Below are 82,316 nucleotides of genomic sequence, written 5' to 3'. Positions count from 1 at the left end.
GAGACGCCTGAACGCAAATCGCGCCAACGCCCCATTTCAGACTCTCCTCAGGCAATTTTTGCTTCCCAGATCCGGGCTGTCTGCTTTTCTGAAGGGGCACGCTGAGAGTCGTCGTTTGATGGGCAAATTGGAAGCGGTGACAACGTCCCAGACTCCGTCGAAATCTGAATGACCGCTTCCCGGTGCGGGAAAGCCGCAGTCAATCGTCTTGGCTTGGCGTACGCCCGCCGAGGCTCGAATGGGGTCTTCAGGCATTGTAGGAGCCCAGTGGCGTGCCCCCGAGCCATGGGAATTCGCCCAAACTGATTGGGCCTCACGATCGGAAGTTTGGACAGGAGATAGGGCTAGATCTTGTGTCCTGGCGCCGGCTTGAAGGTGCTGGGACGGCGATAGATCGCTTTGATCGCCATCTTTTTCGTTAGGCTCGCGACATTTAGCAGCGACCGATCTCAACGCCCTCCTGGCGCAGGAAATCCAATTATCTCCGTGTGCAGATTCTCCAGATCACCTCTTGTGTCTCCCCCAGGAAAAGGCACTCGAACTGGCGGATCGTGTGGTGGTGATGGAGGGCGGACGAATCTAGCAGGTCGGCTCACCTGAGGAGATTTAAATGGCGCCCGCCAGCCCCTTCGTCGCCCGCTTCGTGGGCGAAAGCACGCGTCTGCCTGGTGGCCACCTCGTGCGACCGCACGACATCGAGATCGATACGTCGGGCGACACTGTCCATTTCCTCCCGCGCCGCTTTCACATCATTCACGGACTGGACAAGGGCGCGTCAAGACGGCCCCGTCGCATACCAATGTCGCCGCCACGGGTGACCACGCGCTTGAAACCAGCCTGGCGAGCGTGCGCGAGGCGCTCAGCGGGGTTATGGAACTTCCAGTTTGTCGTGCGGTACCTTGCCCTGGGCGGTTTGCTCATCGCAGCCCTTTAACCACTTGGATTCGCGAACAAAATCCCCCGGGCATTTGCGCAGCAAAGCCCATTCTGCCCCCTTGCTATCGCGATTTTATTTGTCACCGCACGTTCATTTCTCATCCTAAACTTGCCGGCGTAAATCCACACATCGTCTATCTCTACGATGCCCATGTCAGCCAAGGGCTTCCTGTGCGTCCGAAACTCCAACCGCGATCGCTTCCAGAACACGGGTGGCGAGGCGCATGTCTTCTTCGCTAAGGCTGCCAAACACCGCGCTTCGGATTTCGGACAACACAGGCTGCACTCTGTTGACGACCTCGGTCCCGGCAGGCGTGATTTCGATATAGCGCGAGCGTCTGTCGGTAGGGTTTTCGATCCGCCGGATGAGACCGTCTTCCTCCAGCGAATTCAACGTTCTGATCAGTGGCGGCCACTGAATGGCCAAACGCGCGGACAGAAGCGACGTCGTGATCGGCGGCGTTGCCACGCTGAGCACGAACAGTGTTTGCCACCGCGATCGCGATTCGCCCGTCGCGGCCAGCATTCGGCTTTCGACATACGTGCCCCAGCGCCTTGCCGACAAAGACAGCATACGGGTGAGACGGAACTCCACATCGTCGCGCGAACCTTCCGGAAAATAGGCGCGATATTGCGGCGTTGTGATGTCGAAGGGAGAGGCTCCATCCGTTGAGTCAGAAGGCATTTGGGCTCCATTGCAAAGGCAGGCCTCCGCACGTCCACGAACACTGCCTCATGTCTCTTGCCTTTAACGGCACTGGCGGACTTCTGCCACACGCCGATTTCCACGGGCAATTGGTACTGTGGTACGTATGTGTTGACAAGATATGTACCTAGATACATAAATTCGCGCCATAAGGCCGCAAGAGAAGGCCGGGAGAGGGAGTTGGAGTATGCGACCGAGCGCGCAAACGATGCGTACACGTGTGAGTATCCTGGCCATTATCGGTACCACGATGGCGTTGTCCCCGAATGTGGCGGCAGCGCAGGATAGCGCCGCGGCGCAGTCGGAACCGGAAGAGGCAGCGCCACAAGCTGCCGTGTCGGCAAACGATATCGTGGTGACGGGAACCCGTCTGGGTTCCAATTTCTCGGCGCCCACGCCAGTCACGTCCATTAGTGCCGAACGACTGGATGCGCTCGGTATCAACAACGCAGGTGAAGCGCTGAACCAGCTTCCCAGCTTCCGCGCATCGAGCGGCCCGGCCGCGCAGACCAATCAGGGCGGGAATATCGGTGCCCGCCTGCTCGACTTGCGTGGCCTTGATCCCCAGCGCACGCTGGTGCTGGTTGACGGCAAGCGCTTCGTGCCCAGCACGACCCAAGGTTCGGTCGACACCAATTTGATCCCGTCCTCGCTGCTGCGCACGGTCGATGTGGTGACGGGCGGCGCGTCGGCGGCTTATGGTTCGGATGCCGTTGCCGGTGTCGTGAACTTCGTGCTGGACCGCAGGAAGGAAGGGCTGGACGGAGAATTCAGCGCGGGCATCTCCCAGCGCGGCGACGATGGCAACTTGTTCGCCAGCCTTTCGGGCGGCACCAGCCTGACGGACCGGATCCACGTGATCGGTGCGGTGGAATATGAAAAGCTGGCAGGGATGGGCGATTGCACCACGCGTAGCTGGTGCAACAGCCAGACGCTGATCCTGGGGAACACGCCCGGCGCGGGCGGCCTGCCCGCAAACCTCATCATCGGCGGCGTCAACACATCGACCATGGCGCCCGGTGGTCTGATCAACCGTTCCTACAATGCGGCCGGTCAGGCGATCGGCACGACCGCGACCGACCCCTTGCGTGGCACGAAGTTCCTCGCCGATGGCACGCCCGGCCAGTTTCAGTATGGCGAATTGGTTGGCCCCCTGTTCATGCTGGGCGGCGAAGGGCAGGGCCGCAACGGCTTCATTTCCGCGCTGCAGTTGAAGGTACCGCTGGAACGAGTGTCATCCTATGGCGCGCTGACCGCGGAACTGACCGATGATGTCACGCTGACGGCGGACGTGTCCTATGGCCGCGTCAAAGGCACCGTCAACGGCGCGATCTTCAGGGATTTCAACGGTTCGCTGATGGGACGGATCACGCGGGACAACCCGTTCATCCCTGAGGCGGTAGCAGACGTGATGGACGCCAATGGCGTGGATTCCTTCGTCCTGGGCAAGGCCGCATTCGATTTTGGCCCTGGCCGTGCGACCTCCACGACGGAAACCTACCGCGGAGTTCTCGGCCTTGAAGCCAGGTTGAGCGACACGTGGACCGCCAGCGCGTTCTATCAGTATGGCCGCACCAACTTCACCCAGCGCGCAACCAACCTCGTCAACCTCGCCAATCTACGCAAGGCAACCGATGCGGTGCAATCGGGCGGGCAGATTGTCTGCCGGGTCAACGCCGATTCCAGCACGGCTAACGACGATCCCGCGTGTGTGCCGTTCAATCCCTTTGGTGAGGGGCAGTACAGCCAGGCTGCTGCCGGCTACATCACCGGAGACGGCCTGCAGCGCACGGTCAACGAACAGCATGTGGCGGGCGTGGACTTGCGCGGCGATGTGTTCGAACTGCCGGCGGGTGCGGTTACCGTCGCGGTGGGTGCGGAATATCGACGCGATACGGTGGACGGTACGGCCGATGCGATTTCGGCCGCCAACGGGTTCTATTCGCTGAACGGCTCGGCGCTGAAAGGCGGCGTCACCGTCAAGGAGGTCTTTGGTGAAGTCGCCGTTCCCGTGCTGCGAGATTCGGCGATGGGCTATGCGCTGGATCTGAACGGCGCGGTGCGTCGCACGAATTACAGCACCACCGGATCGGTGACGACCTGGAAGGCCGGCGTGGTCTACGAACCGATCGACGGCATCCGCCTGCGCGGCACGCGCTCGCGCGATATCCGTGCGCCGAACATCTTCGAGCTGTTCGGGCCCCAGACGCGCCGTTCAATCGGCCTGTCCGACCCGCTCAACGGCGGTTTGCAGACCAACCCTTTCGTCGTCACCGGATCCAATGCCGATCTTTCGGTCGAAAAGGCTGACAGCTGGACGCTCGGTGCCGTCATCACGCCTCGGGCCGGTTTCCTGCAGCGGATGCGTCTGTCGGTTGACTACTACAGCATCAAGGTAGCAGGTGCCATCGGCGCGCTGGGCGCGCAGACGCTGGTGAACCGCTGTGCGCAAGGGGCGACCAGCTTCTGCAGCCAGATCACCCGCGATGCCGACAATCAGATCGTCGAAGTTCGGGACGTCATTCTCAATTCCAATGCGCTCAAGACCAGCGGTTTTGACATCGAGATGCAGTACCGCCAGCCGCTGGGCTCGCTGGGCGACCTCAACGCCCAGGTGATCGCAAACATTACGCAGGAACTGACGACGGTGGACTCGCTGGGGGCCGTCGACCGCGCCGGGCAGACCGGCGTGCGCACCGGGACCATCCCCGGCGTTCCGGACTATGTGCTGGACGGCGTCGTAACCTGGACGAAGGGCAAGTTCCAGTTGACGGGCCATGGGCGGTATATCCCCTCGGGCATTTACTGGACCAATTTCATCGGGCCGGATCAGGAGGGCTATTCGCCCACACTGCCCAACAGCGTCGATAACAACAAGGTGCCCGCCCGCTTCTATCTCGACCTCACGACACGCCTGAACATCGACACCGGAAATGGCCAGACCTTCCAGCTTTTCGCGACGATGAACAACGTGTTGGACCGCGACCCGCCGGCGATCCCCGGACCTTCGGGCGGTACGAACCAGATCCTGTTCGATCCGGTCGGCCGCGCGTTCAAGGTCGGCGCCCGCTTCCACTTCGGCGGGTAAGGCACGGGATCGGGATAGCCAGGATGACGTACGCAACGCAGCATTCCTCACCACCCGTCAGCATTCAGGTGACCGATGTGATCGAGCGCCAAAGGATCAATGCGTTCGTCATCCGCCTGATCGCGATTTCATGGACTGTCACGTTCCTCGACGGCTTCGACATGCTCGTCATTTCGTTTGTGGCCCCTTATCTGCGCGAGGGGTTCGGAGCGGATGCGATTTCGCTGGGCGAGTTGTTTTCAGCCGGTGTGTTCGGCGCGATGCTCGGCGGCATCGCGTTCGGATGGCTGGGAGATCGCTTTGGCCGGCGGCCGATCATCATCGCGTCCGTCGCCGCTTTCGGGGCGACCAGCGTGGCAATGGCACTGGCGCCGGAAATGCATATGCTGATGATCCTGCGGTTTCTGAATGGCATCGCGCTTGGCGGGCTGATGCCCCTGACTTGGGCGCTTAACATCGAATACGCGCCAAGCCGTTACCGCGCTACGACCGTCACGATCATCATGATGGGATATACTCTCGGCGGGATTGTAGCGGGGCCGTTCACGATCTGGTTGGCGCCGCATTTCGGCTGGCAATCGGTTTTCCTACTGTCCGGTATCGTGACGCTGGTGCTGGTGCCCGTGCTGGTCCTGCTGCTGCCCGAATCCGCGCGCCACCTGGCCGTGAAGGGGCGCTCTCCCGACAAGATTGCCAAGGCGCTCAATGCACTGGAGCCGGGGCTGGGCGCGCGCGCCAAGGACAGGTTCGTCGTGCCGGACGAGGCGAGCGCGGCGGAGGGGACGGATTTCCGTTTGTCTTCCCTGTTTCAAGGAAACCTACGGCTGATGACCTCCCTGCTCTGGCTTGCCTATATCGGCAGTTCGATGGCGGTGTACTTCAAGTCCAACTGGGGCCGATCATCTTTGAGGATGTAGGCTTCACGCGTACGCAGGCGACGATGATCATGTCGGTCAGCTCGATCGGCGGATCGCTTGCGGGCCTGGTTCTGATGCGTTTCACGGATCGCTTCGGGCCGATCGCGATCGCCATTTATCCCATGCTTGCAGCACCGCTGCTGCTGCTCATGGGGCTGGCGCCTGTCTCCTTGCAGGGGCTGGCAATTTTCGCCCTGCTCAGCATGGCGATGATCAGTGGTACGCATTTCGGCATGCATTCGATCGCGGGCATCTACTACCCCAGCGCGATCAGGGCGAACGGTGCAGGCTGGGCGACTTCCGTCGCGAAGATCGGCTCCATCTTCGCACCACTGCTGGGCGGCTATCTGCTCGCCACGCAGGTAGCACCGCGCTTCCTGTTCGTACTGCTGGCGGCGACCCCGCTTCTGACCGCCGTCTCTCTTGTCCTGCTCGCCCGCGCAGGCCGCCGCACGTCGAACCCCGCCGTCCCCCCCTCCACCGACAACATCGCCCTGCCCGCTGAGGCGCTGGCGACCAAGCCGTAAACAAGGAACAGCACATGGCTCTTACCGCAACACCCATCACCCCGCGCTTCGGCGCGGAAATCTCCGGCCTCGATCTCAGCAAGCCGCTGAGCGAGGAGGCTCTTGCCGAACTCATCGATGCGATGAACACATGGGGCGTGTGCGTCCTTCGCGGCACCGGCTTCAACAATGAAACCCATGTTGCGTTCAGCCGTAGCCTGGGCCATCTGGAAACGGCCCCGGCAGTCAAAAACCGTCCTCGCCGCCATCCCGATACGCCGGAGATCTTCGACGCCAGCAATCTGACCCCCGCCGGCGAGATCCTGGTCGACGAGAACATGGTGCTGCACAAGAAGGGCGACCGTCTCTGGCACACCGACAGTTCCTTCATGGAACTGCGCTCGGCCTATTCGCTGCTGCTGGCCTATGAAGTGCCCAAGAAGGGCGGACTGACCTATTTTGCCGACATGCGTTCGGCCTACGAGGATTTGCCCGCCGAGATCCGAGAGATAATCAAGACGCACAAGGCCGAGCATTCGCTCTGGTATTCGCGTCTGCTTGCTGGCTTCCCAATCACGGAGGAAGAGATCGACGAGCGTCCCAAGGCTCTTCAACCGATGATCATGCCGCAGGAAGCCACGGGCCGCACCGCGATCTATATCGGCAGCCATGCCATGGATGTGGTGGGCATGCCGCGCGATGAAGGCCGCGCGCTCATCAAATATCTGATCGAATTCGCCACCCAACCGCAATATACGTTCGGCGTCACCTATGAACCGGGCGACCTCGTCATCTGGGACAACCTTACCACCATGCACCGCGGCGGCGATTTCGATCTCTTCAACGAGCGTCGCGACATGCGCCGCACCACCGTGCGCGAAGGCGATGCGCCCGAGCACGCGGACGATCCGTTCACAGCCTATTTCGCTGCCTCGACCCCCACGAACTGAGCCTTACCAATGTCTGCAAAACCCCGTATTCTGCTTACCCGGCGCTGGCCCGAGCGCGTCGAAGCGCTGCTGGCCGAGCGCTATGACGCGACGCTGAGCACCGATGACCGCCCGCTCAGCGAAGCCGAATTGACCGTAGCCATGCGCGAATATGATGCGATCCTGCCTACGATCACGGACAAACTGCCTGCCGGCATCCTGTCCGTGGAAGGACGGCGAGTTCGCATGATCGCCAATTATGGTGCAGGGTTCGAACATGTCGATCTTGCTGCGGCAAAGGCTGCGGGCATCATCGTCAGCAACACTCCGGGGGTGCTGACCGATGCCACCGCAGACATCGCCGTCACGCTCATGCTGATGGCCGCACGCCGCGCGGGCGAAGGTGAGCGGGAACTGCGCGCCGGGCAATGGACGGGCTGGCGCCCCACGCATCTGCTGGGCACTGGCCTGCGCGGCAAGACGCTGGGCCTCGTCGGCTTCGGCCGGATCGCGCAGGCCATGGCGGAACGGGCACGGTTCGGCTTCGGCATGGACGTGGCGTATTATTCGCGCCGGCCCAAACCTGAGGATGCGAAGCGGTTCGACGCACGCTATTTCGCCTCGTTGACGCAACTGGCGCAACAGTGCGATTTCCTGTCGCTGCATATTCCGGGCGGTGCAGAGACGCGCAACATGATCAATGCGGCCGTCCTGGAGCAGATGCCCTCCCACGCCGTCCTGATCAACACCGCGCGAGGCGACGTGGTAGACGAGGTCGCGCTGGCCGATGCACTGGAAAGCGGCGGGATTGCGGGGGCTGCCCTCGACGTCTTCGTGGGCGAGCCGCATGTGTCGCAACGGCTTCTCGTCGCGCCGAACACCGTGCTGCTGCCCCACCTGGGCAGCGCGACGCGCGAAACACGCGAAGCGATGGGCATGCGCGCACTCGCCAATCTGGATGACTGGCATGCAGGACGGGTGCCGCGGGACAGTCTTTGATGGCGAAGACGATAGCCGATCTGATGGCGGCGGAACGCCTGCCAGCGACTTACACCCAAATCGTCGATCGCTGGTGGCGGCCACTCGCACGTCGGATCGGCGATTGGCATGCTGAGGCCGGGCGCCCCCTGATCGTGGGGGTCAACGGTGCGCAGGGCAGCGGCAAGTCCACCCTTTGCCGTTTCCTTGCAGAAGCGCTGCTGCCTGAGTGCGGACTGGCCGCCGTCACCCTCTCGCTGGACGATTTCTACCTGACACGTGCCGAACGCGTAGCGATGGCGCGGGATATCCATCCGCTGTTTCGCACGCGCGGTGTTCCAGGCACGCATGACGTGGCACTGGCGCTTTCGGTCATGGACGATCTTGTCGCCGGGCGGGACACCGCGATCCCCCGCTTCAGCAAGGCGCTGGACGATCGGCTGCCGGTATCCGATCGGACGCGATACGCAGCGCCCGTGCATATCGTCTTACTCGAAGGCTGGTGCATCGGCGCGACCCCGCAGTTGCCCGCCGATCTGGCAAAGCCGCTCAACGAACTCGAAGCGCAGGAGGATGCGGACGGCATCTGGCGCAGCCACGCCAATGCCCTGCTTGAAGCTTCCTATGCGCAGTGGTTTTCGCGGATCGATCGGCTGATCATGCTAAAGCCACCCTCCTTCGACCATGTGCTGAGCAACCGCCTGCTTCAGGAGGAAAAGCTGCGCAGGTCTTCGCCCGATGCGCCGGCGGTGATGGACGAGCCAGCCGTGCGGCGCTTCATCAGCCATTATGAGCGGCTGACCCGCCACATGTTTGCAGAAATGCCGCAACGCGCGGATATGGTCTTCGATCTCGATAGCACGCAAAACGTTGTGGCCAGCCAACCTTGAGCCACACAGCGGAATATAAAAATTAATTGCTCAAGATGATCGAGGTCGTCGCGCTCCTGCACTTCGGAGGGCTAAAGCTGCTATCAGAGGCACGATCAACTGTGCGGCCTTTAGCCGTCATCAGCTCGCGCGTTGAACGTCCGCTTTTCTCGCCGGAGCGCTCAATTCTAGACCGGGCAAAACGTCCCAGGCCGGGCCGCTGACCTGGGCTCGCGTCACCGCAAAGGGAGCGTCTGCTAACCTGGGGCGCTCGCCGGTAAGCCGACAGACCGAAAGGTCCCACTGGCAGTCGAAATGCGACAACTTTAACGATCGAAGGTTGATCTTAAATGGGACGTTGGATGATCCCCTCGACTAGCATTGAAATCCAATTCCCTTCGCCGCAATATATGATCAAAATTTCCGGATAAGATGATAATATATCAGCTCCAATCCATCCCTATCTATGGCGATCCAATTGCAGCCAAAAGATTTCCGGGATCGGTTGGGGGTGCTTTTTGGCCTCTATTTTCTAAGTTTCTGAAACGAAATTAGAAAATGGAAGATTTGGCTTCCCCTTACCCGCTCCACGCCCATTTTCCCAAAATTGGTTCGCAGCCACGCCATTTCAGGCCGCTTTTGCTCGTGCCTGTGGCACCGCACCGGGGCGTGCCCCGATGCGGTCTGTGCCTTGGCGCCTAGCGTGAGCGAAGCGGGGTGACGTCGCCGGCCGGGGTGCCGAGCGGGGGCAGGGGCTGCGGGGTGAGCGGGCGCACCGGCTCCTGAGCGATTCCGCGCTGGAGGAGGGCAACGGCGCTTTCAAGCTGCGCGTCGCGCCCCTCGAATGCGGCGTGGGGGCCGTTCTCCACCTCGATGTCGGGCGCGATGCCGTGCCCCTCGACGATCCAGCTTCCGTCGGCGGCGTACTGGGCGTTTTCGGCGATGCGCACCGCGCCCTTGTCGGAGAGGCGGTTGCGGTCGGAGAGCCAGATGCCTGCGCCCGCCGTGCGCGTGCCCACCAGCGGCGCGATGCCCAGCGACTTGATCGCGGCGGCAAAGGTCTCGCCATCGGAGTAGGTGCGCTCGTCGATCAGGACCGCGACATGGCCGCGGTAGGCGTTCTGCATGTTGGTGGTGGGTACGCCCGTGCCGTCGGGCCTGGCCCAGAAGGCCCAGGGGCGGCGCATCAGCATGCCGATGATGAGGCTGTCGATATTGCCGCCGCTGTTGCCGCGCACGTCGATGATGAGCCCGTCCTTGTCGAGCTGGGCGAAGTAGTCGCGCGCGAAGCTGGCAATGTCGTCCGGGCCCATGGCGCGCAGGTGCAGATAGCCGACCTTGCCGTCCGACAACTCCTGTGTGGCCAGGCGGCGTCCCTCCACGAAATCGCGGTAGCTCGCCATGACTTCGCCGTCCTGCGTCATCGGCTCGACAATGGCGCTCATCGAGGTGCCTGCGCGGGTGAGGTCGAGACGGACCTCCTGCCCGGCCTTGCCCGCGAGTTCACGGCGCAGGTCGGCGAGCGAGGCGATGGGGCGTCCGTCCACGCGGCGGATCACGTCGCCCGCGCGCACGTCGACGCCCGGCCGACGCAGCGGCGGGCGCAGCGCGACGAGGTCGGCCTCGGTGCGCCAGATTTCGTCGATGCGAAGGCCGCCCGAGACCGGCGCGTAGCGGGCGCCGAGGAAAGCCATGGCGCTGTTTTCCGCGTCGCTGGGCAGGTCACCCGGGCGCACCTGACTATGGAGGATACCCAGTTGAGAGGCCATGAGGCCCAGCAAGGTGTTGAGCTCCGCGCGGTGGCCGATGCGGTCAAGGAATGGCTCGATGCGGGTGCGGACCTCGTTCCAGTCGACCCCGCGCAGGGCCGGATCGTAGGCGAAATCGCGGTGCATGCGCCAGGCATCGACGAACATCTGGCGCCACTCGGACACCGGATCGATGGCGAGGCGCCAGTCGTCGAGGCGCACGGTGTCGGGCGCGATATCGTCGGGCAGCTTGGCCTTGGCGGGGACGAGGGCGAGTTCGGGCTTCTCGCGCGATCCGTGCGCGACAAGGAGTGTCTTGCCATCGGCGGAGAGATCAGCGCCGAACGCTCCTTCGGCGAAGGTTTCCAGTTTGGGATCGCGCTTGTCGATGGCGATCGAGACGAGATCCTCGCCCTTGCGGGTATAGAGGAAATCCTTGGAGGCGAGCAGCAGGCCGGACATGCCGGGCGCGGTGGGCAGCTTGTAGAGGCGCGCGGCAAGGCCGTCCATCACGATGCGGGCGGGCCTGGTGGCCGTGTCGTCTTCGTCCTTGTCCTTGTCCTTTGCGGCCTCGTCGGACCGTTTTGAGGACGAGGGCTTCGCTTCTTCGGCGCTGCGGGTCAGTTCGTTGTCTTCGCGGAAGCGGAAGGGCGCGGACGGGTCGAGCTGGAGCGCGTGGATCTCGCCCCGGTCGGGGAAGGCGACGCCCATGTTGCGGTCGCCCCAGGGGCTCCCCGGGGTCGGCGCGAAATTGCGGTCCGAGAGAAAATAGAGCCAGGCACCGTCGTGCGCGAAGGCGGGGGCATAGTCGTTGTACTTGCTCGAGGTCGCCTGAACGCGGGCGCCCGTGGCGAGGTCCTGGACGAAGATGTCGGCGGTGTTGGCGTTGTTGGCGCGTGCGATCTCGGCATAGGCGATGTGGGTGGAGCCGGGCGCGAAGGCAAGATCGTGGAAGGGCTGGTCGTCGCCGGTGTCGTTGCGGGCGAGCAGGGTGACCTTGCCGCTGGCGATGTCGACCTTCTGGAGGCGCGCCTGCTTGTCCCACAGCACCAGCGTCCTGCCGTCCGGTGCCACGGCGAAGGACCAGATGTGCGCGTCGTAGCCGTGGGTGATGGCGACCGGCTTGCCCGACCCATCGGCGGACATGGCGTAGATATCTCCCTGTTCGCCCTCATCGAGGATCATGAACACGCGCTTGCCCTCAGGGCCGGCGACGGCCTGGCGGGCGCGGGCGGTGAGGGGTACGGCGAACTCGACACGGCGCAGGGCACCTGGCGCGGCGAGGGCGACCCGGCCGCGCGCGGTGACCGCAACGCTCTCGCCCGAAGGGGAGATATGCGCGCCTTCCAGCTGCGACATCGGATCGGCAATTGCGCGCAGGCGGGTCTGCGCGCGGTCGGTGACGATGTCGATGGCAAGGGTGTGGAGGCTGCTGTCGGCGCGCGAGAAGACGTGGATGTCCGCACCGTTCTGAAGGTAGATCGCGTCGCCATCGAGGCTTGCCTGGAGAACGGGGAAAGGCATTTCCTGCGAGAGCTGGGCCACGCCCGAACCATCCTCGTTCACCGACCAGAGGGCATCGCCGCCGCTCTTGTCGGAGATGAAGTAGACCTTGCCGTCCGCGGCCATGGGAAAGCGGATCGGTGCACCGAAATCGGGCAGGAGCTGGACCGCCTCGTCCGCGGCGCCGCCGTCCCAGCGCCACAGCTGGGCCATGCCGCCACCGCGGTAGAGCACCGCGTGGTCACGCGCGCGGGCGGTGAGGCCCCGGCGGCTGAAGAACAGCGTCGTGCCATCCGCGCCATAGGTCGCATCGTTGGCGCGCCACAGCGGGATGGGGCTCGCTTCGCCGCCGGTGGGGGCAATCGTGTAGAGGATTTCGCCATGGCCGCCGCCGGTCAGCCGCGAGGAATAGATGACGCGGCCATCGGGCGTCCAGCCGACCGTGCGCAGCAGGCCGCCCTCGAAAGTCAGGCGGCGCGGCGTCCCTCCCGCGACGGGCATGACATAGACGTCCTGCTCGCTGTCGTAGCTGGCGGTGAAGGCGACCATCGTGCCGTCGGGCGAGACGTGGGCATCGGTCTCTTCGGCGGGGTGGTTGGTGAGACGGATTGCGCTGCCGCCCTCGCGCCCGGTGCGCCACAGATCGCCTTCGCTGGCAAAGACCAGCACGTCGCCGCGCGCGCTGGGATACTGGTAGAAACCGTCCTCCGCGTGCGTGCGCGTTGCGGCGGTCGCGGCGCCAAGAGCAAGCAGGCTGCAGGCGAGAAAGCGCATGGTCTTCATGGGTTGGGGGCCCCTTTTTCTCTGTAGAATTGCGCGGGACCATGCCGGGTGCCTGCCCGATAGGCAATGACCGGGAACCCGGCGTCCGCAGTCCTGTCGCGAGCAAGGGCACACCCGCGCGTGAAAAAAAACTGGTCCCGGCCTGTCAGATTTTGGGAGCCGCCACGTCTCCCTTCCGAACGCGGCACACGCCGCGCGAGTGACCGGGGGGTCAGACGTGATTTCTGCCACGAAAGTGCGTGCAGGAGCGCTCGGCGTTCTTGCAGCCTGTAGTCTTGCCACACTGCCGCACCTGGCGCAGCCGATCCAGGCGGCCGCGCCCTCCGCGCGGAGCGCCGAACTTGCCCGGCGGCTGGCCGGGCCCGATGGGCACGTCATGGTCGTTGCGCATCGGGGCTGCTGGAAGGCGACCTCGGAAAACAGCCTCGATGCTATCGCGCAGTGCCGCGCGATGGGCATCGACATGGTCGAGCTCGACGTGCGCACCAGCCGGGACGGGGTGCCGGTGCTGATGCACGACGCGGATGTCGCGCGCACCACGGACGGCACGGGCCGTGTTGCCGATATGACGCTGGAGGACCTGCGCGCGCTGCACCTGCGCGAAGGGATGGGCAGGACGAGGGGCGGGACGAGTGCCGTGACCGAGCGGCGCATTCCCACGCTGGCCGAGGCGCTTGCGGCGACCGGCGGCGAGGTCCTCGTCAACCTCGATGCCAAGGCGGTCGACCCGGCCGTTCTCCTGCGTATCGTGGATGAGGCGGGTATGCGCGGCCACGTCCTGTTCAAGGCCGAAGCTTCGGCCTCCGCGATCACGGCGCGCGTGCCTTTCGTCCGGGACGTCCACTTCCAGCCGATCCTGCGCGAGCCGGGCATGGCGGATGATCCCGTTGCGGCGGTCGCGTCCTACGACGCGCTTGCGTCCGTCAGTTTCGAGATCGACGTCAAGACGCAGGGGTTCCTGCCGCGCCTGACAGGGGCTCTGCGCGCGCGCTGTGCACGCTACTGGGTCAACAGCCTGGCGGGGCGCATCTACGATGACCGCGCCGCGCTGGAGGACCCGGACGCCGTGTGGGGGCGGCTTGTCGCCTACGGTGTCGATGCGATCCAGACCGATCATCCCGGCATCCTCAAGGACTACCTTTCGCGAAGCGGCCTGCGCAGCTTCGCCTGCACGCCGAGCTAAGGCGCGCACCCTCTCTTCACCGCTGAATTTTCGAACCTGCTTTTTGCTTCACAGGACAGTTGTATCCATGAAACGCATCCATGTTCTTGGCCTGACCGCCGCTCTTCCCGCGCTTGCCGCCATGCTGGCCGCGGCCCCGCTCCATGCCCAGACGGCCAACGACAGCGCCACGGCGCAGGCCGGTGAGGAGGAGCCCGAGACCGCGCGCCGTCACCGCGCCAACGAGGATACCGCCGAAGAGGCGATCCTCGTGACCGGCTACCGCTCGTCCAACGTCGCGGCCATCGAGGCCAAGCGCGATGCGGTCGGCATCCGCGATTCCATCGCGCAGGATCAGGCCGGCCTCCTGCCCGATCTCACCATTGCGCAGGTCGCCCAGCGCATTGTCGGCGTGGCTCTTGTGCCCGATTTCGCCACCTCGGACGACCGTTCGCCCGACCTTGCCGAAAGCGTCATGATCCGCGGTATCGGGTCCAGCTACAACCTCGTCACCATCGACGGCATGCCGCTTGCGACGACGTCGCCGAGCAGCCGCGGCGCGCGCATCGAACTGCTGCCGCCGTCTTTCGTCAGCCGGATCGATGCGGCCAAGACGATCACCGCCAACCTTGATCCCCATGCGCTGAGCGGCCAGCTCGACCTCATCACGGCGAGCGCTTTCGATACCGGCAAGACCACCCTCGTTGCGCGCGCCTCGGTCGGTGACAACAGCACCGCGGGCCAGTTTGCGCACAAGGACCAGGGCCAGAATTTTCGCGGCGACCTCACCTATTCGAGCGTGTTCGGCGCCAACCGCGATTTCGGCGTCGTCCTGTCGGGCTCCTACGCGCGCTACAATTCGAGCAACTACGACTACAAGCCGGGCGCGGTCGATTCCAGCTACCTGCTCTATGACGACAACGGCAAGGAAATCAGCGACTACAACGACCTGTCGACCACCAACGGCTGGTCGGCCGCGGCGCGCAACCAGATCTTCGCCTATACCGACAGCGTCGAGCGCGCCTCGGGCGTGATGAAGCTCGAATACGATCCCGGTTCGGCCACCTATGCCTCGCTCTACACGGGCTACTTCTACCAGAAGGAAGACGAGGTCCGGAACGAGTACCTGGCCCAGTCGCGCGACAGCGCCGGGCTGGTTGCACAGGATGCGACCTCGGGCACCTGGGCGATGGGCCGTACTGCGCTGGGCTACTCGCACCAGCCCCAGAAGCGCGAGACCTTCGTGGTCTCGGGCCTCGTCGAGCAGGACCTGGGCGGCGGTTTCGACGCCAGCTTCAAGGCCACCCATTCGCGTGCACGTCTCAACACGATCCGCGACCGCTCCAAGTTCCAGGGCGACTACAACGAAGAGGGGGCCTTCGCCTACGACCTGTCCAGCGCGAACCCGCAGCTGACCCTGCTCGATCCGGACTACGTCAACGATCCGGCGACCTATAACGAAAGCTACATCCAGCACATCACCCAGCGCGCCGCGCAGGACCTGACGTTCGTCGGCCTCGATGTGGGCAAGAACTTTGCCGCGGACGATTATGGTCTGGGCTTCAATGTCGGTGCCAGCTTCCAGAACACCGACCAGAGTTACGACGAGAATCGCTTCGCGGGCAACCTCTACGATGCGAGCGGCGATCGCATCACGCTTGTCGGCTATGACCGTCCCGACCGCCTGGCCACCACCGACCCGCGCGTCGACTTCCTCCTCATCAACGACGAGGCGGTGCGCGCGGCCTGGGAAGCGGCGGGCTACACCGATGTCCAGGACGACAGCGACACCAACATTTCCTCCGACTACGAATTGAACGAGAAGGTCTACGCGGCCTACGCGCAGGCGCGCTACCGCACCGAGAACTTCAATGTCCTTGCCGGTCTGCGCTTCGATGCGACCGAGAACGACATCGACCTGTGGGTGCGCGACGCCAACCTGGTGGGCGGCGTGCAGGATGCCGACAGCTACAGCGAGGGGCATCGCCGGGCGACCTACCAGTACCTCCTGCCCTCGGTCATCGCGAGCTACCGTTTCGACAACGACGTGGTGCTGCGTGCGGGCTACTCCAAGACCATCGGGCGCCCGAACTTCAACTACTATGCGATCTCGGAAGCGATCGGCCTTCCCGACGAAGTCGAGGGCGACAACATCATCTCGGTGACGCGCGGCAACGCCGACCTCAAGCCGCGTACCTCGAACAACTTCGATCTCTCGCTCGAATGGTACCCGACCCAGGGTTCGATGCTGTCGGTCGCGGCCTTCTACAAGGACATCAAGAACCTCATCTTCACCCAGAACATCTCGGTCGACGGCTTCGAGTACCAGGGTGACCTCTATACCGCGCGCATCACCACCCCGATGAACGCACAGAGTGCTTCGCTGAAGGGCGTCGAGGTCTCGGCCCGCCAGGACTTCCGCGACATCGCGCCGGGCTTCCTGGGCAACTTCGTGCTCAACGCCAATGCCACCTACATCAAGGGCAAGCAGACGGTGATCCAGGCGGACGAATCCACGCGCCATGTCGATGGCCTGGAAGGCCAGCCCGAGTTTCTCGCCAACGCCTCACTCTCCTATGAGGACAGTGTGTTCGGTGCGTCGATCGCCTACAGCTACGTGGGGGACTACCTGAAGTCGATCAACGAGGACTCGCAGCTCTTCGACATCCACTCGAGGCACCGCAGCGAGCTCTCCGCCCAGATCCGCCTCAAGGTCCTCGAGGGAGTGACCGTGATCGCCGAGGGGCAGAACCTGACCAAGACCGACATCGAGTACTTCCGCAAGATGCCCGATGGCCAGCTGCTTGCCGAGCGCGCGCAGAAGGGCCGTACTCTCTGGCTCGGCGTCAACGCGCGCTTCTGATCGCGCACGGCCCTGGCCTCAGGGTCCTGACAGCGGGGCTCCAGCGGGACATGCGTTCCCCTGGGGCCCTCGGCTTTGGCCTTACATCCCTCCAGATTGCCCCGGGCGGGGCAGGGGAACTTCGATCATGAAAACACTCCTTGGTGCAGGTCTGGTGGCCGCACTGGCGCTGGCCGCGCCCGCGGCGTGGGCGGCCGAGCCCTTCTGCGGGACAAACCCGCATATCGCGCGCCTTCAGGCCGAGCGCGCGGATCCGAGCGGGCGCATTCTCATCGCCGCGCACCGGGGCGGGCATCTGGTCGCCCCCGAAAATTCGCGCGCGGCCATGGATGAAGCCATTGCCGAGAAGGCCGACATCATCGAGATCGACGTGCGCGTGACCACGGATGGCGTTCCCTACGTGATGCACGACCGTACGCTGGATCGCACCACTGACGGCACCGGCTCCAACGCGCAGATTACCTACGCGCAGCTGCGGGCGCTGCGCCTGAAAGGTAGCGCCGAGAGCCCGCCCACCCTGCAGGAACTGCTCGTGAAGTCCTGCGGCAAGGCGCTCGTCGACCTCGACATGAAGACCGACAAGATCGCCCCGGTGCTGGCCGTGGTCGAGGGGCTGGGGATGGCGGACCAGGTGATCCTGTTCGATTCCGAGAGCGAGACCCTGCGGGGCGGACGCCATCTCGTGCCGGGCTTACCGGTGATGACGCGCCTGCGTGCAGACGGCCCGGGGTTGGAGGAGATCAACCGGGGGCTGGCACCGGTTGCCATCGTGCACGGCGACCCCACCTCATTGACCCGCGCGGCAAGCGCGGCGATTGTGGCGCTCCCCGCCCGGATCTGGGCCAACGCGCTGGGCGACACCGATACGGCGATGGCACAGGGCGATGATGCGGAGACGTGCCGCAGGCTTGCGGATCTTCGCGCCATGGGCGTGTCGGTGATCCAGACCGACTATCCCGCCGCGCTTCGCAAGGGGCTGCACCAGTGCCGGATTTCCGGTGACTGAGGGCGCAGCCTACCCTCCCAGCCCCCAGTGCAGGCTGAGGCGCACGCTGCGCGGAACCGCGTAGCTGTCCTTGAGCCAGCCATGCCCGGGGCCGGTGAGGCTGGTCAGCCGGGCCTGGGTGAGGTTGGAGACGTCGAGCACCACGCTCCAGCGCGGCGCAAAGTGGTAGCGGGCCTGGAGATCGACCTGGCGGCGCGGCGCCCAGTAGACGTCCTGCGAGGGCGCGTCGGGCGCCACGGCGCGAAGCGCGCGCCCCGTCGCATTGATCGCGGCGCGCAGTTCCAGGCCGTCCTGGGCGTAGAACAGGCTGATATTGCCGATCTGCGAGGGTTGGCCGACCAGCCGGTCGACCACGCGCTGCGAGCCGCTCGTCTGCAGGACCGACATCGCGCCGTCGAGCCGGGTCCAGTTGGCGGTGAAGCCGAAGGGAGCAAGGTGGTGCGAGAGCGCGCCGAGCGAGCCCACGCTCGCGCTCAGCTCCAGTCCCGATATGTGCGCCGCGCTGGCGTTCACGGGGCGGATCACCTGGGCTGAGGAATAGTACACGCCCTCCCAGGTGTAGCCTTGAGTCAGGGCATCGAAGATCTCGTCGCGAATGCGCTTGTGGAAGAGCGCGGCCGAGACGAGACCGTCGAGCCGGGCGGGCAGTGTCCACTCCGCACTCACATCGAAATTGTCCGAGGTACGCGGCGCAAGCCCCGGGTTTCCGAGCCGTACAGTGACGTCCGGGCTTTGCGGGTTCCCGGCCAGACTGGAGCTGCCGAAGTCGATGGCGGCGCGCGGGGCGTAGCTTTCGTAGCTGGGACGTCCGAGCGTGCGGCTGTACCCGGCGCGCAGGCGCAAGGACGGCGTGGGATCGAAATTGGCCAGAAAGGCGGGGAGCAGCCGGGTGTAGCGCGAAGAGGCCGTTGTCGCGGTCCAGGTATCTCCGGCCTCGATGTAGCCTTGCGTCAAGAGCGAGGTCCGGTCGAGGTGGAGCCCTCCCACCAGTTCCCAGGGGCCGCGCGCCAGGCGCATCATGGCGTAGGCCGAAAGGCTCGTCTCGGCATGGTCGAAACGGTCGCGCAGGGCATCGCCGATGTCCGAGGTCAGCGCGATGTCCTCCTGGTTGGCCGCGAACTGCGCCCAGGCCCTGTCGGGATCGATCACGATCAGTTCGAGCCCCGCGCGGTTGTAGGGGAGGGAATTGGTGCGCACCTCTCCCGCCTGCGCCAGGGTCAGATCGCGGTTGTCGGTGTTCCACGCGGCGTTGGCATAGCGGTAGCGATAGCGCGCGCGTTGCACGCCCGCCCCTGCGGCAAGGCCGAGCCCGCTGTCGCCGGGCGCCATGTTGCGTCGCCAGTCGAGCCGCGCGGTATCAAGATCGGAGACCGCGCGGCGCGCCCGCTCGCGCCAATAGGCGGCAGGGTAGAGCGCCAGGTTCGTGTAGCTTGCGCGCGGCACGGTGAAACTGTGGTGGAGCGCGCTCGTGTCGTAGGTGACCGGGAAGGCCGCCGATCCGGTGACTTCACCCTCGGCGTCCCGGCCCGAGGTGAATTTCACCATGGTGTAGTCTTCGTTCATGGTCGCCCGCGTGCGCGCACCGCGAACCGAGATGCGGTCCTTGTCCGTAGGCGACCAGGTGGCGTCGAACAGCGCAAGCCGGGTGGTGGTGCGGGTCACGCCGTCGCGGTAGCCCACCTGCACCGCGCCGCGCGCGAAGTAGCCCGAGGTGTCGCTTGTCCGGGTGATCGCGCCGCGTGGTTCGATCACGACCTCGTTGCGGATGAAGCCATCGCGGAAGGTGAAGCTGCCCAGGAACGTGGAGATCGCCAGATCGGGCAGATCGGCTTCGAAACGGGCCGAGAGTCCATGTCGGCGGCGGTCCGAGCTGTTGATCCAGTACTTGTCCTGAACCGGCACCGGACGCCCCTGCGCGCGCGGGTCATCTTCGTCCACGCGCGTGCCGTCTGCGGCGTAGAATGCAAGGAACCCGCTGTCGCTGGTGCCGTGCATGTCGCTGTTGTTCTGGAGGCGGCGGGTGTCGGCCGAGAGCACGAGACCGAAGCGGCGCTCTGGCCCGAAGGTCGTGGCAAAGGTGCCGCTGGCGTGGAGGCCGGGGGTCGACTGGGGCTGGACTTCGCCATGGCGGCTGGGCCGGGTCAGTCCGGCTTCGAGCGAGGCGAAGGGGGTGCCGCCGCGTGCAAAGGCGCTGCGCGTGCGGATGTCGATGGCGCCGCCGATGGCGTTGGGATCGCGCTCGGGCGTGAAGGTCTTGAGAACGACGAGCTCGCTGACCAGAGCGGTGGGCAGGATGTCGAGCCGTACGCCCCGGCTGGCGCTGTTCACGCCCGCCTCGGGAATGCCCGTCGAGGCGATGGCAAGGCCGTTCACGGTGACGTTGTTGTAGGTCTGGGTGAGCCCGCGCACGACCGGGGCGACGGGCACGTCGCGCGGGTGTTCGTTGTCGGCAATGGGGATCACCGAGATCCCGGGGATACGGCGCATGGCATCGACCACGCTGGTGTCGGGAAGGCGGCGTACCTCGTCGCTGGAGATGGCATCGGCAATAACGCGGGCCTCGCGCTTGGCCGCCCGCGCGCGGCGCTCGGACATGCGCAGGCCGATGACGTGGATGGGATCTCCGGTCAGCGGGGGCGGTGCGTAGGCGGGTGCTGCGCTGGACGGGGTACGCGCTGCAGCGCCAGTGCGGGCGGAGGCCGTCGCGCGGGGGCGGATGAGGACGGCTCCGGCCCGGCGCTGGGCGATGAGGCCGGTGCCCACAAGGATGCGTTCGAGCGCGTCTGTCTGGGGCATCCGTCCGTGCGCACCTTGGCTGCGGCGACCTTCCAGCGTTTCGGGTGCGCTCAGGACCTGGACGCCGCTCTGCGCGGACCAGGCATTGAGCGCGTCGCCCAGCGCGCCTGCCGGAATGGCGAAGTCGCGCGTGCGGGCATCCGCCGGGGAGGCCACAAGCGCCGCCATCGCGGCAAGGCTGGCCGCAACCGCAAGGCGCATCACCGGGCGGTTTCCCCGCGGTCGAATGGGGTCGTACTAGATGCGGTCGAGCACCAGAGCATGACCGGTGTCCTTCACCGAGAAACCGTGGAGCAGGCCCAGGTTCTCCAGCACCGTGACCGGCTCGGCAAGGTGCAGGCGGCCCGCGACGCGCGTGCGCAGGAGGGCCGGATCCTCGACCAGGATCTGCCGGTCGGTCCAGCGCTCCAGCTGGGGGACGAGTTCGTCCAGCGGCATGTCGCGCACCTGCAGCCAGCCGCTGCGCCAGCTTTCGGCGTCCTCGCCCCGGATGCGCGCAAGCGGGGCTATCACACCATCGGCGAGGCGCGTTGTGTGACCGGCAGGAACCCTGACAGGGGCGATGCCCGGTGTATTGGCGGCAAAGCGCACCAGACCGCGCTCGACCTGCAGGTCCACGACCTCGCCGTTGAGGGCAACGTCGAAGCGCGTGCCCAGCACGGTCACGGTGCTGTCCTGTGCGCTCACGGTAAAGGGGCGGGCCGGGTCGTGCGTCACGTCGAACAGCGCCTCGCCCGTCTCCAGCCGGACCTCGCGCCGGGTCGCCCCGATGCGGGCGAAAAGGCGGCTGTTGCCATTGAGGTGGACCTGCGAGCCGTCGGCCAGCGTGATCGCGCGGACTTGCCCAGGGCCCGTGCTCCAGCTCTCCTCGGGCGTGAGCTGAAAGCGCAGTTGCGGGAGGCCAAGGGCGAGTGCGCCCACGAGCAGGGCTCCGCCCGCGACAAGGCCAAGCGCACGGCGACGCGAGGCACGCGGAGCCGTTCCCGCGTTGTCGTTGCCGGCGGGCCGGGGCGCGGTTTCGGCATGAAGGCGCAGGCCGTCGGTGACGGCCTCGTCCATGCAGGTCGCCCAGAGCGCTTCGAAGCGCGCACGCCGGTCTGGCGCGCCGGAAAGCCACGCCTCGAAGGCGGTGGTATCGACTGCATGGCTGAGATGGCGGGCCACCCAGAGCGCGGCGGCCTCGTCCTCGTCGTCCGGCAGGGTGTCGTCGGGCGGCGTCATGCCGACTCGTCCTGGCTGGCCATGGCGCGGTGGAGCGAAAGCACTGCGCGCGCGACGTGGGCGTCGACCGCGCTCGGGCTGATGTCGAGCTGGGCGGCGACGTCCTTGGCGGAAAGCCCGTGAAGGCGGCGCAGGATAAAGACCTCGCGGCGCTGGCGGGGCATGGCGGCAATGATGCCCGACACCGTGTTCATCCGTTCGCGTTGCAGCATGGCGTGCTCCTGGGAGGGTTGCTCGCTGGGAATCTCGATTTCGCTGGCGGGCACGTCCTCGGCGCGGCGCAGGCCCAGGCGCGCGTGGTCGACGATGAGGTTGCGCGCGATCCGGCGCAGCATGGCACCCACGTTGCGCACAGTATCAGGGGCGTAGTGGGCCAGGCGCACGAAGCTGTCCTGCACCACGTCCTCGCTCGCGGTGTGATCGCCCAGCCGCCTATAGGCAAAGCCGTAGATGTCGGTGCGCAGTTTGCGGTACGCCGTTTCGTCGAAGTGCATCGTGACAGCCCCGTATCCCCTTGGGGACGCCGCCTATGGCCTTCGCGTGACAGCTTGAAGACGATGGAACCGTCTTGCCTTTGCGCGGCTCAGAACGGCACGGCGTGGGCTCCGGCAAGGAGGTCGCGTACGAGCCTTGGCACCTCTTCGCTTGCGGGGCCCTCCAGGACATGGAGGATGTCTGCAGCGCCGGTCGGAGCCGGGTTGACCTCGATGGTGACGGCGCCGTTCGCGCGGGCAAGGCCGAGCAGTCGGGCGGCGGGATGGACGCTGGCGGAGGTACCGATGGCGATGAAGATGTCGGCCTTTGTAGCCAGAGCCTCGAGCGCGTGGCGGTGGCGCGGGGGCTCGCCGAAGAGGACGACATCGGGGCGCAGCGCGGGCGCGTCGCAGGCCGGGCAGTCCTCGCGCACGGGGAGCTCGCCCTCCCAGCCCACGCGGTTGCCGCATTCGGCGCACAGCGCGGCAAAGAGCGTGCCGTGCAGGTGGAGCACCTCGCGGCTGCCTGCGCGCTCATGCAGGTCATCGCCGTTCATGGTGGCGAGCGTGAAGGCTCCGCGTGCTTCGCTGGTCCAGCGCTCCTGCAGGTGTGCCAGAGCGGCATGGGCCGGATTGGGAGCCACTTCGCGCAGCTGCGCCCGGCGCGCGTCGTAGAAGGCGTGGACCTTGCGGGGCTGGGCGGCGAGCCCCTCGGCCGAGCACAGCGCGCGGAGGTCCACATCCTCCCACAGGCCCCCTTCGCCGCGGAAGGTGGCAAGGCCGCTTTCGGCAGAGATCCCTGCGCCGGTCAGGAGGACGAGATCGGTCATGGCGTGTGTGGTCCTGTGGTTCTGTCCCATCCTAGCGTTTTCGGGGCGGGCGCAAAGGCAGCCCTGGAAAGAAAGACCGGGAAAATCAGGCGCGAAGGTGGGCTCTCCCGCGCAGGTGCGCGCAGATGGCAGGAGTGGCGGGTCGATCCGGGCAATCCGGCACAAAATCCCGGTTGGTTCGCGCTAGGGCCTGTGCTGTAAACGGGCAGTACGGGACGCATGGGCCTTGAGGCCCCACGGAGGACACGATGGCAATCCGCTTTACCCTCAATGGAGCTGAGACGACGCTCGACGTTGATCCGGCCAAGCCGCTCCTGTGGACGCTGCGTGAGGATATCGGCCTGCCCGGCACCAAGTTCGGCTGCGGGGCGGGCCTGTGCGGGGCCTGCACGGTCCACGTCGACGGGGTGGCGACCCGTTCGTGCATCACGCCAATTGGGCTCATCGAAGGCCAGAACGTGACCACCATCGAGGCGGCCGGGGCCGACCCTGTGGGGCGCCATGTGGTTGCGGCCTGGTGCGCGCTCGACGTGCCCCAGTGTGGCTATTGCCAGGCCGGGCAGATCATGAACGCGACGGCCTTCCTCCACGAAGTGCCCGAACCCACCGATGCGGACATCGACGCGGCCATGGCGGGCAACCTGTGCCGCTGTGCGAGCTACACCCGCATTCGTGCCGCCATCAAGGATGCGGCGCACAAGGCGAAGGAGGCATGACCATGGCACGGACCTCTCTCAGCCGCCGGGGTTTCATTGCCGCCAGCCTGCTTGCCGGAGGCGGCGTCGCGTTCGAGTTCGCGCTGCCGCTGGGGCGCGCCTCTGCGCAAGGGCTGGATGCCGCGCCGATCACCGCGTTCGTGCGCATCCTGCCCGACAACCGCGTCGTGATCGGGGGCAAGAACGCCGAGATCGGGCAGGGCGCCAAGACCATGCTGCCCATGCTCATCGCCGAGGAGCTTGACGTCGCCTGGGACAGCGTGACGGTGGAGCAGACCGACGCCGATGCCGGGATCTATGGCGCGCAATCGGCGGGCGGCAGCCGCACCACGGGGCGCGAGTGGCTGCCCATGCGCCAGGCAGGCGGGGCCGCGCGCGCGATGGTGCTGGCCGCCGCCGCGCAGGAATGGGGTGTGCCGGTCGCGTCACTGTCGAGTTCTGAGGGCCGGGTGCTCCACGAAGCGAGCGGACGCTCGGCGCCCTATGCGACCTTCGCCGCAGGGCCGCGCGTCAGACAGCGCCTGATCCCGCGACAGTGACCTTGAAGGACCCGTCCGCGTTCCGGATCGTGGGCACACGGGTCATGGGCGTCGATACGCCCGCGATCACGCAGGGCAAGCCGCTGTTCGGGATCGACGTGGACCGGCCGGGCATGCTCCACGCCGTGCTGGAAACCTGCCCGGCGGTGGGCGGACGTTTCGTTTCGGCCAACCTCGACGAGATCCGTGCGCTGCCCGGCATTGAACACGTCTTCGTGATCGAGGGGGACGGGCAGGCGGAATCGCAGCTCGACGGCGTCGCGATCCTCTCGAAAAGCTGGTGGAGCGCCGACCAGGCGCGCCTTGCACTCCAGGTTGAATGGGATACCCGCGCGGTGGAGGGCTACTCCACGCAAGGGTATGCGAAGTGCGCGGGGGAAGCCCTGGACCGCGCGCCCGAGAAGACCGTTCTGGACAAGGGTGATGTGGCCTCCGCGCTGGACGGTGCCAGCCAGCGGATCACGGCGCGTTATGCGGTGCCGATCCTGGCGCATGGCACGCTGGAGCCGCAGAACACGACCGCGCTCTTCACCGGCGATGCCATCGAGATCTGGTCGCCCACGCAGAACCCGGAAAGCGGACGTGCGCTTGTCGCTGCTGCGCTCGGGCTGGAGAAAGAGGCGATCCGCATCCACTTCACCCGCATCGGCGGAGGCTTCGGGCGGCGCCTCATGGGCGATTACATGGTCCAGGCCGCGGCTATCGCGGCCAAGGTACCGGGCGTTCCGGTCAAGCTCCTCTACAGCCGCCAGGACGAGTTTCGCCGCGACTTCTTCCGGGCGGGCGCATGGCATGAACTGGAAGCCGGGATCGACGCGGCAGGGCGCTTGACTGCCTTTCGCGACCACTACGTGACCTTCGGAGCGGACGGAGAGCCCTCGCGCGGGGCGGAGGTTGCCGCGGGCATTGTCCCTGCAAACCTCCTTGCCGATGCGCGGATCGAGCAGAGCCTGATCGCGACCAACCTGCCCACCGGCTGGCTGCGCGCGCCGCGCTCGAACAGCCTGGGCTTCGTGCTGCTGTCCTTCCTCGACGAGGTGGCGCAGGCGGGGGGACGCGATCTCCCGGCGCTTCTTCTGGAATTGCTCGGCGAGGAGGCCCGTACGATCCCGGGGAGTGGTCCGCGCGAGGCCGATTTCCAGACTGGTCGCGCGCGTAGCGTGATCGAGAAGGTGCTGGAGATGGCCGACTGGGCCGGTCCGACGGGCTCGAAAGCGGTCGCGGCAAGGGCTTCGGCTTCTACTTCAGCCATGCAGGGTATTTCGCGGTGGTGGTCGAGGCGCAGGTGCGTGATGGGATGGTGCGTGTGCCGCGCGTCTGGGCGGCCGGCGATGTCGGAAGCCAGATCGTCAATCCCCTGAACGCCGAGCAGCAGGTGCGCGGCGCCGTGATCGAAGGGCTGGGACAGGCAATGGCGGGCCAGGAAATCACGCAGGTCGACGGCGCGGTCGAGCAGGCGAATTTCGACACCCACCCCTTCATGCGCATCGACGCGGTGCCCGCGATCGAGGTGGCCTTCGTGCCCAGCGACAACGGCCCGACCGGGCTTGGCGAACCGGCACTGCCGCCGGTGGTGGGCGCGCTCGTCAATGCGGTGCACGCGGCGACGGGCAAGCGCATCCGAAAGCTCCCCTTACGCGAAGAGGATCTCGTCTGAGCGGGACTTCGCGGCGCAGCAGATAGTACCGATTTGGGCGGGGCTGCGGGCTTGGGATCACCTCGTGCCCTCCACGTCCTTGCGTGAATTGCGCATGATAAGGGGCAAAAAGGCAAGGGTTTCTGGGGGATTCTCGGCATCGTCGTACGTGCGCGCGTGTGAAGCAGATTCGCCTGCCTGCCCGGCCAAAAACGACAGAAGACGCGGCAGCCCCCGCCGCAATCGGGAGCAAAGACACCCCCGTCCCACTACAACGGAAGGCCGAGCCGCAAGGGACACAACATGATCGCCAATTCACTGCTGGAAAACGACAAGGCGCACTGGATCCACCCGGTGGCCTCGTGGCGCGACCACGAGGCGCGCGGGGCCACGATCCTGCGTTCGGGCAAGGGCACCTACCTCACCGACATCGACGGGCATGAACTGCTCGACGGGTTCGCCGGGCTGTGGTGCGTCAACGTGGGCTATGGCCAGGACAGCATCGTTGCAGCGGCGACCGAGCAGATGTCGCGCCTGCCCTATGCCACGGGCTACTTCCACTTCGGTTCCGAACCCGCGATCGAGCTCGCGACCAAGCTTGCCCAGCGCGCGCCGGGGGACCTCGACCACGTGTTCTTCTCGCTCGGCGGGTCGGACGCGGTCGACAGCGTCGTGCGCTTCATCCGCTACTATTACAACATCACGGGCCGCCCGCAGAAGAAGCACATGATCGCGCTGGAGCGCGGCTATCATGGCTCGAGCAGCACCGGCTCGGGCCTGACCGGCCTGCCCGCCTTCCACGCCGGGTTCGATGTGCCCACGCCCGTCCAGCACCATATCTCGTGCCCCTATCCCTACCGCTTCGAGGGCGACGATGCCGCGCTGATCGCGTCCTCTGTCGCCGAATTGAAGGCGAAGGTGGAGGAACTGGGCGCGGAGAACGTCGCGGCTTTCTTCTGCGAGCCCGTCGTGGGTTCGGGCGGCGTGATCGTCCCGCCCAAGGGCTGGCTCTCCGCGATGCAGGCGGCCTGCCGCGAGCTCGACATCCTGTTCTGCATCGATGAGGTCATTACCGGCTTCGGACGGACCGGACCGCTCTTCGCCTGCGAGCACGAGGGGCTAACGCCCGACTTCATGACCACCGCCAAGGGGCTGACCTCGGGCTATGCGCCGATGGGCGCGCTGTTCATGTCGGACCGGATCTACCGCGCCATTGCCGATGCGACCCCGCCGGGCGTCTCGATCGGCCACGGCATGACTTATTCGGGCCATCCGGTGAGCGCGGCGATCGGTCTGGAGGTCCTGCGCCTTTACGAAGAGGGCGGCCTGCTCGCCAACGGCGTCGCCTCGGGCGCGCACCTCGCCAAGGGCCTGGAGGCGCTGCGCGATCATCCGCTGGTCGGGGACGTGCGCTCGCAGGGGCTGCTGGCCGGTGTCGAACTGGTCACTGACAAGGTGGCCAAGACGCGGCCCACTGCACAGATGAAACTGCCCCAGCACCTTGCCGATATCGGCTATCGCAACGGCGTGGTGTTCCGGGCCTTCGGAGATGGCATCGTCGGCTTCGCGCCGCCGCTGTGCATCACCACCGATGAAGTCGACCTCATGCTGGAGCGCTTCCGCAAGAGCCTCGACGAACTGCTTACTATCAAGGAGATCCGCGATGCGGTTGGGTGATTACAAGGCCTTGTCGTTTGACTGCTACGGCACGCTCATCGACTGGGAATCGGGCATGATCGAGGGCCTGCGCGAACTGACCGCGCGGGTGGGCACCGACATGAGCCGCGACGAGATCCTGCAGGCCCACGCGCGCCACGAATCGCGCCAGCAGGCCCAGACGCCGGGCAAGCCCTATCGGGATCTCCTGCCCATCGTCTACAAGCGCCTGGCCGAGCAGTGGGGCGTTCCCTTCTCGCAGGCCGAGTGCGAGGAATACGGGCGCTCGGTGCGCAACTGGCCGGCCTTCGTCGACAGTCCGGGAGCGCTCCAGTACCTCAAGAAGTACTACAAGCTGATCATCCTCTCGAACGTCGACAACAAGACCTTCCAGTACTCGAACGAGAAGCTGCAGGTCGAATTCGACGCGATCTATTCGGCCGAGGACGTGGGCGCCTACAAGCCCTCGGACCGCAATTTCGAGTATATGAATGGCCACATCGGCGACCTGGGCCTGGAGCCGGGCGATATCCTGCACACCGCCGAAAGCCTGTTCCATGACCACGTTCCCGCGCGCAAGTTCGGTATGGCCAATTGCTGGATCTACCGTCGCCACGCGCAGGAAGGTTTCGGGGCGACCATGACCCCCTCGCACGAGCCGACTTACGACTTCCGGTTCAATTCGATGGCCGACCTTGTGAAGGCGCACCAGGAAGAGCTACGCAACGGGGATTAAGTACCGAAAAAGACAGGGGCCGCACCATGATCAATGCACCGAAACTCGACCGGATCGACATCAATATCCTGGCCGAACTGCAACGAAGCGGCCGCATCACCAATGCGGAACTGGCGGACAAGGTGGGCCTGTCCGCCAGTCCCTGTCTTACCCGCGTCAAGCGGCTGGAATCGGCGGGACTGATTTCGGGCTACAGCGCGATCATCAACCTCGCCAAGATCGGTACGAGCCAGATCGTCTTCACCTCGGTGACGCTGGGCGACCATCGCCGCGCGGACTTCCAGAAGTTCGAGACGCGCATCGCGCAGTACGAGGAACTGGTCGAATGCCACCTCGTCAGTGGCGGCTTCGACTATCTCCTGAAATTCGTGGTGCGCGGCATTGCCGAGTACCAGGAGATGATGGAGGAGCTGCTGGAAAGCGGCATCGGCGTTTCCAAGTACTTCTCTTATATCGTGATCAAGACCGCGGTGGCGCGCGGGCAGGCCCCGGTCAAGCTCCACGCTCCGGCCCTCGCGCGCTGAGTACAGCCACACCGCCCGGCACGAAAAAGCCCGGCCAGGATAGCTTCCTGGCCGGGCTTTTTCGTGTGTGAGGCCCCTCCCACCTGTGACGGGAGGGACCTCGCGGTATCAGGCGATGGCCTCGGCGATGGCGGTGCCGCAGCCTACGGTGTCGGCTGCGCCGCCCAGGTCCTTCGTGCGCGTTTCGGGCTTCGACAGCGCGCTCTCGATGGCCGCGACGATGGCGGCGGCGGCCTCGGTCTCGCCCAGATGCTCCAGCATCATCGCGCCGCACCACACCTGGCCGACCGGGTTGGCGATGCCCTGGCCCGCGATGTCGGGGGCCGAACCGTGCACCGGCTCGAACAGCGAGGGCTTGGAGCGGTCCGGGTTGATGTTGCCGCACGGCGCGATGCCGATGGTGCCGGTGCAGGCGGGCCCCAGATCGGAGAGGATGTCGCCGAAGAGGTTGGAGGCGACGACCACGTCGAAGCGGTCCGGGTTCATCACGAACTGCGCGGCGAGGATGTCGATGTGGTACTTGTCGGTGCGGATCTCGGGGTACTTCTCCGCCATTTCTTCGACGCGTGCGTCCCACCAGGGCATGGTGATCGCGATGCCGTTCGACTTGGTGGCCGAAGTGATGTGCTTTTCAGGGCGCGTCATGGCAAGGTCGAAGGCGTATTTCAGGATCCGCTCGGTGCCAAAGCGGGTCATGATCGTGTCCTGCACCACGATCTCGCGCTCGGTGTCGGGGAAGGAGATTCCGCCGATGGCCGAGTATTCGCCCTCGGTGTTCTCGCGCACGATCATCATGTCGATGTCACCGGGCTCGCGGCCGGCGAGCGGGCAGGGGACGCCGGGCATCAGGCGCACTGGGCGCAGGTTCACGAACTGGTCGTATTCGCGGCGGAACTGGATGAGCGAGCCCCATAAGGAGATGTGGTCGGGCACGGTGTCGGGCCAGCCGACCGCGCCGAAGTAGATCGCATCGACATCGCCAATCTGCGCCTTCCAGTCATCGGGCATCATCTTCCCGTGCTGGGCGTAGTATTCGCAGCAGGCGAAGTCGTGCCATTCCAGCTCCAGCGTGAAGCCGAAGGTCCTGGCCGCGGCTTCCAGCGCGCGCACGCCCTCGGGCATGACTTCCTTGCCGATCCCGTCCCCGGGGATCACGGCAATGCGATAGGTACGTTCACTCATTCGTCTCAGGCTCCCTTGATCCCGGCCCAATGGAAGGTCTTGGCTTCCAGGAATTCCTCCAGGCCCTCGCTCGCGCCTTCGCGGCCAAGACCTGATTGCTTCATGCCCCCGAAGGGCGCGACTTCCATCGCCATGGCCCCGGTGTTGAGACCGACCATGCCGAATTCGAGCGCCTCGCTGACACGCCAGGCGCGGTCCATGTCGCGGGTGTAGAAATAGGCCGCAAGGCCATAGGGCGTGTCGTTCGCCGCGCGGATCGCCTCGGCCTCGTCGGTAAAGCGGATGACAGGGGCGAGCGGCCCGAAGGTCTCTTCGTGGCACACGCGCATGTCTTCGGTCACGCCCGCGAGCACGATGGGTGCGGCGTAGCCGTCCGGCGCGGCGCACTGTGCGGCGATCTGCGCCCCCTTGGCCAGCGCGTCATTGACGTGGGCCTCCACCTTGTCGCAGGCGGCCTTGTTGATGAGGGGGCCGATGTTGACGCCTTCCTCGGTGCCCGCGCCCACCTTAAGTGCGCGTACGGCCGCGCCCAGCTTTTCGACGAAGCGGTTGTGGATGCCCGCCTGCACGTAGAAGCGGTTGGTGCACACGCAGGTTTGTCCGGCGTTGCGGAACTTGCTGGCCATCGCGCCTTCAACGGCAAGGTTCACATCGGCATCGTCGAAAACTAGGAAGGGGGCGTTGCCACCCAGTTCCAGGCCCATCTTCTTCACCGTGCCCCCGCACTGCTCCATCAGCAGCGCGCCTACGCGGGTCGAGCCTGTAAAGGTCAACATCCGCACGACGGGGCTGGAGGTCAGTTCCGCGCCGATCTCGGCGGGGAGGCCGGTGACGACGCTGAGGACGCCCTTGGGCAGCCCAGCCTCTTCGGCGAGCGCGGCGAGGGCCAGCGCGGTAAAGGGAGTGAGTTCAGACGGCTTCACGATCATCGCGCAGCCCGCAACCAGCGCAGGGGCGGCCTTGCGGGTGATCATTGCGGCCGGAAAGTTCCAGGGCGTGATCGCGGCGGTGACTCCGATGGGCTCCTTGCGCACGAGGATGCGGCGGTCGGCAAAGGGCGAGCCGACCTCGTGGCCGTGGATGCGCAGGCCCTCGGCGGCAAACCACTTCACGAAGCTCGCGGCATAGGCGATCTCGCCCGCCGCTTCGGGAAGGGGCTTACCCTGCTCGGCGGTCATGATGCGGGCAAGGTCGGCCTGGTTGGCCATGATGAGGCGATGCCATTCCTCGATGACGGCGCTGCGCTGCTGGGGCGTCTTGCGGCGCCACTGCGCCTGCGCCTCTTCGGCCGCCGCAATCGCGCGGCGGGTCTCCGCCGTGCCACAGGCCGGAACGGTGCCCACGCGCGCGCCGCTCGCCGGGTCGGTCACGTCGAGCGTGGCGCGGCCATCGGCATCGACCCACGCGCCCGCAACAAAGGCCTGCTGGCGAAAGAGCGCGGGGTTGGCGAGGCTTTCGCCCAGAGGGGCGGTGCGCGTATCGAGGGTGTCGGTCATCTGTGGCCCTGCAATTGGAGTTGGCGTCGTCCCCTCGTTCTAGTCGGGGCACGCGAGCGGGTGGTACCTGGATGCGAATGCCGGGCGGCACATGCCACCGAATTGCGCAAAAGGCGCGGCAGAATTTCGCACGGGCCCCGCTAACAAGGGGCGCCGCCACCGCTGCCTGGGCGCTAGACTGCGCAGGAAACAGCCATCTGGAGCCATTATGACGCCCGAAGCAAAACCTGCCGCCGAATACGCCCATTTCGATGCGCTCGACATCCGGGTGGGGACCATCACGCAGGTCCTTCCCTTCCCCCGCGCGCGCAATCCCTCGTACAAGATCGAGGTCGACCTGGGCCCCCTCGGGCTTCGCTGGTCGAGCGCACAGGTCACGAATTATTCTCCCGAGGAACTGCTCGGCAGCCAGGTCTGCTGCATCGTCAACTTCGGCGCGCGCAACATCGCCGGGTTCACCTCCGAGGTCCTGATCCTGGGCGCACCGGGCGAGGCAATGGAGAGCGGGCATACCGGCGTCATCGTGGTTTCGCCCCGCTCGCGCGTGGAGGACGGTTCGGCATTGTTCTGAGGGGGAAGAAAGGAAGGTGTTTCCGAGGGCCATCGCCCTCGGGCTCCCGGAATCGGGGAGCGTCGCGCCTTGCTTCGCGTTCCGCGCTGTGGGGTGAGGCAACTCGGAATAAAAGGGGGCTTTGCCCCCATCCAATGGTCCCTGACCTTACCATCGATGCGCAAGGTAGCCGCGCGAACTGCCGCAAACGGTTTGGGGAGCCCGAGGGCGATGGCCCTCGGACCTATTCTTTTCTTGAACCCTACTCGTGCGTCCGCGCCTTATGGCTGGCGAGCGCGAACAGCGCATCGGTGGCGCTGTCGCCCGGCTCGTCGAGCACACGTGCCGCGAGGTATTCCCCGATGGTCGGCCCCATCTTGAAGGCATGGCCCGAGCCTCCGCCCGCGACCCACACGCCCGGCAGGTCGGGGTGGCGGTCGATGATGAAGTGGCCGTTGTCGCTCAGTTCCACCTGGCACACGCGGGTGGCCACGATGGGCTGGCCGACGAGGCCGGGGAAGCGCCGGGCGACGTAGTCCTCCACCTGCGCGCGCAGGAAGCCCGAGGCCATGCGGTCGCCCTCGTCCGGGTCCATCGGCACGTCGCGCAGGTTCGCCGCGATCTTGGTGCCGTAGTCGACATCGGCAGCGGTGTAGGTGTGGCTGTCGGCGATATTGGGAAGGTGCTCCCAGCGGTAGCGGTGGTCGTCGATGGGCGAGCCGACGTAGAAGATCTCGCGGCGCGGGGTGACGATGCGGTCGCCCAGCAGCTCGGGGAACACGCGCGGCAGCCAGGGGCCGCACGCGAAGAGGGCAGCGCCGCAGGCCAGCGGCTTGCCATCGACGGTCAGCGGTGCGGAGCCTCCTGCCGCGGCGGGCTTGGCGTGGCCGATCTTCATCGTACCGCCTTTGTGCATGAACGCTTCGGACGCGGCGACCATCGCCTCGCGCGCTTTCACGACGCCGCCGGTGGGTTCGTAGAACACGGTCTCGTATTCGGAGAAGTCGACCTGCGGCCAGCGCGCGTGGACTTCGTCCGGGGAGAGCACCTCGTAAGGCACCGAGAGCCGGTCGAAGAGCGCGCGCTGCTCGGCCAGAGCATCGGCGGACATCGTGCGCAGGCTGCCGTTGGGATAGAACAGGCGCGTGCCGAATTCCTCCTGGCGCTGCTCCCAGAGGGCCTGCGCGCGGCGGGCCCAGCGGGTGTAGATCTCGCGCGGGCCATAGGAGAGGCGCAGGAGGCGGCTTTCATCGCCCGAAGAGGCGCGCGGATTGCCCGGGCCATAGGCGTCGACCAGTGTGACCTTGGCTCCGGCCTCGCGCAGCGACAGCGCGGCCCAGCCGCCAAAGGCCCCCGCGCCGACAACGGCGACGTCGGGCAGGTTGCGGTTGATCGCCGGGGCGCCGGGCCGGGCGGACACCTGTGCCTGGCGGACGAGGTGGCGGAAAGGGCCGCGGCTGCACCCAGACCGGCACCCGTGGCGAGAAGGCCGCGGCGGGTCAGTGCGGGGGAAGGGGTATCGCTCATGCGGATCGCTCCTTGTTCAGGGGGGCATGGGAAAGAGGGGTGTTACGCCCCAAAAAAGCGGGCCCGGAGCGCGTGGCTTCGGGCCCGGTCAAGGTAGGGTGTTTTCGAAATGAAGATCGTTTCCGAGGCCGCCCTGGCGAAGGGCAGGAGGCGGCCTCGGAGCCGATGGGGTGGGGCCTTGCGGCCCCGATACGCACCTCAGAAGTTGAAGTTCAGACGTGCGTAATAGAAGCCGCCCTGCCAGCTCATGGGCCCGTCGACGTAGGTGCGCCCGTTGGTGTCGTCGATGCGGTTCACCGGCGGGTAGCCGTCGAAGAGGTTGCGGGCGCCAAGCGTCAGGCTGTAGCCATCGCCCAGGGGAGCGGTCAGCTCGGCATCGAAGAGAACCTCGGTGCCGTAGTCCTGGATGGCGTTGCCCGCGCGGGTCGTCTGGCGCGACCAGGGCCCGAAGACATTGGCGCGCACCATGGCCTGGACGGGGCCGAAGTCATGGAACACCGTGGCGTTGGCGCGCCAGTCGGGGTTGTTGTTCTCGAAGTTGTAGACGGTCACGTCGTTGAACGAGACCTGCGCGATGTTGACGCTGTCGATCTTGTACGAGTTCGTGTTGAACGCCGCGGTGATCGTGGTCGGCTGGTCGCCCAGGAAGTAGCCGCGGTAGGAGGCCACGACGTCGAGACCCTCGACGGTGGTGTCGATCGCGTTCTGGAAGAACTGGATCTGGTCGATGGCGCCCGCACCCTCGATACCTGCGTCGATCATGGCCGCGCGGATGTCGTCCGTCACGGTAATGCGCGAGGTGGCGTAGAGCTGGTCCTCGATCTTGATGCGGTAGGCATCGATCGTCAGCGTGAAGCCGTCGAAGGGATTGAGGGTCAGGCCCAGCGAGTAGTTCTTCGAGGTTTCAGGGCCCAGTTCCTCACCGCCCAGGTACTGCGCGACAGGGTGCGAGGCGGGGTAGAGGCCGATGTTCATCGGCACGCCGCCCACGGTGTTGATCGCGGACTGGGTCATGTTGAGCTGCCCCGCCGTCGGCGCGCGAAAGCCCGTGCCGAGCGACCCGCGCACGGCGGCCCAATCGGTGACGTTGTAGCGGGTGGCGACCTTCCAGACGAACTTGTCGCCGAAGCTCTGGTAGTCCTCGTAGCGGCCCGCGAAGTCGATGAACCATTCGTCGGTCACGTCCGCGCTGAGTTCGGCGTAGGCCGATTTGCTCTCGGTCGTGAAGTCGCTGGCGACATCGGGCGAAAGGCCGGTGATGCCGTTCGAGCCGGGCTGCATGATGGTGTAGACCGGGTCCGAGGGATCGGTGCAGGAAATGCCCATGCCCATCGGTGCGCCCGCGTTGAGCGAGCGGTCGGCGAAGTTGGCTTCGTTCGAGCAGAAGTTGAACGGGTCGGCCATGCCCCAGGGGCCACTGGTGTAGGAGCCGGGGCTGCCCGCGCCGATCTTGAAGCCTTCGCGGCGGAACTCACCGCCGAAGTTGAAGACGAGGGGACCGGCGAGGCCCACGCCCACGGTGTAGACGAAGTCGGCGTTGAGCGCGAACTCGTCCGAAGTGTAGGTGCTGGCGTCGAAGTCGGTCGGCGAATCCGGGCCCATCGAGGGGTTCACGGTGTCCGCAATCGAGTATTCGATCTTGTCCCAGCCGTACCGTGCGGCGATGTCGGCGGAGAAGGTCTGGTCACCGCCCAGGTCCCGCTCGGTGCGCCAACCGCCCGCGATGCTCCAGTCGGTCACCTTGCCCGAGAAGTTGGGCTGGTAGCCAAGCGGGAAGCGGTCGGCGAAGCGCCAGGTCGAGCCGTCCTCGAGGCGCACGGGGTTGTCCATGACCACGTGGCCGCCGCCGGGCACGCGGAATGTCGCCATGGCGGTGCCCTTCGAGCGCGAGAAGTTGCCGAAGGCATAGAGCTCGGTGTCGTCGCTGAGGTCGATCCCGGAGTTGACGACGATGCGGCCTGCGCGTTCCTTGGGCTGGCCGCGCACTTCCATCGGCTCGGAGAGGTCGATGCCGGCCGCGTCCACCGCGTCGCGGTAGGCGGGATCGTTCTCGTAGGCGTCGAAGGGATTCCACGAGGTGGAATCGAAGGTGCGTGCGCGGTTGGTGTAGTCGTTGTCGGTGTACTGGCCCGAGATGTTGATGAAGCCGTTGTCGGTCAGCGGCAGGCCGATGTTGCCCGCGATCTGGACGCTTTCGCCGTCACCTTCGTAGTACTGGCCGACCTGGGCCACGAGCGAACCGCCGTGGTTGTCGTCCTTGAGTTCGTAGTTGATGACGCCCGCGATGGCGTCCGAGCCGTACTGCGCGGCGGCGCCGTCGCGCAGGACCTCGATGGATTTGAGCGCGATGGCCGGGATCACGGCCGAGTCCGCCGCGTGGCTGCCATAGCCGCTTACGCCGACGCTGGCCGACTTGTGGCGACGGCGGCCATTGACCAGCAGCAGTGTCTTGTCGGCGGGCAGGCCGCGCAGGCTGGGCGCGCGGATGAAGGTGTCGGACGTGGTGTTGGCCGCGCGGTTGACGGTGTAGGACGGAATGAGCGTCTGCAGGATATCGAGCGTGTCGGTCTGCGAGGCGCGCTCGATGGTCTCTTCGCTGAAGACATCGACCGGCACGGCGGAATCGGTGACCGAGCGCGGCTGGCCGCGCAGGCCGCTGACAATGATGGCGTTGGCCGCGCTTTCGTCGGCGGAAACGACGCTGTCCTGTGCAAGTGCAGGCGACGAGGCGAGCGCCACGGCGAGCGTGGAGGTGGCAACAAGCCCCCGATACTTGGTGATCCTAGTCATCACGTAATCCCCCTTGTTGTGTCATTCCTCCCTCTCCGATTGTGGACCCGTACCTTTCTGTTCGTGGTGGTCGGATCTCTGGGTTCCGGCGTTATTTGTCCGGACCTTTGTGTCGCTTCGGATCGTCGTATGGGGCGACGGGATTGTGTTGCCGTTTTCTTTTGCGGCTTCGGCAGAACCTGCCAATTCGGACGCCGATTTTGCGAAATGTGCTGCCGTGACGCCTTATTGTGCACTGCAACACGCACATTCCACGAGCAGCTTCGAGTCCATCGCATCCTGAAAATTACGACGATATTGTGTTGGTCAGAATTCGCCTGTCGGATAAAAAGGCTCGAAAATGCCTCTGTAACCCTTTTCAGAAGGGTATTTTGAGGGTTTCACTGCGGAGGATCAGGGACTCCCGCGCGGGCGTGGTGCGGCGGTGCAGGTGTTCGGCCGTGAGGGCGTATTCAGCAGAATCTGTTTCGGCTTGACCGGAATTCGGCACGTATCGAACAGGGTCGCTGATAGCCTCGCTGCAGGAGCACAGGATGGCGGGAGCACAAGATCCGCGTCCCGGCGTGCGTGTGGGGCCGCCGACATGGGCGCCGTCCCGCCAGCCCCCGGGCACGACAGATCGTGCCGCCCGGGATGCTCTGCATGGACACGAAGGTCAGCCGTGCGCTGGCCCAGACCAGGGGAACGACTATGAGGGGTCAAGACAGGGATCTGGGAATGGGCCGGTCGATCGACCGGCGCGATTTCATCCAGGGCGTCGCCGCGGCGACCGCCGGCAGCGCGATTGCCATGGCCGCGCCTTCGGCCTTCGCCAAGGCGGGAATGGGCCCCAAGGGCGCCGTGCTTTCGGGCGTCAACGTCGACGGCGCGGTGACCGCGGCGAACTATCCGCCCTTCCGCACCGGCATGCGGGGTCATCACCCCGGTGCCTACGAGGCCGCCCACGAGATGCGCGACGGCAAGGTCTTCCCGGCGGGCGATCCCACTGGCGAGATGTACGACCTTGTCGTGGTGGGGGGCGGCATCAGCGGCCTTGCTGCGGCCTGGTACTTCCGCGAGCGTTTCGGAAACGACGCGAAGATCCTCATCATCGACAACATGGACGACTTCGGCGGCCATGCGAAGCGCAACGAATTCCAGGCGAGCGGCAAGCAGCTGATCGCCAACGGGGGCTCGTCCTACATCGTGGGGCCCTCGTTCTGGACGAAGGATGCGATCGCGCTCGTCAATCACCTGGGCATCGGTCCGGGCAATCCGACGGACCGCTCGGACGGCAATCTCTACAAGTCGCTGGGGCTGGAATCGGGCACGTTCTTCCGCAAGGAGGTCTACGGCCGCGACCAGATGGTGAAGGGCGGCTCGACGCTGGGCTTCGATCGCGCCTGGCTTGACCAGACGCCATTCCCCCCCGCCGTCAAGGAAAGCCTCGACCGCTTCGTCAATGGCCGGATCGACTACCTTGCTGGAATGAGCGCGGCGAAGAAGGTCGAGACGCTGCGTTCGATGAGCTACCGGGATTACATGCTCAACGTGGCCAAGGTGCACCCTGACGTGGTGCCCCTGATGCAGGGCATCTGGTGCCTGGGCTCGGACATGGGTTCGGCCTGGTTTGCCTTCTTCCGCCACCGTCCCGGCTTCGAGGGGCTGGGTCTGGAGCGCCCGGCAAACTCGCCCGAGGGCGAGACCATCCACCACGATGATTACCACCTGCCCGCCGGCAACAGCGACATCGCGCGCCTCATCGTGCGCGATCTCATTCCCGACGCGCTGCCGCCCGGCAACTTCGCCGAGGTCGAAACCAAGCGGGTCGACTATTCTACGCTCGACCGGCCCGGCCAGAAGGTGCGCATCCGCCTCAAGAGCATTGTCACCGGCGTGAAGCACGAAGGGCCGGACGGGCGCCTGTTCGACCCCGATACGTCCGAGTGCACGGTCAATTACATCAATGACGGCAAGATGATGGCGGTGCGCGGCAAGAACGTGGTCATGGCCTGCATGAACAACGTCGTGCCCTACCTCATTCCCGAACTGCCCGAGGAGCAGAAGGGCGCGATGCACCAGGCCGTACGCGCGGTGAACCAGGTCACCAACGTGCTCTTCCGCAACTGGCAGCCTTTCGTCGAGGCCAAGATCGGGCGAGTGTCCTTCCCCAGCACCTTCTATGGATCGATGGGGCTCGCCGCGCAGCGCTATCTGGGCGAGATGACCCCGCCGACCTCGCCCGACCAGCCGATGGTCGTGGGTTTCAACACGGGTTCGAACTCGGGCGTGTGTTCGAACACGACGATGCTGAGCGAACTGTGCGGCGGCGCCGCGCCCGAGCCGGGCACCCATGCCGACGACCAGTTCCGCATGGCCCGCGCCGGACTTCTCGCCACGCCTTTCGAGTACTTCGAGAAGGCCGTGCGCAGCCAGGCGGCCGCGGTCTTTGCAGGCACCAGCTTTGATCCGGCGCGCGATATCCTGGCGATCACGGTCAACCGCTGGGGCCATGGCTTTGCCACCGGGCGCAACACCCTGTTCGAGGCCGACCGCGAGGCCAAGGTCTCGCCTACCGCGCTCGCCAAGCAGCCCTTCGGGCGCATCACCATCGCCAATTCCGATGCGGGCGGTGTCTCGACCGCGGGTACGGCCATGGACGAGGCGTTCCGCGCGGTGCGCGAACTCGAACAGCGCCAGTTCGGCTTCTACGAAGTGATCTGACCTGCGGGGCGGGGCAGGGCCTGGAGCCTTGCCCCGCCCTTGCCGACCTTCCTTTCCCCAACCTTCATGCGCACGGCGTGCGCGGTGCCTGGCCCCCGGGACGCACCGACAGCGCCCTTGCGCCCTGACCAGGAGATATTCGATGAACTGGATTGCCCGGACTTTCTCGGCCGCAGCCCTTGGCCTTGCCACCACCGGCGCGCTTGTCGGCGGCCTTGCCGCAGGCGAGGCGCAGGCCGCCGCGCCCGAACTCGACCCGCGCATTTCCGGGACACAGGGCCTGATCGGCTACTGGAAGGTGGACCTTGAGGCTTCGACCTATCCCAAGGCCGCGCCGCTCGCCGCGATCCGCAGCTTTGCCTATTCCGAGGACGGCAAGATCCTGGTGTCCTTCGCGACCAAGGGCGCAGACGGCAAGCTGACCTTCGGCCACTGGGCCGCGACGCCCGATGGCACGCCTGCGATCGAGTACCACGTCGATGCCAATTCCTACCCCTACAACGTCGTCTCGTGGAAGCTCGTCGGCCCGGGACGCCTCGAACTCGTGGTCGCGCGCAACGGTGGGTCCTACACCTGCATCTACCAGCTCTCCGAGGACGGCGAGACGCTCAACTACAGCTATGGCGACACCAACATCGTGTACCGCCGCTGGGACCTGATGGACTGATCGTGATGCGCACGTTTTGCATGATCGCCGCAGGGCTTCTCGCAGGCCTGTCCCTGCCATCTGAGGCGCAGGATGCCGCCGCAGGCCGCAAGGTCTTCACCGGCTCGTGCGCGGTGTGCCACGGCACGAAGCCCGGCGAGAAGAAGATGGGGCCCAGCCTCTTTGGCGTGGTGGGCCGCAAGGCGGGCTCGGCCGAGGGCTTCCGCTTCTCGCCCGCACTCACCAAGGACGGACGGAAGTGGAACCCGAAAAGCCTGGACGCCTTCCTTGCCAACCCGCGCAAGGAAATTCCCGGCACGCGCATGGCCTATGCGGGCCTGCGCAATGCCGAGCAGCGCAAGGCGCTTCTGGCCTATCTTGCGACCTTGAAGTGACGGACTAGTTCGCAGGAAATTCGGAAGAAAGTAGATTTTCCAAGGCGTCATCACCCCTTGACCCCAGAACCGGCGACCTCATCTCTCTCAACCAGAGCTGTTCGAGAGCCTTGAGGTCGCTGGTATGGGGAGCCCGAGGGCGATGGCCCTCGGAACTATTCTTCAGGCTTCCGGAACCTGATAGATCGCCAGGATCTGCCGCGTCACCTCGTCCAGGCTGAGGCGCCCTGGGCGGTACCAGTTCCCGGCCGAGTTGATCGTGGTGAGCAGCAGGATCCGGTAGAGCGCACGGTCGATGTGTGCGGGCAGCGGTGTGGCCTCCACGAGCTGCGCAAAGAGCGTCTCGAAGGCATCGCGCCGCTCGATCAGCTTGGCCCGCACGGTGGCGGGCACCGCGCGAAAATCGTTCATCAGCGGCAGTGTCAGCGACGCCGGATCAAGCTGGATCGCGATCAGCACCCGGCAGGCCGTTTCCAGTCTCCGGGCAGGATCGGTGATCGGTGCGATGGCGCTGCGGATCGCCTCTTCCGCGCCGCGCAGGGCATCGTCGTGGACGCGGATGAAGAGCGCGTCCTTGCTCTTGATGTAGTGGTAGAGCGAACCGCCCAGCAGGCCGACCTTTTCCCCGATGTCGCGAATGCTGGTCGCCGCATAGCCCCGCTCGGCAAAGAGCGCGGCCGCCGCGGTCAGGATTGTCTCTTCGCGCGAGGGATCGCGCGAGGAAGGGGGAGCCGGGTTCGCCATGCCCTGCTGGGTGGCGAGCGCAGGAGGACAGTGCAAGCGCAAAATGGCGAAAGGGCCCGCCCCCGGGTCTGTTATTCCACGACGAGGAAGTAGCGGGCGAGGTCCTTGCCCTGGTTGCGGATCTCGATGACGTAGCGCTGGGTGAAGAGGGGCACCCACTGGCAGGCGCCGTTGTTTCCCTCGCACACGGCGCGGGCATTGCGATCCAGGACCCGCAGGGACAAGGGCGCCTTGCCGGGAGAGGAGAGGGCAATGCGCGCCTTCTCCCCGGAGAGAAAACCTGTTCGAACTGCTCGGCCTTGCCGCCCGTGACCTGCCCGCTGCGGTAGCCCGGGCCGAGCGGGCTGCCGCGGTAGATCGGGGCGGGCGCGGATGTGGCCGGGGCAACGGTTCGCCACAGGGGCACCGGGTCTTCGCCCGGCCACTCGGCAATCGGATGGGCGCGGGCACGCTCGATCACGGCCAGTGCGCTCTCGAGCCTGTCGGGATCGTTCCCGGCGTGGGCCTGCGCGGCCTCGGACAGGGCCAGGGCGACGACGCCGCTGACACTGTCGGGGGCTGTCTGGGCTGCGGCACCTTGTGCCAGGGCAATGGGCGCAAGGCCCAGCGCCAGACCACCCAGGATGGCCGTACGGGTCTGTCTGCCAAGGGCTTCGAACAGCAAAGGAGTGCGCCTGGACAAGCTCATGTCGTGGTCTCCGGTGTCACGGTGAAGCAGGCGCCCTGTGGGGTGTTGACGAGGGCGATCTCGAGATGGTGGCGCTGGGCAATCGCCCGGCACAGCGTGAGGCCAAGCCCTGCGCCGTTGCCTTCCGGGTGCTGTCCGGCGCGGGAAAACTTCTCGAAGACCTGCTCGCGTTGCCCTTCGGGGATGCCCGGACCGTCATCGCGCACGGTGAGCCGGGGGCCGGCCTCGAGCGCCAGCGTGATCGTACCCCCTTTCGGCACGAACTTGAAGGCGTTGTCGAGCAGGTTGGTGATGAGGCGGGTAAGGGCCATTTCCTCGCCGGGAATCACGACGTCCGGCTCGATGTCGAGGATGAGGGCATGCCCGGTTTCCTCGGCGCTGTCGGCGTAGAGTTCGCCAAGGCGCTGGGCGATCTCGGACAGGTCGACAGGGACAAGGCCGTGCCGGTCGCCGCGCCGGGCCTGGCTGGCGGCAATGTCGAGGAGCGACTCGAGCATGCGGATGATGCGCCGGATCTCGCTGCGCGCGCTGGCAATGCGCCGCGCGGTTTCCGGGTCCGGGGTCGCTGCGAGTGTTTTCACCAGCCGGTTGTCGAGATGCATCAGCGGCGTGCGGATCTCATGGGCGACGTGGTCGGTCGTCTCGCGGTTGGCGCTCGCTAGGCGGCGCAGGCGGGCGAGCGCGTTGGCCGAGTGGCGGGTCAGCTCGCCAATCTCGTCCTCGTTCTCCAGATGGCGCGACAGCGCTTCGAGCGCGGCGTCGTCGGGCGTGCGAAAGGCGGTGTTGAGGCGTTCGATACGCGTGGCGAGGCGGCGCACGGCGATCAGGCCGGTCAATGCGACGGCGGCCACGATGATGAGCCCGCCAGCGAAGAAGACGAAGCCGACCTGACGGCGCAAGGTATTGAGATCGCGGGCCTCGTGCGCGACCAGAAGGCGCAGGTTCGGGCCCAGTTGGGTAACCCGGCCATAGGCGTGGCGGTTGCGATCAACCGCGATCTTGCCGGTCTGGGAAAGGCTGGCGTGAAGGTCTGGCCAGCGCGTGAGGTCCCCGGCCAGCCGTTGTCCCTGTCCTCCAATCAGCATGTAGTGCGTCAAGGTGCCCTTGCGCGGTTCGAGAGCGATACGGTCGGCGATGCGGTCCTGCAGTTCAGGCAGGCCGTTGCTGGTGTAGATGTCGACGAGCCCGGCCATATCGACGTCGACCGCGCGTTCGAGCGCGATCTGGTTGGCGCGTGAAATGGTCGTGTCGGTCAGGATCCAGAGCACGAAGGTGATGCTGAGCGCGCTGAGACAGGCCAGCACCACGATCCGCGAATAGATCGAGTGGCGCAAGCCAAGGAGCTTGATCACCGGCCTTCGAGCAGGCGGTAGCCTGCGCCCCAGATGGTTTCGAGCGCGGGGCTGTCGAAGCCCTCCTCCAGTTTGCGGCGCAGGCGCCCGATGTTGACGTCGACGACGTTGGTCTGTGGATCGAAGTTCATCTTCCACACGTCGCGCAGCAGCATTTCGCGGGTGAGGACTTCGCCCGCGTTCTCCATGAAGTAGCGGAACAGTTCGAACTCGCGCGGGCTGAGCGAGAGGTGGCGGTTGGCCCGGAAGGCGGTGCGCGCCTTCACGTGGCACTCGAACGCGCCGTAGAGGATCACGGCGCTGTGCGCGCGGCCCGAAGCGCGGCGGTGCAGCGCGCGCAGGCGGGCCAGCAGTTCCTCGCTCTCGAAGGGTTTGGCAAGGTAGTCGTCCGCGCCGCCGTCGAGCCCTTCGGCCCGGTCGCTGGTGCGCCCGAGGGCGGAGAGCATGAGGACGGGCGTGTCGATGCCGCTCTCGCGCAGGCGCGCCAGGATGGTAAGACCGTCGAGATCGGGCAGCATGCGGTCCAGGATGATGACGTCGAAAGGCTCGGCGCCCGCACGCTTGAGCCCGTCGGTGCCGTTGTCGGCCCATTGCACGACGTCGCCGCCTTTCGCGGCCAGATCGCGGACCTGCCGGGCGGCGCGGGCGTCGTCCTCGACGTAGAGAATGTTCAGTCCGGCCATGTTCCCGTTTCCCGCTTGCCGGGAGTCCCGAATTTCAAAAGGATACCCTAGCCCGGTCGCCTTCGCGCGCAAATGACGAAGGCTGTGAGAATTAGCCTTGCCGCGATTGCGCGCAAGGGGTCAGGCGCTCACCGCCATGTTGTCGATGAGGCGCGTGGTGCCCAGCCGGGCGGCCACGAGCAGGCGCATGGGGGCGCCAATAGGGGCATCGAGCGGAGCAAGGCTGGCCGCGTCACACAGCTGCGCATAGTCGATGGGTCCGAAACCCGCAGCTGCGAGTTCGTCGGCAAGTGCGCCGAGCGCGCTCGCCGGAGCTTCTCCTCCCTCGATCCGTGCAATGGCGGCCTTCATCGCGGCGGGGAGGGTGGCCGCCCGGGCGCGCTCGTTGGCAGAGAGGTAGGCGTTGCGCGAGGACATCGCGAGCCCGTCCGCCTCGCGCACGATGGGAACGCCGTGAATCGCGGTGACGTGGGGGCGGGTGAAGTCCAGGTCGCGGGCCATGCGGCGGATGACGGCCAGTTGCTGCCAGTCCTTTTCGCCAAAGAAGGCCATGTCCGGTCCGACCTGATTGAAGAGCTTGGCGACGACGGTCGCAACGCCGTCGAAATGGCCCGGCCGCGCCGCGCCGCACAGGCCTTCGCTCACGCCCGTAACGCCGATCGAGGTGGCAAATCCGTCCGGGTACATGGCGGAGACCTGCGGCGCCCAGAGGAGGTCCACACCCTCCTCCTCGAGCAGCCGTGCATCGCGTTCAAGAACGCGCGGATAGGCGTCCAGATCCTCATTTGCGCCGAATTGCAGCGGGTTGACGAAGATCGAGACGGCCACCGCATCGGCGCGGCGCCGGGCTTCGCGCACCAGTGTCAGATGGCCTTCATGGAGCGCGCCCATGGTCGGGACCAGCGCCAGCGTGCCGTTCGCGCGCAATCGGGCGGTGGCACTGCGCAGTGGATCAAGGGCGTGCACGGTTTGCATTGGCAAGGACTGCTCCGATAGGATACCGCCAACCCGAGGCGGCCACGTGACCACGCCCATAGCGGTACAGGTCATGGGGCGGCAATGGGTTGAAAACAGGGGAAGGTGCAAAGGCGGTCTTGGCCGCCCGGCGCCAGCAGAAAGAGCGAAATCAGGATCCGTGACAGCGCATCGTATCGTCTTCGCAAACGAAAAGGGTGGGACGGGCAAGTCCACCACCGCCGTTCATGTGGCCATCGCGCTTGCCTACCAGGGGGCCAAGGTCGCCGCGATCGATCTCGATCCGCGCCAGCGCACCTTGTACCGCTACCTCGAAAACCGGGTCGAGACCGAGCAGAAGCGCGGTATCGCGCTGCCGGGCGCGCGTTTCTCGGTCTATGACGGGGAGGACTTCAACGAGCTTGACGACCTCGCCGAGCAGATTGCGGAAGGCTATGATTTCCTGATCTTCGACACGCCGGGCCGCGACGACGCCTTCGCGCGCCACGTCCCTCGACCGCGGACACGCTGGTCACCCCGCTCAACGACAGTTTCATCGACTTCGACCTCATCGGCCAGGTCGAGACCGAGACCTTCAAGGTCAAGAAGCTCTCGTTCTACGCCGAGGTGATCTGGGAGGCGCGCAAGAAGCGCGGGGTCAAGTCGATCGAGCAGGGCGCGCGTGAGCTTGACTGGGTGGTCGTGCGCAACCGCATGCAGCACGTCGAGGCGCGCAACATGCGCCGCATGGACGGAGCTCTGCAGGAACTGGCGCGCCGCGTCGGTTTCCGCATCTCGGGCGGCCTGTCCGAGCGCGTGATCTTCCGCGAGCTGTTCCCCTCGGGCCTGACCCTGCTCGACAAGGGGCATCTGGGTGAACTGGGTACCAGCCACTTGGTCGCCCGTCAGGAACTGCGCGGTCTGGTGAAGGGCCTCAATCTGCCCCGTCCGGGCCGCACCGAGGCACCCGCTGTCCTGGCGCCCGGCCGATGAAGTTCCTCTGGATCATCGTCCTGGCCGCGATTGCCTGGCGGATGATTCTGGGGCGCTGGCCCTGGCAGACGCTGGGGATCAGTCACTGGCCCGACAGTCCGCCCAAGCGCCGCACATTCGCGCAGCGGCAGGCGCAGGAGCTGCTGGGCCTGAAGGACGGGGCCAGCCGCAAGCAGATCCTGGAGGCGCACCGTCGTCAGGTGGCGCTGGTCCACCCTGATCGCGGTGGCTCGAGCGAAGAGGTCCACGCCGCCAATGCCGCACGCGACACGTTGCTGTCCGCGCTCGGCGACACGGGGGCGGAGGACACGGAGCGCTGACCATGGCGCTTGCCCCGGGGCCGCTCCACCCGCGCGGGGGGCATGTCTTCGACGCCTCGCTCCTGCGCGCCTACGACGTGCGCGGCATCTATGGCGCGACCCTGTTCGAGGCCGATGCCTACGCTCTGGGGCGCAGTTTCGGCTCTGTCGTGCGACGTGGATCTCCTGTCGAGACCCCGAAGGTGGTCGTCGGCCGGGATGGCCGTCTCAGTTCGCCGCAGCTCGAGCAGGCTCTTGTGGAGGGCCTTTGCGAGAGCGGCGTTGCCGTCATCCGGATCGGTCTTGCGCCCAGTCCGATGCTCTACTTCGCGGAGAGGTCATTGGAAGATGTGGAAGGCGGCATTGAGGTAACCGGCAGCCACAATCCCGCCGATCACAATGGCTTCAAGATAGTACTTGGCGGGCGTCCCTTCTTCGGGCCGGACCTTGCGCAGCTGGGCGGCATGGCTGCGCGCGCGGACTGGATGGAGGGGGAGGGCGCCGTGGAAGGGCGCGATGTCGTACCGGATTACATCGCCGCGCTGCGCGGCGGGCTCGGCCAGGCGGACCCGGATGCGCTCTCGCGCCTGCGGGTCGCGTGGGATGTAGGCAATGGCGCTGCCGGTCCCCTCGTTGAACGCCTGTGCCTGCAGTTGCCCGGAACCCACCATGTCCTGCACTCCTGTGTCGATGGACGGTTTCCCAATCACCATCCCGATCCCACTCTCCCGGAAAACCTGACAGACCTTCAGGCGCTCGTCGCGGCGAAGAGCCTCGATTTCGGAGTTGCTTTCGATGGCGACGCGGACCGGATCGGCGTCGTCGACGGGCAGGGGCGGATTGTCTGGGGGGACCAGCTGCTGGCGCTTCTGGCGCGCGACGTTCTGGCGCGAAATGCAGGAAAAGACGGCGGTGTGCACCCTTCGGTCGTGGGGGATGTGAAGATGTCCGCGACCACGTTCGCACAGATCGAGGCCGCGGGCGGAGTGCCGGTCATGGCGCCATCCGGCCATTCGCACATCAAGTCCACAATGAAGGAGACGGGGGCGATTCTGGGCGGTGAGATGAGTGGCCACCTGTTCTTTGCCGACCGTTACTTCGGGTTCGACGATGGCATCTACGCAGCGGTACGGATGATGGCGCTGGTGGCGCAGGGCGGACGCTCTGTCGCCGATCTGCTCGACAGCCTGCCGCGCACGTTTGCGACGCCGGAGCTGCGCTTTGCCGTGCCGCCGGCGCGTCGCACGGCCGTGGTGGCCGAAGTGGGGCAACGTCTGGCTCAGGAGGGGCACGAGCCGGTGACGCTTGATGGTCTGCGCCTTGATGGGCCCGATGGCTGGTGGCTGCTGCGCGCATCCAACACGCAGGACATGTTGACCGCGCGCGCGGAAAGTACCTCCGAAGAGGGATTGGCACGCCTTGTCGCGCAGATCGATGCGCAACTGGCGCTATCGGGTATCGTCCGGCCGCGCGAGGCCTGAGAAGCGGCGCGGGGAACCGGCCCCCGGCGCAGGGATTGCACGAGAGGTCAGGCGGCGGAGTAGGAAAGAGGATGGCCGAGCAGGCAGTACCCCCGGAGATCACGGCGTGGTTCGCAGGCCGCGACTGGCGCGTGCGGCGCCACCAGGCCCAGATGCTGGAGGCCGCCGATGCCGGACACCATGCCCTGCTCGTTGCCGATACCGGCGCGGGCAAGACGCTCGCAGGTTTCCTGCCCACGCTTTGCGACTTCACACCGTCGCGGCTGAAGGAAACGGCGCCGCCCGAAGGGTTGCACACGCTGTACATCTCGCCGCTCAAGGCGCTGGCGCATGACGTTCAGCGCAACCTGATCGCCCCGATCGAGGACATGGAGCTGCCGATCCGCGTCGAGACGCGCAGCGGCGACACGCCGTCGGATCGCAAGGCCCGCCAGCGCGCCCGGCCCCCGCATGTGCTGCTGACGACGCCCGAATCGCTCTCGCTGCTGCTGAGCTATCCCGAAGCGGCGGAGATGTTTGCCAGCCTGCGCCGGGTTGTGATCGACGAGGTCCATGCCTTCGCGGCGGGCAAGCGTGGCGATCTGCTGGCGCTTTCGCTGGCACGGCTCCAGGCGCTGGCACCGGGGCTGCAACGTGCGGCGCTTTCCGCGACGCTGGCCGATCCCGATGCCTACCGGGGCTGGCTCGCGCCCTGGGGTGACCTCGATTCGGTCGCGCTTGTCGAAGGCGAAGCGGGGGCGGCTCCACTCGTCGAGATCCTGGTGCCCGAGGACGCGCGCATCCCCTGGAGCGGGCACGCGGCCACCTGGGCGATCCCGCAGCTCATGGAGCGGATTGCCGCGCATCGTACGACGCTGATCTTCACCAATACCCGCTTCCTTGCCGAGTACATCTTCCAGGAACTGTGGAGTGCGAACGAGGACACGCTCCTATCGGCATCCACCACGGCTCGCTGTCCAAGGAGGCGCGGCGCAAGGTGGAAGGGGCCATGGCGCGGGGCGAATTGCGCGCTCTTGTCTGTACCGCCAGTCTCGATCTCGGCATCGACTGGGGCGATATTGACCTTGTCGTGCAGATGGGCGCGCCTAAGGGCTCCTCGCGCCTTTTGCAGCGGATCGGGCGCGCCAACCACCGGCTCGACAGCCCGAGCGAGGCGCTGCTCGTGCCGGGCAACCGTTTCGAGTTTCTCGAGGCCTTTGCGGCCCAGGAGGCGGTCCGGGAGGGCCAGCGTGATGGCGAGGGTTTTCGGCCGGGCGGCCTCGACGTGCTGGCCCAGCATGTCATGGGCCGGGCCTGTGCGGGGCCGTTCACCGAGGCCGAAGTGCTCGATGAAGTGCGCTCCAGCGCGGCCTATGCTTGGGTGGACGCGGCCGTTCTGCAGCGCGTGCTCGAATTTGTGGCGACCGGGGGCTACGCGCTGCGGGCCTACGACCGCTTCCGGCGCATCGTGAAGGACCGCGATGGGCTTTGGCGCCTCACCCACCCCGAGCATGCGGCGCGCCATCGCTTGAATGCGGGCATTATCGTCGATTCCGAAATGCTCGAGGTGCGCTTTCGCAACGGACGCTCTCTGGGCAAGGTCGAGGAAGGCTTCGGGGCGAGCCTGGAGCCGGGCGATACCTTTCGCTTTGCCGGGCTCGATCTTGAGGTCGAATCGCTCAAGGACCTCGATCTCATCGTGCGCGCGGCGAAACGCTCGGCCACGATCCCCAGTTACATGGGCCAGCGCATGCCGATCTCGACGCATCTGGCAGGACGTGTCCAGGCGATGCTGGCGGACCGTGCAGGCTGGGCGCGGTTCCCCGACGATGTACGTGAATGGCTGGAAGTGCAAGACTGGCGCTCGCACCTGCCTGCGCCCGGGCGGCTGCTGGTCGAGAGCTTCCCGCACCGTGATCTGGCCTATACCGCGTTCTATACTTTCGAGGGCTGGAACGCGAACCAGTCGCTGGGGATGCTCATTACCCGGCGCATGGAGGACAGGGGGCTTGGGCCGCTGGGCTTCGTGGCGACGGACTATACGCTTATCGTGTGGAGCCTGAAGGCGGTGGCAGAGCCCGCCGCGCTGCTTTCACCCGATATCCTGACCCATGAATTCGTCGACTGGGTGCAGCAGAGTTATCTCCTGCGGCGGGCCTTCCGGGAGGTGGCGGTTATCTCCGGCCTGGTCGAGCGCCAGCAGCCGGGTAAGCGCAAATCGGGGCGGCAGGTCACGTTCTCGACCGACCTCATCTACGACGTGCTCTCGAAGTACGAGCCTGATCACGTGTTGATCGAGGCGGCCTGGGCCGATGCGCGCGCGCGGTTGACCGACGTGGCGCGGGTAGGGGACCTGCTCGAACGCGCGGCGCGGGAAATCGACCATGTCCACCTGGAGCGGATCAGTCCGCTGGCGGTCCCGGCGCTCTCCATGATCGGACGCGAGAGCCTGCCTGCAGGCGCTGCCGACGATGATCTCCTGTTCGAGGCCGAGACGCTGGCGGGGCTCGCCATGCAGGTGGAGCCCACGACCGAGGATCCCGAGGCCTTGTGATCGCGCGCTCTCGTGAGCAGACATGAAAAAGGGGCGGATTGCTCCGCCCCTTGATCTGTGCTCGCAAGAGCTCGGTATCGGTTCAGCTTACTTGCTGAATTCGGCGAACTGCTCGTTGCCGACGAAACCGAACTTCGAGACGTTCGATCCCTTGATGATCTGCAGCACCTGGGCCGACAGCTCGTAGCTGGCGTTCGGCTCAGGCTGGAACTGAAGTTCCGGCTCGACTTCGTACTGAAGCGACTGCTGAAGCAGGTTCAAGAGGCCGCCGCCGTCCACCGGAGTGCCGTTCCACAGGATCTCGTCGTTCACGGTGAGAACGACCTTGTTGCGGATCGGATCGACCGGCGGCGGATTATTCGGCGTCTGCGAATTTACCGGCAGGTCGATGTTGATCGCGTGGGTCGCGACCGGGATGGACATGATGAACATGATGAGGAGGCAGAGCATGACGTCGATGAGCGGCGTCGTGTTCATCTCCATCATCGGCGCGCCGTCTTCCTTGCCGCCTGACATAGCCATGAGGGTGTTCTCCTGTTCTTGCCGGGGGCTTAGTTCGGGTCGATCGGGTTGGTGATGAAGCCAACCGTCGGGTAGCCCGAAATCTGCACGTTGTAGATCGTGCCGGCCACGCAGCGCCACGGGGCTTCCACGTCGCCGCGGATGTGCACCTGGGGCACCAGGTCCGGGTTCGCCATGAGGGCCTCGGGGCCGCCCGCACGCTTGACGATGCCGTCAAGGCGCTTGAAGGCGCGGTCACGAAGTTCCTCGGCCGAGACCGGGGTGATGTTGTTGAAGTAAACGCGGCACTCACCGTTGCGCGATGCGCCTTCGTAGCCCGGTTCACCTGCACTGCGGCCGCCAGCATCGGTCGTCGACACCGTGAGGAGAAGGTTTTCGACCTTGTCCTTCGATTCGACGGCCTCGATCACCGGGATACGCAGCTTTTCGATCGTCTGGATCGCGACCGGAACCGCGATCAGGAAGATGATCAGAAGCACCAACATGACGTCGACGAGCGGCGTCGTATTGATGTCGGACATCGGTGTCTCAGCACCGCCTCCGCCCGAAGATATCGCCATAGTCTTATCCTAATCCTTGCGTTGCCTTGGGGAAGGCGACGTGCAGCGCATGCATAGTACTGTCGCCGCCTTTGGGTCCCCGGAGGTTGCGGGACCAGCGAGGCCGGTCCCGGAAGCCCGGACTGATTACGACTTGGCCGGAGCCGGCTTGGCCGGAGCAGCGGCCGGCTTCTTGGCAGCCGAAGCGGTCGAGGTGATCGGCTTAACGGCACCCTTCGAGGTGATGTAGGCAAGAACGTCGCTCGAGAAGCCGGTCAGCAGCTCGGCGATGCGCTTGTTGCGAGCCTGGAGGTAGTTGTAGGCAAGCACGGCCGGAACGGCGACGAGCAGGCCGAGTGCGGTCATGATGAGAGCTTCACCAACCGGGCCGGCGACCTTGTCGATCGAAGCCGAACCGGCAAGACCGATGGCGATCAGGGCGCGGTAGATGCCGACAACGGTACCGAACAGACCGATGAACGGAGCGGTTGCACCGACGGTGGCGAGGAACGGAAGACCACCGGCGAGGCGGGCGTTGATCGACGCTTCCGAGCGCGCGAGCGAGGCGTGCAGCCAGTCGTGGGCTTCGAGTTCGTCGGTCATCTTGGCGTGCTGCTCTTCAGCAACGATGCCGTCGTCGACGAGCTGGCGCCATGCGCTGTTCTTCTCGAGCTTGGTGGCGCCGTCCTTGATGGTCGGGGCCTTCCAGAACGAGCCGCCAACGGCCTTGTACTGGCGGAAGATCTTCGACTGTTCGAACCACTTGGTGAACAGGATGTAGAACGAACCGAACGACATGATGCCGAGGATCACGACGGTGGCGTAGGCGATGAAACCGCCCTGTTCGAGGGCTTCGGCGAAGCCGAACTTGTTCTGCGGCGCGGCTTCGCCGGCGGCGGCAAGGATATCAACGATAAGCATGCGAATTACCTCTCAAGAAGAATGCAGGATTATAGGGCCGTCTCACGCCAGGGGCGGGGCCCTGTATCAATGGGCTTAGTTGAGCTGGTAGACGATCGTGGTCGAGTAGCTGCTCGAAATCGGGTTGCCGGCTGCGTTGAGCGCCGGATCGAAGCGCGCATAGCGCTCCATGCCGTCGCAAGCTGCTTCGTCCAGATCCGGGCTACCGCTCGAGCTGGTGACCTGGCAGCCGCTGGCGCGGCCTTCGGTCGTCACCGTCACGCGAACACCCACACGACCTTCACGACCCTCACGCGCGGCGCGGCTCGGGTAGTTGCGCTGGATCTGCGCGGCCCAGCGACCCTGGCTTTTCGTGGAGGCACCACGTGCCTTCGAAGGAGCCGGGGGAGCAGGCGGTGCCGGCGGTGCCGGCGGCGCAGCCGTGGTGATCACGGCGGGCGGTGCAGGCGGCGCGGTGATCACGGTCTGAACCGGCGGCGGAGCCGGCGCGATGTTGATCGGCGGCGGCGGCGCCACGATGGGCGGCGGCGGCGTATCCGGCTGCGGTTCGGGAGGCGGCGGCGGGGGCTCTTCCTCCTTCGGGGGTTCTTCCTTGATATCCACGGTGGTCACTTTGCTGATGACCTTCTTAGTTGCCTCATAGGCAAGGCCCGAGATCAGCGCATAGCCGATGAACACATGGATCAAGGCGACGATGACAATAGTGGTAAGTTTACTACCACTCATTTGCTGGTCAGCGTAAGCCATTCAGACGCATCACTCCATTACCAAGCCCCGGGCATGTACGAAAAAGCACATGTCCAAGGGCGCCGATGGCCCTCGCTGCACGCGAAGCCCATGACGAAATTCGAAATTACCCACCCTGACGGCTGACAGTCCACCTCGCGATTGTCACGCAACAGCAAGGCTTACCGCGGAGCATGTTTGTTTTATCGCCCCGTTTTGCAGTTTTCTTAGCGTTGAAGGTGCCCCTGCGCAACGCCCAATCGCAGAGCGTGGGGTTAACCTCCAATTAAGCTGCATTACCCGCATGGTGCATCGTGAGATGGATTGCCGCAAGGCTTTTCACGTCTCATAAGATTGCGATTTTGTTACGGAGTCTGATTTCATGCCTGCTGTGCGACGCCCTTTTACGATGGGTCTGGCCGCTTTGAGTTTCGTTTTTCAGGCTGGGCCCGCACTTGCGGCGAACCCGCAGTCTCCGGGCGCGGACGTGACCTTTGCGGACCTCGCCGATCTGGCCGATTCGGCCCCCATGGTGGTCGAGGCGCAGGTGACCCGGATGACCCGTCTCGGGGCCGAACGCGCACCGGGTCTGGCTCCGGGAATCGGGCGATTCTATGTCGAGGCGGATACCCGCGCCTTGCTCGTCGGCAATTCGCCGATTGGCGAATCATTGCGCTATCTTGTCGACATGCCCCTCGATTCCCGTGGCAAGGGCGAGGACCTGAAGGACCAGATGGTCATTCTCTTTGCACGCGCGGTGCCCGGGCGTCCGGGCGAGGTCCAGCTGATCGAGCCGGATTCGCAGCTCCTGTTCACGCCGTCGCTCGATGGCAAGCTGCGCGGATTGCTGCGCGAGACGGTCGCACCCGATGCGCCAGGCGAGATCACCGGTGTGCGCGAACTGCTCTATGTGCCGGGGGCGCTGGCCGGGCAGGGTGAGACTCAGATCTTCTTGAATACCAAGGACGGTTCGGCCGCCTCGATCACGGTGCGCCATGAACCGGGCAGGCCGGTTGCCTGGGGCGCCTCGTTCTCCGAACTGGTGGCCGATGTCACGCAGCCCCCCGCGCCCGAAACGCTGGAATGGTACCGTCTGGCCTGCGCGTTGCCGGAGTATCCCCCGCAGGGGGCCAATATCTCGCAGGGGTATGATGCGAAGCGGCAGGCGCAGGACGATTATCGCGCGGTCCGTCGCCAGCTGGGGCCGTGCACGCGCAACCGCTCCTGAGGTTGTGCGCGTCACGGCGCGCGAAGGCCGGTCTGCGGGCAAAGGGCAGGGCGCATGCGCAAGGCGCTGGAAAATCGCGTGCAGCTGTCCTAGGGCCCGGGACCGAAAGGGGACCCGATGACTGAACCGCTGAAGATCGCACTTGCAGGCCTTGGAACCGTGGGGACGGGCGTTGTCCGTCTCATCGAGACGAATGCGCAGCTGATTGCCCGCCGCGCCCGGCGCCCGGTGCAGATTACCGCCGTCAGCGCGCGCGACCGCACCAAGGATCGCGGCGTGGACCTCTCCGCCTACGCCTGGGTCGACGATCCGGCCGAGCTCGCGACGCGAGAGGATGTCGATGTCGTGGTGGAAATGGTCGGCGGCTCGGACGGCCCGGCGCTCGCCATTGCGCGCACCGCGCTGGCCCATGGCAAGAGCCTGGTCACCGCGAACAAGGCAATGCTGGCGCATCATGGCCTGGAGCTCGCCGAAACCGCCGAGAAGGCGGGCGCGGCGCTCAAGTTCGAGGCAGCGGTTGCGGGCGGTATTCCGGTCGTCAACGGATTGATCGATGGCGCGGCGGCCAATGCGGTTGAGCGCGTCTACGGCATTCTCAACGGCACCTGCAATTACATCCTCTCCACCATGGAGGACACCGGGGCCGACTTCGGTGACGTGCTCGCCGACGCGCAGCGCCTGGGCTATGCCGAGGCCGATCCGACCTTCGATGTCGAGGGGATCGATGCTGCGCACAAGCTCTCGCTGCTCGCGTCCATCGCGTTTGGCGCGCGGCTTGATTTTGACGCGGTCGAGTGCGTGGGCATCAGCCAGGTCAAGGCGGCCGACATCGCGCAGGCCCAGGACCTGGGTTATGTCATCCGCCTGATCGGCATGAGCGAGGTCGACACCGCAGAAGGCTCTCCGCGCCTGTTCCAGCGCGTGCGGCCCTTCCTCGTCCCGACCGGCCACCCGCTGGCCAATGTCGATGGGCCGACCAACGCGATCGTCGCCGAGGGCAATTTCGTCGGCCGCCTCCTGTTCCAGGGTGCGGGCGCAGGCGATGGGCCGACCGCGAGCGCGGTCGTGGCCGACATCATCGATATCGCGCGCGGCGAGAAGGGCCCGGCCTTCGCGATGCCCGTGGCCGAGCTGGAAGTGATGGAGCCGGCGGCCTCCGGGCACCGCGTCTCGAGCTTCTACATCCGCTTCACCGTGCCCGACCGTCCGGGCGTCCTGGCCGAGATCACCGCTGCCATGCGCGATGCGGGCGTCTCGATCGAGAGCATGATCCAGAAGGGCGATCCTGACCAGGACGGCGAGGTCATCCTCGCCATCGTCACGCACCCGGGCCCCGAATCGGGCGTCGTGGAGGCGGTGCGCATCCTCGATGGGTCGGCCAGCCTGATCGCGCCGCCGCTGGTGATGCAGATTCTGGGCAGCTGATCGGCGCCGGGTCTTCGCGGCCCGGTCCCATGCCAGGACACGAAAAGGGGCGCGCCATGTCCGTGGCGCGCCCCTTTTTCGCTCCGTGCCATTCGTGGCGGGGCCGCGGGTCCTAATTCACCCGCAGGCGCCCCTTGGCGATCTTGTCCGCGTCCGAGCCTTCGGGCGCTTCGGGGATGGTGGAGAGGTCGATGATGAGTGGCTGCTCGGGTGGGCAGGGGCCGACCACGCACATGCCGCCTGCCGTCGCCTTGCCCTTGAAAATGCCATCGCCTGCGACGTCGGGCGCACGCAGGCGACCATCGTCGGTTCCGGCAGCGCCGGTAGGATCGTCCTCGGCGGTGGAGGGGATGCGGAACTCCTCCTCGTCAGGCGCGCACACGATGATCTCGCCCTGGCGGATCGTGCGCAGGCAGGCCCGGCGCGAGCGGTCGCGGGTGATCCGTCCGCTGTTGCCCAGCATCTTTTCCGCAATCGCGCGGTCCGCGTCGGAAACGTCGGAAACGGCGGGATTATCCCCTTCCTGGCCGAGCGCCGAGGTCGGGACGAGCGCGGCAAGCGCCAAAAGCACAGTTCGTCTTCTCGACAACTCAGGTTCCTCTGTTTAAGGCAGGCAAACCTTTCCTCCACGGATTAATCCGGAGTGAACATGTCTGAACATACCCCTGCCAGTAAAGTCCTCGATCGCGTCCTCGTCCTCGAAATGGTGCGTGTGACCGAAGCCGCGGCAATATCCGCGTCCAAGCTTGTTGGGCGCGGCGATGAAAAGGCGGCCGATGCGGCGGCTGTCGAAGCCATGCGCAAGGCTTTCGACGAACTCTACATGGACGGCACGGTCGTTATCGGTGAGGGCGAGCGCGATGAGGCGCCGATGCTCTTCATCGGCGAGAAGGTGGGCGGCGCTCCGGGCAAGGGCCCCAGGATCGACATCGCGCTCGATCCGCTCGAAGGCACCACCATCACCGCCAAGGCCGGTCCCAACGCGCTGGCCGTTCTGGCGGCGGCCGAAGAAGGTGGCCTGCTCAACGCGCCCGATGTCTACATGGACAAGATCGCGGTGGGCCCGGGCTATCCCAAGGACGTGATCAGCCTCGAGAAGAGCGCGACCGAGAACGTCAAGGCGGTTGCGGCGGCCAAGGGCGTGGAGCCGGGCGACATCATCGTGTGCGTGCTCGACCGTCCGCGCCATGCCGACCTCATCGAGGAGCTGCGTGGCCTGGGCTGCGGCGTGGTGCTGATCGGCGATGGCGACGTGGCCGGTGTCATCGCGACCACCGACGAGAACACCAACATCGACATCTACATGGGTTCGGGCGGCGCGCCCGAGGGCGTGCTGGCGGCGGCGGCTCTTCGCTGCGTGGGCGGCCAGTTCAACGGACGCCTCCTGTTCCGCAACGATGACGAGCGTTCGCGCGCCCGCAAGTGGGGCATCGAGGACCTCAACCGCATCTACAAGCTGGAAGACCTCGCCAAGGGCGACTGCATCTTCGCGGCGACGGGTGTGACCGATGGTTCGCTGCTCGATGGCGTCAAGCACTTCAAGAATGGCAAGCTGACCACCGAGAGCGTGGTCATGCGCGCCAGCTCGGGCACGGTGCGCTGGATCAAGGGCGAGCACACGATCTGAGCGCAGCGTTCTGACAGCTAACGAAAAAGGCCGGTTCCACGCAGGTGGATCCGGCCTTTTTGCTGAAAGGGGCACGCCGCGCGCAGCCGTTCACGACGCGCAAAAAAGCGGGGCGTCTCTATTGCATTTGGGTGACGGGTCACTAAGGGCGGGCGCGTTCTGGCCTCACGAGTGGCATTTTTCGGGGATTCGCAATGAAGATCATGTCGGGTAACAGCAACCTTCCGCTGGCGCGCGCGGTTGCCGCCTATCTGGAGCTGCCGCTGACCGATGCCAGCGTGCGTCGTTTCGCGGACGAGGAAATCTTCGTCGAGATCCACGAGAACGTGCGCGGTGAAGACGTCTTCGTCGTCCAGCCGACCAGCTACCCGGCCAACGACAACCTGATGGAACTGCTGATCTGCATCGACGCGCTGCGCCGTGCCTCGGCGCGCCGCATCACCGCAGTCGTTCCCTACTTCGGCTACGCCCGCCAGGACCGCAAGCCCGGCCCGCGCACGCCGATCTCGGCCAAGCTGGTCGCCAACCTGATGACCGAAGCCGGCGCCGACCGCGTCCTCTCGGTCGATCTGCACGCTGGCCAGATCCAGGGCTTCTTCGACATCCCCACCGACAACCTGTTCGCAGCCCCCGTGATGGCCGCCGACATCCAGGCCCGCTATGGCGACCAGTCGCTGATGGTGGTTTCGCCGGACGTGGGCGGCGTGGTGCGCGCCCGTGCGCTCGCCAAGCGCCTCGACAACGCGCCGCTCGCGATCGTCGACAAGCGCCGTGACCGTCCGGGCCAGTCGGAAGTCATGAACATCATCGGCGACGTCCAGGGCCGCGCCTGCATTCTCATCGATGACATCATCGATTCGGGCGGCACCCTATGTAACGCGGCGCAGGCGCTGATGGACCAGGGCGCGGCGAGCGTCACGGCCTACATCACCCACGGCGTGCTTTCGGGTGCGGCGGTTTCGCGCGTGAACAACTCGGCGCTCAAGGAACTGGTCATCACCGATTCGATCCAGGCGACCGAGGCCGCGCAGGCTTCCGACCGTATCCGCATCCTCACCATTGCCCCGCTGCTGGGCGAGGCGATTCGCCGCATCGCGGACGAAAGCTCGGTCTCGAGCCTGTTCGACTGATCTATCTGCGCAGAAGGCCCTCAGGCGGGGGCCTTCTGCCAGGGGCGTGCATCGCCCGGAGCGATCCGCTTGAGGTCTTCGAGGCGCCGCGCCTGGCGGGCCTCGAGCGACAGCGTCAGCAGCGGCTGCGCCGTTGCGGCAAACTGGCCCGGCGAGACCCCGAAGAGATCCGCGAATTCGTGGATCAGGTGACTTTCATCGTAATAGCGCAGCATGATCGCTTCGGCTTCGGAGCGGTCGCCCACCCCGCGCAGGTGGCTGGCCATGTCGAGCGCGCGGGCGCGTCGCAGGACCTGCTTGGGCGGTAGCCCGTAGTCGCGCAGGATCACCCGTTCCAGTCGCCGCCGATCCACCCCGCAATCGCGCGCAGCCTGCGCCACTGTCATCGAGGGCGTGCGGTAGGCCAGTTGCTCGAACTGGACCGAGATCGGGTCGGGTACGGCGCCCCCTGTTTCCTCCACCCGTTCGCGAAACAGGTCTTCCAGGGCTCGCGCCCAGTCTTCGGGAGTCCCTTCAGGTGCGAAGCGGGCGAGAAGTTCGTCTTCGGGAAGGCCAAGGTCGCCCGTGCGCACCAGCCGGTTGACGATCTCGCCCAGTGGTACGCCTTTGAGTGCCGTGCTGGCACCGGGCCGGATGGCAACGCCGATGTTGGTGAAGCTCCCCGAGACGCGGACGGGCATGGGATGGGTCTGCGGGCCGAATAGGCAGGCGGAGCGTTCTGCCTCTTCCCAGCCATTCGCGGTCTTCGCGGCCCAGCGCCCCGCAAGCTGCAGACGCAGGCAGGCGATGTCGTTGAACTGGCTGCATTCCAGGGTGTAATCCGGGGGCAGCACGACCTTGCTGATGTAGATCCGTCCAATCCACGGCGCCAGATCACGCGAAGGTCCGCGATTGTAGGACATCGGTTGTCCCGCAGGTGTGACGCCGAATTCGGGAACGATAAGGGGATTGAAGGCGGGCGCCTTTTTCTGAACCAATTCCTGCCTCTGTCTTATGCTCCCTCGGCTTGGGCCTACTCGCGGATTCGGTGAGCGACAAGCGCCAATCACGCGCGCTTGGTTGCACCTGTGTCTTGACCTTGCCTCCACGCTGGGAGAACAGGGCCGCCATGACGATCGAACAGGACCTCGCCCTTGCCCTGCGCCTAGCCGATGCGGCCGGCGAGGCTATTCGCCCCTATTTTCGCGCCGCCAATCTCGACACCGAGAAGAAGGGCGATGCCTCGCCCGTGACCGTGGCGGACCGCGCGGCCGAAGAGGCCATGCGCGAGATCCTGCGGGCCGAAGCGCCCGAGGACGGCATCACCGGTGAGGAATTCGGCACCGAGAAGGGCACCTCGCGGCGAGAATGGGTGCTCGATCCCATCGATGGCACGGTCTCCTTCGTGGTGGGCCGCCCGATCTTCGGCACGCTGATCGCGCTGCTCGTCGATGGCTGGCCGGTGCTGGGCGTGATCGACCAGCCGATCCTGGGCGAGCGCTGGGTGGGGGCGAGCGGGCGCGCCACCACCTTCAACGGAAAGCCCATCGAAACGCGCCGCTGCCGCGAACTGTCGGATGCGGTGCTGGCCACGACGGGCCCGCACTACTTCGACAATCACCAGGGCGAGCACTTCATGGCGCTTGCGGCCAAGACCGACCACAAGCGCATGGTCATGGGCGGGGATTGCTACAACTACGGCCTGCTTGCCTCGGGCCATATCGATCTTGTCTGCGAGGCGGGCCTCAAGCTTTACGATTGGGCCGCGCTTGTTCCCATCGTCGAGGGGGCAGGCGGCATGATGTGCGACTGGAACGGCGACCCCCTGCACGCGGCCTCGGAAGGGCACGTGCTGGCGCTCGGCGATCCGGCGCGCATGGAGGACGTGGTCGAGGCGATGGTCTGCAACCATTGAGTGTGCGCCGCCCGGCGGCGCGCAAGGGCGCGCAGGGGTGAACGCGCCGCGCCGCTTCTTCTTCTACGGCACGTTGCTTGCAGGCATGGAAACCGCACTTACGCGCCGGATCCATGCCCACCTTCGGGTCCTGGGGCCTGCGCAGGTACGCGGGCGCCTTGTCGCAATCTGCGACCCCGACGGGTGGTATCCTGCGCTCCTGCCCGGTGAGGGGCGCGTTATAGGGATGCTCTACGCGGCAAGGCCCTCCTTTACGCGCGCGACGCTGGGCGAACTTGACGCCTACGAGGGCTGTAGTTCCCGGACGCACGGGGCGGGCGAGTACCGGCGCGCGGCGATCGGCGCCCGGTTGGATGATGGTCGCTGCCGGGCCGCGCAGGCCTATCGCTATGCACGTCCGCTGCCGCGCGGGAGCCTCGAACTGCCCGGTGGCGACTTCGCGCGCTGGCTTGTGGACACCGGAGCTTCATCCTTTCGGCAGGCGTAATGCCTCTGCGCACTTGTATTCACAGGCTTAGCCTTCATACCGACGCGCAGGATGAGGATCGGGGTTCGAATCGCAGCTGCGGCCTGGGCCGCCTTCATGGCGCTGCCGGCATCTGCGGCCTGCAGCGGACCTGTGGCCGAGCCTGCGCCGCAAACTCCTCTGGAAGAGGCTTTCGCACGCGCTCTGGCGCGCGACAGGTACGCCGATAGCGCCGGGCAGGCGAACGACTGGCGCGCGCTCCTCGCAAGGGCGGAGCGGGCAGGTGGCGTGGGCGCGCGCTGGGACGTGCGCGGCCAGACCCGCCTTGCCTGGTCGCTGGACTATTCCGATCAGGCGGAGGCCGCGCTGGAGGTGGGGGAGGGGACGCTCGTGCAGATCGCGCAGGCGGGCCTGACGGGCACCGCGCTCGAAGCCGAGGCGCTGACCGTGATGGCAACGATCCTGACCGATACGAAACAGAACGCGCGCGCCGAGGACAGCGCCCGCCGTGCGCTGGTTCTGGCCGAGGCGACGTCAGGGGCGCAGTCGGCCGCAGCGAGCTTTGCGCATAACGGCCTTGGCACTGTCGCCTATGCGCAGGGGCGCTACAGCGAGGCGGAGCGCGAATACGGGATCGCGGCCGACCTTGCCGCGCGCTGCCAGGACCCGGCCGATCCGGCGGTGGTCAACCAGATGGCCTCGCACGCAGGCACCCTGTTCATGGTCGGCCAGCTCGAAGCCGCGCTTACGGAGGCGAAGCGGGCGGCCAACCATGCCGCCGCGCACCTGCCCGAGGACAGTCCGCTACAGACCCTGGCGCTGGGCAACCTGGGCGCAATCCTCCTGACCACGGGGCGCTATGCCGAGGCGCAGAAGGCGCTCGCGCGGGTTGTCGAACTGGAAGGGGCCTACCAGGCCGAGAGCTGGCATTACCGGGCGATCTCGCTGTCGAACTATGCAGGCGTGCTGCGGCGTCTGGGACGCCTGGAAGAGGCCGAGACGCTCTGGCTGGAGGCTGCACAGTTCCACGAAAGGGCCAGTATCGGGCGCGACCCGGCAAGTGCCTCCTTCCCCTTGCGCAATGCCGCCGATGCCGCGCAGGAGCGCGGGGATCTTGCGGTTGCCCGCGAGCGCCGCGATGCGGCCGTGGCTATCGTCGACAAGGCCCTGCCCGAGGATGATCCCGAGCGCGCCCGCACCCATATGGAGCGCGCGCTGACGCGCCTGGCGCAGGGTAATGCGCAAGCGGCCCTGGCCGAAGCTGTACCGGCCATGACCGTTCTGCGCAGCCGTTTCGAGGCGGACGATGTACGCCGCATGCCGCTCGAGATCGGCGAGGCGCGGATTCTGGCCGCGCTGGGACGGCAGGAAGAGGCCTGGGCCCGTGTGCAGAGTGTCGCGCAGCGGCTCGAGACCCGCCTTCTCGACGCCGCCGCCAGCCGCGGCGATCTGGTCCGTTTCGCGCCGACCTTCGCGCCGGGCTTTGCGGTTGCGGCGGATCTGGCCTTGCGCACGGGGCGTGAGGAGGCCGCCTTCCGCTACCTCCAGCTTGCCAACATGTCCGACATCGTGGTGGTGACGCGCGAAGTGGCTGCGCGCGCCGCCGCCGCAAACGCGCAGACCGCCGACCTGGTGCGCAACTTCCAGGATCGCCTGTATCGTCGCCGGGCGCTTGAGCGGGAGAACAGCTTTGCGCTTTCGGCCGGGGAAGGGCCGCGTGCGGCGCGCCTTGCCGCCGAGATCGCCGCGAACGACAGCGAGATCGCCGCGCTGGAGCAGCGCCTCGAACGCGAGGTGCCGAGCTTGCGCACGCTTGGACGCCCCGAACCGGTCGCCCTCGCCGATTATCGGGCAGGGCTTGCACCGGACGAGGCGCTTCTCGCCCCGCTGCTGCTGGAAGACCACGTCGTGACGATCCTGGTCACGCGCGAGGGGCTGGTCTGGGGCCAGTCGGCCCAGCCCCGCAGCACCGTCCGCGGGCAGCTGCGCACCTTGCGCGCATCGCTCGATCCGGCCTCGCCGCGGGCCATCGCGGGGGAGCCCCCCGTCTTTGCCTACGAGGCCGCACATGGCCTTTACCAGGCACTTTTTCCGGACGAACTGGCCGAGGTCCTCGCAGGCCATCGCGACCTTGTCTATTTCGCGGGAGGCGATCTGGCGGGGCTGCCTCCGGCGTTGCTCGTGCGTGAAAGCGTGGGCAGGGATGGGGGGAAGGTCGATCCGGGACAGGTCGCCTGGCTGGTGCGCGAGCACAGTGTTCGCGTTGCGCCTTCGCTCCTCATGGGGGAGCAGGCTTCGCGGTCCGAGGCGGGGCGGCGGCGTTTTCTGGGCGTGGGAGCGCCCGTGCGTGGCCCCTCGGGCTCGGCAGGCGTGGACCTCTCCGATCTGGCGCCGCTGCCTGGCGCGGCGCGCGAACTGGAGGCGCTGGCCAGCGTGTTCGGACAGGACCGTGCCACGCTGCTGGTGGGTGAGGAGGCCCGGGAAGAGGCTCTCGCGGCCCTGCCGCTGGAGGACTACGATATCCTGCTTTCGCCGTTCACGGACTGGCGGGTGGAACGCGGGCCGGGCTTGAAGAGCCTGCACTCGTCCTCGCGCCTGGCCGGGGCGAGGGGGCGGCTGCGGACGGCCTGCTGATGGCCTCGGAGGTCATGCGGCTGCGTCTCGATGCCGACTGGGTCATCCTCTCGGCCTGCGATACGGCGAGCGGCGGGGCCCCGGGCGCGCCGATCTTTGCAGGGCTTGCCGCGGCCTTCCTGCACGCAGGGGCGCACTCGCTGCTCGTCTCGCACTGGCCGGTGCGCGATGACGTGGCCGCGCAATTGGTGGTCCGCGCGCTCGAGGAGCACGCCAGGGGGCGCGCTGCGGCGCGCGCACTCCAGAGCGCGCAGCTTGAACTTATCGCCGGGCGTGGCCCCGAAGGCGCGGCGCAGCCCGGGAACTGGGCGGCGATGGTCCTGGTCGGCCATTGAGGGGCTTGCCTTCCGCGCCGTTGGCCGGTAATGGGCCGCCCTTCAATCGACACGGTTGAGTCTTTCACAAAGAGATTCGCGGGTCGGCCTGGCGACAAGGGCTGCCAGGGTCGACCGAACGTGTCCCTGTAAAGGAGACGAAAATGCCCAAGTTGAAGACGAAGAGCGGCGTCAAGAAGCGCTTTAAGCTCACCGCCACCGGCAAGGTGAAGCACGGTGTCGCCGGCAAGCGCCACCGCCTGATCAGCCACAACGGCAAGTACATCCGCCAGAATCGCGGCACCGAGGTCATTTCCGACGCCGATGCCAAGACGATCAAGAAGTGGGCGCCCTACGGGCTCAACTGAGGAGTACTGACCAATGAGCCGTATCAAGCGTGGTGTTACCACCCGTGCCAAGCACAAGCGTATTCTGGATCAGGCCAAGGGTTACCGCGGCCGTCGCAAGAACACGATCCGCGTTGCCCGTCAGGCCGTCGAAAAGGCTGGCCAGTACGCGTACCGTGACCGCAAGGTCAAGAAGCGCAACTTCCGCGCCCTGTGGATCCAGCGCATCAACGCTGCCGTCCGCAACGAAGGTCTGACCTACTCGCAGTTCATGCACGGCGCCAAGCTCGCCGGCATCGAGCTCGACCGCAAGACCATGGCCGACCTCGCCATGAACGAGGGTGCGGTGTTCTCGACCGTGATCGCGCAGGCCAAGGCCGCGCTTCCGGCGTAAGCATCGGATCGGATACGGGGCGGCTCTTCGGAGCCTCCCGTGGACGAAGCGCAAGGGCGCGGGCAGCAATGTCCGCGCCCTTTCCTTTGGGGGTATACTTACCCTCCTTTTAACCCTTGTAACTTTTACTTAACCGCCGGAACTTTCTCGGCTATGGGTCGTGCATGACGGCTCGCTGTAAAGTTACGGCTAATTACTTGGATGTGGCTCCGGAACTGCATCGCTACTTTGCGAGCGTCTTTCTGATCGAGATCGACGTACCCGATGGCGGGATGGTCGAGGACTTCATGTTCCCGGACTGGGCGACCATGCGTTTCAATGCGCAAGGGGTCGTGGGAGGTACTACCCGTTCGGGCGAGGCTCTGCCCGGTTCGCGCTTCGTGGTGTCGGGCGCGCGTTCGCAGGAAGCCTATGTGCGGACCGGCAGCGTGCGGCAGTGGGGCGTGCTGATCCACCCGCTGGGATGGGCGCTGCTCGTGGGCAAGCCTGCGCGCGATTACGCCAACCGCCTTGTCGACGGCATGGCCGATCCGGCCTTCGAACGTTTCCGACCCCTGGCCGACACGCTTTCGTCGGGTGTGCCCGATGCGAGGGGGGAACTGTGCCGGATTACCGAATTCTTCATGGGGCTGGAGCCGATCGACGATCCGGCCGCAGGTACGATTGCGGCGGCCTACGAGGCGATCCGGGATCCTGAGGTCAGCAGCGTGGAGGACCTCGCCGGAAGGGCCGGTGTCACGCGCCGCACGCTGGAACGCCTGTGCCAGCGCGCCTTCGGCTTCCCGCCCAAGCTCCTGCTGCGCCGCCAGCGCTTCCTGCGCAGTCTTGCGCATTTTGCAGCGGACCCCTCGCTAAAGTGGATCGATGCGCTCGATCCGGGGTACTGCGACCAGGCCCAGTTCGTCCGCGACTTTCGCGAGTTCATGGGCATGACGCCCTCCGAATACAGCCATCGTTCCAAGCCTTTCGTCGATGCCGTGCTCAAGGAGCGGGCGCGCTACATGGTCGAGGAAGTCGGCCCGCGCGGTGGCACGCGTTCGCTGGTCGCCTGATCGGCGGGCGCTCCATCGTTGCGCTTCGCCGGAGAGGCTCCTAAAGGACCCCGCTCAGGACATTGACCAAAGAACAGGCAGAACTCGACGTGGACTACGCAGCAACAGGCCAGGACGCTCTTTCGCGCATCGAAGGGGCCGGGGATCTCGATACGCTGGAAGCCCTGCGCGTCGAGTTCCTGGGCAAGCAGGGCTCGATCTCGGGTCTGCTCAAGACTCTTGGCAAGATGACCCCGGACGAGCGCAAGGAAGAGGGGCCCAAGATCCACGCCCTGCGTGAAAGCGTGACGGGCGCCATCGCCGAGCGCAAGGACGCGCTGGAAAGCGCCGCGCTCGAAGCGCGCCTCGCTGCCGAAACCATCGACCTCTCGCTCCCAGCGCCCGAAACGCCGCGAGGGTCCGTCCACCCGATCTCGCAAGTCATGGATGAGCTGGCCGAAGTCTTCGCGGACCTGGGCTTCGCGGTTGCGACCGGCCCCGAGATTGAGGACGATTGGCACAACTTCACCGCGCTCAACATGCCCGAGACGCACCCCGCGCGCGCCATGCACGACACCTTCTACTTCCCCGACCGGGACGAGAAGGGCCGCGAGATGCTGCTGCGCACGCACACCTCGCCGGTGCAGATCCGCTCGATGATCGAAAAGGGCGCGCCGATCCGCATCATCGCGCCGGGCCGCGTGTACCGCTCGGACAGCGACGCGACGCACACGCCGATGTTCCACCAGGTTGAAGGCCTGGTCATCGACAAGGGCATTCACCTGGGCCATCTCAAGTGGACGCTGGAGACCTTCCTCAAGGCCTACTTCGAGCGCGATGACATCGTGCTGCGCCTGCGCCCCAGCTACTTCCCCTTCACCGAGCCCTCGGTGGAAGTGGACGTGGGCTACAGCCAGGAGAATGGGCGCCGCGTGGTTGGCGGCTCGGGCGATGCGCCGGGCCACGCCTGGATGGAAGTGCTCGGCTCGGGCATGGTCAACCGCCGCGTCATCGAAGCGGCCGGGCTCGATCCCGACGAATGGCAGGGCTTTGCCTTTGGCACCGGCGTCGACCGCCTCGCTATGCTGAAATACGGCATGGATGACCTGCGCGCCTTCTTTGACGGCGATGTGCGCTGGCTTTCGCATTACGGTTTTTCCGCCATGGACGTGCCGACCCTCTCGGGTGGCGTCGGCACCCCGGCCTGAGCGGAAAAAGAGGACTAGATACGATGAAATTCTCGCTTTCCTGGCTCAAGCAGTACCTTGAGACCGACGCCGGCATCGAGGATGTCGCCGCCACCCTCAACCGCATCGGCATCGAGGTCGAGGGCATCGAGGACCCGGCCGAGAAGCTCGCCGGTTTCCGCGTCGCCAAGGTGCTGACCGCGGCGCGCCACCCTGACGCGGACAAGCTGCAGGTCCTCTCGGTCGACACCGGCGAGGGCGATCCGCTGCAGGTCGTGTGCGGCGCGCCCAACGCGCGTGCGGGGATGCTGGGCGTGCTCGGCCTTCCGGGCGCCAGCGTTCCGGCCAACGGCATGGTCCTGAAGAAGTCGGCCATCCGCGGCGTCGAATCGAACGGCATGATGTGCTCGGTGCGCGAGCTGGAACTGGGCGATGCGCACGAAGGCATCATCGAGCTTCCCGAGGATGCGCCGGTGGGCATGGCCTTCGCCGATTACCACGGCGCGGATCCGGTGATCGACGTCTCGATCACCCCCAACCGTCCCGACTGCATGGGCGTCTACGGCATCGCGCGCGACCTCGCCGCAGCCGGTCTGGGCACGCTCAAGCCGATTGAAGCTGCCGACGTTGCGGGCAGCTTCCCGTGCCCGGTCGAGATCCGCATCGAGGACGCCGAAGGGTGTCCGGCCTTCCACGGCCGCGTCATCAAGGGCGTGACGAACGGTCCTTCGCCGCAGTGGCTGCAGGATTGCCTCAAGGCTGCGGGCCAGCGCCCGATCTCCGCGCTCGTCGATGCCACCAACTTCGTGATGCTGGCCTATGGCCGTCCCGCGCACGCCTATGACCTTGCGAAGCTGAGCGGTGCGGTCACTGCGCGCCGCGCCGCCGAGGGTGAGAAGGTCACCGCGCTGAACGAGAAGGAGTACACTCTCGATCCCAGCATGACCGTGATCGCCGACGAGGCGGGCGTCCACGACATCGCAGGCATCATGGGCGGCCAGCACTCGGGCTGCGAGGATACGACCTCCGACGTTCTCCTTGAGATCGCCTACTTCGACCCGCAGCGCATCGCGCTGACGGGCCGCGCGCTCAACCTCACCTCGGATGCGCGTGCGCGCTTCGAGCGGGGCATTGACCCGGCCTTCCTCGACACCGGCCTGAACCTCCTCACTGCGCTGATCCAGTCGCTGTGCGGTGGTGAGGCGTCCGAGGTCGTGCGCGTGGGCGCTGCGCCCGCAACGCCCAGGATCGTCCACTTCGATCCGGCGCTCACCGGTGACCTTGGCGGTGTGGTCATCGCGCCCGAGCAGCAGCAGGCGATCCTGGAGAGCCTCGGCTTCTCGGTCGTTGCTGCAGAGACGGGCCACGACAAGGCCTGGGCGGTCACCGTGCCGGGCTGGCGCCCGGACGTCGACGGCGCCCCCGACATCGTCGAGGAAGTCGTGCGTATTTATGGCCTCGACAACATCGCGAGCGTGGCCCTTCCGCGCGCCGATGGTGTCGCTCTGCCCACCGCGACCCCGGCGCAGAAGCTGGAGCGCCGCGTGCGCCGCGCTGCGGCCGCGCGCGGTCTCAACGAGGCGGTGACCTGGTCCTTCCTTCCCGAAGCCGAGGCCGAGGCCTTTGCAGGCGAGGAAAAGCTGTGGGTTCTGGCCAACCCGATCAGCGAAGACCTGAAGGCAATGCGTCCCTCGCTCCTGCCGGGCCTCATTTCGGCGGCCAAGCGCAACTTGGACCGGGGTTCCTCCTCGCTGCGCCTGTTCGAACTGGGCCGTCGCTACCTGCGCGGCAAGGGCGGGGCGAGCGATGAGCGCCTGACGCTCGGCGTGATCCTTGCGGGTGACAAGGCCTCGCGTGGCTGGGCCACCGGCAAGGCCGTCGCCTTCGACGCGTACGATGCCAAGGCTGAAGCCATGGCTCTGCTCGCCGAGGCGGGCGCGCCTGTCGAGAAGCTGCAGGTCATGGGCGAGGCGGGCCCCCAGTTCCACCCCGGCCAGTCGGCAACGCTGCGCCTTGGTCCCAAGAACGTGCTCGCGCGCTTTGGCATGCTGCACCCGGCCATTGCCAAGCAGTTCGACATCGCGGGCAGCGTGGCTCTAGTCGAGATCTTCCTCGATGCGATCCCGGGCAAGAAGGGTGCGGCGAGCTTTACCCGTACCTCCTACACTCCGCCTGCGCTCCAGTCGGTGACGCGCGACTTCGCCTTCCTCGTTCCCGCCGAACTTCCCGCCGCCGACCTGGTGCGGGTGGTCCAGGGCGCGGACAAGGTGAACATCGTGGCCGCGCGCCTGTTCGACGATTTCCGCGGCCAGGGCGTGCCCGAAGGCCAGAAGTCGCTGGCTCTTGAAGTCACGCTCCAGCCGCTTGAAAAGAGCTACAAGGAGGCCGACCTCAAGGCAATCAGCGAGAAGGTGACGCAGGCCGCCGCCAAGCTCGGAGCCACGCTGCGCGGCTGACGCGCGGCGAGGCAACGAACGGACAGGAGACGCGCGCGTGTCGGACAGCGAACTGGTCACCATCCGATCCGGGGACCTGACGGCCCGGATCAATCCTCTGGGAGCCGAACTGTGGTCCCTCGTCGATGGCGAGGGCCGCGAGTTCATGACCGATGGCAATCCGGAATTCTGGGGCGGCCACGCGCCGATCCTGTTCCCGATTGTCGGGGGGCTCAACAACGGGCGTTACCGCCTGAACGGCACCGAATACGAACTGCCGCGCCATGGCTTTGCTCGGCACAGCGAGTTCGAGGTGCTGATCGCCGAGGAAGAACGCGTGATGTTCAGCCTTGGCGCGAGCGATGCGACCCGCGCGGTCTACCCCTTCGAGTTCAAGCTCAACGTCAACTTCCGGCTGATCGAGAAGAAGCTGGTGATCGGTGCGGGCGTGCAGAACTGCGGCGAGGTGCCGATGCCTTTCAGCATCGGGTTTCACCCGGCTTTTGCCTGGCCGCTGCCGGGTGCGGGGGCCAAGGAAGACCACAAGATCGTCTTCTCCGAGGACGAGCCGCACCGCATCCGCCGTCTCGATCCCGACACCGGCCTGCTGCTGGCGGACCGCAAGCACTCGCCGATCAAGGGCAATTCCTTCGTGCCGCGCCCCGAACTGTTCGAGGCTGACGCGCTGATCTGGGACAAGCTCAACAGCCGCGTGGTCAAGTTCGGCCCGACCAATGGTCCGCGCATTGCGATCAAGAGCCCGGCGCTCCCCATGCTCGGCATCTGGCAGAAGCCTGGCGCGGACTTCCTGTGCATTGAACCCTGGCAGGGCATCGCCGATCCGGTCGGTTTCGAAGGCGATTTTCGCGAGAAGCCGGGCGTGATCTCGGTACCGGCAGGCCAGACCCGGTTCTTCGAACTGCACATCGCGATCCTCGACGCGGGCTGACGCCGCGCAAGGGATCGGGACATCAATCGACGACCCGTACCGCCCCCAAAGTTCCAAGGAGATCCCCATGAAGACAGCCCTCGTTACCGGAGCAACCTCGGGGATCGGCGCGGACACTGCGCGCGCGCTGGTGAAGGCGGGCTGGCGCGTGGTGGCGACGGGCCGCCGCGCCGACCGTCTGGCCGATCTGGTCAGGGAATTGGGCGCGGACAACGTCCATGCCTGCGCCTTCGATGTCTGCGATGAAGCGGCGCGCGACGAGGCGCTGGCGCTGCTGCCCGCCGATTTCGCCGGGATCGACTGCCTCGTGAACAACGCTGGCCTCGCGCTGGGCACCAGCCCGGCGCAGGAAAGCGATCTCGCGCAGTGGAAGACCATGATCGACACCAACGTCACCGCGCTGGTCTCGCTCACCCACAAGCTCCTGCCCATGCTGATCGCGCGCAAGGGGCTGATCGTCAATCTCGCCTCGGTCGCGGCGACCTATCCCTACACCGGGGGCAACGTCTACGGCGGGACCAAGGCCTTCGTACGCCAGTTCTCGCTTGGCCTGCGTTCGGACCTTGCAGGCACGGGCGTGCGCGTCACCTCGATCGAGCCGGGCATGGTCGAGACCGAGTTCACCGTCGTGCGCACCGGCGGCAACCAGCAGGCCTCGGACGATCTCTACCAGGGCGCGAACCCGATGACGGGCGCGGACATTGCCGAGACGATCCTGTGGGTCGCAAGCCTGCCTGCCCACCTCAACATCAATACGCTCGAACTGATGCCGGTCAGCCAGTCCTTCGCGGGCTTCAAGGTCGCGCGCGAAGAGGGTTGATCCGCCAAGGTTTTTGAACGGGCGGGGGCCTCCCGCCCGCTTTCTTGGCTGTCCCGGCGTTGCGATACCGGGACAGGGCGCGTAAAGGCCCGCGCATGAGCAATTCACGCCGCACCTTCGCGATCATCTCGCACCCCGACGCCGGTAAGACCACGCTGACCGAAAAGCTGCTGCTGCAAGGCGGCGCGATCCACCTTGCCGGGCAGGTCAAGGCACGCGGCGCGGCGCGCCGGGCGCGCTCGGACTGGATGAAGATCGAGCAGCAGCGCGGCATCTCGGTGACCAGCTCGGTGATGACTTTCGAGCGCACCGACGCGAATGGCGAGACGGTGACCTTCAACCTGCTCGACACCCCGGGCCACGAGGACTTCTCGGAAGACACCTACCGCACGCTGACCGCCGTCGATTCGGCCATCATGGTGATCGACGCGGCCAAGGGCATCGAGCCGCAGACCCGCAAGCTGTTCGAGGTCTGCCGCCTGCGCTCGGTGCCGATCATCACCTTCATCAACAAGGTCGACCGCGAAGGCCGGGCCTGCTTCGACCTGCTCGACGAAGTGGCCGACATGCTCGCACTCGACGTGTGTCCGATGTCCTGGCCGGTGGGCATGGGCGGCCTGTTCCAGGGCATCTACGACATCGCCAGCGGCAAAGTCAGCCGCCCCGAGGGGCCCAGCAAGGAGTTCCTCGGCAAGGTCGACGAGAACGTCGAGCTGCCCGAAGAGGTGGCCGAGGAAATGGAGCTGGCGCAGGCTGGCTACCCCGATTTCGACCTCGAGGCCTACCGGGCAGGCGATCTGACGCCGGTCTACTTCGGCTCGGCGCTCAAGAACTTCGGCGTGGCCGAGCTCATCGATGCGATTTCGCAGTACGCCCCGCCGCCGCGTCCGCAACCCAGCGAGGAGGGGCCGGTCGATCCCGAGATGCCCGAAGTCACTGGCTTTATCTTCAAGGTCCAGGCCAACATGGATCCGATGCACCGCGACCGTATCGCCTTCATGCGCCTCGCCTCGGGCACCTTCAAGCGGGGCATGAAGTTGACCCCGTCCGGGCTGGGCAAGGCTATCGCCGTCCACTCGCCGATCATGTTCTTCGCGCAGGACCGCGAAATCGCGGACACCGCCGAGCCCGGCGACATCATCGGCATTCCCAACCACGGCACCTTGCGCGTGGGCGACACGCTGAGCGAGAAGAACAAGATCCGCTACATCGGCCTGCCCAATTTTGCGCCGGAAATCCTGCGCCGCGTGGCGCTCAAGGACCCGACCAAGACCAAGCAGCTGCGAAAGGCGCTCGACGACCTCTCCGAGGAGGGCGTGATCCAGGTGTTCTATCCCGAGATCGGCGCACAGTGGATCGTGGGTGTGGTCGGCCAGCTCCAGCTCGAAGTGCTGATCTCGCGGCTTGAGGCCGAGTACAAGGTCGAGGCCATGCTCGAAGCCTCGCCCTTCGATACCGCGCGCTGGCTCAAGGGGACCGACAAGGCGCTCGACGATTTCGAGAGCTTCAACAAGATGAACCTTGCGCGCGACCGCGACGGCGACCTCGTCTTCATGGCGCGCTCGGTCTGGGACGTGAACTACCAGCAGGAGCGCAATCCGGAGCTGACCTTCAGCGCAACCAAGGAGCGCTGAGGGCGGAACTCGTGGCCTTCCCGGAGCTTGCTTAGGGGAAGGTCTTGCAAGCGGGCGCTCTGTTCCTAGCTTGGCAAGGCCTGTCCGAGGTCGGGAAGGGAGCTTTCGTGCCGCTCACGTTTGCCAGCTACAACATCCACAAGGCCGTCGGTCTCGACCGGCGGCGCGATTACGAGCGGATCCTGCGCATCCTGCTCGAAGTCGATGCCGACATCGTGGCGCTGCAGGAGGTGGACCGCCGGTTCGGGCGGCGTATGGCGGCGCTTCCGCTCGATGCCATTCACGCCGCGACCGACTACACGCCGGTTCCGCTTTCGATGAAGCCCGACAGCCTGGGCTGGCACGGCAATGCACTTCTTGTACGCAAGGGGATCGAGCTGCTTGAGGCCGCGCCGGTCGACTTGCCTGTACTGGAGCCACGCGGCGCGGTGCGCGCCGATCTTGCGGTGGAAGGGCGCCGGGTTCGCGTGGTCGGTATGCACCTTGACCTCTCAGGCCTGCGTCGGCGCCAGCAGGTGCGCCGCGTGCTGCACCACATCGCGCAGTGCCGCGAGCAATGTCCCACTGTATTGCTCGGGGATTTCAACGAGTGGTCGCGACAGGGCTGTTTTCGCGAGTTCGGACATGATTGGCGGGTGCTGGCACCGGGCCGCAGTTTTCCCTCGCGTAGGCCGATGGCTCAGCTGGATCGCATCATTATATCCGATGGGTGGGAAGTTCGTGGAACAAATGTCCATCGCAGTGCGCTTTCCGCGATAGGATCTGATCACCTGCCTGTATTTGCTGCGCTCGACCTGCCTAAAAAATAGGCAGCTGCACAGGAATCGGGCTTCGCGCCAGCTGAAAATAGCGTTGCCGGTCCGTTAAGCGGCGTAAATCTCCGAATAGGTGATTTGGCATAGAACTTGCTGATCTGTTTTCAGCCGGCGTGGGGCCGGTAGCAAACAGGGGACAGGCATGAAGTTCATCATAGCCATCATCAAGCCCTTCAAACTCGACGAAGTTCGAGAAGCGCTTGGCGCGATCGGGGTCGCGGGCATGACCGTTTCCGAAGTGAAGGGGTTCGGGCGCCAGAAGGGGCAGACCGAAATCTACCGTGGGGCGGAATACTCCACCAACATGCTGCCGAAGGTGAAGATCGAAGTGGCTGCGCCGGACGAGCTGGCGCCCAAGATCGTCGAAACCATCCAGCAGGTCGCCAGCACCGAAGCCATCGGCGACGGCAAGATCTTCGTTCTCGACCTCGCGTCTGCCGTGCGCATCCGCACCGGCGAGGCCGGCGATACGGCGCTTTGAGGAGGCTAACCAACATGAACCGCACGATTCTCGGCGGCGCAGGCGCTCTCACCGCGTCGCTGTTCGCCGCCATGCCCGCCTTTGCGCAGGAAGCTGCCGCGGCAGCGCCTGTACCCAACCCCGGCAACAACGCCTGGATGATGACCTCGACGGTCCTCGTCCTGCTCATGATCCTGCCGGGCCTGGCTCTGTTCTACGGCGGCCTTACCCGGTCCAAGAACATGCTCTCGACCATGACCCAGGTCGGCGCCGCCGCCGCGCTCGCGATGCTCATCTGGGTGATCTACGGCTACTCGACCGCGTTCGGTCCGGAAGGCAACGCCTTCTTCAGCTGGGGCAACCTCTTCCTGTCGGCGACCACGCCCGACAGCACCGCGGCCACGTTCTCGGACGAGGTCATCAGCGAATACGTCTTCATCAGCTTCCAGATGACCTTTGCCGCGATCACCGCTGCGCTGGTCTTCGGTGCAACCGTTGAGCGCATGAAGTTCTCGGCGGCCATGGTCTTCGTGGCCGTGTGGCTGACCATCGTCTACTTCCCGATCGCGCACATGGTCTGGTGGGATGGCGGGCTGCTGTTCGACATGGGCGCTCTCGACTTCGCGGGCGGTACCGTGGTCCACATCAACGCAGGCATCTCGGCGCTTGTCGCGTGCATCATCCTGGGTAAGCGCAAGGGCTATCCCAGCGAGCCGATGCCCCCGCACTCGCTGACGCTGACCATGGTCGGCACCGGCCTCCTGTGGGTGGGTTGGTTCGGCTTCAACGCTGGTTCCGAGCTCGAAGCTGACGGCACCGCGGGTCTCGCCATGATCAACACCTTCGTTGCGACCGCATCGGCGGGCCTGTTCTGGATGCTTGCTGAGCGTCTGGCCGGTCACAAGGGGTCGGCCCTGGGCTTCTGCTCGGGCATCATCGCAGGTCTCGTCGCGGTGACCCCGGCGGCCGGTAACTCGGGTCCGTTCGGCGCCATCGTGCTGGGTGCGATTGCTTCGATCATCTGCTTCTTCATGGTTTCGAAGGTGAAGCCGGCCCTTGGCTACGACGACTCGCTCGACGCTTTCGGCATCCACGGCGTGGGCGGCATCGTCGGCGCCATCGGCACCGGCTTCGTCTACCAGCCGAGCCTTGGTGGGCCCGGTGACGGTTCGACCGCGATGATGGCGCAGGTCATTATCCAGATCGAAGCCGTGCTCATCTCGCTCGTCTGGGCGGGTGTCGGCACCGTCATCGCCATCTTCGTCGCGAAGCTGATCACCGGCCTGCGCGTCAGCGAAGAGGTCGAGCACGAAGGTCTCGACATCGGCGAGCACGGCGAGCGCGCCTACAACTAATCTTACCGAATTGGCTGCGGCGGCGCAGGTCGTCGCCGCAGCCTCACGATGTTCCTCCTGCGAACGCAACCTTTTCGGGCCGGACGCGTATGCGCCGGCCCTTTTTTCGTGCCGCTCTTCGGCGCATTTGGGTGGATTGACGCCTCTCGTGCAGTCCCTAAGCTGCCGCGACCGGGCCGAGGCCAAGCTGGATGGGGAGCTGCCATGAAATTCGTGACCGCCGTGATCAAGCCGATGAAGTTCACCGAAGTGAAGGCCGCGCTCGACAAGGCGGGCGTGTCGGGCCTGACGGTATCTGAGGTGAGCGGCGTCGGGCGCCAGAAGGGGCAGACGCAAGTCTACCGCGGGGCCGAGTACTCCTCGAACATGCTGCCCAAGATCAAGCTGGAGATTGCGGTCTCGGATGCCTTCGCGGACACGGTGATCGGTATCTTGCGCGAAGCGGCCAGCACGGGCGAGATCGGCGATGGCAAGGTTTTTGTTTTTGACCTCGCGAGGTGCTGCGTGTGCGCACGGGCGAGCAGGGCGATCTAGCTCTCTAAAGCGCCGTCATCCTTCAGGAAAGCGGACGATCTCAAGGATGACGTCCTAGGGCCATCGCCCTCGGGCTCCCCGAACTGTCTGGCTCACCTTCCGCGCGCTCCCTCGGTGTTAGGAGGTGAGGTCGTCGATTTTGGGCTCAAGGGGCGATGGCCCCTTGAATCCATTTTCTGAGAATTCCAGGACTAGCTCCGTCAGCCCTTCGCGCTCGCCGCCAGCACGTCGACGATCTGACGGATCGGCGAGATGTCGTAACCAGCTGCAGCGGCCTGTGCGGCGATGACGCCGGGATTGTCGCCCGATCTGGCCCGTGCGAGCGACCACAGCAGGGTCGAGCGGGTTCCCGAGCGGCAGTAACCCAGGACCGGGCCTTCGCTGCTTTCAAGTGCGGCGATCATCGCGTCGACCTGGCCTTCGCTGAAACCACCGTGGGTGATCGGGATGGCGGTGTAGGCGATGCCCGCGTCCCTGGCTGCCGCTTCGATCTCGCTGCCGGGCGTCTGGTCGTCGCTTTCGCCTTCTGGGCGGTTGTTGACGATCAGCGTGATGCCCAGAGCCTTTGCCTCGGCAATCGCGGAGGTGTCGATCTGCGGGCTGGCGTACATGGAATCGGTAATTTTGGCGAACATGGATTCGAGCCTCCGGCCGGCGTTTTGCGCCTCGTAAGACGCGGAAATGATTCGCCCATCAAACGTGAGTCAGGGCTGCTGGCAACCCCCAATTTCGCGCTCAAACGGCCCGGACTGTCGGTGCCGGACCGAATTGGCGCGTAATTCCGTTCGCTATCGGGCCAAGACTCGTGTATGAATCCTAATCGCAGCAGAGCGATTGCGGAAATCGCGGGTAACTCTGGCTGACTCTCGGCACGGTTCGTCCACGTGTACGGGTGACTGCTTACTAGGGCGCATCGAAGGTACGTTCGTAAACATGGGTTTTGATAGAGGTCGTCGCGGAAGGGGACGCGACAAGCGGGATCGGTTCGGAGAGGACGAATTTGATCCCTTCTTTGCCGGACAGGACCGTTTCGGCGGTGGTGACCGTTTCGGCGGGGGCGACCGCTTTGGAGGCGGTGGTGACCGCTTCGGCGGCGGTGGCGGCGGCGGTTTCGACGACCGTGGCGGCTCGCGCGGCGGCGGTGGCGGCGGCTTCGGCGGCGGCCCGCGTGGCGGTGGCGGTGCCGGCGGTGGCCGTGGTGGCGGCATGCCCGCACAGGTCGTCGGCCAGGGCCGTGGCGTCGTCAAGTTCTTCAACGCCTCGAAGGGTTTCGGCTTCATCCAGCGCGATGAAGGCGGGGACGATGTCTTCGTGCACATCAGCGCGGTCGAGCGTGCGGGCCTTGAAGGTCTCGCCGAAGGTCAGCAGCTCGAGTTCCAGCTTGTCGATCGTGGCGGCAAGGTCTCGGCCAGCGATCTCTCGGTCGTGGGCGATGTGATCCCGGTCCAGAAGCGCGATGCCGCGCCGCAGCGTCAGCTGACGGGCGAAAAGGCTACGGGCACGGTCAAGTTCTTCAACTCGATGAAGGGCTTCGGCTTCATTACTCGCGACGATGGTCAGCAGGATGCCTTCGTGCATATCAGCGCGGTGGAACGTTCCGGCATGACCGGCCTCAATGAGGGCGACCGTCTGGAATTCGACATCGAGGTCGATCGACGAGGCAAGTACTCGGCGGTCAACCTGACGCCGCTCCAGGGTTGATCCCGGCCGGCAGGTCCCCGGTTATTTGACCGGGGGTCTGCAAAAGCCTAGAAGCGCGCAAATGGCGGTCCGGCAAGGGCCGCCATTTGTCGTTTGCGTTTGATTTTCCCCCCTTTCTTCAAACTTCACTCGAGGAATTTTTCGAAATGTCGATCACTCCGTTGATGCCTGTGTATCCCCGGTGCGGTGTTCGGCCCGTTCGCGGCGAACATTGCCATCTCATCAGCGAGGATGGTCGCCGATTCCTCGATTTCGCAAGCGGGATTGCGGTCAACGCGTTGGGCCATTCGCATGAAGGTCTGATCTCGGCCATCCAGAAGCAGGCCGAGACGCTGATGCACGTCTCCAATCTCTATGGCAGTCCGCAGGGGGAGGCCATCGCGCAGCGCCTGGTCGACCTGACCTTTGCCGACACCGTGTTCTTCACGAATTCCGGCGCCGAGGCGGTCGAGTGCGCAATCAAGACCGCGCGCGTCTACCACCAGTCGGCAGGCAACGACGAGAAGTTCGAACTGATCACCTTCAACAACGCCTTCCATGGGCGCACGATGGCGACGATCAGTGCCTCGAGCCAGGAGAAGATGCACAAGGGTTTCCTGCCCCTGCTGCCCGGCTTCAAATACGTCGACTTCAACGACCTCGAGGCGGCCGCAGCCGCGATCGGGCCCAACACCGCAGGCTTCCTGGTCGAGCCGATTCAGGGCGAGGGCGGCATCCGCGTTGCGGACGAGGCCTTCCTCAAGGGCCTGCGTGAGCTGTGCGACAAGCATGACCTCATGCTGATCCTCGATGAGGTTCAGAGCGGTGTCGGCCGGGCCGGCACTTTCTACGCCTACGAGCAATATGGCATTGAGCCGGACATTCTCGCCACGGCCAAGGGCATTGGCGGCGGCTTCCCTGTCGGCGCATGCCTTGCAACCGAGAAGGCGGCGCGGGGCATGACCTTCGGCACGCACGGATCGACTTATGGCGGAAACCCGTTCGCGATGGCGGCCATTGGCGCCGTGCTCGACGTGGTAGGCGAGGAAAGCTTCCTTGCAGACGTGCGCGCGAAGGGGGAACGCCTCAAGGCGCGCCTCGAGCAGTTCATCGGCAACTACCCCGAGCTTTTCGAAGGCGTGCGCGGCAAGGGCCTTTTCCTTGGCCTCAAGATGAAGGTCGAGCCGCGGCCTTTCGTCGCACACATGCGCGACAACCATCAGGTTCTGGCCGTATCGGCGGGCGACCAGGTCATGCGCGTCATTCCTCCGCTGGTGATCGACGACAGCCACATCGACGAGTTCCTCGAGAAGCTTTCGGCCGCGGCGGCCAGCTATGCCCCCGAGGACGCGGTCTGATGTCGCGCGATTTCCTGAGTCTCAGCGATGCGGGCGGCGAGACCATCGCCGCGATGATAAACGATGCCATCGAGCGCAAGGCCGCACGTGCCGGTTGGCCCAAGGGCAAGGCGGACAGCGATGCACCGCTGACAGGGCACACGCTGGCCATGATCTTCGAGAAGAATTCCACGCGCACGCGCGTGTCCTTCGACATGGCCATGCGCCAACTGGGCGGCAGCACGATCATCATGGAAGCGGGCAGCACCCAGATCGGGCGCGGCGAGACGATTGCGGACACGGCACGTGTCCTCAGCCGCATGGTCGATGCCATCATGATCCGCACCGACGATCACGCCAAGATCGAAGAACTGGCGCACTACGCCGACGTTCCCGTGATCAACGGCCTGACCGACCTTTCGCACCCCTGCCAGATCGTGGCCGATCTTCTGACCATCGTTGAGCATGGCTTCGCGCTGCCTGGCTTGCAGATGGCCTGGCTGGGCGATGGCAATAATGTCTCGCACTCGATGATCGAGGCCGCTGGCCTGATGAAGTTCACGCTCCGCCTGGCCGTGCCCGAGGGCTACGAACCCGACGCCGGCTTCGTCGAGCGGGCCCGTGCGGCGGGCGGCGAGATCGTCATCACGCACGATCCGCTCGAAGCGGCGCGCGGGGCGCAAGTCGTCGTGACCGACACCTGGGTCTCGATGGGCCAGGAGGGCGGCGAAGCGCACATCAAGGCGCTTGAACCCTATCAGGTCAACGAGAGCCTCATGGCGCACGCGGCTGAGGGGGCGGTGTTCCTGCATTGCCTTCCGGCGCACCGCAACGAGGAAGTCACGGACGCCGTTATCGACGGTCCCGCCTCGGTAGTCTGGGACGAGGCGGAAAACCGCCTCTACGGGCAGAAGTCGGTCCTGCTGTGGAGCCTTGGCAAGCTGTGAGCGAAGATCCGACCTTGCCGCGTGAGGACACCGGATTCGACCGGGTCCTGGCCTTCTCGCTACCCAACCGGCACGCGCGTGGACGTGTCGTGCGCCTCGGGCCGGTGCTCGAAACCGTGCTTTCGGCGCACGCCTATCCCCCCGTGGTCAAGCATCTTCTGGCTGAAGCGCTGGTGATGACCTCGCTCATGGGCTCGCTGCTCAAGGAAGAGGGCGCGCAGCTCACGATCCAGGCGCAGGCCGAGGGCGGCTTGGTCGACATGATGGTCTGCGACTACCGCGACGGTGAAGTGCGCGGCTATGTGCATTTCGATGCCGAGAAGTTCGCCGACATGCAGGACGAGGAACTCCAGCTCGACCTCCCGGCCCTGTTCGGTACCGGGTATCTTGCGATCACCTTCGATCTGGCGGCCACCAAGAAGCGCTACCAGGGTGTGGTGCCGCTCGAAGGGGCTTCGTTGGCCGATGCGTGCGAGGCGTATTTCGCCCAGTCCGAGCAGGTGCCCACGCTGCTGCGCATCTCGGTGCGCTCGAACGGGGAGCGCTGCATGGCCGGCGGGCTTCTCATGCAGTTCCTGCCCGATGGGGAGGAAGGGCAGGCACGTCTGCACGCCCAGGAAGATCACCCCGACTGGGAGCATGTTTCGGTCATGGCCGGCAGTGTGCAGCGCGATGAGCTGCTCGATCCCGTCCTGACGCTGGAAGAGCTTCTCTGGCGCCTCTTCCATGAGGAGGATGAAGTCCGGGTCGAACCGTTGGTGCTGCTCCAGCGCGGTTGCCGCTGCACGGTCGAGCACTACAAGACGATCCTTTCGCGGTTTCCGGAAGATCAGCTGGCCGACATGCGCGAAGAGGATGGCACCATTCCGGTCGACTGTGCGTTCTGTTCCAAAGTCTTGAATATCCCGGTTTAGGGGATCGCCGGGTCGCTAACGGCAAGAGAGCGAGGATGATGAAGAAGTTTGCCGGGACGTTCGTGTTCGCAGGGCTGTGCGGGCTTGGCCTGATGGCCGGGCCAGCACTTGGCGAGAGTGGGGCTCTGGCGATGCTGGACCGCCTCGATCCTGGCAACTGGATGTTGCGCATGCGCGGCTCTGGCGGGGGCGAGGAGCGCATGTGCATCGCTTCCGGTCGCGATCTGGTGCAGCTGCGCCACAGCGGTCTGGATTGTGAGCAGGTCGTCGTGCTCGATCGGCCCAGTGAGGTAACGGTCCAGTATACATGTCCCGGCAATGGCTATGGGCGAACCACGATCCGGCGCGAGACCGATGGCCTTATCCAGATCGACAGCCAGGGGATCCGAAATGGCTTGCCCTTTGCCTTTGCCGCTGAAGGTCGACGTCTGGGGACGTGTCCGCGCTGAGCTGAGCGTTCTGGGCGATGTTCTTGCGCGCTGGGACGTTCGGGCCTAGCGCAAGAGGCATGACGACTACAGGACAGGATTCGGTCAAGGATGCCGTTGTGCTCCTTTCGGGCGGGCTCGATTCGATGGTTTCGGCGGCGCTCGCGCGGGAGCAGGGCTATCGCCTCAACGCGCTCACGATCGACTACAACCAGCGGCACCAGTGCGAGATCGATGCGGCGGGTGCTATCGCAAGTCACCTCGGGGCAGTGCGCCACGTGGTGCTGCCGCTCGACTTGCGCCGTTTCGGAGGCTCTGCGCTTACCGACGACATCGCCGTGCCCAAGGATGGGGTGGGCGAGGATATCCCAGTCACTTATGTGCCTGCACGCAACCTGGTGTTCCTGTCGCTGACGCTGGCCTGGGCGGAGGCGATCGGGGCGAGTGACATCTTCATCGGTGTGAATGCACTCGACTATTCGGGCTACCCGGATTGCCGACCGGAGTTTATCTCTGCATTTGAGAATATCGCGGACCTGGCGACAAAGGCTGGGGCGGAAGGACAGCCGTTCCGTATCCGCGCACCGCTCCAGTTTCTGGGCAAGGCGGACATTGCGCGCGAATGCATTCGGCTCGGCCTGGACCCGGCGATGAGCTGGTCGTGCTACGATCCGCAGCCCGATGGTCGTGCCTGTGGGGAGTGTGACAGCTGCCGCTTGCGCAAGGGCGGCTTCGAGCAGGCTGGTCTGACCGACGGGACCGACTACGCGGCCTGATCGGAAGGTGGACGGGCGCTTGCGTATGAGCCTGTAAGCGCCGATGGCAACTCTGGAATTGGCCACAAGGAGATGGAGGCGAGGGCCCTGGCCCTGTCGACTTCCACCTGCGTTAGCACCGCTAGCTGGCAAGGGGGCTCTGCCGACTTCTCTATTTCTCACAGAGCCGCTGGTCACCAAGTGTGATCGGCGGCCTTTTCATGCCTGAAGGCTCTCGGCAGCATCCGTGAAGACGGGAGGAAATGGGACTTGCCCATAAGAAAAGGGGGCCAGATTTCTCCAGCCCCCTGATCTTTGTACCGTTGCCGGTCAGCTTACATGCCCGAACCCGGACCGTAAGTGATCTCGACGCGGCGGTTCTGCAGTTCGCGGACGCCGTCGGCGGTGGGAACGCGCTGGTTCTCTTCGCCAAAGCCTTCGCTCGAGATCGCCGAACCCGGGATGCCGTGCGAGGTCAGGTACGCCTGAACCGAGTCGTTACGACGCTCGGAAAGACCCATGTTGTAGGTCTTGGCACCCGACGAGTCGGTGTAGCCGGCGAGCATGATCGGAACGCTGTCGCAGTTGCCATATGCCGTGATCGCGCTGTCGAGGACCGTGGCGGCCTCGGGCGTGATGTCCGAGCTGTCCCAATCGAAGAACACGATGTACGGGCCCTTGTTGCAGACAACCTGCGGCGGCGGCGGCGGCGGCGGCGGCGGCGGGGAGGC

69 protein-coding genes and 5 pseudogenes are annotated in these 82,316 nt (G+C 65.8%); 50 read left to right on the top strand and 24 right to left on the bottom strand.

What is annotated here, in order from left to right:
* Nucleotides 1-275: 275 nt before the first annotated feature.
* Nucleotides 276-469 (bottom strand): annotated as a pseudogene (locus MBENS4_RS27545) (IS3 family transposase); the annotation flags it as partial.
* Nucleotides 470-1,090: 621 nt separating this feature from the next.
* Nucleotides 1,091-1,621 carry a MarR family winged helix-turn-helix transcriptional regulator gene (locus MBENS4_RS05000; protein ID WP_039389181.1) on the bottom strand — a complete coding sequence of 177 codons (531 nt, stop codon included), beginning with the start codon at nt 1,619-1,621 and terminating at the stop codon, nt 1,091-1,093.
* Between the two features lie 241 nt (nt 1,622-1,862).
* Between MBENS4_RS05000 and MBENS4_RS04995 the strand changes: the two genes are divergently transcribed.
* The 6 genes from MBENS4_RS04995 to MBENS4_RS04975 are packed head-to-tail and all read left to right on the top strand — an operon-like array spanning nt 1,863 to nt 8,950.
* Nucleotides 1,863-4,730, top strand: a complete 2,868-nt coding sequence (locus MBENS4_RS04995; RefSeq protein ID WP_242404786.1) for a TonB-dependent receptor domain-containing protein — start codon at nt 1,863-1,865, stop codon at nt 4,728-4,730.
* Nucleotides 4,731-4,753: 23 nt separating this feature from the next.
* Complete coding sequence (locus tag MBENS4_RS26450) at nt 4,754-5,647, top strand: MFS transporter (RefSeq protein WP_242404785.1); 894 nt, start codon at nt 4,754-4,756, stop codon at nt 5,645-5,647.
* A complete protein-coding gene (locus MBENS4_RS26445) occupies nt 5,572-6,174 on the top strand; it encodes an MFS transporter (protein WP_340140830.1) in 603 nt (200 codons plus the stop codon). The genes MBENS4_RS26450 and MBENS4_RS26445 overlap by 76 nt, the downstream gene beginning before the upstream one ends.
* Nucleotides 6,175-6,188: 14 nt before the next feature.
* Nucleotides 6,189-7,103, top strand: a complete 915-nt coding sequence (locus MBENS4_RS04985; RefSeq protein ID WP_039389176.1) for a TauD/TfdA dioxygenase family protein — start codon at nt 6,189-6,191, stop codon at nt 7,101-7,103.
* Between the two features lie 9 nt (nt 7,104-7,112).
* A complete protein-coding gene (locus MBENS4_RS04980) occupies nt 7,113-8,081 on the top strand; it encodes a 2-hydroxyacid dehydrogenase (protein ID WP_039389174.1) in 969 nt (322 codons plus the stop codon).
* Nucleotides 8,081-8,950, top strand: a complete 870-nt coding sequence (locus MBENS4_RS04975; protein ID WP_039389173.1) for a kinase — start codon at nt 8,081-8,083, stop codon at nt 8,948-8,950. Before MBENS4_RS04980 ends, MBENS4_RS04975 begins: the two co-directional genes overlap by 1 nt.
* A 677-nt stretch (nt 8,951-9,627) precedes the next feature.
* On the opposite strand, the gene MBENS4_RS04970 is transcribed toward MBENS4_RS04975, so the two are convergent.
* Nucleotides 9,628-12,963: a S41 family peptidase gene (locus tag MBENS4_RS04970; RefSeq protein WP_039389172.1), complete on the bottom strand. Its 3,336-nt coding sequence runs from the start codon at nt 12,961-12,963 to the stop codon at nt 9,628-9,630.
* A 217-nt stretch (nt 12,964-13,180) separates the two neighbouring features.
* On the opposite strand from MBENS4_RS04970, the gene MBENS4_RS24590 reads away from it, so the two are divergent.
* The 3 genes from MBENS4_RS24590 to MBENS4_RS04955 all read left to right on the top strand — a co-directional run bounded on the left by MBENS4_RS24590 (nt 13,181) and on the right by MBENS4_RS04955 (nt 17,994).
* Nucleotides 13,181-14,146 (top strand): glycerophosphodiester phosphodiesterase family protein, encoded by a 966-nt coding sequence (locus tag MBENS4_RS24590; RefSeq protein ID WP_159108018.1) that lies wholly within the window; start codon nt 13,181-13,183, stop codon nt 14,144-14,146.
* Between the two features lie 67 nt (nt 14,147-14,213).
* Nucleotides 14,214-16,988, top strand: a complete 2,775-nt coding sequence (locus tag MBENS4_RS04960; RefSeq protein ID WP_039389171.1) for a TonB-dependent receptor — start codon at nt 14,214-14,216, stop codon at nt 16,986-16,988.
* A 127-nt stretch (nt 16,989-17,115) separates the two neighbouring features.
* Entirely contained in the window at nt 17,116-17,994 is an 879-nt protein-coding gene (locus MBENS4_RS04955) for a glycerophosphodiester phosphodiesterase family protein (protein WP_159108017.1), read from the top strand.
* A gap of 9 nt (nt 17,995-18,003) precedes the next feature.
* Here MBENS4_RS04955 and MBENS4_RS04950 read toward each other — a convergent pair whose 3' ends face one another.
* The 4 genes from MBENS4_RS04950 to MBENS4_RS04930 all read right to left on the bottom strand — a co-directional run bounded on the left by MBENS4_RS04950 (nt 18,004) and on the right by MBENS4_RS04930 (nt 23,314).
* Nucleotides 18,004-20,991, bottom strand: coding sequence for a TonB-dependent receptor (locus MBENS4_RS04950; protein WP_052322004.1), 2,988 nt, complete (start codon nt 20,989-20,991; stop codon nt 18,004-18,006).
* A 36-nt stretch (nt 20,992-21,027) separates the two neighbouring features.
* Nucleotides 21,028-22,011, bottom strand: coding sequence for a FecR family protein (locus tag MBENS4_RS23880; protein WP_052322003.1), 984 nt, complete (start codon nt 22,009-22,011; stop codon nt 21,028-21,030).
* A complete protein-coding gene (locus tag MBENS4_RS04935; RefSeq protein ID WP_039389168.1) occupies nt 22,008-22,505 on the bottom strand; it encodes an RNA polymerase sigma factor in 498 nt (165 codons plus the stop codon). The genes MBENS4_RS23880 and MBENS4_RS04935 overlap by 4 nt, the downstream gene beginning before the upstream one ends.
* Nucleotides 22,506-22,594: 89 nt before the next feature.
* Nucleotides 22,595-23,314, bottom strand: coding sequence for an NAD-dependent deacylase (locus MBENS4_RS04930; RefSeq protein WP_039389167.1), 720 nt, complete (start codon nt 23,312-23,314; stop codon nt 22,595-22,597).
* Nucleotides 23,315-23,562: 248 nt separating this feature from the next.
* Between MBENS4_RS04930 and MBENS4_RS04925 the strand changes: the two genes are divergently transcribed.
* The 7 genes from MBENS4_RS04925 (at nt 23,563) to MBENS4_RS04905 (ending at nt 29,121) form a co-directional block, all read left to right on the top strand.
* The gene (locus MBENS4_RS04925; RefSeq protein WP_039389166.1) at nt 23,563-24,030 is read left to right on the top strand and encodes a (2Fe-2S)-binding protein; all 468 of its coding nucleotides are present in this window, start codon (nt 23,563-23,565) and stop codon (nt 24,028-24,030) included.
* 2 nt (nt 24,031-24,032) lie between these two features.
* Complete coding sequence (locus MBENS4_RS26440) at nt 24,033-24,569, top strand: molybdopterin cofactor-binding domain-containing protein (RefSeq protein WP_242404784.1); 537 nt, start codon at nt 24,033-24,035, stop codon at nt 24,567-24,569.
* Between the two features lie 2 nt (nt 24,570-24,571).
* Nucleotides 24,572-25,930, top strand: a complete 1,359-nt coding sequence (locus tag MBENS4_RS26435; protein ID WP_242404783.1) for a xanthine dehydrogenase family protein molybdopterin-binding subunit — start codon at nt 24,572-24,574, stop codon at nt 25,928-25,930.
* On the top strand, nt 25,837-26,226 hold the full coding sequence (locus MBENS4_RS26430; protein WP_340140794.1) for a molybdopterin cofactor-binding domain-containing protein: 390 nt from the start codon (nt 25,837-25,839) through the stop codon (nt 26,224-26,226). Before MBENS4_RS26435 ends, MBENS4_RS26430 begins: the two co-directional genes overlap by 94 nt.
* Nucleotides 26,227-26,508: 282 nt before the next feature.
* The gene (locus MBENS4_RS04915; RefSeq protein WP_039389165.1) at nt 26,509-27,882 is read left to right on the top strand and encodes an aminotransferase class III-fold pyridoxal phosphate-dependent enzyme; all 1,374 of its coding nucleotides are present in this window, start codon (nt 26,509-26,511) and stop codon (nt 27,880-27,882) included.
* Nucleotides 27,869-28,597, top strand: a complete 729-nt coding sequence (locus MBENS4_RS04910) for a haloacid dehalogenase type II (RefSeq protein WP_039389164.1) — start codon at nt 27,869-27,871, stop codon at nt 28,595-28,597. Before MBENS4_RS04915 ends, MBENS4_RS04910 begins: the two co-directional genes overlap by 14 nt.
* Nucleotides 28,598-28,623: 26 nt before the next feature.
* On the top strand, nt 28,624-29,121 hold the full coding sequence (locus MBENS4_RS04905) for an Lrp/AsnC family transcriptional regulator (RefSeq protein ID WP_039389163.1): 498 nt from the start codon (nt 28,624-28,626) through the stop codon (nt 29,119-29,121).
* 108 nt (nt 29,122-29,229) lie between these two features.
* On the opposite strand, the gene MBENS4_RS04900 is transcribed toward MBENS4_RS04905, so the two are convergent.
* Together MBENS4_RS04900 and MBENS4_RS04895 are read right to left on the bottom strand one after the other, a co-directional pair.
* Nucleotides 29,230-30,303, bottom strand: a complete 1,074-nt coding sequence (locus MBENS4_RS04900; RefSeq protein WP_039389161.1) for a tartrate dehydrogenase — start codon at nt 30,301-30,303, stop codon at nt 29,230-29,232.
* Between the two features lie 5 nt (nt 30,304-30,308).
* Nucleotides 30,309-31,799: an NAD-dependent succinate-semialdehyde dehydrogenase gene (locus tag MBENS4_RS04895; protein ID WP_052322001.1), complete on the bottom strand. Its 1,491-nt coding sequence runs from the start codon at nt 31,797-31,799 to the stop codon at nt 30,309-30,311.
* Between the two features lie 208 nt (nt 31,800-32,007).
* Here MBENS4_RS04895 and MBENS4_RS04890 point away from each other — a divergent pair, with 208 nt between their 5' ends.
* Nucleotides 32,008-32,370 (top strand): tRNA-binding protein, encoded by a 363-nt coding sequence (locus tag MBENS4_RS04890; protein WP_039389159.1) that lies wholly within the window; start codon nt 32,008-32,010, stop codon nt 32,368-32,370.
* A gap of 241 nt (nt 32,371-32,611) precedes the next feature.
* Here MBENS4_RS04890 and MBENS4_RS04885 read toward each other — a convergent pair whose 3' ends face one another.
* Nucleotides 32,612-33,769, bottom strand: a complete 1,158-nt coding sequence (locus tag MBENS4_RS04885) for an NAD(P)/FAD-dependent oxidoreductase (protein ID WP_039389157.1) — start codon at nt 33,767-33,769, stop codon at nt 32,612-32,614.
* A gap of 305 nt (nt 33,770-34,074) precedes the next feature.
* Nucleotides 34,075-36,666 (bottom strand): TonB-dependent receptor plug domain-containing protein, encoded by a 2,592-nt coding sequence (locus MBENS4_RS04880; RefSeq protein WP_039389155.1) that lies wholly within the window; start codon nt 36,664-36,666, stop codon nt 34,075-34,077.
* A 717-nt stretch (nt 36,667-37,383) separates the two neighbouring features.
* Here MBENS4_RS04880 and MBENS4_RS04875 point away from each other — a divergent pair.
* From MBENS4_RS04875 to MBENS4_RS04865, 3 genes are all read left to right on the top strand, one after another.
* Nucleotides 37,384-39,369: an NAD(P)-binding protein gene (locus MBENS4_RS04875; protein WP_039389153.1), complete on the top strand. Its 1,986-nt coding sequence runs from the start codon at nt 37,384-37,386 to the stop codon at nt 39,367-39,369.
* Nucleotides 39,370-39,511: 142 nt separating this feature from the next.
* Nucleotides 39,512-40,036: a hypothetical protein gene (locus MBENS4_RS04870; protein WP_039389150.1), complete on the top strand. Its 525-nt coding sequence runs from the start codon at nt 39,512-39,514 to the stop codon at nt 40,034-40,036.
* Between the two features lie 5 nt (nt 40,037-40,041).
* Nucleotides 40,042-40,410, top strand: coding sequence for a c-type cytochrome (locus MBENS4_RS04865; protein WP_039389149.1), 369 nt, complete (start codon nt 40,042-40,044; stop codon nt 40,408-40,410).
* A gap of 162 nt (nt 40,411-40,572) precedes the next feature.
* Here the strand turns inward: MBENS4_RS04865 and MBENS4_RS04860 are convergent, their stop codons facing one another.
* From MBENS4_RS04860 to panC, 5 genes are all read right to left on the bottom strand, one after another.
* Nucleotides 40,573-41,190, bottom strand: a complete 618-nt coding sequence (locus tag MBENS4_RS04860; RefSeq protein ID WP_242404781.1) for a TetR/AcrR family transcriptional regulator — start codon at nt 41,188-41,190, stop codon at nt 40,573-40,575.
* 35 nt (nt 41,191-41,225) lie between these two features.
* Nucleotides 41,226-41,378: a hypothetical protein gene (locus MBENS4_RS25680; RefSeq protein ID WP_159108016.1), complete on the bottom strand. Its 153-nt coding sequence runs from the start codon at nt 41,376-41,378 to the stop codon at nt 41,226-41,228.
* Nucleotides 41,379-41,838: 460 nt separating this feature from the next.
* Nucleotides 41,839-43,194 carry a sensor histidine kinase gene (locus MBENS4_RS04850; RefSeq protein ID WP_052322000.1) on the bottom strand — a complete coding sequence of 452 codons (1,356 nt, stop codon included), beginning with the start codon at nt 43,192-43,194 and terminating at the stop codon, nt 41,839-41,841.
* A complete protein-coding gene (locus MBENS4_RS04845) occupies nt 43,191-43,877 on the bottom strand; it encodes a response regulator transcription factor (RefSeq protein ID WP_039389145.1) in 687 nt (228 codons plus the stop codon). The genes MBENS4_RS04850 and MBENS4_RS04845 overlap by 4 nt, the downstream gene beginning before the upstream one ends.
* 120 nt (nt 43,878-43,997) lie before the next feature.
* Entirely contained in the window at nt 43,998-44,852 is an 855-nt protein-coding gene (gene panC, locus MBENS4_RS04840) for a pantoate--beta-alanine ligase (protein ID WP_039389143.1), read from the bottom strand.
* A 160-nt stretch (nt 44,853-45,012) separates the two neighbouring features.
* Here panC and MBENS4_RS04835 point away from each other — a divergent pair.
* The 4 genes and pseudogenes from MBENS4_RS04835 to MBENS4_RS04820 all read left to right on the top strand — a co-directional run bounded on the left by MBENS4_RS04835 (nt 45,013) and on the right by MBENS4_RS04820 (nt 50,137).
* A pseudogene (locus MBENS4_RS04835) lies at nt 45,013-45,824 on the top strand (division plane positioning ATPase MipZ).
* Nucleotides 45,821-46,144 (top strand): J domain-containing protein, encoded by a 324-nt coding sequence (locus MBENS4_RS04830; protein ID WP_039389141.1) that lies wholly within the window; start codon nt 45,821-45,823, stop codon nt 46,142-46,144. Before MBENS4_RS04835 ends, MBENS4_RS04830 begins: the two are co-directional and overlap by 4 nt.
* Nucleotides 46,145-46,146: 2 nt before the next feature.
* The gene (gene pgmG / locus MBENS4_RS04825) at nt 46,147-47,604 is read left to right on the top strand and encodes a phosphoglucomutase/phosphomannomutase PgmG (RefSeq protein ID WP_052321999.1); all 1,458 of its coding nucleotides are present in this window, start codon (nt 46,147-46,149) and stop codon (nt 47,602-47,604) included.
* A gap of 71 nt (nt 47,605-47,675) precedes the next feature.
* Nucleotides 47,676-50,137, top strand: a pseudogene (locus MBENS4_RS04820) (ligase-associated DNA damage response DEXH box helicase).
* A gap of 87 nt (nt 50,138-50,224) precedes the next feature.
* On the opposite strand, the gene MBENS4_RS04815 reads toward MBENS4_RS04820, so the two are convergent.
* The 4 genes from MBENS4_RS04815 to MBENS4_RS04800 all read right to left on the bottom strand — a co-directional run bounded on the left by MBENS4_RS04815 (nt 50,225) and on the right by MBENS4_RS04800 (nt 52,866).
* A complete protein-coding gene (locus tag MBENS4_RS04815; RefSeq protein WP_039389140.1) occupies nt 50,225-50,659 on the bottom strand; it encodes an ExbD/TolR family protein in 435 nt (144 codons plus the stop codon).
* Between the two features lie 29 nt (nt 50,660-50,688).
* Nucleotides 50,689-51,219 (bottom strand): ExbD/TolR family protein, encoded by a 531-nt coding sequence (locus tag MBENS4_RS04810; RefSeq protein WP_199904341.1) that lies wholly within the window; start codon nt 51,217-51,219, stop codon nt 50,689-50,691.
* Nucleotides 51,220-51,345: 126 nt separating this feature from the next.
* Nucleotides 51,346-52,119 (bottom strand): MotA/TolQ/ExbB proton channel family protein, encoded by a 774-nt coding sequence (locus MBENS4_RS04805; RefSeq protein WP_039389137.1) that lies wholly within the window; start codon nt 52,117-52,119, stop codon nt 51,346-51,348.
* Between the two features lie 75 nt (nt 52,120-52,194).
* Nucleotides 52,195-52,866, bottom strand: a complete 672-nt coding sequence (locus MBENS4_RS04800; RefSeq protein WP_039389135.1) for an energy transducer TonB — start codon at nt 52,864-52,866, stop codon at nt 52,195-52,197.
* Between the two features lie 403 nt (nt 52,867-53,269).
* Here MBENS4_RS04800 and MBENS4_RS04795 point away from each other — a divergent pair, with 403 nt between their 5' ends.
* Together MBENS4_RS04795 and MBENS4_RS04790 are read left to right on the top strand one after the other, a co-directional pair.
* Nucleotides 53,270-54,073 (top strand): hypothetical protein, encoded by an 804-nt coding sequence (locus tag MBENS4_RS04795; RefSeq protein ID WP_242404780.1) that lies wholly within the window; start codon nt 53,270-53,272, stop codon nt 54,071-54,073.
* 117 nt (nt 54,074-54,190) lie between these two features.
* Entirely contained in the window at nt 54,191-55,498 is a 1,308-nt protein-coding gene (locus tag MBENS4_RS04790; protein WP_039389131.1) for a homoserine dehydrogenase, read from the top strand.
* A 112-nt stretch (nt 55,499-55,610) separates the two neighbouring features.
* Here MBENS4_RS04790 and MBENS4_RS04785 read toward each other — a convergent pair whose 3' ends face one another.
* On the bottom strand, nt 55,611-56,069 hold the full coding sequence (locus MBENS4_RS04785) for a hypothetical protein (protein WP_242404779.1): 459 nt from the start codon (nt 56,067-56,069) through the stop codon (nt 55,611-55,613).
* Nucleotides 56,070-56,147: 78 nt separating this feature from the next.
* On the opposite strand from MBENS4_RS04785, the gene glpX reads away from it, so the two are divergent.
* Both glpX and MBENS4_RS04775 read left to right on the top strand, forming a co-directional pair.
* Complete coding sequence (gene glpX, locus MBENS4_RS04780; RefSeq protein ID WP_039389129.1) at nt 56,148-57,125, top strand: class II fructose-bisphosphatase; 978 nt, start codon at nt 56,148-56,150, stop codon at nt 57,123-57,125.
* A 194-nt stretch (nt 57,126-57,319) separates the two neighbouring features.
* Complete coding sequence (locus MBENS4_RS04775) at nt 57,320-58,255, top strand: ribose-phosphate pyrophosphokinase (RefSeq protein ID WP_039389128.1); 936 nt, start codon at nt 57,320-57,322, stop codon at nt 58,253-58,255.
* Nucleotides 58,256-58,275: 20 nt separating this feature from the next.
* Here the strand turns inward: MBENS4_RS04775 and MBENS4_RS04770 are convergent, their stop codons facing one another.
* Nucleotides 58,276-59,157 carry a helix-turn-helix domain-containing protein gene (locus MBENS4_RS04770; protein WP_239026318.1) on the bottom strand — a complete coding sequence of 294 codons (882 nt, stop codon included), beginning with the start codon at nt 59,155-59,157 and terminating at the stop codon, nt 58,276-58,278.
* A 206-nt stretch (nt 59,158-59,363) separates the two neighbouring features.
* Here MBENS4_RS04770 and hisN point away from each other — a divergent pair, with 206 nt between their 5' ends.
* From hisN to MBENS4_RS04690, 16 genes and pseudogenes are all read left to right on the top strand, one after another.
* Nucleotides 59,364-60,149, top strand: coding sequence for a histidinol-phosphatase (gene hisN / locus MBENS4_RS04765; RefSeq protein ID WP_039389124.1), 786 nt, complete (start codon nt 59,364-59,366; stop codon nt 60,147-60,149).
* 37 nt (nt 60,150-60,186) lie between these two features.
* The gene (locus MBENS4_RS04760; RefSeq protein ID WP_052321998.1) at nt 60,187-60,636 is read left to right on the top strand and encodes a gamma-glutamylcyclotransferase family protein; all 450 of its coding nucleotides are present in this window, start codon (nt 60,187-60,189) and stop codon (nt 60,634-60,636) included.
* Between the two features lie 96 nt (nt 60,637-60,732).
* On the top strand, nt 60,733-63,249 hold the full coding sequence (locus tag MBENS4_RS04755) for a CHAT domain-containing protein (protein WP_159108015.1): 2,517 nt from the start codon (nt 60,733-60,735) through the stop codon (nt 63,247-63,249).
* Complete coding sequence (locus MBENS4_RS27140) at nt 63,159-63,584, top strand: CHAT domain-containing protein (protein ID WP_084591946.1); 426 nt, start codon at nt 63,159-63,161, stop codon at nt 63,582-63,584. Before MBENS4_RS04755 ends, MBENS4_RS27140 begins: the two co-directional genes overlap by 91 nt.
* 143 nt (nt 63,585-63,727) lie before the next feature.
* Complete coding sequence (rpmI, locus tag MBENS4_RS04745) at nt 63,728-63,931, top strand: 50S ribosomal protein L35 (RefSeq protein WP_007012839.1); 204 nt, start codon at nt 63,728-63,730, stop codon at nt 63,929-63,931.
* Nucleotides 63,932-63,944: 13 nt separating this feature from the next.
* Nucleotides 63,945-64,304, top strand: coding sequence for a 50S ribosomal protein L20 (gene rplT / locus MBENS4_RS04740; protein WP_039389117.1), 360 nt, complete (start codon nt 63,945-63,947; stop codon nt 64,302-64,304).
* A gap of 203 nt (nt 64,305-64,507) precedes the next feature.
* Nucleotides 64,508-65,356 (top strand): helix-turn-helix domain-containing protein, encoded by an 849-nt coding sequence (locus tag MBENS4_RS04735; protein WP_242404918.1) that lies wholly within the window; start codon nt 64,508-64,510, stop codon nt 65,354-65,356.
* An 89-nt stretch (nt 65,357-65,445) separates the two neighbouring features.
* Entirely contained in the window at nt 65,446-66,543 is a 1,098-nt protein-coding gene (pheS, locus tag MBENS4_RS04730; protein ID WP_039391745.1) for a phenylalanine--tRNA ligase subunit alpha, read from the top strand.
* Nucleotides 66,544-66,566: 23 nt separating this feature from the next.
* Nucleotides 66,567-68,978, top strand: coding sequence for a phenylalanine--tRNA ligase subunit beta (gene pheT / locus MBENS4_RS04725; RefSeq protein WP_039389115.1), 2,412 nt, complete (start codon nt 66,567-66,569; stop codon nt 68,976-68,978).
* Between the two features lie 37 nt (nt 68,979-69,015).
* Nucleotides 69,016-69,906 carry an aldose 1-epimerase family protein gene (locus MBENS4_RS04720; RefSeq protein ID WP_039389114.1) on the top strand — a complete coding sequence of 297 codons (891 nt, stop codon included), beginning with the start codon at nt 69,016-69,018 and terminating at the stop codon, nt 69,904-69,906.
* Between the two features lie 67 nt (nt 69,907-69,973).
* Nucleotides 69,974-70,726, top strand: coding sequence for an SDR family NAD(P)-dependent oxidoreductase (locus MBENS4_RS04715; RefSeq protein WP_039389112.1), 753 nt, complete (start codon nt 69,974-69,976; stop codon nt 70,724-70,726).
* 95 nt (nt 70,727-70,821) lie between these two features.
* Nucleotides 70,822-72,360, top strand: a complete 1,539-nt coding sequence (locus tag MBENS4_RS04710) for a peptide chain release factor 3 (protein ID WP_039389110.1) — start codon at nt 70,822-70,824, stop codon at nt 72,358-72,360.
* Between the two features lie 107 nt (nt 72,361-72,467).
* The gene (locus MBENS4_RS04705) at nt 72,468-73,169 is read left to right on the top strand and encodes an endonuclease/exonuclease/phosphatase family protein (protein WP_039389108.1); all 702 of its coding nucleotides are present in this window, start codon (nt 72,468-72,470) and stop codon (nt 73,167-73,169) included.
* Nucleotides 73,170-73,317: 148 nt separating this feature from the next.
* Entirely contained in the window at nt 73,318-73,656 is a 339-nt protein-coding gene (locus MBENS4_RS04700) for a P-II family nitrogen regulator (protein WP_039389106.1), read from the top strand.
* A 14-nt stretch (nt 73,657-73,670) separates the two neighbouring features.
* Complete coding sequence (locus tag MBENS4_RS04695) at nt 73,671-74,990, top strand: ammonium transporter (protein ID WP_039389104.1); 1,320 nt, start codon at nt 73,671-73,673, stop codon at nt 74,988-74,990.
* A 204-nt stretch (nt 74,991-75,194) separates the two neighbouring features.
* Nucleotides 75,195-75,532, top strand: a pseudogene (locus tag MBENS4_RS04690) (P-II family nitrogen regulator).
* A gap of 192 nt (nt 75,533-75,724) precedes the next feature.
* Here the strand turns inward: MBENS4_RS04690 and MBENS4_RS04685 are convergent.
* Complete coding sequence (locus MBENS4_RS04685) at nt 75,725-76,159, bottom strand: TIGR01244 family sulfur transferase (RefSeq protein ID WP_039389103.1); 435 nt, start codon at nt 76,157-76,159, stop codon at nt 75,725-75,727.
* Between the two features lie 298 nt (nt 76,160-76,457).
* Here MBENS4_RS04685 and MBENS4_RS27275 point away from each other — a divergent pair, with 298 nt between their 5' ends.
* The 6 genes from MBENS4_RS27275 (at nt 76,458) to queC (ending at nt 81,606) form a co-directional block, all read left to right on the top strand.
* Nucleotides 76,458-77,225, top strand: coding sequence for a cold-shock protein (locus MBENS4_RS27275; protein WP_039389101.1), 768 nt, complete (start codon nt 76,458-76,460; stop codon nt 77,223-77,225).
* Between the two features lie 146 nt (nt 77,226-77,371).
* Nucleotides 77,372-78,562, top strand: coding sequence for an aspartate aminotransferase family protein (locus MBENS4_RS04675; protein WP_039389100.1), 1,191 nt, complete (start codon nt 77,372-77,374; stop codon nt 78,560-78,562).
* Nucleotides 78,562-79,488, top strand: a complete 927-nt coding sequence (gene argF / locus MBENS4_RS04670; RefSeq protein ID WP_039389098.1) for an ornithine carbamoyltransferase — start codon at nt 78,562-78,564, stop codon at nt 79,486-79,488. Before MBENS4_RS04675 ends, argF begins: the two co-directional genes overlap by 1 nt.
* Nucleotides 79,485-80,402: an Hsp33 family molecular chaperone HslO gene (gene hslO, locus MBENS4_RS04665; protein ID WP_084591944.1), complete on the top strand. Its 918-nt coding sequence runs from the start codon at nt 79,485-79,487 to the stop codon at nt 80,400-80,402. Before argF ends, hslO begins: the two co-directional genes overlap by 4 nt.
* Before the next feature lie 35 nt (nt 80,403-80,437).
* Nucleotides 80,438-80,851: a hypothetical protein gene (locus MBENS4_RS04660; protein WP_052321996.1), complete on the top strand. Its 414-nt coding sequence runs from the start codon at nt 80,438-80,440 to the stop codon at nt 80,849-80,851.
* Nucleotides 80,852-80,910: 59 nt separating this feature from the next.
* The gene (gene queC, locus MBENS4_RS04655) at nt 80,911-81,606 is read left to right on the top strand and encodes a 7-cyano-7-deazaguanine synthase QueC (RefSeq protein ID WP_039389095.1); all 696 of its coding nucleotides are present in this window, start codon (nt 80,911-80,913) and stop codon (nt 81,604-81,606) included.
* Between the two features lie 314 nt (nt 81,607-81,920).
* On the opposite strand, the pseudogene MBENS4_RS26410 reads toward queC, so the two are convergent.
* Nucleotides 81,921-82,316, bottom strand: a pseudogene (locus MBENS4_RS26410) (OmpA family protein); the annotation flags it as partial.

It is taken from the genome of Novosphingobium sp. MBES04, assembly GCF_000813185.1.
GTDB lineage: Bacteria > Pseudomonadota > Alphaproteobacteria > Sphingomonadales > Sphingomonadaceae > Novosphingobium > Novosphingobium decolorationis.
Note: the sequence above shows the minus strand (reverse complement) of the source record. Positions and strands in the feature narration are given on the sequence as shown.

Coding starts and splice junctions, on each gene's coding strand:
- pgmG (WP_052321999.1), top strand. CDS start 46,147: ATGGCGCTTGCCCCGGGGCCGCTCCACCCGCGCGGGGGGCATGTCTTC.
- MBENS4_RS04755 (WP_159108015.1), top strand. CDS start 60,733: ATGGCGCTGCCGGCATCTGCGGCCTGCAGCGGACCTGTGGCCGAGCCT.
- MBENS4_RS04910 (WP_039389164.1), top strand. CDS start 27,869: ATGCGGTTGGGTGATTACAAGGCCTTGTCGTTTGACTGCTACGGCACG.
- rpmI (WP_007012839.1), top strand. CDS start 63,728: ATGCCCAAGTTGAAGACGAAGAGCGGCGTCAAGAAGCGCTTTAAGCTC.
- MBENS4_RS04930 (WP_039389167.1), bottom strand. CDS start 23,314: ATGACCGATCTCGTCCTCCTGACCGGCGCAGGGATCTCTGCCGAAAGC.
- MBENS4_RS04695 (WP_039389104.1), top strand. CDS start 73,671: ATGAACCGCACGATTCTCGGCGGCGCAGGCGCTCTCACCGCGTCGCTG.
- MBENS4_RS04980 (WP_039389174.1), top strand. CDS start 7,113: ATGTCTGCAAAACCCCGTATTCTGCTTACCCGGCGCTGGCCCGAGCGC.
- MBENS4_RS04905 (WP_039389163.1), top strand. CDS start 28,624: ATGATCAATGCACCGAAACTCGACCGGATCGACATCAATATCCTGGCC.
- MBENS4_RS04715 (WP_039389112.1), top strand. CDS start 69,974: ATGAAGACAGCCCTCGTTACCGGAGCAACCTCGGGGATCGGCGCGGAC.
- MBENS4_RS04915 (WP_039389165.1), top strand. CDS start 26,509: ATGATCGCCAATTCACTGCTGGAAAACGACAAGGCGCACTGGATCCAC.
- MBENS4_RS04845 (WP_039389145.1), bottom strand. CDS start 43,877: ATGGCCGGACTGAACATTCTCTACGTCGAGGACGACGCCCGCGCCGCC.
- queC (WP_039389095.1), top strand. CDS start 80,911: ATGACGACTACAGGACAGGATTCGGTCAAGGATGCCGTTGTGCTCCTT.
- rplT (WP_039389117.1), top strand. CDS start 63,945: ATGAGCCGTATCAAGCGTGGTGTTACCACCCGTGCCAAGCACAAGCGT.
- MBENS4_RS04935 (WP_039389168.1), bottom strand. CDS start 22,505: ATGCACTTCGACGAAACGGCGTACCGCAAACTGCGCACCGACATCTAC.
- MBENS4_RS04800 (WP_039389135.1), bottom strand. CDS start 52,866: ATGGCTTACGCTGACCAGCAAATGAGTGGTAGTAAACTTACCACTATT.
- MBENS4_RS04950 (WP_052322004.1), bottom strand. CDS start 20,991: ATGCGCCTTGCGGTTGCGGCCAGCCTTGCCGCGATGGCGGCGCTTGTG.
- MBENS4_RS04790 (WP_039389131.1), top strand. CDS start 54,191: ATGACTGAACCGCTGAAGATCGCACTTGCAGGCCTTGGAACCGTGGGG.
- argF (WP_039389098.1), top strand. CDS start 78,562: ATGTCGCGCGATTTCCTGAGTCTCAGCGATGCGGGCGGCGAGACCATC.
- MBENS4_RS04880 (WP_039389155.1), bottom strand. CDS start 36,666: ATGACTAGGATCACCAAGTATCGGGGGCTTGTTGCCACCTCCACGCTC.
- MBENS4_RS04985 (WP_039389176.1), top strand. CDS start 6,189: ATGGCTCTTACCGCAACACCCATCACCCCGCGCTTCGGCGCGGAAATC.
- MBENS4_RS04960 (WP_039389171.1), top strand. CDS start 14,214: ATGAAACGCATCCATGTTCTTGGCCTGACCGCCGCTCTTCCCGCGCTT.
- hisN (WP_039389124.1), top strand. CDS start 59,364: ATGACGATCGAACAGGACCTCGCCCTTGCCCTGCGCCTAGCCGATGCG.
- MBENS4_RS04870 (WP_039389150.1), top strand. CDS start 39,512: ATGAACTGGATTGCCCGGACTTTCTCGGCCGCAGCCCTTGGCCTTGCC.
- MBENS4_RS26450 (WP_242404785.1), top strand. CDS start 4,754: ATGACGTACGCAACGCAGCATTCCTCACCACCCGTCAGCATTCAGGTG.
- panC (WP_039389143.1), bottom strand. CDS start 44,852: ATGCAAACCGTGCACGCCCTTGATCCACTGCGCAGTGCCACCGCCCGA.
- MBENS4_RS04975 (WP_039389173.1), top strand. CDS start 8,081: ATGGCGAAGACGATAGCCGATCTGATGGCGGCGGAACGCCTGCCAGCG.
- MBENS4_RS04710 (WP_039389110.1), top strand. CDS start 70,822: ATGAGCAATTCACGCCGCACCTTCGCGATCATCTCGCACCCCGACGCC.
- MBENS4_RS04970 (WP_039389172.1), bottom strand. CDS start 12,963: ATGAAGACCATGCGCTTTCTCGCCTGCAGCCTGCTTGCTCTTGGCGCC.
- MBENS4_RS23880 (WP_052322003.1), bottom strand. CDS start 22,011: ATGACGCCGCCCGACGACACCCTGCCGGACGACGAGGACGAGGCCGCC.
- MBENS4_RS04700 (WP_039389106.1), top strand. CDS start 73,318: ATGAAGTTCATCATAGCCATCATCAAGCCCTTCAAACTCGACGAAGTT.
- glpX (WP_039389129.1), top strand. CDS start 56,148: ATGTCTGAACATACCCCTGCCAGTAAAGTCCTCGATCGCGTCCTCGTC.
- MBENS4_RS27275 (WP_039389101.1), top strand. CDS start 76,458: ATGGGTTTTGATAGAGGTCGTCGCGGAAGGGGACGCGACAAGCGGGAT.
- MBENS4_RS04675 (WP_039389100.1), top strand. CDS start 77,372: ATGTCGATCACTCCGTTGATGCCTGTGTATCCCCGGTGCGGTGTTCGG.
- MBENS4_RS04775 (WP_039389128.1), top strand. CDS start 57,320: ATGAAGATCATGTCGGGTAACAGCAACCTTCCGCTGGCGCGCGCGGTT.
- pheT (WP_039389115.1), top strand. CDS start 66,567: ATGAAATTCTCGCTTTCCTGGCTCAAGCAGTACCTTGAGACCGACGCC.
- MBENS4_RS04815 (WP_039389140.1), bottom strand. CDS start 50,659: ATGGCTATGTCAGGCGGCAAGGAAGACGGCGCGCCGATGATGGAGATG.
- MBENS4_RS04660 (WP_052321996.1), top strand. CDS start 80,438: ATGATGAAGAAGTTTGCCGGGACGTTCGTGTTCGCAGGGCTGTGCGGG.
- MBENS4_RS04925 (WP_039389166.1), top strand. CDS start 23,563: ATGGCAATCCGCTTTACCCTCAATGGAGCTGAGACGACGCTCGACGTT.
- MBENS4_RS04895 (WP_052322001.1), bottom strand. CDS start 31,799: ATGACCGACACCCTCGATACGCGCACCGCCCCTCTGGGCGAAAGCCTC.
- MBENS4_RS05000 (WP_039389181.1), bottom strand. CDS start 1,621: ATGCCTTCTGACTCAACGGATGGAGCCTCTCCCTTCGACATCACAACG.
- MBENS4_RS04805 (WP_039389137.1), bottom strand. CDS start 52,119: ATGCTTATCGTTGATATCCTTGCCGCCGCCGGCGAAGCCGCGCCGCAG.
- MBENS4_RS04865 (WP_039389149.1), top strand. CDS start 40,042: ATGCGCACGTTTTGCATGATCGCCGCAGGGCTTCTCGCAGGCCTGTCC.
- MBENS4_RS26440 (WP_242404784.1), top strand. CDS start 24,033: ATGGCACGGACCTCTCTCAGCCGCCGGGGTTTCATTGCCGCCAGCCTG.
- MBENS4_RS04875 (WP_039389153.1), top strand. CDS start 37,384: ATGGGCCGGTCGATCGACCGGCGCGATTTCATCCAGGGCGTCGCCGCG.
- MBENS4_RS04685 (WP_039389103.1), bottom strand. CDS start 76,159: ATGTTCGCCAAAATTACCGATTCCATGTACGCCAGCCCGCAGATCGAC.
- MBENS4_RS04890 (WP_039389159.1), top strand. CDS start 32,008: ATGACGCCCGAAGCAAAACCTGCCGCCGAATACGCCCATTTCGATGCG.
- MBENS4_RS04955 (WP_159108017.1), top strand. CDS start 17,116: ATGAAAACACTCCTTGGTGCAGGTCTGGTGGCCGCACTGGCGCTGGCC.
- MBENS4_RS04810 (WP_199904341.1), bottom strand. CDS start 51,219: ATGGCGATATCTTCGGGCGGAGGCGGTGCTGAGACACCGATGTCCGAC.
- MBENS4_RS04830 (WP_039389141.1), top strand. CDS start 45,821: ATGAAGTTCCTCTGGATCATCGTCCTGGCCGCGATTGCCTGGCGGATG.
- MBENS4_RS04770 (WP_239026318.1), bottom strand. CDS start 59,157: ATGTCCTACAATCGCGGACCTTCGCGTGATCTGGCGCCGTGGATTGGA.
- MBENS4_RS04900 (WP_039389161.1), bottom strand. CDS start 30,303: ATGAGTGAACGTACCTATCGCATTGCCGTGATCCCCGGGGACGGGATC.